General features: G+C 66.8%; 95 protein-coding genes, 5 pseudogenes and 1 riboswitch (2 of these 101 cut by a window edge). Of the genes and pseudogenes, 55 read left to right on the top strand and 45 right to left on the bottom strand.

Annotated features, from left to right (window positions below):
* Positions 1-284: pseudogene (locus tag KAQ61_RS14855) on the bottom strand (pirin family protein); it reaches 603 nt to the left of the window's first position.
* A gap of 75 nt (positions 285-359) precedes the next feature.
* Between KAQ61_RS14855 and KAQ61_RS14850 the strand changes: the two are divergent.
* Positions 360-1,248 (top strand): annotated as a pseudogene (locus KAQ61_RS14850) (LysR substrate-binding domain-containing protein).
* A 53-nt stretch (positions 1,249-1,301) separates the two neighbouring features.
* Here KAQ61_RS14850 and KAQ61_RS14845 read toward each other — a convergent pair.
* Complete coding sequence (locus KAQ61_RS14845; RefSeq protein ID WP_210929678.1) at positions 1,302-3,350, bottom strand: molybdopterin-containing oxidoreductase family protein; 2,049 nt, start codon at positions 3,348-3,350, stop codon at positions 1,302-1,304.
* Positions 3,351-3,465: 115 nt separating this feature from the next.
* Between KAQ61_RS14845 and KAQ61_RS14840 the strand changes: the two genes are divergently transcribed.
* The 5 genes and pseudogenes from KAQ61_RS14840 to KAQ61_RS14815 all read left to right on the top strand — a co-directional run bounded on the left by KAQ61_RS14840 (position 3,466) and on the right by KAQ61_RS14815 (position 8,932).
* The gene (locus tag KAQ61_RS14840; RefSeq protein ID WP_210931938.1) at positions 3,466-4,551 is read left to right on the top strand and encodes an ABC transporter ATP-binding protein; all 1,086 of its coding nucleotides are present in this window, start codon (positions 3,466-3,468) and stop codon (positions 4,549-4,551) included.
* A gap of 48 nt (positions 4,552-4,599) precedes the next feature.
* Complete coding sequence (locus tag KAQ61_RS14835) at positions 4,600-5,580, top strand: ABC transporter substrate-binding protein (protein ID WP_210929677.1); 981 nt, start codon at positions 4,600-4,602, stop codon at positions 5,578-5,580.
* A 40-nt stretch (positions 5,581-5,620) separates the two neighbouring features.
* The gene (locus tag KAQ61_RS14830) at positions 5,621-7,288 is read left to right on the top strand and encodes an ABC transporter permease (RefSeq protein WP_244982908.1); all 1,668 of its coding nucleotides are present in this window, start codon (positions 5,621-5,623) and stop codon (positions 7,286-7,288) included.
* Positions 7,289-7,510: 222 nt separating this feature from the next.
* Positions 7,511-8,524: pseudogene (locus KAQ61_RS18885) on the top strand (porin).
* Between the two features lie 153 nt (positions 8,525-8,677).
* Positions 8,678-8,932: an acyl-CoA-binding protein gene (locus KAQ61_RS14815; RefSeq protein ID WP_210929674.1), complete on the top strand. Its 255-nt coding sequence runs from the start codon at positions 8,678-8,680 to the stop codon at positions 8,930-8,932.
* Between the two features lie 159 nt (positions 8,933-9,091).
* On the opposite strand, the gene KAQ61_RS14810 is transcribed toward KAQ61_RS14815, so the two are convergent.
* Entirely contained in the window at positions 9,092-9,382 is a 291-nt protein-coding gene (locus KAQ61_RS14810; RefSeq protein WP_210929673.1) for a polyhydroxyalkanoic acid system family protein, read from the bottom strand.
* Between the two features lie 120 nt (positions 9,383-9,502).
* On the opposite strand from KAQ61_RS14810, the gene KAQ61_RS14805 reads away from it, so the two are divergent.
* The 3 genes from KAQ61_RS14805 (at position 9,503) to KAQ61_RS14795 (ending at position 11,856) form a co-directional block, all read left to right on the top strand.
* Positions 9,503-10,117 carry a hypothetical protein gene (locus KAQ61_RS14805; RefSeq protein WP_210929672.1) on the top strand — a complete coding sequence of 205 codons (615 nt, stop codon included), beginning with the start codon at positions 9,503-9,505 and terminating at the stop codon, positions 10,115-10,117.
* Between the two features lie 120 nt (positions 10,118-10,237).
* Positions 10,238-11,503: a class I SAM-dependent methyltransferase gene (locus KAQ61_RS14800; protein WP_210929671.1), complete on the top strand. Its 1,266-nt coding sequence runs from the start codon at positions 10,238-10,240 to the stop codon at positions 11,501-11,503.
* Between the two features lie 5 nt (positions 11,504-11,508).
* Positions 11,509-11,856 carry a DUF1840 domain-containing protein gene (locus KAQ61_RS14795; RefSeq protein WP_042419439.1) on the top strand — a complete coding sequence of 116 codons (348 nt, stop codon included), beginning with the start codon at positions 11,509-11,511 and terminating at the stop codon, positions 11,854-11,856.
* Positions 11,857-11,985: 129 nt separating this feature from the next.
* Here the strand turns inward: KAQ61_RS14795 and KAQ61_RS14790 are convergent, their stop codons facing one another.
* From KAQ61_RS14790 to KAQ61_RS14755, 8 genes are all read right to left on the bottom strand, one after another.
* Complete coding sequence (locus KAQ61_RS14790) at positions 11,986-12,975, bottom strand: tripartite tricarboxylate transporter substrate-binding protein (protein WP_042419442.1); 990 nt, start codon at positions 12,973-12,975, stop codon at positions 11,986-11,988.
* A gap of 344 nt (positions 12,976-13,319) precedes the next feature.
* On the bottom strand, positions 13,320-14,567 hold the full coding sequence (locus KAQ61_RS14785; RefSeq protein ID WP_183302253.1) for a phenylacetate--CoA ligase family protein: 1,248 nt from the start codon (positions 14,565-14,567) through the stop codon (positions 13,320-13,322).
* A gap of 94 nt (positions 14,568-14,661) precedes the next feature.
* Positions 14,662-15,471 (bottom strand): ABC transporter ATP-binding protein, encoded by an 810-nt coding sequence (locus KAQ61_RS14780; protein ID WP_042419448.1) that lies wholly within the window; start codon positions 15,469-15,471, stop codon positions 14,662-14,664.
* A gap of 136 nt (positions 15,472-15,607) precedes the next feature.
* Positions 15,608-16,930 carry an ABC transporter substrate-binding protein gene (locus tag KAQ61_RS14775; protein WP_042419450.1) on the bottom strand — a complete coding sequence of 441 codons (1,323 nt, stop codon included), beginning with the start codon at positions 16,928-16,930 and terminating at the stop codon, positions 15,608-15,610.
* Positions 16,931-17,007: 77 nt separating this feature from the next.
* Positions 17,008-18,084, bottom strand: a complete 1,077-nt coding sequence (locus tag KAQ61_RS14770; RefSeq protein ID WP_154164710.1) for a branched-chain amino acid ABC transporter permease — start codon at positions 18,082-18,084, stop codon at positions 17,008-17,010.
* A gap of 33 nt (positions 18,085-18,117) precedes the next feature.
* Positions 18,118-19,047, bottom strand: a complete 930-nt coding sequence (locus tag KAQ61_RS14765; protein ID WP_043381900.1) for a branched-chain amino acid ABC transporter permease — start codon at positions 19,045-19,047, stop codon at positions 18,118-18,120.
* A gap of 26 nt (positions 19,048-19,073) precedes the next feature.
* A complete protein-coding gene (locus KAQ61_RS14760) occupies positions 19,074-19,859 on the bottom strand; it encodes an ABC transporter ATP-binding protein (RefSeq protein WP_183302251.1) in 786 nt (261 codons plus the stop codon).
* Positions 19,860-19,882: 23 nt separating this feature from the next.
* Positions 19,883-21,817, bottom strand: a complete 1,935-nt coding sequence (locus KAQ61_RS14755) for an AMP-dependent synthetase/ligase (protein ID WP_043381895.1) — start codon at positions 21,815-21,817, stop codon at positions 19,883-19,885.
* A gap of 285 nt (positions 21,818-22,102) precedes the next feature.
* Between KAQ61_RS14755 and KAQ61_RS14750 the strand changes: the two genes are divergently transcribed.
* Positions 22,103-22,843: a Crp/Fnr family transcriptional regulator gene (locus KAQ61_RS14750; protein WP_174435626.1), complete on the top strand. Its 741-nt coding sequence runs from the start codon at positions 22,103-22,105 to the stop codon at positions 22,841-22,843.
* Positions 22,844-22,921: 78 nt separating this feature from the next.
* Positions 22,922-24,109, top strand: a complete 1,188-nt coding sequence (locus KAQ61_RS14745) for a hypothetical protein (RefSeq protein ID WP_210929670.1) — start codon at positions 22,922-22,924, stop codon at positions 24,107-24,109.
* Positions 24,110-24,208: 99 nt separating this feature from the next.
* On the opposite strand, the gene KAQ61_RS14740 is transcribed toward KAQ61_RS14745, so the two are convergent.
* The 3 genes from KAQ61_RS14740 to KAQ61_RS14730 form a co-directional block, all read right to left on the bottom strand.
* On the bottom strand, positions 24,209-25,357 hold the full coding sequence (locus KAQ61_RS14740) for an alpha-hydroxy acid oxidase (RefSeq protein WP_210929669.1): 1,149 nt from the start codon (positions 25,355-25,357) through the stop codon (positions 24,209-24,211).
* Positions 25,358-25,362: 5 nt separating this feature from the next.
* Positions 25,363-26,043, bottom strand: coding sequence for a Fe2+-dependent dioxygenase (locus tag KAQ61_RS14735; protein WP_210929668.1), 681 nt, complete (start codon positions 26,041-26,043; stop codon positions 25,363-25,365).
* Between the two features lie 153 nt (positions 26,044-26,196).
* Entirely contained in the window at positions 26,197-28,479 is a 2,283-nt protein-coding gene (locus tag KAQ61_RS14730; RefSeq protein ID WP_210929667.1) for a TonB-dependent receptor, read from the bottom strand.
* A 234-nt stretch (positions 28,480-28,713) separates the two neighbouring features.
* Between KAQ61_RS14730 and htpG the strand changes: the two genes are divergently transcribed.
* Positions 28,714-30,660 carry a molecular chaperone HtpG gene (gene htpG / locus KAQ61_RS14725; RefSeq protein ID WP_210929666.1) on the top strand — a complete coding sequence of 649 codons (1,947 nt, stop codon included), beginning with the start codon at positions 28,714-28,716 and terminating at the stop codon, positions 30,658-30,660.
* 236 nt (positions 30,661-30,896) lie between these two features.
* Positions 30,897-31,331: a hypothetical protein gene (locus tag KAQ61_RS14720; RefSeq protein WP_210929665.1), complete on the top strand. Its 435-nt coding sequence runs from the start codon at positions 30,897-30,899 to the stop codon at positions 31,329-31,331.
* A 15-nt stretch (positions 31,332-31,346) separates the two neighbouring features.
* Here the strand turns inward: KAQ61_RS14720 and KAQ61_RS14715 are convergent, their stop codons facing one another.
* From KAQ61_RS14715 to KAQ61_RS14695, 5 genes are all read right to left on the bottom strand, one after another.
* Positions 31,347-32,294: a diguanylate cyclase domain-containing protein gene (locus tag KAQ61_RS14715; protein WP_042418402.1), complete on the bottom strand. Its 948-nt coding sequence runs from the start codon at positions 32,292-32,294 to the stop codon at positions 31,347-31,349.
* 8 nt (positions 32,295-32,302) lie between these two features.
* Entirely contained in the window at positions 32,303-35,101 is a 2,799-nt protein-coding gene (locus KAQ61_RS14710) for a response regulator (RefSeq protein WP_210929664.1), read from the bottom strand.
* Positions 35,102-35,305: 204 nt separating this feature from the next.
* Complete coding sequence (locus KAQ61_RS14705) at positions 35,306-36,031, bottom strand: response regulator transcription factor (RefSeq protein WP_043381862.1); 726 nt, start codon at positions 36,029-36,031, stop codon at positions 35,306-35,308.
* 173 nt (positions 36,032-36,204) lie between these two features.
* Positions 36,205-37,668: a serine/threonine protein kinase gene (locus KAQ61_RS14700; RefSeq protein WP_210929663.1), complete on the bottom strand. Its 1,464-nt coding sequence runs from the start codon at positions 37,666-37,668 to the stop codon at positions 36,205-36,207.
* 76 nt (positions 37,669-37,744) lie between these two features.
* The gene (locus KAQ61_RS14695; protein ID WP_154164102.1) at positions 37,745-38,500 is read right to left on the bottom strand and encodes a metallophosphoesterase family protein; all 756 of its coding nucleotides are present in this window, start codon (positions 38,498-38,500) and stop codon (positions 37,745-37,747) included.
* On the opposite strand from KAQ61_RS14695, the gene KAQ61_RS18985 reads away from it, so the two are divergent.
* Together KAQ61_RS18985 and KAQ61_RS14690 are read left to right on the top strand one after the other, a co-directional pair.
* A complete protein-coding gene (locus KAQ61_RS18985) occupies positions 38,499-38,624 on the top strand; it encodes a hypothetical protein (protein ID WP_255446796.1) in 126 nt (41 codons plus the stop codon). The genes KAQ61_RS14695 and KAQ61_RS18985 overlap by 2 nt on opposite strands.
* Positions 38,625-38,702: 78 nt before the next feature.
* Positions 38,703-39,374, top strand: a complete 672-nt coding sequence (locus KAQ61_RS14690; RefSeq protein ID WP_210929662.1) for a 2'-5' RNA ligase family protein — start codon at positions 38,703-38,705, stop codon at positions 39,372-39,374.
* Between the two features lie 68 nt (positions 39,375-39,442).
* Here the strand turns inward: KAQ61_RS14690 and KAQ61_RS14685 are convergent, their stop codons facing one another.
* The 3 genes from KAQ61_RS14685 to KAQ61_RS14675 form a co-directional block, all read right to left on the bottom strand.
* On the bottom strand, positions 39,443-39,859 hold the full coding sequence (locus KAQ61_RS14685; protein WP_045265983.1) for an organic hydroperoxide resistance protein: 417 nt from the start codon (positions 39,857-39,859) through the stop codon (positions 39,443-39,445).
* 33 nt (positions 39,860-39,892) lie between these two features.
* Positions 39,893-40,372, bottom strand: coding sequence for a MarR family winged helix-turn-helix transcriptional regulator (locus KAQ61_RS14680; RefSeq protein WP_210929661.1), 480 nt, complete (start codon positions 40,370-40,372; stop codon positions 39,893-39,895).
* A gap of 168 nt (positions 40,373-40,540) precedes the next feature.
* Entirely contained in the window at positions 40,541-41,389 is an 849-nt protein-coding gene (locus tag KAQ61_RS14675) for a 3-hydroxybutyryl-CoA dehydrogenase (RefSeq protein ID WP_210929660.1), read from the bottom strand.
* 104 nt (positions 41,390-41,493) lie between these two features.
* Here KAQ61_RS14675 and KAQ61_RS14670 point away from each other — a divergent pair, with 104 nt between their 5' ends.
* The 5 genes from KAQ61_RS14670 to KAQ61_RS14650 all read left to right on the top strand — a co-directional run bounded on the left by KAQ61_RS14670 (position 41,494) and on the right by KAQ61_RS14650 (position 48,734).
* Positions 41,494-43,143 carry a GMC family oxidoreductase gene (locus tag KAQ61_RS14670; protein ID WP_210929659.1) on the top strand — a complete coding sequence of 550 codons (1,650 nt, stop codon included), beginning with the start codon at positions 41,494-41,496 and terminating at the stop codon, positions 43,141-43,143.
* Positions 43,144-43,296: 153 nt separating this feature from the next.
* Complete coding sequence (locus KAQ61_RS14665; RefSeq protein WP_210929658.1) at positions 43,297-45,093, top strand: PHA/PHB synthase family protein; 1,797 nt, start codon at positions 43,297-43,299, stop codon at positions 45,091-45,093.
* Between the two features lie 94 nt (positions 45,094-45,187).
* The gene (fabI, locus tag KAQ61_RS14660) at positions 45,188-45,970 is read left to right on the top strand and encodes an enoyl-ACP reductase FabI (protein WP_042418433.1); all 783 of its coding nucleotides are present in this window, start codon (positions 45,188-45,190) and stop codon (positions 45,968-45,970) included.
* Positions 45,971-46,040: 70 nt separating this feature from the next.
* Entirely contained in the window at positions 46,041-47,474 is a 1,434-nt protein-coding gene (locus KAQ61_RS14655) for a bifunctional enoyl-CoA hydratase/phosphate acetyltransferase (protein WP_210929657.1), read from the top strand.
* Positions 47,475-47,495: 21 nt separating this feature from the next.
* A complete protein-coding gene (locus KAQ61_RS14650; protein WP_210929656.1) occupies positions 47,496-48,734 on the top strand; it encodes an acetate/propionate family kinase in 1,239 nt (412 codons plus the stop codon).
* A 31-nt stretch (positions 48,735-48,765) separates the two neighbouring features.
* Here the strand turns inward: KAQ61_RS14650 and KAQ61_RS14645 are convergent, their stop codons facing one another.
* Genes KAQ61_RS14645 through KAQ61_RS14635 form a run of 3 tightly spaced genes read right to left on the bottom strand, consistent with a single transcriptional unit; the run spans position 48,766 to position 53,564 of the window.
* The gene (locus KAQ61_RS14645; protein ID WP_043381844.1) at positions 48,766-49,968 is read right to left on the bottom strand and encodes a GGDEF domain-containing protein; all 1,203 of its coding nucleotides are present in this window, start codon (positions 49,966-49,968) and stop codon (positions 48,766-48,768) included.
* A 20-nt stretch (positions 49,969-49,988) separates the two neighbouring features.
* Positions 49,989-51,485, bottom strand: coding sequence for an AMP nucleosidase (locus tag KAQ61_RS14640; protein WP_045265991.1), 1,497 nt, complete (start codon positions 51,483-51,485; stop codon positions 49,989-49,991).
* Positions 51,486-51,488: 3 nt separating this feature from the next.
* Positions 51,489-53,564, bottom strand: coding sequence for a putative bifunctional diguanylate cyclase/phosphodiesterase (locus KAQ61_RS14635; RefSeq protein WP_210929655.1), 2,076 nt, complete (start codon positions 53,562-53,564; stop codon positions 51,489-51,491).
* A gap of 305 nt (positions 53,565-53,869) precedes the next feature.
* Between KAQ61_RS14635 and dtd the strand changes: the two genes are divergently transcribed.
* From dtd to KAQ61_RS14610, 5 genes are all read left to right on the top strand, one after another.
* Positions 53,870-54,325: a D-aminoacyl-tRNA deacylase gene (gene dtd, locus KAQ61_RS14630; RefSeq protein ID WP_210929654.1), complete on the top strand. Its 456-nt coding sequence runs from the start codon at positions 53,870-53,872 to the stop codon at positions 54,323-54,325.
* 45 nt (positions 54,326-54,370) lie between these two features.
* Positions 54,371-54,480, top strand: a riboswitch (S-adenosyl-L-homocysteine riboswitch).
* 84 nt (positions 54,481-54,564) lie between these two features.
* Positions 54,565-55,980, top strand: coding sequence for an adenosylhomocysteinase (gene ahcY, locus KAQ61_RS14625; RefSeq protein ID WP_183302228.1), 1,416 nt, complete (start codon positions 54,565-54,567; stop codon positions 55,978-55,980).
* A gap of 124 nt (positions 55,981-56,104) precedes the next feature.
* Positions 56,105-57,277 (top strand): TlyA family RNA methyltransferase, encoded by a 1,173-nt coding sequence (locus KAQ61_RS14620; RefSeq protein WP_210929653.1) that lies wholly within the window; start codon positions 56,105-56,107, stop codon positions 57,275-57,277.
* Positions 57,278-57,364: 87 nt separating this feature from the next.
* On the top strand, positions 57,365-58,216 hold the full coding sequence (gene metF, locus KAQ61_RS14615) for a methylenetetrahydrofolate reductase [NAD(P)H] (protein ID WP_210929652.1): 852 nt from the start codon (positions 57,365-57,367) through the stop codon (positions 58,214-58,216).
* Positions 58,217-58,285: 69 nt separating this feature from the next.
* Positions 58,286-58,930, top strand: a complete 645-nt coding sequence (locus KAQ61_RS14610; protein WP_244982907.1) for a septal ring lytic transglycosylase RlpA family protein — start codon at positions 58,286-58,288, stop codon at positions 58,928-58,930.
* Positions 58,931-59,213: 283 nt separating this feature from the next.
* Here the strand turns inward: KAQ61_RS14610 and KAQ61_RS14605 are convergent, their stop codons facing one another.
* The gene (locus KAQ61_RS14605) at positions 59,214-60,116 is read right to left on the bottom strand and encodes a 23S rRNA (adenine(2030)-N(6))-methyltransferase RlmJ (RefSeq protein WP_210929651.1); all 903 of its coding nucleotides are present in this window, start codon (positions 60,114-60,116) and stop codon (positions 59,214-59,216) included.
* Between the two features lie 320 nt (positions 60,117-60,436).
* Here KAQ61_RS14605 and rplM point away from each other — a divergent pair, with 320 nt between their 5' ends.
* The 4 genes from rplM (at position 60,437) to mdtD (ending at position 63,411) form a co-directional block, all read left to right on the top strand.
* Positions 60,437-60,865, top strand: coding sequence for a 50S ribosomal protein L13 (gene rplM, locus KAQ61_RS14600; RefSeq protein WP_003059004.1), 429 nt, complete (start codon positions 60,437-60,439; stop codon positions 60,863-60,865).
* Between the two features lie 10 nt (positions 60,866-60,875).
* Entirely contained in the window at positions 60,876-61,268 is a 393-nt protein-coding gene (gene rpsI, locus KAQ61_RS14595; RefSeq protein WP_042418469.1) for a 30S ribosomal protein S9, read from the top strand.
* A 230-nt stretch (positions 61,269-61,498) separates the two neighbouring features.
* Positions 61,499-61,864 (top strand): iron-sulfur cluster insertion protein ErpA, encoded by a 366-nt coding sequence (gene erpA, locus KAQ61_RS14590; protein ID WP_042418472.1) that lies wholly within the window; start codon positions 61,499-61,501, stop codon positions 61,862-61,864.
* A 128-nt stretch (positions 61,865-61,992) separates the two neighbouring features.
* Positions 61,993-63,411 (top strand): multidrug transporter subunit MdtD, encoded by a 1,419-nt coding sequence (gene mdtD, locus KAQ61_RS14585; RefSeq protein WP_210929650.1) that lies wholly within the window; start codon positions 61,993-61,995, stop codon positions 63,409-63,411.
* 21 nt (positions 63,412-63,432) lie between these two features.
* Here mdtD and KAQ61_RS14580 read toward each other — a convergent pair whose 3' ends face one another.
* Together KAQ61_RS14580 and KAQ61_RS14575 are read right to left on the bottom strand one after the other, a co-directional pair.
* Entirely contained in the window at positions 63,433-64,563 is a 1,131-nt protein-coding gene (locus tag KAQ61_RS14580) for an anhydro-N-acetylmuramic acid kinase (protein WP_210929649.1), read from the bottom strand.
* 73 nt (positions 64,564-64,636) lie between these two features.
* Positions 64,637-65,995, bottom strand: coding sequence for a M23 family metallopeptidase (locus KAQ61_RS14575; protein WP_420839335.1), 1,359 nt, complete (start codon positions 65,993-65,995; stop codon positions 64,637-64,639).
* A gap of 185 nt (positions 65,996-66,180) precedes the next feature.
* Here KAQ61_RS14575 and tyrS point away from each other — a divergent pair, with 185 nt between their 5' ends.
* Entirely contained in the window at positions 66,181-67,413 is a 1,233-nt protein-coding gene (gene tyrS / locus KAQ61_RS14570; protein ID WP_210929647.1) for a tyrosine--tRNA ligase, read from the top strand.
* A 142-nt stretch (positions 67,414-67,555) separates the two neighbouring features.
* Here the strand turns inward: tyrS and KAQ61_RS14565 are convergent, their stop codons facing one another.
* A complete protein-coding gene (locus KAQ61_RS14565) occupies positions 67,556-68,008 on the bottom strand; it encodes a bacteriohemerythrin (protein ID WP_210929646.1) in 453 nt (150 codons plus the stop codon).
* 275 nt (positions 68,009-68,283) lie between these two features.
* Here KAQ61_RS14565 and glmU point away from each other — a divergent pair, with 275 nt between their 5' ends.
* Positions 68,284-69,723, top strand: coding sequence for a bifunctional UDP-N-acetylglucosamine diphosphorylase/glucosamine-1-phosphate N-acetyltransferase GlmU (glmU, locus tag KAQ61_RS14560; RefSeq protein ID WP_210929645.1), 1,440 nt, complete (start codon positions 68,284-68,286; stop codon positions 69,721-69,723).
* A 6-nt stretch (positions 69,724-69,729) separates the two neighbouring features.
* Positions 69,730-70,509: a sensor histidine kinase gene (locus tag KAQ61_RS14555; RefSeq protein ID WP_210929644.1), complete on the top strand. Its 780-nt coding sequence runs from the start codon at positions 69,730-69,732 to the stop codon at positions 70,507-70,509.
* Positions 70,510-70,556: 47 nt separating this feature from the next.
* On the opposite strand, the gene KAQ61_RS14550 is transcribed toward KAQ61_RS14555, so the two are convergent.
* Positions 70,557-71,072, bottom strand: a complete 516-nt coding sequence (locus KAQ61_RS14550; protein ID WP_210929643.1) for an Lrp/AsnC family transcriptional regulator — start codon at positions 71,070-71,072, stop codon at positions 70,557-70,559.
* Between the two features lie 133 nt (positions 71,073-71,205).
* Between KAQ61_RS14550 and glmS the strand changes: the two genes are divergently transcribed.
* From glmS to KAQ61_RS14520, 6 genes and pseudogenes are all read left to right on the top strand, one after another.
* Entirely contained in the window at positions 71,206-73,104 is a 1,899-nt protein-coding gene (gene glmS, locus KAQ61_RS14545) for a glutamine--fructose-6-phosphate transaminase (isomerizing) (RefSeq protein WP_210929642.1), read from the top strand.
* Positions 73,105-73,587: 483 nt separating this feature from the next.
* Positions 73,588-74,748 (top strand): IS30 family transposase, encoded by a 1,161-nt coding sequence (locus KAQ61_RS14540; RefSeq protein WP_210929318.1) that lies wholly within the window; start codon positions 73,588-73,590, stop codon positions 74,746-74,748.
* A gap of 332 nt (positions 74,749-75,080) precedes the next feature.
* Positions 75,081-76,265: a DUF3325 family protein gene (locus KAQ61_RS14535; RefSeq protein WP_210929641.1), complete on the top strand. Its 1,185-nt coding sequence runs from the start codon at positions 75,081-75,083 to the stop codon at positions 76,263-76,265.
* 130 nt (positions 76,266-76,395) lie between these two features.
* Positions 76,396-76,575: a hypothetical protein gene (locus tag KAQ61_RS14530; protein WP_210932008.1), complete on the top strand. Its 180-nt coding sequence runs from the start codon at positions 76,396-76,398 to the stop codon at positions 76,573-76,575.
* Positions 76,554-78,047: pseudogene (locus tag KAQ61_RS14525) on the top strand (ABC transporter permease); the annotation flags it as partial. The gene KAQ61_RS14530 and the pseudogene KAQ61_RS14525, both read left to right, overlap by 22 nt.
* 2 nt (positions 78,048-78,049) lie before the next feature.
* Complete coding sequence (locus KAQ61_RS14520; RefSeq protein ID WP_210929640.1) at positions 78,050-79,447, top strand: efflux transporter outer membrane subunit; 1,398 nt, start codon at positions 78,050-78,052, stop codon at positions 79,445-79,447.
* A 76-nt stretch (positions 79,448-79,523) separates the two neighbouring features.
* Here KAQ61_RS14520 and KAQ61_RS14515 read toward each other — a convergent pair whose 3' ends face one another.
* From KAQ61_RS14515 to nirK, 5 genes are all read right to left on the bottom strand, one after another.
* On the bottom strand, positions 79,524-79,853 hold the full coding sequence (locus tag KAQ61_RS14515; protein WP_042414899.1) for a cupin domain-containing protein: 330 nt from the start codon (positions 79,851-79,853) through the stop codon (positions 79,524-79,526).
* A gap of 231 nt (positions 79,854-80,084) precedes the next feature.
* Positions 80,085-80,498, bottom strand: coding sequence for a hemerythrin domain-containing protein (locus tag KAQ61_RS14510; protein WP_042414897.1), 414 nt, complete (start codon positions 80,496-80,498; stop codon positions 80,085-80,087).
* 65 nt (positions 80,499-80,563) lie between these two features.
* Positions 80,564-82,843: a nitric-oxide reductase large subunit gene (locus tag KAQ61_RS14505; RefSeq protein ID WP_210929639.1), complete on the bottom strand. Its 2,280-nt coding sequence runs from the start codon at positions 82,841-82,843 to the stop codon at positions 80,564-80,566.
* Between the two features lie 22 nt (positions 82,844-82,865).
* Positions 82,866-83,543, bottom strand: a complete 678-nt coding sequence (gene ytfE / locus KAQ61_RS14500) for an iron-sulfur cluster repair protein YtfE (protein WP_042414892.1) — start codon at positions 83,541-83,543, stop codon at positions 82,866-82,868.
* 82 nt (positions 83,544-83,625) lie between these two features.
* On the bottom strand, positions 83,626-85,065 hold the full coding sequence (gene nirK / locus KAQ61_RS14495; protein WP_210929638.1) for a copper-containing nitrite reductase: 1,440 nt from the start codon (positions 85,063-85,065) through the stop codon (positions 83,626-83,628).
* 162 nt (positions 85,066-85,227) lie between these two features.
* On the opposite strand from nirK, the gene norR reads away from it, so the two are divergent.
* Positions 85,228-86,769 carry a nitric oxide reductase transcriptional regulator NorR gene (gene norR / locus KAQ61_RS14490; protein ID WP_043381774.1) on the top strand — a complete coding sequence of 514 codons (1,542 nt, stop codon included), beginning with the start codon at positions 85,228-85,230 and terminating at the stop codon, positions 86,767-86,769.
* A 165-nt stretch (positions 86,770-86,934) separates the two neighbouring features.
* Here the strand turns inward: norR and KAQ61_RS14485 are convergent, their stop codons facing one another.
* The gene (locus KAQ61_RS14485) at positions 86,935-87,756 is read right to left on the bottom strand and encodes an IclR family transcriptional regulator (RefSeq protein ID WP_210929637.1); all 822 of its coding nucleotides are present in this window, start codon (positions 87,754-87,756) and stop codon (positions 86,935-86,937) included.
* Between the two features lie 120 nt (positions 87,757-87,876).
* Between KAQ61_RS14485 and KAQ61_RS14480 the strand changes: the two genes are divergently transcribed.
* From KAQ61_RS14480 to KAQ61_RS14430, 11 genes and pseudogenes are all read left to right on the top strand, one after another.
* Positions 87,877-88,881, top strand: a complete 1,005-nt coding sequence (locus KAQ61_RS14480; RefSeq protein ID WP_210929636.1) for a tripartite tricarboxylate transporter substrate binding protein — start codon at positions 87,877-87,879, stop codon at positions 88,879-88,881.
* Between the two features lie 35 nt (positions 88,882-88,916).
* Complete coding sequence (locus tag KAQ61_RS14475) at positions 88,917-89,822, top strand: amidohydrolase family protein (RefSeq protein ID WP_210929635.1); 906 nt, start codon at positions 88,917-88,919, stop codon at positions 89,820-89,822.
* A gap of 19 nt (positions 89,823-89,841) precedes the next feature.
* A complete protein-coding gene (locus KAQ61_RS14470) occupies positions 89,842-90,861 on the top strand; it encodes a Bug family tripartite tricarboxylate transporter substrate binding protein (RefSeq protein ID WP_210929634.1) in 1,020 nt (339 codons plus the stop codon).
* 126 nt (positions 90,862-90,987) lie between these two features.
* Positions 90,988-91,674, top strand: coding sequence for an RraA family protein (locus tag KAQ61_RS14465; RefSeq protein WP_210929633.1), 687 nt, complete (start codon positions 90,988-90,990; stop codon positions 91,672-91,674).
* Positions 91,671-92,603 (top strand): NAD(P)-dependent oxidoreductase, encoded by a 933-nt coding sequence (locus KAQ61_RS14460; RefSeq protein WP_210929632.1) that lies wholly within the window; start codon positions 91,671-91,673, stop codon positions 92,601-92,603. The genes KAQ61_RS14465 and KAQ61_RS14460 overlap by 4 nt, the downstream gene beginning before the upstream one ends.
* An 81-nt stretch (positions 92,604-92,684) precedes the next feature.
* A complete protein-coding gene (locus KAQ61_RS14455) occupies positions 92,685-93,656 on the top strand; it encodes a Bug family tripartite tricarboxylate transporter substrate binding protein (protein ID WP_210929631.1) in 972 nt (323 codons plus the stop codon).
* 221 nt (positions 93,657-93,877) lie between these two features.
* Positions 93,878-94,849, top strand: coding sequence for a Bug family tripartite tricarboxylate transporter substrate binding protein (locus KAQ61_RS14450; RefSeq protein ID WP_210929630.1), 972 nt, complete (start codon positions 93,878-93,880; stop codon positions 94,847-94,849).
* Positions 94,846-95,721: an amidohydrolase family protein gene (locus KAQ61_RS14445; protein ID WP_210929629.1), complete on the top strand. Its 876-nt coding sequence runs from the start codon at positions 94,846-94,848 to the stop codon at positions 95,719-95,721. Before KAQ61_RS14450 ends, KAQ61_RS14445 begins: the two co-directional genes overlap by 4 nt.
* A gap of 83 nt (positions 95,722-95,804) precedes the next feature.
* The gene (locus KAQ61_RS14440; protein WP_210929628.1) at positions 95,805-96,728 is read left to right on the top strand and encodes an SMP-30/gluconolactonase/LRE family protein; all 924 of its coding nucleotides are present in this window, start codon (positions 95,805-95,807) and stop codon (positions 96,726-96,728) included.
* 199 nt (positions 96,729-96,927) lie between these two features.
* Positions 96,928-97,401, top strand: a pseudogene (locus KAQ61_RS14435) (DUF2848 family protein); the annotation flags it as partial.
* Between the two features lie 10 nt (positions 97,402-97,411).
* On the top strand, positions 97,412-98,716 hold the full coding sequence (locus KAQ61_RS14430; protein ID WP_210929626.1) for an amidase: 1,305 nt from the start codon (positions 97,412-97,414) through the stop codon (positions 98,714-98,716).
* An 82-nt stretch (positions 98,717-98,798) separates the two neighbouring features.
* On the opposite strand, the gene KAQ61_RS14425 is transcribed toward KAQ61_RS14430, so the two are convergent.
* On the bottom strand, positions 98,799-99,701 hold the full coding sequence (locus tag KAQ61_RS14425; protein WP_210929625.1) for a LysR family transcriptional regulator: 903 nt from the start codon (positions 99,699-99,701) through the stop codon (positions 98,799-98,801).
* Positions 99,702-99,776: 75 nt separating this feature from the next.
* Between KAQ61_RS14425 and KAQ61_RS14420 the strand changes: the two genes are divergently transcribed.
* Together KAQ61_RS14420 and dkgB are read left to right on the top strand one after the other, a co-directional pair.
* Positions 99,777-100,949, top strand: a complete 1,173-nt coding sequence (locus tag KAQ61_RS14420) for an MFS transporter (RefSeq protein WP_210929624.1) — start codon at positions 99,777-99,779, stop codon at positions 100,947-100,949.
* A gap of 18 nt (positions 100,950-100,967) precedes the next feature.
* Positions 100,968-101,774, top strand: a complete 807-nt coding sequence (gene dkgB, locus KAQ61_RS14415; RefSeq protein ID WP_210929623.1) for a 2,5-didehydrogluconate reductase DkgB — start codon at positions 100,968-100,970, stop codon at positions 101,772-101,774.
* 31 nt (positions 101,775-101,805) lie between these two features.
* Here the strand turns inward: dkgB and KAQ61_RS14410 are convergent, their stop codons facing one another.
* Positions 101,806-103,056: an aminotransferase-like domain-containing protein gene (locus tag KAQ61_RS14410; protein ID WP_244982906.1), complete on the bottom strand. Its 1,251-nt coding sequence runs from the start codon at positions 103,054-103,056 to the stop codon at positions 101,806-101,808.
* A 61-nt stretch (positions 103,057-103,117) separates the two neighbouring features.
* Entirely contained in the window at positions 103,118-104,521 is a 1,404-nt protein-coding gene (hglS, locus tag KAQ61_RS14405) for a 2-oxoadipate dioxygenase/decarboxylase HglS (RefSeq protein WP_210929622.1), read from the bottom strand.
* A 211-nt stretch (positions 104,522-104,732) separates the two neighbouring features.
* Here hglS and KAQ61_RS14400 point away from each other — a divergent pair, with 211 nt between their 5' ends.
* Entirely contained in the window at positions 104,733-105,674 is a 942-nt protein-coding gene (locus KAQ61_RS14400; RefSeq protein WP_210929621.1) for a LysR family transcriptional regulator, read from the top strand.
* Between the two features lie 124 nt (positions 105,675-105,798).
* Here the strand turns inward: KAQ61_RS14400 and KAQ61_RS14395 are convergent, their stop codons facing one another.
* The 5 genes from KAQ61_RS14395 to KAQ61_RS14375 form a co-directional block, all read right to left on the bottom strand.
* Positions 105,799-106,701, bottom strand: a complete 903-nt coding sequence (locus tag KAQ61_RS14395; protein ID WP_042414850.1) for a transporter substrate-binding domain-containing protein — start codon at positions 106,699-106,701, stop codon at positions 105,799-105,801.
* Positions 106,702-107,227: 526 nt separating this feature from the next.
* The gene (locus tag KAQ61_RS14390) at positions 107,228-107,932 is read right to left on the bottom strand and encodes a riboflavin synthase subunit alpha (protein WP_210929620.1); all 705 of its coding nucleotides are present in this window, start codon (positions 107,930-107,932) and stop codon (positions 107,228-107,230) included.
* 74 nt (positions 107,933-108,006) lie between these two features.
* The gene (locus KAQ61_RS14385) at positions 108,007-108,405 is read right to left on the bottom strand and encodes a diacylglycerol kinase (RefSeq protein ID WP_210931932.1); all 399 of its coding nucleotides are present in this window, start codon (positions 108,403-108,405) and stop codon (positions 108,007-108,009) included.
* A 91-nt stretch (positions 108,406-108,496) separates the two neighbouring features.
* Entirely contained in the window at positions 108,497-109,375 is an 879-nt protein-coding gene (locus tag KAQ61_RS14380) for a hypothetical protein (RefSeq protein WP_210929619.1), read from the bottom strand.
* A 149-nt stretch (positions 109,376-109,524) separates the two neighbouring features.
* Positions 109,525-109,704 (bottom strand): hypothetical protein, encoded by a 180-nt coding sequence (locus tag KAQ61_RS14375; protein WP_210932006.1) that lies wholly within the window; start codon positions 109,702-109,704, stop codon positions 109,525-109,527.
* A 246-nt stretch (positions 109,705-109,950) separates the two neighbouring features.
* On the opposite strand from KAQ61_RS14375, the gene KAQ61_RS14370 reads away from it, so the two are divergent.
* The gene (locus tag KAQ61_RS14370; protein WP_154164985.1) at positions 109,951-110,604 is read left to right on the top strand and encodes a DUF2760 domain-containing protein; all 654 of its coding nucleotides are present in this window, start codon (positions 109,951-109,953) and stop codon (positions 110,602-110,604) included.
* Between the two features lie 3 nt (positions 110,605-110,607).
* Entirely contained in the window at positions 110,608-112,596 is a 1,989-nt protein-coding gene (locus KAQ61_RS14365; RefSeq protein ID WP_210929618.1) for an Hsp70 family protein, read from the top strand.
* Between the two features lie 358 nt (positions 112,597-112,954).
* Here the strand turns inward: KAQ61_RS14365 and KAQ61_RS14360 are convergent, their stop codons facing one another.
* Positions 112,955-113,244 carry the 3' portion of a hypothetical protein gene (locus KAQ61_RS14360; RefSeq protein ID WP_210929617.1) on the bottom strand. The gene runs 1,042 nt beyond the window's last position, so only the last 290 of its 1,332 coding nucleotides appear in the window; the start codon falls outside the window, past its right edge — the gene reads right to left on this strand; the stop codon is at positions 112,955-112,957.

The raw sequence follows: 113,244 nt of genomic DNA, 5'->3' as shown, positions 1-113,244 counted from the left end.
ATCGCCGGGGCCGATGGTGCCGCCCGCGCCGGTGGAGTCGCGGTGGGCGACCTCGCCCTCGTAGACGATGGTCACTGTCTCGAAGCCGCGGTGCGGGTGCGTGCCCACGCCACGCCGGCCCTGCGTGGGCTGGAAGTGCTGGGGACCGGCATGGTCCAGCAGCAGGAAGGGGTTCAGCGCCTGGCCGTGGTCGGCGTAGCTGAACAGCGAACGCACGGGAAAGCCGTTGCCCACCCAGTGGGGGCGGGGTGGGCTTCGTAGACACCCAGAATCTTTTTCAACATGGGAGGAATTTTGAATTTGGAACGATTGTTTGGCTGGACTGCAAAAATCGCATGCAGCGTTCCATTTTTAAAACGATGAAGCTCCCGGACCTGAATCCCCTGTACTACTTCGCGCTGGTGGAGGAGCACGGCGGTTTCGCCCCGGCGGGGCGGGCCCTGGGTATTCCCAAGTCCAAGCACAGCCAGCACATCGCCCTGCTGGAAGAGCGCCTGGGCGCGTAGCTTTGCCGTGACCGAGCTGGGCAAGCGTTGCTACGAGCACTGCCGCGCCATGCTGACCGAGGCGGCGGCGGCCGAGGAATCCGTGGCCCTGACGCACAGCGAGCCCTGCGGCGTGGTGCGCCTGAGCTGCCCGGTGGCGCTGCTGGCGGCGCGCGTGGGGCCGATGCTGGCGGCGTTCATGGCCCAGCACCCGCGGGTGAGCCTGCAGGTGGACGAGACCAACCGCCGTGTGGACGTGGTGGCCGAGGGGCTGGATCTGGCGATCCGCGTGCGCCCGCCGCCGCTGCAGGACAGCGAGCTGGTGCTGCGCCAGCTGGCCGAGCGCCACCAGTGCCTGGTGGCCAGCCCTGCGCTGCTGGAGCGCATTGGTCCGGCCCTGGGGCCCATGGACCTGACGCGCTGGCCCAGCCTGGACATGGGCCAGCCCCAGGACAGCCACCGCTGGGTGCTGCTGGGGCCGAACCAGGAGCGCGCCGAGGTGCGCCACCAGCCGCGCCTGGTGACTCCATCCATGCTGGCGCTGCGCGATGCGGCCCTGGCCGGCGTGGGCGTGGTGCAGTTGCCCAGCATGTTCATTCGCGCCGAATTGGCGCGCGGCAGCCTGGTGCAGGTGCTGCCGGGCTGGGCCCCACGGGTCGAGGTGATCCACGCCGTCTACGCCTCACGCCGGGGGCAGTTGCCCGCGGTGCGGGCGCTGCTGGATTTTCTGGTCCAGCAGTTCCAGGCCCTGGCCGAGGACTGAGGCAGGGCGTGCGCCGCCGTGGTGCGCAGCCGCCGGCGTGCCCGGGGCGCGAACTAGGCCAGCCGCTCCACCTGCACCGCGCAGTCGTAGAAGCAGGGCGCGCGGCCGATGTCGGTCAGCTGCTGGTGGGTCAGCTCGTTCACGTTGGTGCCGTTGGCGCCCTGCTTGCGCCACCAGATGCCCAGGCCCACCACCACCCCGGGCCGTGCCCGGCCGTTGACGGCGGCGTGGCAGACGTGGCTGCCCCGCGCGTTGAAGACGCGCAGCCGGTCGCCATCGGCAATGCCGCGCGCGGCGGCGTCCTCGGGGTGCAGCTCCAGCAGCGGGCGCTCTTCCATGCGCGCCAGGCTGGCGACATTCGCGAAGGTGCTGTTCAGGAAGTTGCGCGCCGGCGGCGAGATCATGGCCAGCGGGTGGGCGGCCGTGGGTGGCTCGTAATTGGGCACGTGGTCGGGCAGGGTGTTGATGCCCAGCGCGGCCAGCCGCGGGTTGTCGAACTCGCACTTGCCCGACGGCGTGGCAAAGCCGCCCTGGGCAAACGGCGCCTCGGCCACCGGGATGTGGGCAAAGCCCTGGGTCAGCAGGCTTTCGAAATCCATAGCTGTCCCCGAAAGCGCCGTGCGGCACAGCGCCTCATCCGGCTCGGAAAAGTGCGGGGCGGCAAAGGCCGGGTCCAGCTGCGCCATCTGCGCGGCCAGGTCGCGGAAGATCTGGGCGTTGCTGCGCGACTGGCCTTCGGGGGCGATGGCCGGGCGGTTCAGCAGCACATCGGTGTGGCCGTAGCTGCCATGGATGTCCCAGTGCTCCAGCTGCGTGGTGGCGGGCAGCACGTAGTCGGCGTGGTCGGCGGTGTCGGTCAGGAAATGCTCCAGCACCACGGTGAACAGGTCCTCGCGCGCAAAGCCGGCGGCCACCTTGGCCGATTCCGGGGCCACGGCCACGGGGTTGCTGTTGTAGACCACCACGGCCTCGACCTGCGGGCCGAACTGCGCATCGCCGGGGTGCAACAGCACGTCGCCGATGGTGCTCATGTTCAGTGTGCGCGGGCGGCGGTTGCCCAGCAGTTGGGGCAGTTGCAGGGCCGCCTTGTTGAAGGGTGACACGCCCGAGCTGGACAGCAGCAGGCCGCCCGCACGGTGGCGCCAGGCGCCGACCAGGGCCGGCAGGCAGGCGATGGCGCGCACGGCATTGCCACCGCCGCGCACGCGCTGCATGCCGTAGTTCAGGCGGATGGCGGCCGGCCGGGTGGTGCCGTAGTCGCGCGCCAGTTGGCGGATCTGCTCCACAGGCAGGCCGCAGACCTGGGCGGCGCGCTCGGGCGGCCACTCCAGTGCCCGGGCGCGCAGGGCCTCCCAGCCCAGGGTGTGCTGGGCGATGTAGTCGTGGTCCAGCCAGTCGTTCTGGATGAGCTCGTGCATCAGCGCCAGGGCCAGGGCGGCGTCGGTGCCGGGCAGCAGCTGCAGGTGCTCGTGGCACTTCTCGGCGGTCTCGCTCTTGCGCGGGTCGATGCACACCAGCTTGGCGCCATTGCGCTTGGCCTCCTGGGCCAGGCGCCAGAAGTGCAGGTTGCTGGCAATGCTGTTGCTGCCCCAGATCAGGATCAGCTGGCTCTCGGCAAAGAACTCCATGCGCATGCCCAGCTTGCCGCCGTAGGTGGCGGCCAGGGCCTCGCTGCCGGCGCTGGCGCAGATGGTGCGGTCCAGCAGGCTGGCACCCAGCTGGTGGAAGAAGCGCCGGTCCATGCTCTCGCCCTGCACCTGGCCCATGGTGCCGGCATAGCTGTAGGGCAGGATGGCCTCGGGCTGGCGCTGCGCAATCGTGTGCAGGCGCTGGGCGATGTCGCGCAGGGCCTCGTCCCAGCTGACCGGGGTGAACTGGCCGCTGCCCTTGGGGCCGCTGCGTTTGAGGGGCTGCAGCACGCGGTCGGCGTGGTAGGTGCGCTGGGTGTACTTGCTGACCTTGGCGCATAGCACGCCGCCGGTCATGGGGTGGTCGGGGTTGCCTTGCACCTTGGTGGCCACGCCGTCGATGACCGTGGTGGTGAGCGAGCAGGTGTCGGGGCAGTCGTGGGGGCAGGCGCCGAGGATGTGGGTCACAGACATGGCAAACGGGGCAGTTCCAGGGTGGGGTGCTGATTTAAGCATGGCGCGCCACCCTGGCGCATGCGGCTGACACGGATTTGTCACGCCCGCGGCCTAGCATGCCGCCATCGTGCAAATGACCCATAACACCAAGATGCCAGGGGCCGCCGTGCGGGTGCAGGGGCTGCGCCGCGTCTACGGCGACCGCACCGTGCTGGACGGCCTGGACCTGGACATCGCCCCCGGCGAAATCATCGCCCTGCTGGGCCCCTCGGGCTGCGGCAAGACCACCTTGCTGAAAATCCTGGCCGGGCTGGAGCAGCCCAGCGCCGGCGAAGTCTGGATGGGCGACACCTGCGTGGCCACGGCCGGGCACAGCGTGCCGCCCGAGCAGCGCGGCCTGGGCATGGTGTTCCAGGATTACGCCCTGTGGCCGCACCTCAGCGTGCAGGGCAATGTCGGTTTTACGCTGCGCATGCGCGGCGTGCCGCGCCAGGAGGCCGCGCGCCGCGTGGACGAGGCGCTGGCCCTGGTCGGCCTGCAGGGCCTGGGCGCACGGGCGCCGTCCAGCCTGTCCGGCGGCCAGCAGCAGCGCGTGGCATTGGCGCGGGCCGTCGTGGCGCGACCGCAGCTGGTGCTGTTTGACGAACCCCTGTCCAACCTGGACCGCGACCTGCGCGAGAGCCTGTGCGCCGAGATGGGCAGCCTGCTGCGCGAGCTGGGCTGCACCGCCGTCTACGTCACGCACGACCACGAGGAAGCCTGCGCCCTGGCGGACCGCGTGGCCGTGGTCATGGACGGGCGTTTTCACCAGCTGGATGCGCCGCAGGCCCTGTGGTCCGCACCGCGCACGCGCCAGGTGGCGCAGTTCCTGAAGCTGGGCACCCTGCTGGATGCGCAGTGGCAGGGCAGCCACTGGCAGGTGGCGGGCGCGCAGTGGCGCTGCCTGGTGCCGCCGGTGGTGCCAAGCACCGCGGCACAGGGGCAGTTGCTGCTGCCCCATGGGGCGCTGGCGCTGGGCGCGGCGCAGCAGGACGACCACCTGCCCGTGCAGGGCCGCGTGCTGTCGCAGCACTACCGCTGCGGCCAGTTCGACACCTGGATCGATGCCGACTGGGGCCAGCCGGTGCGCGTGCACAGCAGCGAACGCCTGCCTGCCGGCGCCCGCGTGCCGCTGCGCCTGGACATGCAGCGCCTGCACTGGTTTGCCGCGGTGGACTGAGGCCGCGCCCGCCTTCTGTTTTCTCACTGTTTGGATGGAACGATGAACATGCATTCACGCCCCTGGTTTCGTGTGCTGCGCCCCGGTGTGGTCGGCGCCCTGGTGTTGGTGGCCCTGCAGCCGGTGGCCCAGGCGCTGACGGTCTATACCGCCGGCCCGGCCGGCCTGATCAAGGAACTGGCCCAGGGCTTCGAGCAGCAGGGTGGCGAGAAGGTCGAGGTCTTCCAGGCCGACTCGGGCAAGGTCATGGCGCGCGTGGAATCCGAGGCCGGCAACCCCCGCGTCGATGTGCTGATCTCGGCCTCGTGGGACAGCGCGCTGGACCTGCACCAGCGCGGCTGGCTGCTGAACTACCGCAGCCCGAATGCCAAGACCGTGCCCGCCGCCTACCAGGGGCCGTCGTACGTGGCCCAGGGCCTGTCGGCGCTGGCGCTGGCCTGGAACCCGTCCAGCGGCACACCGCGCCCCAGCGACTGGAAGGACCTGGCGGAGCCGGCCTTCCAGGGCAAGGTCAACATGCCCGACCCGAGCAAGTCGGGCACGGCGCTGGAGCTGATCTCCGGCCTGCAGTCGCAGCACGGTGCCCAGGCCTGGAAGCTGTTCGGCGAGCTGCGCGCCAACGGCATGCACATTGCCGGCGCCAACGCCCAGGCCTTGAACCCGGTGCTGCAGGGGGCCAAGGCGGTCGTGTTCGGCGCGGTCGACTATGTGACCTACGCGGCCCAGGCCAAGGGCGAGAAGGTCGAGATCATCTTCCCGCGCAGCGGCACGGTGGTGGCGGCGCGGCCCATGATGATCTTCAAGCGCAGCGCCAAAGTCGAGCAGGCCAAGCGTTTCGTGGACTATGTGCTGTCGGACGAGGGGCAGCGCATCGTCGCCAAGTCCTACCTGCTGCCCGCGCGCAGCGATGTGCCGGCCCTGCGCCCGGTGCTGGGCAGCTTCCAGGCCTGGCCCCCGGAGTCCGACGCCCAGCGCGCCGGGCGTGCGGCGTTGCTGCAGCGCTTTGACGAACTGTTCGTGCGCAAGTGATGCACGGCGCCCCACCGGGCGCCGGCAAGGAATGGAACCGATGATGCCGTTGCAACGAGGGGGCACGCTGCTGCCCGGTGCCGCCATGCTGGGCATGGGCGTGCTGGTGGTGGTGCCGGTGGCCTTTGTGCTGCTGCAGGCCGTGTTCCCCGGTGCGGCGCAGGCCGACTGGGCGCAGCCGCTGGCGCACTGGCGGCAGGTCTGGCAGGACACGGCCATGGCCCAGTTGCTGGGCAACACCGTGTCCCTGGGCGTGTGGGTGGTGCTGGGCTGCCTGCTGCTGGGTCTGCCCCTGGGGCTGCTGCGCGGACTGGGGCGGCTGCCGGGCAGCGCCCTGTGGGACCTGTGCTTTCTGGTGCCCTTCATGGTGCCGCCCTACATTGCGGCCATGGGCTGGATCCTGTTGCTGCAGCCCGCCGGTTACCTGCAGCAGGCCACGGGCCAGCACGCGGCGGGGCTGCTGTTTTCGGTGCCGGGCGTGGTGCTGGTCATGGTGCTGAACCTGTTCCCGGTGGTGTACTTCGCCGTGTCGCGGGCGGCGGCTGCGGCGGGCGCCCGTCTGGCGGTGGTGGCCCGGGTCTGCGGGGCCAGCCCCTGGCAGGCGCTGTGGCGCGTCACCCTGCCCCTGACGCTGCCGGCCCTGGCGGCCAGCGGGTTGCTGGTGTTTGCCATGACGATCGAGGAATACGGCACGCCGGCGGTGCTGGCCTCTCACGTGGGCTTTGCGGTGCTGGTGACGGCCATCGAGCAGCGCCTGTCCGACTGGCCCATTGACCTGCCGGGCGCGGCCCTGCTGTCGCTGGTGCTGATGCTGCTGGCGGTGCTGGCCTATGTGGGCCAGCGGCGGCTGATGGCCGGCCGTGGCTATGAGGCCACCGACGGCAAGCCACAGGCCCTGCACCGCGCGGCCCTGGGCGTCTGGCGCCTGCCGGTGCTGCTGCTGTTTGCGGCCGTGGCCGTGTGTGCCACGCTACTGCCCTTGCTGGCGATCGGGGGCACGGCGTTCACGGGCACGCTGTCGGGCGGGTTGGCCTGGGACAACTGGACGCTGCGCCACTTCCGGTCGATTCTGGGGGCTGGCTCCGAAGCGCTGCAGGCCCTGGGCACCAGCTTTGCGCTGGCGCTGGCGGCCGCGCTGCTGGTGGGCGTGTTCGGGGCCCTGGTGGCCTACTGCAGCGTGCGCCTGCGCACCCGCACGGCCCTGGCGCTGGACGTGCTGTCGGTGCTTCCGAACGCCATGCCGGGCATCGTGGTGGCCGTGGGGTTGATCCTGGCCTGGAACCAGCCGTGGCTGCCGGTCACGCCCTACAACACCTGGCTGATCCTGCTGCTGGCCTATGCCTGCCTGCTCTTGCCCTATCCCATCCGCTATGCCAACGCCGCCTTGCAGCAGGTGAGCGTGCAACTGGAATCGGCTGCGCGCGTGCACGGGGCCAGCCTGTGGCAGATGCTGGCGCGGGTGGTGGCGCCGCTGCTGGCGCCCAGCGTGGCGGCGGCCATGCTGCTGGTGTTTGCCATCGCCTCGCGCGAACTGGTGGCCTCGCTGCTGCTGGCGCCGACCGGGGTGCAGACGGTGTCGGTCTATGTCTGGCGCCAGTTCGAGCAGGGCTCGGTCGGCGAGGGCATGGCCATGAGCCTGATCGCCATCGGCCTGACGGCCCTGCTGGTGCTGCTGGCCGCACGCCTGGCACCGCGCCCCGGCCACTGATCCGCCGCGCGCCCCTTGGCGGCCCCTGGTTCCGCTGGGGCACCCCGGCCCTGGGCGTGTGCCGGGCGCCCGGCGCCACGGTTGGTGGCCTTGCAGCGGGTGCCTGTGGTGCGCAACCAAATCGTCATCTGCCCGACGTGGCCTTGTCATCTCCGAATTTTCCAATCGCAGCCAGCGCCGGGCGATGCACTCGGCGTGATTCACAACCCAAGGGAACGGAACATGAACAAGCAAATGCACGTGGCGCTGGCCATGGTTTTGGCCGCTGCCGCCGGCAGCGCGGCCGCACAGTCGAACGTGACGGTGTACGGCGTGATCGATACCAGCGTGGGCCGCGGCTACAAGAGCGATGCCAGTGCCGAAATGATGAGCGGCTATACCGACACCTCGAAGCTGGGCTTCCGCGGCTCGGAAGACCTGGGCAACGGCCTGAAGGCGAACTTCCAGCTGGAGGGCGAGATCGGCAGCGACACCGGGGCCTGGGCCGAGGGTTTCAAGCGCCAGTCGTGGGTGGGGCTGTCGGGCAGCTTTGGCGAAGTGATGCTGGGCCGCACCACCACCCCCCAGAACCGCCTGATGGGCACGTTTGACCTGAATGGCACGGCCGATGGCTCCAGCGCCATGAAGGTGCTTGGCATCGCCGCCAATGGCTCGTTCATGAGCTCGCGCCAGTCCAACCAGGTCTAGTACGCCACGCCCAAGCTGGGCGGCTTCCAGGCGCGCGTGGCCTACGGTTTCTCCGAAACCGTCAGCGGCACGGCCGGCGACAAGAAGGACTTCCTGCAGCTGGCCGCCAGCTACCAGACCGGGGGCCTGACCCTTGGCGCCGCCTTCCAGCCCAAGAGCATGTCGACCCAGGCCGCCGTGGGCGCCACCGACAACCGCAACGGCTATGCGCTGGGCGCCAAGTACAACTTCGGCGTGGCCGAAGCCAGCGTGATCTACACCCGCAACGAGAAGACCACCGAAGGCGACGGCATCGGCATCGGTATCGCAGCGCCCATCGGTGCCTGGAAGGTCGGTGCGCAGTTCGCTCGCCTGACGAATGTGAAGAATGCCGATGGCACCAAGTCGGCCAAGGAAGGCGCCAACGCCTTCGAACTGTTCGCCAACTACAGCCTGTCCAAGCGCACGGCGCTGTATGCCGCCTACGGCAGCGTGAACAGCAAGGCCGAGACCGCGTTCAGCCTGGCCCGCGACAACACCATGGCCGTGGGCGTGATCCACAAGTTCTAACAACAAGGCGGCGGCGCCTGCGGGTGCCGCGAACTCCGAGGTGGTTGGCGTGCAGGCGTGCCTGCACGCCTTTTTTTGCTTTCGCACGATCGTGCTTTTTGACGCGATTTTGGCTACACTGCGCCCCATCACTACACCACAGGAGACCCGTCCATGTCCGATCTGCAAGCCGCGTTCGACGCCGCCGTGAAGAATTCCACATCGCTCAGCGAGCGCCCCGACAACGCCACGTTGCTGAAGATCTATGCCCTGTACAAGCAGGCCACCGAAGGCGACAACGAGGCCAAGAAACCCAGCTTCACCGACATGGTGGGTCGCGCCAAGTGGGATGCCTGGGAAAAGCTCAAGGACATGTCCCTGGACGACGCCAAGCAGCAGTACATCGACCTGATCGAGTCGTTGCGCTGAGCGCCATTCGGTTCGTTCCTAAAAAAAGCAAAGGCAGCCCAGGCTGCCTTTTTGCTGTCGGATGCTGTGAAAAAAGGAGCATTCAGCGCGCTTGATGCAAGGTTTTCATAGGCTTTTGGCAATGAATTCCAGGTGCGACAAGCGCAGCCAGCTATCTTTTCAGGATGCCAGCATGGCGTCGAACTGCGCGTGCAGCTTGGCCTCGATCTTCTCCTGGAACATCGTGGCCAGAAAGCCCAGCTCGGCCTCCAGGCGCAGCTGCTCGGCGCTGACCTGCAGCTGGCCCTGCATGCCGCTGCCGTCAAAGTGCAGCACGTCCTGCGTGCTGCCGGCCTCATAGCGGCATTGCACGCCGAACTTGGCGGTGGCCTGTGCGGCCCAGTGCCGGGCGTGCTGGCGGGCGGCCTCCAGGCCGAGGGTGTGGGAGCGTTCAATCAGGATCTGGGACACGGGACGGAGCAATCAGGCAAGGGCCAAAACGGCGGATCATAAAAGTCCAGCGGTACCCAGGGCGCGCCTGGGCTGAATACACTGGGGGCTGGATTGTTGCAGGCAGGCGGACTTCGCACTATGGATTTTTTGACGTGGATTATCGTGGGCTCGATCGGCATCTATGTGCTGCAAGGCATGGAGCACCGCCGCCGTGTGCGCCTGCTGGGGGCGCACCTGGCGCCGACCCAGGTGGAAAAGCTCATGGGGGGCTTGATCGAGGGCTATATGCGCGCCCTGGACGAAAAGGAGCCCGAGCGGCGCCAGCAGGTCTGGGCCATCCTGGACAACAGCGAAAAGACACTGGCCGACCAGCTGCAGCGGCTGGCCGACAGCTTTGCCCAGGAAAACGCCCAGGACACCCGGGTCAGCACCTTGCCACTGGCGCTGCCGTACTTCGACCGCCTGATGCCTGCCCACACCTTCGACATGCGCGAGGCCCTGCAGCTGCATGCGCGGGCCGTGCGCGACGCCTGCGCACCGGACGGGGTGGACCCGGACACACGCAAGCGCATGGCCTTCACCATGACGGCTGAGCTGCTGCTGCTGCAGCACACCTGCCACTGGTTCTGCAAGACGCGCACCATCGCCTCCATGCGCCTGATGGCGCGCCAGAAGACCACGTACGAGCAGGTGCTGCAGTCCGTGTCGCGCAACACGCTGGCCGCGTACAAGAAGCTGGTCGGCACGGTCTGAGCGCCACTGCCCCATCTGCCGTGGAAAAGCGACAGCACCGGTAACACGGGAAAAAGTCTGTCAACGCCACGGCGTGGCGCGCATTGACGCGCGGCGATCCGGGCTCCAACAATCGGACGCATGAAACACATGCTGGCTGCCTTGGAAGCCCGGCTGGCGGCGCTGCCAGTCCCGATGGCGGTGGAGCTGCCATCGGGGCAGCGCATCGGCCCTGCGTCCTGGCAGGTGCTGGTGGTGCTGCGCGCCCCCGAGGCTTACCTGGCGCTGGCCCAGGGGCAGATCGGCTCGCTGGGGGCTGCCATCGTCGAAGGCTGGGTCGAGGTGCATGGCAGCATGCGCGATGTGATGGCCGCAGCCCTGGGGCTGCTGCAGACCGATCCCGTGCGGGGCACGGCCAGCTGGTGGTCCCAGGTCATGGCGCGCGCGCGGTCCATGGCCTTGCACACGCTGGAGCGCGACGCGCAGCAGGTGCAGTTCCACTACGACCTGTCCGACGATTTCTATGCCCTCTGGCTGGATCCGCGCCGGGTCTACTCCTGCGCCTATTACCGCGAGCCGCAGATGAGCCTGGCCCAGGCCCAGGAGGCCAAGCTGGAGCACATCTGCCGCAAGCTGGACCTGCACCCGGGCGAGCGCTTGCTGGACGTGGGCTGTGGCTGGGGCGGGCTGATCATCTGGGCGGCCCAGCACCACGGCGTGCAGGCCAAGGGCATCACGCTGTCGCGCAACCAGTTCAACCATGTGCGTCACCTGATCGAGACCCTGGGCCTGCAGGGGCGCGTGCAGGTGGAGCTGTGCGACTACCGCCAACTGAGCGATGCGTCCTACGACAAGCTGGCCTCGGTCGGCATGTTCGAGCATGTGGGGCAGGCCAACCTGCCGGAGTACTTCCAGACCGTCTACCGGCTGCTGCGCCCCGGGGCGCTGGCCCTGATCCACGGCATCACCGCGGGCGGCACGCGCAACCGGCAACTGGGCGCCGGCATGGGGGACTTCATCGACCGCTACATCTTCCCCGGTGGCGAGCTGGTGCATGTCAGCACGCTGCTGCAGACCATGGCTGAAGCGGGGCTGGAAATGGTCGACACCGAGAACCTGCGCCCGCACTATGCGCGCACACTATGGACGTGGTCTGACGCATTGGAAGCGCAACTGGACGCTGCGCAGCGCATTTTGGCGGTACAAACTGATACTGAGCGCTCAGGTCGCGCGTTGCGTGCCTATCGCTTGTATCTGGCAGGTTGTGCGATGGGGTTCGAGCAAGGCTGGATGGGTCTGCACCAAATGCTGGCGATACGCCCGTCCGGTGAGATCCAGACCGGCTGCTTGCGAGGCGCGCAATCTGACTATGCGTTCCAACGTGACTACATGTACCCAAAAGGATAAGCAAGATGGCCTACACCTTTCAATCACGCGCTACGGCCGACTTGATCATGCTGAAAGCCACCGCCGAGCAGTTGCTGAAGCTGCTGGACAAGCAGGTGGGGGAGCCTGGCATTGTGACGGTCGAGCAGATCCCGCATGCCTTGGATGTACTGGAGCGCGCCGTGGCCGAGGACGATGCCAAGCGCAAGGCAATCGAAATCGAAATGCAGTCCTCGGCGCACGAGGATGTGGCCAAGGCGGCCCTCGCATCGGCGCAGCTGGGCTCCGTCAGCCTGCGCCAGCGGGTGGTGCCCTTTGCCGACATGTTGCGCCGCAGTGCGGCCGAGGGCAAGCCAGTGACCTGGCACCTCTGACGCCAGACCGGGCCCGCTGCGCGAAGGTGCGCCGCGGGTCGCTGGCATAAAAAAATCGCCTGGGTGCGTGTGCGCCCGGGCGATTTTTTTGGTGGGCATGGCGCTGTGCCATGCCCTGGGCCCAAGGCCTTAGTCGGCGAACTGGCCGGCGGCCTTGATGACCTTGCCCCAGGTTTCGATTTCCTTGGCCACGAACTTCTTGTGTTCGGCGGGTTCGACACGGTTGTCGGCCACCACCACGGCGCCCAGGCCTTCCTGCTTGCGGACGAACTCGGGGTCCTTCACGGCCTGCTTCAGGGCGTTGTTCAGCTTGGTCAGGACTGCGGCTGGGGTGCCCTTGGGGGCGTACAGGCCGTGCCAGACGGTCACATTGAAGCCCTTCAGGCCCGAAGAGTCCAGGGTGGGGATGTCTTTCAGGGCGGGGGCCTTCAGCGGCTGCAGCGTGGTCACGCCGTAGGCCTTGACCTTCTTGCCTTCGATCTGCGACGAGGTGTTGGTGGTCTGGTCGCACATCAGGTCGATGGTGCCGCCCATCAGGTCGGTGATCGCAGGGGCCGCGCCCTTGTAGGGCACGGTGGTCATCTGCGTGGCCATCGCGCTCTGGAACATCAGGCCGCACAGGTGGCCGGCGGAACCCAGGCCCGAGTGACCGATGTTGACCTTTTCCTTGTTCTTGTTGATGTACTCGCGCAGTTCGGCGAAGTTTTTGGCTTCCAGGGTGGGGCGGCCAATCACGGTCATGGGCACGTCGTTGACGATGCCCAGGAATTCGAAGTCGTTCAGCACGTCGAACGGCAGCTTGCGGTACAGCGAAGGCATGGTCGACATGCCAATGTGGTTCAGCAGCAGGGTGTAGCCATCGGGATTGGCGCGGGCCACCTTGGCGGCGCCGATGGAGCTGCCGGCACCGGCCACGTTTTCGATCACCACGGTGGCGCCACCCAGGGGCTTGCGCAGGGCTTCTGCCAGGTCGCGGGCCACGCGATCGGTGGGGCCGCCGGCGGTGAAGGGAACGACGACGGTGATGTTCTTGCTGCCAGGGAAATCTTGGGCTGCCACACCGAACGAAGTGGCGGCGGCTGCCAAGGCGATGGCGGCAATGCGGAATGTCTGGGCCATTGTGTGTATCTCCTAACGCTTGTAAGGGGGGAATGCTATGAATATGTGGTGGGATGCCATCTCCGCACATTCCCTAGGTTGTCCGGAAAAAATTCTAAGAACGGAAAATGCTTGCGCGAAATCAATCAACGGCGTGCGGCAGTAGTGTTGCCAAGGTGACTTTAAATTCGTGAAATTTCGAGTAAATGCGCGCATTTTTTGACTTGTTCACCAAACAAAACAGGCCCGGAGGGCCTGTGAAGTGGGTGTGTGAAGCTTCCATGGGCGGCCGGTGCGGCCCGCCCACCCAAGGGTCATCTGTGCTTTTTTTGCATCATGCGTACTAATTTTTGCAATGCGGGAATTCAGGCGTAGCTGCGGGCATCCTCGATCACCTTGCCGTCGTTGGGCAGGCTGCCCGGTGCCACCAGCTGCACGTCGGCGCGCAGCTTGGTGACTTCGCGCACGGCCTCGGCCATCAGCTGCGCCAGGCCGGGCGCGGTCTCGGTGCTCTCGACCAGCATCGTCATCTGGTCGTTGGCCATCTCGCCGCTGACCACCAGACGCGCCTTGCCGGCCTGGGGGAAGCGCTTGACCACTTCCGAGACCTGGCCGGGGTGCACGAACATGCCGCGCACCTTGGTGGTCTGGTCGGCACGGCCCATCCAGCCCTTGATGCGCAGGTTGGTGCGCCCCGTGGGGCAGGTGCCGGGCAGCACGGCCGAGAGGTCGCCGGTGCCGAAGCGGATCAGTGGGTAATCGGGGTTCAGGGTGGTGATCACCAGCTCGCCCACCTCGCCCTCGGGCACGGGGTCTCCGGTGCCGGGGCGCACGATCTCCACGATCACCCCCTCGTCCAGGACCAGGCCTTCGCGGGCCGAGGTTTCATAGGCGATCAGGCCCAGGTCGGCGGTCGCGTAGCACTGGTAGGCCGTCACGCCCCGTGCCTGCAGCCAGTCCCGCAGCGAGGGCGGGAAGGCTTCGCCACTGACCAGGGCCTTGCGCATCTGGGGCAGGGCCACGCCCAGGTGTTCGGCCTTTTCCAGGATGAGCTTGAGGAAGCTGGGGGTGCCGATGTAGCCGGCCGCCTGCAGCTCGGCCATTGCCTGCACCTGCTGCTCGGTCTGGCCGGTGCCGCCGGGGAACACGCTGCAGCCCAAGGCGTGGGCCCCGGTTTCCATCATCGAGCCGGCGGGCACGAAGTGGTAGCTGAAGCAGTTGTGGATCAGCTCGCCGGGGCGAAAGCCCGCCGCGTAGATGGCGCGGGCCATGCGCCAGTAGTCCGGGCGCGTGCCTTCGGGCTCATAGATGGTGCCGGGGCTGGCGAACACACGGGGCATGCGTGCGCCGAAGGCCTGGGTGGCAAAGCCGCCGAAAGGGCTGCTGGCGCGGTGGGCCTGCTGGGTGGCCAGCAGTTCGTACTTGCGGGTCACCGGCAGCTGGGCCAGGGCAGCGCGCGAGTGGATGTCGCCCGCCTGCACCCCCGCCAGGATGCGGGCAAAGGCGGGCGCGTGCTGCTGCGCATGGGCCACCTGGGCCGGCAGGGCCGCCATCAGCGCGGCTTCGCGCGCGGCCGGGGCGCGGGTCTCCAGATCGTCGTAATGCTGGCTCATGCGAATGCTCCGAAACTTGGGGGGTGAGAATGGAAGGCGAAATGGGTCGTTTGCGCCCTGCTGGCGGGCGCATCCAGCTATGGATTTGGGGTCTTCAGGCCAGCCAGCGCTTGCGGCGCTTGTAGCTTTTGACGTCCTTGAAGCTCTTGCGCTCGCCGCCGCCCACGCCCAGGTAGAACTCCTTGACGTCTTCGTTGGAGGCCAGGTCGGCCGCGGGGCCATCCATCACGATGCGGCCGCTTTCCATGATGTAGCCGTAGTCGGCGTACTTCAGCGCCATGTTGGTGTTCTGCTCGGCCAGCAGGAAGGTCGTGCCTTCCTTGGCGTTCAGGTCCTTGACGATGTTGAACACCTCTTCCACGATCTGCGGCGCCAGGCCCATCGAGGGTTCGTCCAGCAGCACGATGTTGGGGTTGCTCATGATGGCGCGGCCGATGGCGCACATCTGCTGCTCGCCGCCCGAGGTGTAGGCCGCCTGGCTGGTGCGGCGCGTCTTCAGGCGCGGGAAGTAGTTGTAGACCTTCTCCAGGTTGGCCGCGATCTCGCCCTTGTCGCTGCGGGTGTAGCTGCCGGTCATCAGGTTTTCTTCGATGGTCAGGTGGGCGAAGCAGTGCCGCCCTTCCATGACCTGCACCACGCCCCGTTTGACGAGGTCCGCGGGCGACAGGTTCTGGATCTGTTCGCCGCGCAGCTCGATGCTGCCCTTGGTCACCTCGCCCCGCTCGCCCTTGAGCAGGTTGGAGATGGCGCGCAAGGTGGTGGTCTTGCCGGCACCATTGCCGCCGAGCAGGGCCACGATGCCCTTTTCGGGCAGCTGTAGCGAGACACCCTTGAGCACCAGGATGACGTGGTTGTAGATGACCTCAATGCCGTTGACGCTGAGGACGATGTTCTGTGCTTGCATAGTCGTGCCTTTCAACCAATCGACAGGCCTGCGCATGGGTGGCAGGGCTGTCGGCTGGACACTGCGCCGAAGCGGGCAGTGCCGTTGCACAAGTGCTGGAGCCGGGCTGGCACCAGGAGGTCCAGCCCGTGCTGCATTACTTGCAGTCCGCGGCGGCGCGGCGGGTGTGCTTCTTGTCGGCCAGGTACTTGTCGCCCTGTTCCTTGATCAGCGGCTCGATCACCTTGTCATCCGACTGGTACCAGTCGCTGCCCATGTTCCACTTCTTGCCGTCCCAGGTGTGGATGCGGGCCCAGGTGGAACCCATGTGGTCGCCGCAGCTGGTCTTGAGCGGACGCATGATTTCGTCGAAGCCCAGCTCCTTCAGGCGCGCGTCCGTCAGGTTCAGGTTTTCGTAGCCCCAGCGCACCTGCTCGCCGGTCATGGGCTTGCCCTTGCCGAACTTCTCCTGCGCGGTGCGGATGGCTTCCACGGTCAGCATGGAGATGATCATGCCGCGGGTGTAGAGCACGGAGCCGACTTCGTCGCGCGGGCCGGTGCCGGCCTTCTTGTCGTGCACGTGCTTGAGCACGTCCTGCGCCACCTTGGTGTTCTGGCCATAGCCGTTCAGTGCCAGGGTCTGGTAGCCCTTGGCACCTTCGCCCACGTCGCGGACATCGGGTTCGGCACCGGCCCACCACACGCCATACAGCTTGTCACGCGGGAAGCCGGTGGCCTGGGCCTCCTTCAGTGCGGTGGAGTTCATCACGCCCCAGCCCCACAGCAGGGCAAAGTCGGGGCGGCTCTGGCGCAGCTGCAGCCAGGTGGCCTTCTGCTCCACGCCGGGCGCGGTCACGGGCAGCAGCTGCAGCTCGAAGCCGTGCATCTTGGCGCGTTCCTGCAGCACCGGGATGGGTTCCTTGCCGAAGGGGCTGTCGTGGTAGATCAGCGCAATCTTCTTGCCCTTGAGCTTGTCCAGGCCGCCGGCCTTCTTGCCGATGTGCTGGATCAGGATGTCCGCGCCGGTCCAGTAGCTGCCCATGAAGGGAAAGTTCCACTGGAAGGCATTGCCGTCCTTGGCGATCGACAGGCCATAGCCCAGCGTGATCAGCGGGATCTTGTCCACGGGCGCCTTTTCGGTCAGCGCGAAGGTGATGCCGGTGGCCTGGGGGTCGATCGCGGCCACGAAAGGCTTGCTCTTCAGGCGTTCGTAGCACTCCACGCCACGGTCGGTGGCGTATCCGGTTTCGCACTCTTCATAGGCAATCTTGACGCCGTTGATGCCACCGTCGCGCTCGTTGATCAGCTTCAGGTAGTCCTGCTTGCCGTTGGCCCATGGAATGCCGTTGGGGGCATAGGCGCCGGTGCGGTAGGACAGCAGGGGAATGAATTGCTCGTTGGCTTGTGCCGCTGCGCTGCCAGCAAAGCCGGCACCGGCGGCAACCAGGGTGGCCGCCAGGGCCAGACGGGTGAACTTCATGGTTTGTCTCCTTGTTGGGATGGATCTCTAACGTCACCGAAAACGCGCAACACGCGCACACACACCTTGAAACTCGATCAATGCGGGAAAGGCCAGACGCGCATCTTCTGCTTGCCGATGGACCACAGCTTGGCCAGTCCATGGGGCTCGACGATCAGGAACCAGACGATCAGGCCGCCGAAGATGATGAATTCCGCGTGCGACACGCCGGCCGTGGAAATCTCGAAGCCGAACAGGTTGGCCAGGGCAGGCAGCAGCAGGCTCAGGAAGATGGGCAGCACCACGATGAAGGCCGCGCCGAAGAAGCTGCCCATGATGGAGCCTAGGCCGCCGATGATCACCATGAACAGCAGCTTGAAGGAGATGTCCACCGAGAAGGCGGCCGGCTCCCAGGCGCTCAGGTGCACAAAGGCCCACAGCGCACCGGCCACGCCGACGATGAAGGAGCTGACGGCAAACGCACTGAGCTTGGCGTACATAGGGCGGATGCCGATCACGCTGGCGGCCACGTCCATGTCGCGGATGGCCATCCACTCGCGGCCGATGGCGCCGCGCACTAGGTTCTTGGCCAGCAGGGCCAGCACTACCAGCACACTCAGGCAGAACAGGTACTTGGACTGGGCCGAGTCGATGGCCATGCCGAAGACCTGCAGGTCCGAGACCGACACCGAGCCCGAGGGCGAGTTGTTGGTGAACCACTTGATGCGCAGGAACATCCAGTCGCTGAAGAACTGCGCGGCCAGCGTGGCCACCGCCAGGTACAGGCCCTTGACGCGCAGGCTGGGCAGGCCGAACAGGATGCCGAAGAAGGTGGCGCACAGGCCGCCCAGGATGAGGGCCGGAATCAGCGGCATGCCGGGGATGCGCACGATGACGTTGTAGGCGCCGTAGGCCCCCACCGCCATGAAAGCCCCCGAGCCCAGCGAGATCTGGCCGCAGTAGCCCACCAGGATGTTCACACCCAGCGCGGCCAGCGACATGATGACCAGCGGGATCAGGATGGCGCGGTAGAAGTAGTCCGAGGCGAACATCGGCACCACCAGGAAGGCGGCGGCGATCAGCACCAGGATGGCGATCTTGTCCTGGCGGATGGTGAAGATCTGCTGGTCGGCCCGGTAGCTGGTTTTGAACTGACCGTTCTCACGATAGAACATGTGTGTCTCCTAATTGTTCTGGGGGTGGACCGGTCAGACGCGGTCGATGATCTTTTCGCCAAACAGCCCTTGCGGACGGAACAGCAGGAACACCAGGGCCAGCACGTAGGCGAACCAGATCTCGATGCCGCCGCCCACATAGGGACCCAGGTAGACCTCGGACAGCTTCTCGCCCACACCGATGATCAGGCCGCCAATGATGGCGCCGGGCACCGAGGTCAAACCGCCCAAAATGACCACTGGGAGAGCGCGGAGTGCTACGGTTGTGAGAGTGAACTGCACGCCCAGCTTGGAGCCCCAGATCATCCCGGCCACCAGGGCCACGATGCCGGCCACGCACCAGACGATGACCCAGATGCGGTTCAGCGGAATGCCGATGGACTGGGCGGCCTGGTGGTCGTCGGCCACGGCGCGCAGTGCGCGGCCGGTGCCGGTCTTCTGGAAGAAGATGGACAGGGCGGCCACCAGGCAGGCGGCGATCACGGCTGCGATCACGTCTTCCTGGTTGATCATCACGCCGCCGTCAAACACCGAGTCCAGCACGAACACCGGGTCCTTGGGCATGCCGATGTCGATCTTGTAGATCTCGCTGCCGAACAGCGTCTGGCCCACGCCTTCCATGAAGTAGGTGATGCCTAGCGTGGCCATCAGCAGCGTGGCGGCGTCCTGGTTCACCAGGTGGCGCAGCACCAGGCGTTCGATGATCCAGGCGCAGACGAACATGATGGCGGCAGCGATCACAAAGGCCGCGACGTTGGCCACCAGCTTGCTTTCCAGGCCGGTCCACTGCGGAATCCACTCCGCAAAGCGCGCCATCGCCAGGGCCGCGAACAGCACCATGGCGCCTTGGGCGAAGTTGAAGACACCCGAGGCCTTGAAGATCAGCACGAAGCCGAGGGCCACCAGGGCATACAGCATGCCGGCCATCAGGCCGCCAAACAGGGTTTCCAGAAAGAATGCCATTGCGAGTCTCCCGTGTTCCGTGGTGGTCAGTGGCTGGTGCCCAGATAGGCACGGATCACGTCTTCGTTGTTGCGCACTTCGTCGGGGGCGCCGTCGCCGATCTTCTTGCCGTAGTCCAGCACGACCACGCGGTCCGAGATGTCCATCACCACGCCCATGTCGTGCTCGATCAGCACGATGGTGGTGCCGAATTCGTCGTTCACGTCCAGGATGAAGCGGCACATGTCCTGCTTTTCCTCGACGTTCATGCCGGCCATGGGCTCGTCCAGCAGCAGCACCTGGGGTTCCATGGCCAGGGCACGGCCCAGGTCCACGCGCTTTTGCAGGCCGTAGGGCAACTGGCCCACGGGCGTCTTGCGGAAGGCCTGGATTTCCAGGAAGTCGATGATGTGTTCGACGAATTCGCGGTGCGCGATCTCTTCCTTTTCCGCAGGCCCCAGGCGCAGCGCCTGCATCAGGATGTTGCTTTTGATCTTCAGGTTGCGGCCGGTCATGATGTTGTCGATCACGCTCATGCCCTTGAACAGCGCCAGGTTCTGGAAGGTGCGGGCCACGCCCATTTCGGCCACCTGGCGGCTGTTCATGTGCGAGAAGGTCTGGCCACGGAAGGTGATGGAGCCTTCGCTGGGCGTGTAGACGCCGTTGATGCAGTTGAGCATGGAGCTCTTGCCGGCGCCGTTGGGGCCGATGATGGAGCGGATCTCATGCTCGCGCACATTGAACGAGATGTCGGTCAGCGCCTTCACGCCACCGAAGCGCAGGCTGATGTTCTGGATGTCCAGGATGACATCCCCAATCTTCTTGTCTGTCATGGCTGCTGCTTTCTGGGTGCGGCTCAGGCGGCGACGCGGGATGCGGGATAGGTCTGGGCGTTGAGGATCTGCAGCGTGGCGCTCACGCTGCCCGTGCGCCCGTCTTCGAACTTGACCTGGGTTTCAATGAATTGCTGGGTCTTGTCGCTGTAGAGCGCATCGATCAGGACCGCGTACTTGTCGGCAATGAAGTTGCGGCGCACCTTGCGGGTGCGGGTCAGCTCGTCGTCGTCGGGGTCCAGTTCCTTGTGCAGCACCAGGAAACGGGCGATCTGGGTGTCGGACATGCCGGCTTCGGTGGCCAGGTCGGCATTGACCTGGGCCAGGCACTCGCTGATCAGCTCCAGCACCTGGGGCTTGGAGGCCAGGTCCACATAGCCACCGTAGGGGATGCCCTGGCGTTCGGCCCAGTTGCCCACGGCTTCGTAGTCGATGTTGATGAAGGTGCAGACCTGGTCGCGCAGGTTGCCGAAGCACACGGCCTCCTTGATCTGCGGGAAGAACTTGAGCTTGTTCTCGATGTAGTTGGGCGCGAACATGGCGCCGGTGTTCATCTTGCCCACGTCCTTGGCACGGTCGATGATGCGCAGGTGGCCGTCCTCGTCCAGCACGCCGGCATCGCCGGTGTGGAAGTAGCCCTGCTCGTCGATGACTTCGGCCGTGGCATCAGGGCGCTTGTAGTACTCCTTGAGCACCGACACGCCCTTGACCAGCACCTCACCGTTGTCGGCAATCTTCAGCTCGATGCCGGGGGCGGCCTGGCCGACGGTGTTCAGCTTGACGTGGCCGTTCTTCTGGATGCAGACATAGGCGCAGGTCTCGGTCTGGCCATACAGCTGCTTGAGGTTGATGCCGATGGAGCGGAAGAACTTGAACAGATCGGGGCCGATGGCCGCACCGGCGGTGTAGGCCACGCGGATGCGCGACAGGCCCATCACGTTGCGCAGCGGCCCGTAGATCAGCAGGTCGCCCAGCTTGTACTTGAAGCGGTCCAGCGCACTGACGGGCTTGCCGTCCAGGATGTCGGCGCCGACCCGCTTGGCCAGTTGCATGCACTTTTCATACAGCCACTGCTTGGCGGGGGCGGCATCTTCCATGCGGATGGAGACCGAGGTCAGCATGCCTTCGAACACCCGGGGCGGGGCGAAGTAGTAGGTGGGGCCGATTTCGCGCAGGTCGATGTTGACGGTGCTGGCCGATTCCGGGCAGTTGATGGTGAAGCCCGCCACCATCCACTGTGCCAGCGAGAACAGGTGGTCGCCCACCCAGGCGGGGGGCAGGTAGGAAATGATGTTGTCGGCCGGGGTCAGTCCGTCGACCTCGACACCGCCCTGGGCCGAGCCGATAAAGCTGGCGTGCGTCTGGCACACGCCCTTGGGCTTGCCGGTGGTGCCCGAGGTGTAGAGGATGACGGACACGTCCTCGGGCTGCACGGCACGCGCCATGGAGTCCCACACGCCGGGGTGGCTGCGGTCCCACTCGGCGCCCAGTTGCTTGAGCTGTTCGGTGCTGATCAGGCCGGGCTGGTTGTAGTTGCGCAGGCCACGCGGATCGTCATAGATGATGTGCTGGATGCCGGGGTGCGATTCGCGCACTTCCAGCAGCTTGTCGACCTGCTCCTGGTTTTCCGCGAAGGCGAAGGCAATGTCTGCGTCCTGCATCACAAAGCCCATCTCCTGGGCCACGGCGTCCTGGTACAGCGGAATCGGCACGGCGCCCAGGCTTTGCACGGCGACAAAACCGATGTAGACGTGGGGGCGGTTGTCGCTGATGAAGGCCAGGTTCTGTCCCTTGGCCAGTCCGAGGGCCGCCAGGCCGCAGGCCATGTGGCGCGCATCCCGGGCCACATCGGCCCAGGTCCACGTCTGCCAGATGCCGTATTCTTTTTCGCGCAGGGCAGCAGCGTCGGGCCTCTCGGCGGCATGCTTGAGCAGCAGGTGCGGAAACGTGGTCACCATTGCAAATCCTTACAGCTTGTCAATCTCGAACTCGGCGATGGAGTGCGTCGTGAAGGCGACGACCCAGTCAATGGAGGCGATAGTAGGCAGGGGTTTGACGTTTTCTTGTCTTTACAACGACATTCAGGGGAAAGACCTAATCGGGTAATTACGCGGGTTTTGGCGTTTTTTCTGCGTGCGTTCGCTGTTTTTGACCTGCATCACGAACTGCGGACAAGTGCGGTGCCACTGGTCGTGGCAAACCCGAATGGCATTGCGCCGGGGTCTGCGCACATGCTCGGGTGTATGACTTCACGCACGACCTTGTACCAACGCCGTCGCCTGGCCACCCCGGAAGAGATTGCAGGCATTCCCTGGATGCAGTTGCTGCAGCCGCACGAGCGCGAGCGCGCAGTGGTCGGCCTGCAGGTGACCGAGGCCTGCGTGGGCGAGTTCGTGTGCCATGCGGGGCGTCCCGTGAGCTACTGGTTCGGGCTGATCGACGGCCTGCTGAAGATGAGTGCCGACAATGTGGACGGCATGACCATGACCTTCACCGGCGTGCCGCCGGGCGGCTGGTTCGGCGAGGGCACGTGCATCAAGCGCGAGCCCTACCGCTACAACATCCAGGCCCTGCGCAAGAGCGTGATTGCCGGCATTCCCATCGACACCTTCCAGTGGCTGCTGGACAACTCGCTGGGCTTCAACCGCTTCATCATGAACCAGCTCAACGAGCGCCTGGGCCAGTTCATCGCCGCGCGCGAGATCGACCGCATCAGCAACCCCGATGTGCGCGTGGCCCGCAGCCTGGCGGCGCTGTTCAACCCGGTGCTCTATCCCGGGGGCGGTTCGGTGCTGCGCATCACCCAGCAGGAACTGGCCTACCTGGTGGGGCTGTCGCGCCAGCGCGTGAACGAGGCCCTGGCCACACTGGAGGCGCATGGCGCCATCCACGTGGAATACGGCGGCCTGCGCGTCATGGATCTGCAGGCCCTGCGCGACGGGCGCTTCGCCCCCGGCAAGCGGGTGGCGCTGGCGGTCGGGTAAAACGCGTGGGCATCCACGGCCTGCCCAGCAGAAGTGGCCCAGCGGGGGGACAATAGCGGACCAACTCCAAGAGCCAACATGTCTTTCAAAGACCAACCCCATTCCCGGGGCCCCTCCAAGCCAGGTGCCCCCCGTTCCGCCAAGCCCGCAGGTGCGCGCCGCGATGGCGAGGATCGCCCCCGTGGTGGTGCACGCGACGAACGTGCGCCCCGCCGTGAAGGCAGCTTTGGCGGCGGTGACCGCCCCCGCTTCAACGACCGCAACGACCGCGGCCCCCGTCCCGAACGCAGCTTTGGCGACCGCCCCCGCCGCGAAGAAGGTGGCTTTGGCCGCTCGGACCGCCCACGCTTCAACAGCGACGAGCGCGGACCACGCCGTGAAGGCGGCGGTTTTGCCGGTGGCGACCGCCCCCGCTTCAACGACCGCAACGAGCGTGGCCCCCGTCCCGAGCGCAGCTTCGGCGACCGTCCTGCGCGCCGCGAGGAAGGCGGCTTTGGCCGTTCGGACCGCCCGCGTTTCAACAGCGACGAGCGCGGACCACGCCGTGAAGGCGGCGGTTTTGGCGGCGGTGACCGCCCCCGCTTCAACGACCGCAACGAGCGTGGCCCCCGTCCCGAGCGCAGCTTCGGTGACCGTCCTCCGCGCCGCGAAGAGGGTGGCTTTGGCCGCTCGGACCGCCCGCGTTTCAACAGCGACGAGCGCGGCCCGCGCCGTGAAAGTGGCGGTTTTGGCGGCGGCGACCGCCCCCGCTTCAACGACCGCAACGAGCGTGGCCCCCGTCCCGAGCGCAGCTTCGGCGACCGCCCACCACGCCGCGAGGAAGGTGGCTTTGGCCGTTCGGACCGCCCGCGCTTCAACAACGACGAGCGCGGCCCACGCCGTGAAGGTGGCGGTTTTGGCGGTGGCGACCGTCCCCGCTTCAACGACCGCAACGAGCGCGGCCCCCGTCCCGAACGCAGCTTCGGCGATCGTCCCCGCCGTGAGGACGGCGGCGCCGGTCGTTCGGACCGCCCCAGCTTCAACCAAGACCGTGGTCCCCGTCCCGAGCGCAGCTTTGGCGACCGCAAGCCTGGCTTTGGCAAGGGCCCGCGCAAGGATGGCGGCGACCGTGGTGGCCGCGAGCCGCAGGGCGATCGCTCCTTTCAGCCCCGCGAGGGCGAAGAGCGCCGTTCGCTGGGCGGCATCCGCACCTACCGTGCGCCGGCATCCCTGAAGGGCAAGGCCGCCCCGGTCAAGGTGATCCGCCGTGAAGAGGACGACCAGTAAGACCGGCTGAAAACATAGCGCCTGGCGCTGGTGTCTCAAGTCATTCAAGGCCAAAAGGCTTTGAAATCAAGAAAGGGAGCGCGCAAGCAGCTCCCTTTTTTATTGCTTTGGCGCTGCCGGCTGCCAGAGCACTTGGGGCGTGATGGCTTCCAAACTGGCGCAGCCCAGCTGGGCCATGGCCAGTTCCAGCTCGGCCCGCAGCAGGTGCAGCAGGTGGGCCACGCCCAGCATGCCGGCCGTGGCCAGGGCGTGCAGCTGGGGGCGGCCGATCAGCACAGCGTGTGCGCCCAGGGCCAGGGCCTTGACCACGTCCGTGCCGTGGCGCACGCCGCTGTCCAGCAGCAGCGGCACGGTGGGGCCGACGGCCTGGGCGATGGCGGGCAGCACCTCCAGCGGGCTGACCACGCCGTCCAGCACCCGGCCGCCGTGGTTGGAGACGATCAGCGCATCGGCCCCCAGGGCGACGGCCTGCTGCGCCTGCGCCGCGGACAGGATGCCCTTGACCACCAGGGGCAGGCGGGTCTGGTCGCGCAGCCAGCGCAGGTCGTCCCAGGTGGGCGCCTGCTGGGTCAGCGGCGTGCCGAACAGGATGGGGCCTTGCAGTGCGCTGGGGTGCTGGGTGCTGGGCATGCCGCGCAGGTTGGCGGCCTCCACCCCGGGCGGCAGGGGAAAGCCCGAGCGCTTGATGCTGGCGTCCACCGTCCAGACCAGGGCGGTGTAGCCGGCGGCTTCGGCGCGGCGCACCAACTGCAGGCTGTGCTGGCGGTCGGGTTGCAGGTAGAGCTGGAACCAGCGCGGTGCGCCCTGGCCCAGCTCCTGCGTGGCCTGGTCGGCGGTGGCGGCAATGGCTTCCAGCGTGTGGCTGGACAGGGTGCTGACCACCATGCCGGTCTGCAGCGCCATGGCGGCCTGGATGGTGGCCAGCTCGCCCGCCGGGTGCACCAGCTGCTGGTAGGCCACGGGCGCCAGCAGCAGCGGGCAGTGCAGCGGCTGGCCCAGCAGCGTGCGGCGGGTGTGGGCCTGCTGCAGCTGCGCCAGCGGCTGGGGCAGCAGGCGCAGCTGGTCGAAGGCGGCGCGGTTGTGGGCCAGGGTCAGCCCCTGGTCCGTGCCCCCCTGGATGTGCTGCCAGGCCTGGGCCTCCACATGGTGGATGGCATGCCGCTCGTAATCGGCGGCATGGGCGATGTCCGGCGGGATCTGTGCGTGGGCGGGGCGCACGGCGGCGCCCAGGGCGTTGAGGGCAGCCATGGGTGTCAGGCCTCGGACCACATGCGCAACAGGTTGTGGTAGGTGCCGGACAGCGCGGACAGCTTGGCGTGGTCCGGGTGGTCCACGGTCAGCTGCTGGATGGACTGGTCCAGGTCGAACAGCAGGCGGCGCTGTTCGTCGGACTTGACCAGGCTTTGCGTCCAGAAGAACGAGGCATAGCGCGTGCCCCGGGTGACGGGGTTGACGCGGTGCAGGCTGGTGCCGGGGTAGACGATGGCATCGCCCGCCGCCAGCTTGACGCTCTGGTAGCCGTAGGTGTCCTCGACGATCAGCTCGCCGCCCTCGTACTCCTCGGGGTCGCTGAAGAACACGGTGGTGGACACGTCGGTGCGCACCTTGATGGCGGTGCCGGGGATGACGAACAGGGCGTTGTCGATGTGGTTGCCGTAGGTGCCGCCGCCCTCATAGCGGTTGAAGCGCGGGGGCAGCACGCGCAGCGGCAGCGCGGCCGACAGGAACAGGGGGTTGCGGCCCAGGCGGTCCAGGATGAGGTTACCCAGCTGGGCGGCGATGGGGCTGTCGATGGGCAGTTGCAGATTGCTCTTGACCTTGACGGCCAGGCTGCCCGCCGTGGTGCGGCCATCCTGCCAAGTGGCCTGTTCCAGGGCCTGGCGGCAGTCGCGGACTTCGTCCGGGGTCAGCAGGGAAGGGATGCGCAGCATCATGGGGTCAGCAGCCTTTCAGAAAATCCGCCCTCGGCGCGGTGGCGGAGGGGGACAGTATCTATGGCAAAGCCCCGCAGCAGCAGGTGCTGGCGGGGCTGGAAGGCAGGCCGCCTGCGCCGGGTGCAACCCGGGCGCTGGCGGTGTCGTGCCGGCTTAGTAGGTGAACTTCAGGGTGGCGACCGCCGAGCGGCCGGCCCCGATGTTGGCGTAGTGTGGCGAACGCACGCCGGAGTAGTACACCTTGTCGGTCAGGTTGTAGACGTTCAGCTGCAGCGCCAGGTTGGGGTTGAACTGGTAGCTGGCCATGGCGTCGTAGCGGCTGTAGCCGGCCACGCCCTTGGTCACGATGCCCTGGTCCACGCCGGAGCGCACATAGCCCTGGGCGACTTCGCTTTGGGCGTACAGCCCCAGGCCCAGCGTCAGCTTGGCCATGGGCTTGTAGCTGGCCCACAGGCTGAAGCTGTGCTTGGGCGTGTTGGGGAAGGGCAGGCCGTTGCCGACGTTGTTCAGGCCCAGATCCTTTTGCTCGCTGTCCATGTAGGTGTAGCCACCGAAGACGCTGAGCTGGGGCAGGATGCGGCCGCTGAAGCCCAGTTCCAGACCGTTGACCACCTTGTTGCCGCCCATGTAGGTGACGCCGTTTTCGGTGATGCGCACGTTGGTGACTTCATTGCGGAACAGCGCGGCATTCAGGCTCAGCTGCTGCTGCAGCACCTCCCACTTGGTGCCCAGCTCGATGGAGCGTGTCTTCTCGGGCTTCAGGTCGGCCAGGGCGTTGGTGGTGGTGCTCAGGTCTTCGTTGCCGTTGCCCAGGGTGGAACCACCGGGGCGCGACGAGGTGCCGAAGCTGGCGTAGATGCTGCCGTTGGTGGCGGGCTTGTAGACCAGGCCCAGCTGGTAGTTGTACAGCGTGTCCGAGCGCTTGAGGTCGTACGCAGGGTAAAGCAACGTGGCGCCACGCCGGCTTTCAGGGCCGGAGGCGCTCAGGCGGTAGTGGTCCACGCGCAGGCCGGCATTCAGCAGCCACTGGTCGTTGAACTTCAGGGTATCGAAGCCGTACAGGGCCGTGGTGTCGATCTGGCTGAGCGTGGGCTGCGCGGGCAGTGTCCAGGCAAAGTTCCACGGCACGGAGCTGTCGGGGTTGTCCAGCGGCGTGCACCACATGTTGCCTGGGGCGGGGCAGGGGGCGATGGGGTTGCCTTGCTGCACGGCCGAGGACTTCACATCGGACTTTTCCTTGGAGAGCTCCAGGCCGAAGGCATAGCTGTGGGCAATCGTGCCGGTCTGGGCCTTGCCGGTGAATTCCGAGACGTTCTGCAAGGTGCGTACATCGGCCAGGCGGGCATTGCCGCGGCGGTACACATAGCCGTTCAGGACGTTGCCCTTGCTGTCATCGGGCTGGGTCCACACGGTGTCCTGCTTGGACTTGCTGTAGCGCAGCGTGTTGCGGAACTTGTTGTGCTCGGTGAACTTGTGCTCGATCGAGGCGGAGAACAGATCGCTTTCTTCCTTGCTGTAGTCGCGGTCCTTCAGGCCATACCAGTTGGCGCGGTTGCTGCCATAGGTGGGGCGGATGACGCTGCCGCCGGGCAATTGGGTGGCATTCGTGGTGCCGGCACCATTCGTGCTGCTGGAGTACAGGTAGGGGACGCCGCCATCGGGCATGTCATCGGTCTGCAGGTGCTGCCACGACAGGGTCACTTCCGTGGGCGTGCCCATGCCGAAGGTCACGGTCGGTGCAATGCCCCAGCGCTGGTTCTCGGGGCCGTTGCGGCCGGGCACGTCGGCATCGTGCGCCATGGCGTTCAGGCGGAAGCCGATGGTCTCGCCCAGCTTGCGGTTCAGGTCCAGTGTGGCGCGCTTGTAGTTGTCGGTGCCCAGGCCCACATCGCCGCTGATGAAGTTGTCGGCCTTGGCCTTCTTGGTCGTCAGGTTGATGGAGCCGCCCGCGCCGCCACGGCCGGCGTAGGCCGAGTCGGCGCCCTTGATGACTTCCACCGATTCCAGGTTGAACACCTCGCGGGTGCCGGCGGCGATGTCGCGCAGGCCATCGACGAAGGTGCTGGACTGGGCGTCGGCGCCGCGGATGAAGGGCTGGTCGCCCGTGGGGCTGCCGCCTTCGCCATTGCCGAAGGTGATGCCGGGGGTGGCCTTCAGCGCTTCCTGCAAGCTGGTGGCGCCGCTTTGCTTGATCAATTCTTCATTGATCACCTGGACCGTCTTGGGGGTGTCGAGCAGCGGGGCCGTGAACTTGGCCGAAGGGGCGGTGTCGACTTTCAGGGACGGTGTGGCGCTTTCCTGCACCGTGACGGTGGACAGGGTGGCGTCTTGGGCAAAAGCGGACGCACCGACGACACACAAACCCGTGGCCAAGGCCAGCTGGGTGAGTTCGCAGTGCAGTCCGGCCTTGTTGTATGGTTTTGTGGCGTTGGACATGGGAATTTCGCGATGAAAAAAGCCCCTGGGCAGGGGGTGGCGCGAATTCTAAGCGTGATTGATAACAATTCTTTTTTACTTTCTTGTTGATCTGGGTCAGCGTTGCCTGGGGGCAACAGCTGCGGGCGCTATGGGGGACTTGAATTGCCACCAAGTGCCTTCATATGGGGGGCGAGCCGGGTTTCCGGCGTGGTGTGACGGATCGAAACAGAAGACGCAACTCGATAGAAAAACATGAGCAAGCAAACCCATTCCTTCCAGGCCGAAGTCGCGCAACTGCTGCACTTGGTGACGCATTCGCTGTACTCCAACCCGGAGATTTTTATGCGCGAGCTGGTGTCCAACGCTTCGGACGCCTGCGACAAGCTGCGCTTCCAGGCGCTGAACGACGCCAGCCTGTATGGCGACCAGCCGAACCTGGAAGTGCGCATCGCCTTTGACGAGCAGGCCAAGACCATCACCATCACCGACACCGGCATCGGCATGAGCCAGGCTGAGGCCATCGAGCACCTGGGCACGATTGCCAAGAGCGGCACCAAGGCCTTCGTCGAGCAGCTGTCGGGCGACCAGAAGCAGGATTCGCAGCTGATCGGCCAGTTCGGCGTGGGCTTTTACTCGGGCTTCATCGTGGCCGACAAGATCAGCGTGGAATCGCGCCGTGCCGGTCTGCCCGCCAGCGAGGCCGTGCGCTGGACCAGCGGCGGCACGGGCGACTTCGAGGTGGAAACCATCACCCGCGAGGCGCGCGGCACCAGCGTGATCCTGCACCTGCGCGACGACGCCAGCGAATTCCTGAATGGCTGGAAGCTCAAGCAGCTGATCACCAAGTACTCCGACCACATCAGCCTGCCCATCCTGATGGAAAAGGAAGAGTGGAAGGACGGCGAGAACGATCAGCCTGGCGCCATGGTCAAGACCGGCGAGTGGGAAACTGTGAACAAGGCCAGTGCCCTGTGGACCCGTGCCAAGAAGGACGTGACCGAAGAGCAGTACAAAGAGTTCTACAAGGCCATCAGCAACGACTACGCCGATCCGCTGACCTGGAGCCACAACCGCGTCGAGGGCAACACCGAGTACACGCAGCTGCTGTACATCCCCGGTAAGGCCCCGTTCGACCTGTACCACCGTGAGAAGAAGGCGGGCGTGAAGCTGTACGTCAAGCGCGTCTTCATCATGGACGACGCCGAAGCGCTGCTGCCCGGTTACCTGCGCTTTGTGAAGGGGGTGATCGACTCGGCCGACCTGCCGCTGAACGTCAGCCGCGAGCTGCTGCAGGAAAGCCGCGACGTGAAGCTGATCCGCGACGGCTCGGTCAAGCGCGTGCTGGGCATGCTGGAAGACCTGGCCAAGCACGATAAGCATGAAGCATCGACCGATGCCGATGGCGTGACCGACGTGGTCAGCGAAGAGGACAAGGCCAAGGAAGGCAAGTACAGCCAGTTCTACGCCGAGTTTGGCGCGGTGCTCAAGGAAGGTCTGGGCGAGGACTTCGCCAACAAGGAGCGCATTGCCAAGCTGCTGCGCTTTGCCTCGACCACCTCGGACGGGGTGACGGTCTCGCTGGCCGACTACAAGGCGCGCATGAAGGACGGCCAGGAGGCCATCTACTACATCACCGCCGACACCCTGGCAGCCGCCAAGAACAGCCCGCAGCTGGAAGTCTTCAAGAAGAAGGGCATTGAAGTCCTGCTGATGACCGACCGCGTGGACGAGTGGGCGCTGAACTACCTGACGCACTTTGACGGCACCCCGCTGCAGTCCGTGGCCAAGGGCGCCGTGGACTTGGGCAAGCTGCAGGACGAGGCCGAGAAAAAGGCCGCCGAGGAAGCCGCTGAAGCCTTCAAGCCGGTACTGGCCAAGCTCAAAGAAGCGCTGAAAGACAAGGCCGAGGACGTGCGTGTGACCACGCGCCTGGTGGACTCGCCGGCTTGCCTGGTGGTGACCGATGACGGCATGAGCCAGCAGCTGGCGCGCATGCTCAAGCAGGCCGGCCAGGCCGTACCCACCAGCAAGCCCGTGCTGGAAGTGAACCCCGAGCATGCCTTGGTCAAGAAGCTGGACGGCAGCGTGCACTTCCACGATCTGGCGCACATCCTGTTCGACCAGGCCCTGCTGGCCGAAGGCGGCATCCCCGAAGATCCGGCCGCCTACGTCAAGCGCGTGAACGCCCTGCTGGTGTAAGCCGCCAGCCGCGCGTTCCCTCCACGTCCGCTCCAGTAGCCCCGGCTGCTGGAGCTTTTTTTATGCTTGAAAAGCGGGTTGACCCTTATCCATCAAGCGCAGGGTGCTATGTAATCTGCCAATCACCGTGGTGTGACGGGGTGGGTGGCTGGCGCCGGCAACGCCGCCAATCCTGGAACACCGGCCCTGGAACACCGGCGTTTGGCAGGGTTTCGGAGGCCGCGCACAATCGGGGCATGCATACACACACCGTTTCTTTGCGCCGGCTGGGCCTGCTGGGCGTGCTGGCCCTGACCGCCTGTTCCCCTTACGTGGGGGTGGGCGTGCCTGTGGGGCCGTTCAACGTGGGGGTCGGTGTGGGCTCGGGCGGTGTGTCGGCCGGGGTTGGCACGGGCGTCGGGCCCGTCGGAGTGGGCGTCGGTGTGGGCTCCAGCGGCCAGGTGACCGGGCATGCGGGCGTGGGCACGTCGGTGCCGGTCGGCGGCGGTGCGCACGTGGGCGCCGGGGTAGGGACGTCCACCGTGTTGCACGCCCCCGGGGCTGAGAGTGCCCCGACTGCATCGCCCCCCACGCCGGCAGCTGCCGCGCCCGAGGCCACGACGCCGCCGCTGCAGTGGCGGGATGCCCACGGCAACGTGGTGCCCGAATGCCGCGTGCGTGGGCGCTGCTAGGCGCTCGCCCGCCGGCTAGTCCTCGCTGATGATCCGGTTGCGGCCGCCGCGCTTGGCGCGGTACAGGCGGGCATCGGCCAGGGCCAGCAACTGGTGGCTGCCGGGCACTTCCTGCGGCGTGGCCGCGGCCACCCCCATGCTGACCGTGACGAAATCCGTGGCCTGGGCCTGCACATGGGGCATCTGCAGGCCGGCAATCGCGGTCTGGATGTCGTGGGCCAGCTTCAGGGCGCCGGAGACCGGGGTGTTCGGCAGCAGGCAGACGAATTCTTCGCCGCCATAGCGCGCCACCATGTCGCCGGGGCGCTGCAGGCACTGAGCGATGGCCTGGGCCACCAGCTGCAGGCATTCGTCGCCGCGCAGGTGGCCGTAGTGGTCGTTGAAGGCCTTGAAATCATCCACATCGATCATCACCAGCCCCAGGGGCTGGTTCTGGCGCTGCATGCGGCTGAATTCGCGCGATAGCATGGTGTTGAAGTAGCGGCGGTTGGCAATCCCGGTCAGCCCATCGCTGTGGGACAGGCGCTCCAGCAGATGCCGCTGGCGCACCAGCTCCAGGTGGTTGCGCACGCGGGCCAGCAGCACGGCGGTGCGGAAAGGCTTGGCAATGAAGTCCGCGGCCCCCATGTTCAGTCCGACTTCCTCGGCGCTCATGTCCGAGATGGCCGTCAGGAAAATCACCGGGATGTGGGCGGTGCGTGGCTCGCTCTTGAGACGGCGGAACAGTTCGAAGCCATCCATGCCGGGCATCAGCACGTCCAGCAGGATCAGGTCGGGGTTGTACTGCAGGGCCAGTTGCAGGCCCTCAGTGCCCGAGGTGGCGGTCTGCACCTCGCACAAAGTGCTGATCACGCTGGCGATCAGCGTGGCATTCATCTCCACATCGTCAATCACCAGCACCTTCTGTGCGTGGGTGGTCGCCAGCAAGTGAGGGTGAATGGGCTGCAGACTTGCGTGGGACATGGCGGGGCTCAGGCTTGGGAAAAACACGCTGGGCAATAGGTGCGCAACTGTGCCACGCCATCTTCCGCGCAATCTGCAATTTGTTGTGCCAGTGTGGTTGTTTGGGCGGCGTCGGCGGCCTTGAGCGCGGTCGACAGGGCGGACGACAGGAAGCCCAGGCGCATCAGCCCGAAGGTGGCCGCCGTCCCGGACAGCTTGTGCGCTTCGGCACGCATGGTCAGCCAGTCGTGCTGGGCAGCCAGGGCGGGCAGGCTGCGCGCCCGCTGCAGGCTGTCGTTGGCAAATTGGGTCACGAGCTGCTGCAGCTTGTCGGGATTGAACAGCTGTGCCAGGGCGTCGATCGCGGAGGCGTCGAACACCAGGGGTTGGGGCGGGCTGGGGGGCGCGGCATCGCTGCCGTCTTGGCGGCCGGTGGGCGCCCCAGGGCTGGCGGCCAGCCATTGCTGCAATGCGGCGTGCAAGGACGACTCCAGCAGAGGCTTGGACAGGTGGGCATTCATGCCGGCGGCCTTGCTGCGCTCCATGTCCTGCACCCCGGTGTGGGCGGTCATGGCGATCACCGGCACGGATTCGAAGCCGGGCATCTGGCGCAGTGCCTTGGTGGCGCTCAGGCCATCCATGTGCGGCATCTGCACATCCATCAGGATGCAGTGGTAATGGCCCGGGCCCACGGCCTGCAGCCGCAGCAGGGCCTGCACGCCGTCTTCGGCCGCCTCGGTCTGCAGGCCGGCCGCGTGCAGCATGCCCTCGACCACTGCGCGGTTGAGCGGGTGGTCGTCCACCACCAGCACGCGTTGCCCTTGCCAGGTGGTGGGCGTGGGGGCGTGCGTGCGCTGTACGGGCGTGCGGGCGGGCTCCAGCAAGGCGGTGAACCAGAAGGTGCTGCCCTGGCCCAGCTGGCTTTTGACGCCGGTGTCTCCGCCCATCAGCTTGGCCAGCGCGCGCGAGATGGTCAGCCCCAGCCCGGTGCCGCCAAAGCGGCGGGTGATGGAGTTGTCGGCCTGCTGGAAGGCCTGGAACAGCAGGGGCATGCGGTCGGCGGGAATGCCGGGGCCGGTGTCCTGGACGCTGGCGTGCAGGATGATGCGGTGCAAGGTGCTGCTGGGGGCCAGGTGGATGGCGATGCGGATCCAGCCGGAGGCCGTGAACTTGATGGCGTTGTTCACGTAGTTGAGCAGGATTTGCGCAATCCGGTGCGGATCACCGCGCAAGCTGTCCGGCACCTGGGGGGCGATGTGGTAGTCCAGCGCCAGGCCTTTGTGGCTGGCATCTTCGCGGCACATGCTCAGCACATCCAGCACCACGTCGTGCAGACTGAAATCGGTGCTTTCCAGCTGCAGCTGGCCGGCATCGATCTTGGAGAAATCCAGCACTTCATTGACGATGCCGCGCAGGTGCTGGCTGGCGCGCAGCACGCTTTGCAACTGCTCGTGCTGCGTCTCGGGCAGGTTGGCCTTGAGCAGCAGCTGCGTCAGGCCCAGGATGGCATTGAGCGGGGTGCGGATCTCATGGCTGATGCTGGCCTGGAGGTTGGATTTCTCCTGCGCCACCAGTTCGGCCTGGCGCTTGGCTTTTTCCAGCGCCAGGGACTGCATCACCTCCTTGGTCACATCCAGCCAGACGCCGTTGAAGACCACGCAGCCATCGCCTTCCATGTGGGGGTTGGCGCGGGTCTTGATCCAGCGGGTGACGCCGTCGGCCATGCGCATCGAGACATCGAAGTCCACCGGGGTGAGCGTCTGTGCGCTGTCCTGGAAGTGTTGCCGCGCCGTGGCGGTGGCGTGGGCGTCGTAGTGCTTGATGATCTGGGCCACCGTGCCGGTCTGGGTGTCCTTGTCCTCGCTGGCGCCCATGCCCATGAGCTGGGCCCACTGGGGGCTGACGAAGGTCAGCCGCCACGCGCCATCGGGTGTCATGCGCATCTGGAACACCGCGCCCGGCAAGGCGCTGGTCAGTTGCAGCAACTGGTCGGTCAGCAACTGGTTGTTCTGGTGCTGGACCAGGGCCTGCTCCAACTGCTCCGCCTCCTGCAGCGACTGGCCGAAACTTTGCAGGGCCCGTGCCATGGAGCCGATCTCGTCTTGCCGGTGTTGGTCGGCGATGGGCGTGTCGTACTGCTGCCGGCTCATGCGCTGCATGCTGCGTGTCAGCCGCCCGATGGGGCGCGACACATGCAGCCAGGCGATCCAGGCGGTGCCGGCGCACAGCAGCAGCAGGCTCAGCCAGCCAGCCCAGGTGGCCTGGCGGATGGTCTGGGTCGTGTCCATCGCCATCTGTTGCGTGCTCTGGGCCAGCACATGCTGGGCATCCACGCGTAGGGCCTCGACCTCGGTGTGCAGCAGGGCAACTGCCGGGTTCAGGCTCAGGGTCAGGCTTTGCAAGGCCTGGTCGCTGTGCCAGTGCAGGGTTTGCTCAATGATGCGGCGGGCGATTGCAAAGCTGTGGCGCGCCTGCATCAGCACGGTATCCAGGCGGAACTCATAGCCTGGCAAGGCAGGGTACAGGCTGTGCAGGGTGCGCTCGAACGATTGCTGGGTCTGGTCAAGCTGCTCTGCGCTGGCCTGTGCCTGCCCGGTGCCCGGGGCCCTCAAGCTGGCATGCACCAGGCTGGAGGCGTCGGTCAGGTGCTGGCGCACCTGGCTGACCTTGTCCGCCACCAGGACTTGCTGGTCCAGCAGGGCGTGGTACTGGCCCTCGATGCGCTGCATGTGCCATGTGGCATACAGCGTGATGATGCCCGATACCGCCCCCAAGCAAGCGACCAGGGCAACGATTTTGGCAGTCAGGCTGGAAAAGGAAAGCTTCATGGCCAAGGGCGCGGCATGGGCGGATGGAACAGGGTGGCGGGCCGAATGGGGCTCAAGTATGGCAGGCACAGCCTGGCATAGGCCAGGCGATGGCCCCCGTGGCCGACGGACGGAGCAGGCCAGGCCCCCGCGATGGCCGTGGGCTGGCGCTGCGCGGACCGCGTGCCGGATCGGCATGCCCGTCGCCGTGCCTGCCGGGGGGGCCTAGGCCGTGGGTGCTGTGGCCGCTTCCGGGGCCGGCAGGATTTCCATGCGGTAGCCCAGGCCGTAAATCGCGCTGAGCTGGTAGATCTGGCCCTGACCATGGAACTGGCCCAGCTGCAGCTTGGTGCGCAGGCGCGAGGCGTGGGTGTCCAGGGTGCGCGAAGGCGTGGGGGTGATGCTGCCCCAGACCGCTTCGGTCAGGTGGTTGCGCGACAGCAGGCGGCCGCAGTTCTGGAACAGGAACTCGGCCAGCTCGTACTCGCGGTGCTTGAGCTCGATCGGCTGGTCGTGCAGGTACACCGTGCGTGCCACGGGATCGAGCCGGTAGGGCTCGAAGTCCAGGCGCATGGTGGTGACGTCGGGGTAGGCGCGGCGCATCAGGGCGGTGACGCGGGCCATGAGCTCCTGCACGCGCAGGGGCTTGATCATGAAGTCGTCGGCCCCGGCATGGAAGGCGGCGACGATGTCCTGTTCCTCGTGGCGCTGGCTGGCAAACAGGATGGGCAGCTTGCTGCCGCCCGCTTCGCGCAGGGCGCGCACCACGTCAATGCCACTCAGGCCCGGGAGCAGCCAGTCGACGATCAGCAGGTCAAAGCTTTCGCGACGCATGGCGCGCAGCAGGTCTTCGCCCGTCTCAAACAAGATGGTGGCATGACCCATTTGGTGAATCGTGGCCTCCACCAGCCGTAAAAAAACCGTGTCGTCGTCGAGAACAGCAATGCGCATGGTGGCGTTTGTAACAAAAAATTTCACATGATGGTGTGCGGCAATGCAAATGAATGCAAAAACGCCAGGAACGCCCGATGCAGGGACCCTTTCTCAGGCCCCATTTTGGCCCAGGATGGAGCGCTCGCCCGCCGAAGTGCACGCTTCAAGTCTAGCGAAAGAGTGCGTGCCAACTAAGTGGTGGGGGTGCTGGCGTGACCGGTGTGCAACTGTCCCAGGGCTTCGAAGGGCAATTGCTGCTTGACCAGGATGACGGTGCACGGGGCATCGCGGGCCACGCGCATGGGCACCGTGGCAATCAGGCGCTGCATGTGCAGGCCGTGCGTGGCCGCGCCCAGAATGATCAGCCCGACGCTGTTGCCCTCGGCATAGCGCACCAGGGCCTGGGCCACGTCGCTGGCTTCGAGCACGTGGAAGCTGATGCCATGGCCGGCGCTGTCCAGCCCCTGGGCCCACTGCTTGAGCTGGGCCAGGTGCGTGCGGTGCAGCTGGGTTTCGCTGCGCCGGCTGTCGGTGCTGCTGCTGGCCGAGGGCGAGATCACGGTAACCACCGCCAACCGGGCCCCGGGGCGGGTGGACAGCGAGCGTGCCACGGCCTGGCGCAGGCTGTAGAGGGTGGCATCGCTGACGTCCTTGTGCGGCAGCGCCACCATCAGGATCGGCACTTCGGAGATCTGCTGTGTGGGCAGCGGGCTGGGGCGGTACTCCATGCCGGCCGCGCGGATCCAGCGGCGCAGCTGACCCCACAGCGGCAGGCCACGCAACCGCAGGCCACGGCGCGTGATCGGAACCTGCCCGGGATTGGCCAGGTCGAAGGCCAGCTCGGCCGCCGTGGCATAGCGGTTGGCGGCCTCGGGCTCCAGGCAGCGCAGGATGATCTCCTGCAGCCAGTCGGGCACGTCGGCGCGCAGGGCGCGCGGCGGCGTGGGGGCCATCCACATGCGCTGGCGCAGGCCGCCATCGGTGCTGGGGTTGCCGAAGGGCAGCTCGCGCGTGGTCAGCTCGTAAAGCATGACGCCGATGGCGAAGATGTCGCTGCGCAGGTCGCCGCGCACGCCCACGATCTGCTCGGGTGCCATCCAGGCGGGAGAACCCACGGCCTTGCGCAGCTCTTCGGCCAGCAGGTCGGGGTAGTGGGCGTGGCAGGACAGGCCGAAGTCCAGCAGCACGGCGTTGCCGTCGTCCTGGATCAGTACGTTGCCGGGCTTGAGGTCCAGGTGGCAGCAGTTCTGCTGGTGCAGGCTGTGGGCGGCCTGGGCCATGGCGGCGCCCAGTTGGGCGATGGTGGCAATCGGCTGTGCGCCGGGCTGGTCCAGCCAGTGCTGCAGGGTGTGGCCGGGCATGTGCTCCATGACCAGGTAGGGCAGGCGCAGCAGGTCGCCGGCCGCGACAAAGCGGGGCACGTGGGGGCCGTGTAGGGCCGGCAGGATTTGCAGCTCCATCTCGAAGCTGACGATGTTCTCGGCCCCGTCGCCGGCCGTCATGCGCGGGATCTTCATCACCATCGGGAAGCCCGGGCTGCTGCCGGGGCTGCGCGGCTGGGCGTAGGTGACGGTGTAGATGTGGGCCATGCCGCCGGCATGGATGCAGTCATGCACCAGGAAGCCATCGACTTCGGTGCCGGGTGCCTTCTTCATGGCCGTGCCGTTCCCTGGTGCTTCGGGGATCTGTGGGGCGCGCCCAGGCCCGGGCGGCGGGGCGGGGTCTGCGGGCTCATCGGCCTTGCTCCAGGCGCTCGGCAAACTCCGGCGGCATGCCGCTGCGCTGTACGGCCTGCACGGCGGCCGCATGGTCGTAGGGCACGCGGTAGAAGGTCAGGGTGGCGGCGCTGTCGTCGTACAGGGCATACATGGCGCGCAGGTCGCCGTCGCGCGGCTGGCCGCAGGCGCCGACGATGCCCAGCCACTGGCGGTGGCTGGGTACGGGAATGGGCACGCCGGGCTGCGGCACGAAGCGCATGAGCTTGGCCGTGGGCGTGCGGTAGTACAGCGCCTGCTGGTGCACATGGCCGCTGAAGACGTAGCGGATGCCGGGGTCCAGGTCGCTGGCAGCGGCCATGCTGCGCTCGGCCATGACGCTGTTTTCGACGTAAGGCCAGCGCTCGGGCTGGTGGGCGCTGGCATGCACCAGCAGGATGCGGCCGTGCGGGGCCAGCAGCGGCAGGTGCTGCAGGAAGTCCTGGTGGTGGCGGCCGAGCTGGTCGTGCGTCCACTGCGCGCCCTGTTCCCCTTGGTGCTGGATGTGGCGGGGCGGGTGCAGCGCCACGTCATCGTGGTTGCCGCGCACGGCCCAGGCGCCTTGCTCGACGGCCTGCATGACCGTGTCCAGCACCTCGGCGGGCGAGCCGCCGTAGCCGACCAGATCACCCAGGAATGCTAGCTGCGTGGCGGACTGGGCGCGGGCGTGGTCCATGCAGGCCTGCAGGGCCTGGAGGTTGGCGTGTATGTCGGAGAACAGGGCCAGTTTCATGGACGACATGCTGCGCCTCCAAGCTGGCGGCTGGCTTGCAGTGTGCCCTGGGGCTTTCCCGGGGATGGAAAAAGATAGCTGGTTGCGCTTGCTCAATGCGGATTTGCAAAGCAAATGGCTATGAAATCCAGCCATGCAGCGCGCAAGCAGCTCCTTTTTCTGAATCCGAGGAGGCGGGGTTTGCTGGCACACTGCGCAGGCCATGCCGTTTGACCCTCCCGTTTTCACCCAGGCCTGCGAAGACCGCGACTTTGCCGAATGGCACCAGGGCTGCGCCTGGTGCGCCGTCTGGGTGCTGTGGCTGCGCGCCCCGGCGCTGGCGCAGCGCGTGCAGCGGGCGCGCCAGGCCTTGGGCCCCCGGCTGTGGCCGGGTTATGCCCGCCAGCCGCATGTCACGGTGGCCTACCGGGGATTGATGGCGCAGGGGGCGGGCCCAGCGGCCGCCACCTTCGGGGTGGCGCAGTTGCGCGCCGACATCGCCGGCCTGCAGCATGCGCCGGCGTGGCCGCGGGTGCTGCGCGTGCAGGGCAGCGGCAGCTTCAGCACCGTGCCCTACCTGGGGCTGGATCCGGCCGATGCCGTCGCCCTGCAGCCGCTGCACCAGGCCCTGGTGCCCGAGCCGCCAGCCCCGGCGTGGCACTACGTGCCGCACGTGACCCTGGGCCACTATGCCCAGAGCGTGCCGATGGCGCCCATCCTGCACACCCTGCAGGCCGCGCTGGCCGGCCTGGCGCCACTGGCGTGCGCGGCGCCGCAACTGTGGCTGGTGCGCTACCGCACGCACGCCTTCGCCGGCCCCCTGGTTGCCGAAGGCTGCCTGGACCTGACCACGCGCCGCTACACCGCCTTGCCGGGGGCGCTGCTGCGGCCCTGAAGGCGCAGCCCCCGGTGCACGCAAAAAAGCCGGGCTGGGCCCGGCTGTGGGGAGTGGGTGCTGCGGGCTCAGACCAGGGTCAGCGTCACGTCGATGTTGCCGCGCGTGGCGTTGGAGTAGGGGCAGACCTGGTGGGCAGCGTCGACCAGCTTCTGGGCCTGTTCACGGTCCAGGCCGGGCAGGCTGATTTTCAGGCGGGCGGCGATGCCGTAGGCATTGGGGATGGTGCCCAGGTCCACTTCGGCGTCGATGGCCACGTCCTGGGGCACGGCGATGCCTAGCTTGCCGCCCACGGCCTTCAGCGCGCCGATGAAGCAGGCCGAGTAACCGGCCGCGAACAGCTGCTCGGGGTTGGTGCCCGTGCCGCTGGTGCCGGGCGAGGACAGCTTCACATCCAGGCGACCGTCATCGGTGCGCGCGGCGCCATCGCGGCCGCCGGTGGTGTGGGCGCGGGCGGTGTAGAGAACTTTTTCCAAAGAGGCCATGGTGTGCTCCTGACAAAGGGCTGAGGAATCGCTTCAGGACGAAGCGGGGGACAACGAAAGGGGGGCGGCCAGGCGGTCGCGCAGTTGCTGCACCTGGGCTGTCAGCGCCTGCAGCTCGGACAGTGTGCACTGGCTGTGCTGCAGCACGCAGGCGGGAATGCCTGCGGCCTGAGCCTGCAGGGCCCGCCCGGCGGGACTGAGCGTGACGCGCACGCGGCGCTCGTCGGCCGCGTCGCGCTGGCGCTGCAGCCAGCCGGCGGCTTCCATGCGCTTGAGCAGGGGGGTGAGCGTGCCGGAGTCGAGGAACAGGCGCTCGCCCAGTTCCGACACCATCAGGTCATCGCGCTCCCACAGCACCAGCAGCACCAGGTACTGCGGGTAGGTCAGGCCCAGGCCTTCGAGCAGGGGCTTGTACAGCTTGGTCATGGCCAGCGACGCCGAATACAGCGCAAAGCACAGCTGGTGGTCCAGTTGCTGGGCGCGGGCATCAAGGCCGGGTGCGGTGGAAGTCATGGGGGTAAATGTAGTGCTTAATTAAATTGTGTGCAATTTAATTGTGAAATCCATGCCGACAGCAAGGTCAGCACACGGGATAGGCCCCAGCACAACGGCCAGGCAGTGAGCCTGGCCGTTGGAGGGTAGAGCACCCCGCGCAGGGCGCGAGGGTGGGCCAGCAGGGGATCAGTAGGTGTACACGCCCTGGCCGGTCTTGCGGCCCAGGCGGCCGGCGGCCACCATCTCGCGCAGCAGGTAGCAGGGGCGGTACTTGCTGTCACCGAATTCCTTCAGGTAGACCTCCATCACGGCCAGGCACACGTCCAGGCCGATCATGTCGGCCAGGGCCAGTGGTCCGATGGGCTGGTTGCAGCCCAGCTTCATGCCGGCGTCGATGTCCTCGGCCGTGGCCGTGCCTTCGGACAGCACGTAAAACGCCTCGTTGATCATGGGCACCAGGATGCGGTTGACCACAAAGCCGGGCGCGTTCTTCACGGTGATGGGCGACTTGCCCAGCTTTTCCGACAGGGCCTTGACGGTGTCGTGCGTAGCATCGCTGGTTTGCAGGCCACGGATGATCTCCACCAGGGCCATCATGGGCACGGGGTTGAAGAAGTGCATGCCGATGAACTTGTCGGCGCGGCGCGTCGCGGCACCCAGCTGGGTGATGGAGATGGAGGAGGTGTTGGTGGCAATCAGCACCTCGGGGGCCAGCAGGGCGTCGAGCTGCTGGAGGATCTTGACCTTGAGGTCGTAGTTCTCGGTGGCGGCCTCAATCACCAGTTGGGCGCCCTTCAGGTCGTCATAGCTGGTGGAGGTCTTGATCCGCGCCAGGGCCTGTTCCTTGTCGGCGGCGGTGATCTTTTCCTTCTTGATCAGACGGTCCAGGCTGCCGGCCACGGTGGCCAGGCCCTTTTGCACGGCGGCTTCGGAAATATCGACCATCACCACCTGGATGCCGGACACGGCGCATGCCTGCGCGATGCCGTTGCCCATGGTGCCTGCGCCAACGATGCCTACGGTTTGAATGCTCACAGTGTTATCTCCCCAGTTAATGATTGAAATGCGGGAAAGATGGTAGCGAATTTCCCGCGGCACGCCCGTAAAGTGCGCGTCTTCAGACCGGGGGAGCGAGCAGCATGGATGAAACCTTTGATTTCGTGGTCATCGGCGCAGGCTCTGCGGGCAGCGTGCTGGCTGGCCGCTTGAGTGAGGACGGCGCGCACCAGGTGTGCCTGCTCGAAGCCGGTGGCGCCGATGCCAGCCCGCTGGTGCAGTGCCCGGCCGGCATCGCGGGCTTGGCCAGGACCGGCCAGTTCAACTGGTCGATCGACACCGTGCCCCAGCCCGGCTTGAATGGCCGCTGCGGCTTTCAGCCCCGCGGCAAGGTGCTGGGCGGCAGCAGCTCGGTGAATGCCATGATCTACCTGCGCGGACAGCCGCAGGACTATGACGCCTGGGCCGCGCAAGGCAACCCCGGGTGGTCGTGGCAGGAGGTGCTGCCCTGGTTTCTGAAGGCCGAGCACAACGCACGTGGCGCGGACGCGCTGCATGCCCAGGGCGGGCCGTTGCATGTGGCGGATTTGCAGCAGCCCAATCCGCTGAGCCTGGATTTTGTCGAGGCCGGGGTGCAGGCGGGGCTGCCCCGCAACGCGGATTTCAATGGCCCCTCCCAGGAAGGCGTCGGCTGCTACCAGGTCACCCAGAAGCAGGGGGAACGCTGCAGCGCCGCCAAGGCCTATCTGACGCCCCACCTCGGACGCCGCAATCTGCGGGTGCGCACCGGGGCCCAGGTGCTGCGCATCCTGCTGTCGGACACCTCGCAGGGGCTGCGTGCGACCGGGGTGGAATACCTGCGCGATGGCGCACGCCACGTGGTGCAGGCGCGGCGCGAGGTGCTGCTCAGCGCGGGCGCACTGCTGTCGCCCCAGTTGCTGATGCTGTCGGGCCTGGGGCCGGCGGGCCACCTGCAGGAACTGGGCATTCCGCTGCGGTGCGACCTGCCCGGCGTGGGGGCCAACCTGCATGACCACCTGGATGCGATCTTGCTGTGCGATGCGCCGGGACTGACACAGTCGTTCGGCCTGTCGCCCGCCGGGCTGTGGCACGTGGCGCGCGGGGCCTGGCAGTGGCACCGCCAGCGCACCGGCCTGCTGACGACCAACTTTGCCGAGGCCGGCGCCTTTGTGCGCAGCCGTGCGGAGCTGGCGCAGCCCGATCTGCAGCTGCACTTCGTGGTGGGTAAGTTGCTGGACCATGGGCGCCAGACCGTCTGGGGCCATGGTTTTTCCTGCCACCTGTGCCTGCTGCAGCCGCACAGCCGCGGCCAGGTGCGACTGCGCAGTGCCGATCCGCTGACCCTGCCGGCCGTGGACCCGAACTTCCTGGGCGAAGCCCGGGACCTGGCGCCCATGGTGCAGGGGGTGCGCAGCATGCGCCACATCCTGGCCCAGCCGGCGCTGGCGCGCCATGGCGCCAGGGAGCTGCCGGCCTCGGCTGCGGCGCAGACCGAGGCGCAGATCGCCGACTGGCTGCGGCAGACTGCCGACACGATCTACCACCCGGTCGGCACCTGCCGCATGGGCCCTGGCCCCCTGGACGTGGTCGACAGCCAACTGCGGGTGCACGGGGTGCAGGGGCTGCGGGTGGTGGACGCCTCTATCTTTCCGCGCATCACCAGTGGTAACACCAACGCCCCGACCATCATGGTGGCAGAGAAGGCGGCGCACTTGGTGCTGCACGCTGCGCAGCATGCCGCAGCGGCGGTTGGCCTGGTCAGCATGGCGTAAGGCGCGGAGCGCGGGCTGGGCGTCAAGCCGCGGACGCCGGGAAGCGGGTGAAGCTTGATGCGAATCAAGGTGCGGAGGTTTGGATTTGGTGGTTGCGGTGGTTTTCCCGAGAATGGTTACTGGTAGCTACAGTTGTAACCATTAGGCCCCGAGATGAGCGAGACTTCACCGAACATACCGACCCGCCCAACCCATGGCGCTTCCCCAGCCGAAGCCGCGCAGGCCCTGGATGACCAGGTGCGTGCCGCGCTGAGCGCCGGCACCATGGGCCTGTCCCCCGTGGCCCTGGGTTTGGCCGCCGCCGACTGGATGATGCACCTGGCCACGGCGCCGGGCAAACAGATGACGCTGGCCCACAAGGCGGTGCAACTGGCGCAACAGGCTGCGCAAGCCAGCCTGCAGCCCAGCAGCGAAAGCGATGCCCGCTTCAAGGACGTCGCCTGGCAGCAGTGGCCTTACCGGGCCGTCAAGGAACACTTCAAGGCGGCCGACAGCTGGTGGCGCGAGGCCGCGCAGGTTGACGGTATGACGCGCCACCACAGCCATGTGGTCGAGTTCTTCACCCGGCAGTGGATGGATGCCCTGTCGCCGTCCAACTGGGCGGCCACCAACCCCGAGGTGCTGGTCAAGGCCAAGGCCACGCAGGGCGAGAGCCTGCGCCAGGGCGTGAAGCTGTTTGCCGAAGATGTGCAGGCCGCGCGCAAGGCCAAGGCCGACACTGCGGCCGACCAGCTGGAGCCGCTGGAATTCGCCGTCGGCCAGGATGTGGCGTGCACACCGGGCAAGGTGGTGTTCCGCAACCACCTGATCGAGTTGATCCAGTACAGCCCGCAGACCGAGCAGGTGCTGCCCGAGCCGGTGCTGATCGTGCCCTCGTGCATCATGAAGTACTACATCCTGGATCTGTCGCCGCAGAACTCAATGGTGCGCTACCTGGTCAGCCAGGGCCATACGGTGTTCATCGTCTCCTGGCGCAACCCGGATGCCTCCGACCGCGACCTGAAGATGCAGGACTACCTGAGCACCGGCGTGCTGGAGGCCATGGCGGCGGTGAAGTCGCGCACCGGCGCAGCCAGCATCCACACCGTGGGTTATTGCCTGGGCGGTACCTTCCTGGCGATTGCGGCCGCCACCCTGGGGCGCTTGCAGCGCAAGAAGACCCGCACGGCCAAGGAGCAGGCCCTGGTGCCAGCCGATATGCCCCAGCTGAGTTCGGTCATTCTGCTGGCGGCGCAAACCGATTTTGCCGAGCCCGGGGAGCTGGGCGTGTTCATCGACGAGGACCAACTGGCCAACCTGCGCCAGCGCATGAACGAGCGTGGCTACCTGTCCGGCAAGCAGATGGGCGGCTCCTTCCAGTTCCTGGCCTCCAAGGACCTAGTGTGGTCGCGCAACACGCGGCGCTACCTGATGGGCGAGGACGATGCCAGCTTCGACCTGATGAGCTGGAATGCCGACCAGACCCGCCTGCCCGCGCGCATGCACAACGAGTACCTGACGTCGCTGTTCCTGAACAACGCGCTGGCATCGGGGCAGTACCGCTTTGCCGGGTCGACGGTGGCCCTGATGGACATCGCGGCACCGATGATGGTGGTGGGCACCACGCGCGACCATGTGTCGCCCTGGAAGTCGGTCTACAAGATCCACCTGCAGACCGACACGCACGTCACCTTCGTGCTGGCCGCCGGTGGGCACAACGCCGGCATCGTCTCCGAGCCCGGACGGCCACGGCGCAGCTACCAGATCGCCAGCGTGGAAGAAGGCCATGGCTGGACCGATCCCGACGACTGGGCCGCGCGCACGCCGGTGGTCCAGGGCTCCTGGTGGGAGGCCATGGATGCCTGGATCAAGGCCCGCTCGGGCACACCGATGAAGGCCCAGCCGATCCGGGCCGAGCACGTGGTGTGCGAAGCCCCGGGCGAGTACGTCATGGTGCGTTACGCCGACTGACGGCGGAGCGCATCCCCCATACTGGCCTGGCCACCGTGTGCCAGGCCCCCGTTTTTCATAGCTACAGCGCCCAGGCGCAAGAGAGGGAGAGAGGATGCAGAACAACGCAGCCCATGCATTCAGCGTGGCAGGTAAAAAAGGTCTGGTGCTGGGTGTGGCCAACGATCGCTCGATCGCCTGGGGGTGCACGGCGCAGGCCCGCGCCCAGGGCGCCGAGGTAGTGGCCTCGTGCCTGAACGACAAGGCCCGCAAGTGGGTGACGCCGCTGACCGACCCCATCGGTGTCGACCTGGTGAACTGCAACGTGGAAGAGCCCGGCCAGCTCGAAGCCCTGGTGGAGCACGCCGTGCGCAAGCTGGGCAAGCTGGACTTCGTGATCCACTCGATCGCCTGGGCCCCGCTGGACGATCTGCACGGCGATGTGGTGGACAGCTCACGCGAAGGGTTTGCCCGGGCGATCAGCGTCTCCTGCCACTCGTTTGCAGAGCTGGCCAAGCTGTGCGCGCCACACATGCCGGATGGCGGCAGCATGCTGTCGATGAGCTACCTGGGCTCCGGCGAGGCCGTGCCCAACTATGGCCTGATGGGCCCGGTCAAGGCAGCACTGGAGTCCATGGTGCGCTACATGGCCATGGAGCTGGGGCCGAAGAACATCCGTGTGCATGCGGTCTCGCCCGGCCCGATCCTGACGCGCGCCGCCTCGGGAATTGCCGACTTCGATGGCCTGATGGCCTCGGCCCAGGCCAAGGCGCCGCTGCAGCGGCTGGTCACGCTGGAAGAGATTGCCCAGCTCAGCACCTTCCTGTGCTCGGATGCCGCCTCTGGCATGACGGGCCAGACCATCTATGTGGACGGCGGCGTCCACGCCGTGGACTGAAGATCCCCCTGGATTTTTGGCTTTTGCAGAACTGCACCGGCGCCCCGGCGCCGGTCGACCGGAGAAACCCATGAACACCCAAGCCCCTGCGATGGAATGGATGGAAAACGTCACCTACGACGAGCTCGAAGTCGGCCAGAGCGCCCGTTTGCTGCGCACCGTGACGCTGGAGGACATCCAGGCCTTTGCGGCCGTGTCCGGGGACATCAACCCCGCCCACCTGAACGCCGAATATGCCGACGCCACCATGTTCCACGGCGTGATCGCGCATGGCATGCTGGGCGCGGCGCTGATCTCTGCCCTGTTCGGCACCCAGTTTCCCGGCCCTGGCACGATTTACCTGGGCCAGGAGCTGAAGTTCACCAAGCCGGTGCGCATCGGTGACACCCTGACCGTGGTGGCGACGGTGACCGAAAAGGACGACGAGAAAAAGCGCGTCAAGATGGACTGCCTGGTCACCAACCAGAAGGGCGAAGTGGTGCTCAAGGGCGAAGCCAGACTGATGCCGCCGACGCAGAAGGTCAAGGTGCCCACGGTGCACGCACCGCAGATCCAGCTGTTCGACCCGGAGGCCCGCCTCAAGGACTTGCTGGCGCGCGCAGAGCCGCTGCCGGCGGTGCGCTGCGCCGTGGTCCACCCCTGTGACGAAGGATCGCTCAGCGGTGCCATGGACGCGGCACGCCACGGCCTGATCGTGCCGGTGCTGATCGGCCCCGAAGGCCGCATCCGCCGTGCGGCGGAGCAGGCCGGCATCAACCTGGATGGCGTGGAAATCCATGCCGTGGAACACAGCCATGCGGCGGCCGAATTGGCGGCCAGCATGGCGGCCAGCCAGCAGGTGGAAATCCTGATGAAGGGCAGCCTGCACACGGACGAACTGCTCAAGGCCGTGCTGGCGCAGCCGGCCCTGCGCACGGGCCGCCGCCTGTCGCACGTGTTCCGCTTCGATGTGCCTCTGTACAGCAAACCCTTGCTGATCACGGACGCAGCTATCAACATCCGCCCCACGCTGCAGGAAAAGGCCGACATCATCCAGAACGCGATCGATTTCGCGCGCGTGCTGGGCACGGCCGTGCCCAAGGTGGCGATCCTGTCGGCCGTGGAAACCGTGACGCCCAGCATTCCCTCCACGCTGGACGCCGCGGCCCTGTGCAAGATGGCCGACCGTGGACAGATCACGGCGGCGCAGCTCGACGGCCCGCTGGCCTTCGACAACGCCATCTCCATGGACGCCGTGCGCATCAAGGGGATTGCCTCCGAGGTGGCGGGGCAGGCTGACATCCTGGCCGTGCCCGACCTGGAAAGCGGCAACATGGTGGCCAAACAGCTGGAGTACCTGGCCGGTGCCTCGGGCTCCGGGCTGGTGCTCGGCGCCCGCGTGCCGATTGCCCTGACCAGCCGTGCCGACGGCCCGCAGGCCCGCGTGGCCTCGTGCGTGCTGGCGGTGCTGTCCGCCCACGACCGACGCCAGCAGCAGGCAGCCAACGCCTGGAAGCAGGGCTGACCCCAGCCAGGAGACACGCACATGGCCATTCTTGCGGTGAACGCCGGCTCCTCGTCCCTGAAGTTTTCCCTGCACCCGCTGCAGGAAGGGCAGGTGCAGCCCTATGTCCTGTCGGGCTGCATCCAGGGGCTGGAGCCCCAGGGGACGCCCGTCATGGACTGGGTATATCTAGGAAAAAAGCACTCTGAGCCTCTTGCAGTCAGCGCAGGCAGCTCTTCTTTTGAAAGTGCCTTGCAGAGCCTGCGGGCCCTGGTGCACCGCCTGGAGGCGGCACCGGACATCCAGGCCGTCTCGCACCGCGTGGTGCATGGCGGCGGCGTGTTCACGGGGCCGGTGCTGGTGACCGACGAGGTGCTGGCGCAGCTGGCGCGCTTCAACTCGCTGGCGCCTTTGCACCAGCCGCACAACCTGGAGGGCATCCGCCAGTTCCGGGCGGCGTTTCCCCAGCTGCCGCAGGTCGCGTGCTTTGACACGGCCTTCCACGCCAGCATGCCCGAGGTGGACTTTGCCTTCGCCCTGCCGCAAGCGCTGCAGGAGCAGGGTGTGCGCCGCTACGGTTTCCATGGGTTGTCCTACCAGTACATCATGTCGATGCTGCAGACGCACACCATCCGCGGCCGTGGCCGGGTGGTGATGGCCCACCTGGGCAATGGCGCCAGCCTGTGCGCGGCCCTGGCCGGCAGCAGCGTGGCTACCACCATGGGCTTTTCGGCGCTGGATGGCCTGATGATGGGCACGCGCAGCGGATCGCTCGATGCTGGGGTGTTGCTGTACCTGATGGAGCAGGGTTGGCCCCATGCCCAGATCGAAAAGCTGCTCTACAAGCAAAGCGGGCTGCTGGGCGTGTCCGGCATTTCGGCCGACATGCGCAAGCTGCGGGCCGATGGCAGCGCGCCGGCGCAGCGCGCCATCGACCAGTTCACGCACCGGGTGATCCGCGAGACCGGCGCCCTGGTCGCCTGCCTGGGCGGGCTGGATGCCATCGCCTTCAGCGGCGGTATTGGCGAGAACGATGCCGTGCTGCGTGCCCAGGTGTGCGAACGCCTGGGCTGGCTGGGCATCCGCATGGACGAGCAGCGCAACCAGGCCGCCAACGGACAGGGGGCCTATGCCATCCATGCCCCGGACAGTGCCGTGGAAGTGTGGGTGGTGCCCACCGACGAGGGGCGCATTGCGGCCAAGGAGGCGGCTGCCTTGCTGGCCGGGCAGCCTGTGGCAGCACAGCGCCAGGCGCAGCACCCAGCGTTGGCACAGGACTGAGCGTCGCCTTTCGCCGCGCTCCGTCGCGGCTTCAGGCGGGCGTCTGCGCCGGACTGAGGGCTGTGGGCGGTTGCGGCCGCTCCACCACCGTGCCGAACACCAGGCGCCGGCGGCCCTGGCTTTTAGCTTGGTACAAGGCGGTGTCGGCCCGCTGCAGCAGCTGATCCAGGTTTTGATCGCTGTCGGTCTGCAGGGCACAGCCCGCACTGATGTGCAGGGCAAAGCCCAACTCCTGCTGCGCGCGTTGCAGCAGCGCTGCGCTGAAGCGTTGGTAGAAGCTTTGCACGCCATCCGCATCGGCATGCAGCAGCAAGCAGAACTCTTCGCCGCCCCAGCGCGATGCCATCTCGTTGGGGCGCATCTCGGCGTGCAAAACCTTGGCGACCAGCTGCAAGGCGTGGTCGCCGGTGGTGTGACCATACTGGTCGTTCACGTTCTTGAAGTGGTCCAGATCCAGCAACACCACCGCCAGCGGCAGATGCTGGCGCTGTGCCAGGGACTGCATGCGCGGTGCGGTTTGCAGCAGCGCATGGCGGTTGGCCAGGCCAGTCAACTGGTCGGTCAAGGCCATGTCACGCAATTTCTGGTTGGTCTCGTCGCGCCAGGCCACCAGCATGCTGACCAGCGCCAGGCTGCTGCACAGCTGGGCCAGGATGGCGAACAGGTAGTTGGCGGCGGAGTCGTGGGCGAATTCCCGCAGCCAGGGGGTGTAGTACGCCAGGTAGGCGCGTGCCAGCAGCCCCAGGCTCATCGTGGTGGCGCAGGCGGCCATCAGATAGCGCCAGCCGCGGGCCACCGGACGCAGGGGGTGCAGGCACATCCAGCCCAGGCAGGCGACGCTGGTGCCATGGTAGAGGCTGTACCACGCCAGCCGTGTCGGGATGTCGTGCAGCCACCAGGCAAAGCCCAGCGGCCCCAGGATGGCCAGTCCGATGACCAGCCAACGCAGGGGGCGTGGTCCCAGCCAGCACTGCAGGGCCTGGGCCATCTGCCATTGGGCGGCAGCGGCTGCGCAGGTGGCGGACAGGCTGAGTACCGGGTCCCAGAAGGTGCCGCGGATGCGGCTGGCGACCAGGATCAAGGACCAGCCCAGGGCTTGCAGGAGAAAGTAGCGCTGCACGTGCCGTGCTGCCGGGCTGACCGGGGAACCCATGGCCCAGGGCAGGGCCAGGCCGATGGCTGCCAGGTTGATGGCGATCAGGATGGCCATCGAAGCGAAGTCCAACTGGGGCATGGGTGTGGGGCGCGGTGTTTTTACTGGAAGGCAACTTCGGCAAAGCTGCGCAGCTTGCGGCTGTGCAGGCGTTGCGTACCACCGTCGCGCAGCAGTTCCACGGCACGCATGCCGATGCGCAGGTGCTGGTCCACGCGCTCCCGGTAGAAGTGGTTGGCCATGCCCGGCAGCTTGATCTCGCCGTGCAGCGGTTTGTCGCTGACGCACAGCAGTGTGCCGTAGGGCACGCGAAAACGGAAGCCGTTGGCCGCAATTGTGGCCGACTCCATGTCCAGCGCCACGGCGCGGCTCTGGCTGAAGCGGCGCTGCGGCAGGTTGTCGGGCAGCAGCTCCCAGTTGCGGTTGTCGGTGCTGGCCACGGTGCCGGTGCGCATGATGCGCTTGAGGTCGTCGTCCGATACCTGGGCCACGTCGGCCACCGCCTGTTGCAGCGCCTGCTGGATCTCGGCCAGCGCCGGAATCGGTACCCACAGCGGCAGCTCCTCGTCCAGCACGTGGTCCTCGCGCACGTAGGCATGGGCCAGCACATAGTCGCCCAGGCGCTGGCTGTTGCGCAGGCCCGCGCAGTGGCCCAGCATCATCCAGGCGTGCGGGCGCAGCACGGCGATGTGGTCGGTGATGGTCTTGGCGTTGGCCGGCCCGACGCCGATGTTGACCATGGTGATGCCGCTGCGGTCGGCGCGCACCAGGTGGTAGGCCGGCATCTGCGGCAGCCGGGGCGGGGGGGCGCCCAGCCTGTCCACATCCTCGGCGGGCAGGCCGGCGCGGCGGGTGACCACGTTGCCGGGCTCGATGAAGGCGATGTACTCGCTGTCCGGTCGGGCCATCTCGGCGTGGCCCAGGCGGATGAATTCGTCGATGTAGAACTGGTAGTTGGTGAACAGCACGAAGTTCTGGAACCACTCGGGTGCCGTGCCCGTGTAGTGGCGCAGGCGGTGCAGCGAGTAGTCGATGCGCGGTGCGGTGAACAGCGACAGCGGCAGGGCCCCGCCGGGGCGCGGCTGCCAGGTGCCGTTGGCGATGCCGTCGTCCATGGCGGCCAGGTCCGGCAGGTCGAACACTTCGCGCATGTACTGGCGCCGTTGCGCGCTCAGGCTGCCTTCGACGTGGTCGTTGTCCGCGAACGAGAAGTGGATGGGGATCGGCTGGGTGCTGAGGCTGACCTCGAACTGCACGCCGTGGTTGCGCTCCAGCAGGCTCAGCTGCGTCAGCAGGTAGTGGCCGAATAGGTCGGGCCGGGTGATGGTGGTCTCATAGACCCCGGGATGGTCCAGGAAGCCGAAGGCCAGGCCCGATTCCGGCCGACGCACGCTGTGGGCCTGGATGCGCAGCAGCGGGTACCAGGCCCGCACGGGCTGCGGGAAATCCTGGCCTTCCACATAGGCCTGCATGGCCTTGCGCAGGTGGTCGATCTGTTGCTGGTAGAGCCGCTGCAGCTGTGCCAGCGCATCCTGGGCGCGGGCAAAGACGGTGGGCTCGGACGCCAGGGTGAAATATGAAACAGGGGTGTGTGCCATGCCTCATTGTGGCGCACTCATTTGACAGCGGTGCTGCTGCCAGCGCAGCGCCTCCTCGGCCGCCATCGGGCGGGCCAGGTAATAGCCCTGGATCAGGTCGCAGTGCATGGCCTGCAGCATGTCCCACTGCGCCTTGGTTTCCACCCCTTCCGCCACCGTGCGCAGGTTCAGGCTGCGCCCCATCTGGATGATGGCCTGGATCAGGCTGACGTCGTCGGCATCCTGGGGCGTGTCCTTGACGAAGGAGCGGTCGATCTTGATCTTGTCCAGCGGATAGCGCTTGAGGTAAGCCAGCGAGGAGTAGCCGGTGCCAAAGTCGTCGATCGACAGGCGCACGCCCAGCTGCCGCAGCGCCTGCAGCGTGTGCAGCACATGCTCGGACTGCTTCATCAGCGTGGTCTCGGTCAGCTCGATCTCCAGCCATTGCGGGTCGATGCCGGTGTCGGCCAGCACCAGTTGCACCTCCTCGACCAGGGTGCGCTGGTTGAATTCGGTGGCGGACATGTTCACCGCCACCACCACGGGCGGCAGGCCGGCATCGCGCCAGGCGCGCAGCTGCTTGCAGGCGGCGCGCATCACCCAGCGGTCGACCAGGGAGATCAGGCCCCGCGCCTCGGCAAAGCCGATGAACTCGGCCGGCGGCAGCAGGCCGCGCTGCGGGTGCTGCCAGCGCACCAGGGCCTCAAAGCCCTCCAGCCGGTTGGTGGCCAGGTTCCACAGTGGCTGGAAGTGCAGCACCAGCCCCTGGTCATTGGCCACGGCCTCGCGCAGCAGGCGGTCCTGCACCAGCAGGCGGCTGGGGCGCACCTGCAGGTGGGCGCTGTAGTACTGCAGGTGGCCCTGGCCCAGGCTTTTGGCGGCCTCCATGGCGGCGCTGGCGTTGAGCATCAGCTCCTCGGCCGTGCTGCCGTCCTCGGGGTAGATGCTGACGCCGATCGAGGCCGGCAGGTTCACCGCCTCCTTGGGCAGCACATAGGGCTTGTTCAGCGCGAAGCGCAGTTCGCGCAGGATGCAGTCGGGCTGGCAGGCAGTCAGCGGCGAGGCCAGCACCACCACGTACTCGTCGGCGCCCAGCCGGGCGACCAGGTCGTCGGGGTGGACCTTGCTGCGCATGCGGCGTGCGGCATCGATCAGCAGCTTGTCCCCGGCGTCGTGACCCAGCGAGTCGTTGACGTCCTTGAAGCGGTCCAGGTCCACGTACAGCACGGCAATGTGCTGCTGCGTACGCTCGGCCTGCAGCAGCACCTGGCGCAGCTGCTGCATCAGCCCCTGGCGGTTGGGCAGGCGGGTCAGCGGGTCGTGGTTGGCCAGGAAGTAGACCTCGGCCTCGGCGCGCTTGCGCTCGGTGATGTCATTGAGCACCAGCATGCCGTAGGTGTCCCCATCCTCGGGCAGCAGGTGAACGGCGATTTCTACGTCCAGCTCCTGGCCGCCGTGGTGCAGCAGGCGGGTTTCGTGGGCGTGCTCCGTGCCCTGGTCGATCAGGCTTTGGGCTTCGGCGCGCAGCACGTGGGGCAGCAGGTGCAGCACCGGGCGATCCAGCAACTGGTGCAGCGGGTAGCCGGTCAGGGCAATCGCGGCCGGGTTGGCGTCGAACACCCGGCCCTGGCGGAAGAAGATGATGGCCTCCCGCGTGGCGTGGGCGTAGCGCTGCAGCCGTGTGTCACTGTCCTGCACCATCTGCAGGGCGTCGGTGTGCGACAGGTCCTGCAGCGGAATCACCACGATGGCGCGCACCGCGCCGTGTTGCACGTCGGCCACCAGCTGGGTGGGGACGGCCTGCTGGCGGGCAAAGCGCAGCGGGGTCTGCAGGCTGGTGCCGGGCTGCGGGCTGTCGGCCAGGCGTTCCAGCTCGCACTTCCACTCGTTCCAGGTGCAGGGGGACAGATAGCTTTGCGGCGCCTTGTCCAGCAGCTCCTGGCTGGGCATCTCCAGCAGCCGGGCGTAGGTGGCGGTGGCCCAGATGCACCGTCCGCCCGGCCATTGCAGGTAGGCCATGGGCGTGCCGGTGGCCACGGCCACGGCGTGCAGCAGGTCGTGCGGCGGAACGAGGGGGGCACGTGGGGGCACGTTGCTCATGAGACAGATGGGCTTGAGAAGGGCGGTGGTGGCGAGCGGGCGCAAGGCCCGGCTTGCATGGACAATCACCATCCATGCAGGAAGAGCCGTGGGTATACCCAAAGCCCGGTGACTGCGTTTTGCGTTACGGCAAGGCGCGCCGCCGATCGCTGCCGTTGGAGCAGTTTGTGCAGGCTCTCCCAGACCAACGGCGGTGCCATTGAAAACCGCAGCTGTTTGCGTGCCCAGGGATTGGTTTCTGGGCCGTTTTGGCATGGATTGCCATGTAGGACGAGCGCAGGCAGCTATGAAATTGTGAGATTGGTGTGATCACTGTGTTGCAACGCGTGCGCGCCGCGCATGTCGAAATCGACGGTCAGGTGGTGGGGCGGATTGGCGCGGGCCTGCTGGCCCTGGTGTGTGCCGAGCAGGGCGACACCGAGCAGGAGGCCGACAAGCTGCTGGTCAAGGTCCTGAAGCTGCGCATCTTCAGCGACGCCGAGGGCAAGATGAACCGCAGCGTGCAGGACGTGGGCGGCGGGCTGCTCATCGTCAGCCAGTTCACGCTGGCGGCCGATGCCAGCGGCGGCAACCGGCCCAGCTTCACCCAGGCGGCGCGGCCCGAGGCGGGGCGGCGCCTGTACGAGCATGTGGTGGAGCAGGCCCGGCGCCTGCACCCCGTGGTGCAGACCGGTGGGTTTGGCGCTGACATGCAGGTGCACCTTGTCAACGACGGGCCGGTGACGATTCCCCTGCGCATCGCTCCCCCTGCCGCGGCCTGAGCCTGGCACGCCGGCCAGGGCTCGATTACAATCTGGCCCTCTTTTCCTTCCGAGGAGCGTTGCAGCGTGCACCCGATGGGCGGTGCCGTGAGGCTCGGAAGGGCAGCAGACCGTGGTCACGCGGCCTCGCTCCTAGGCAACGACGCTCACCCACGCTTTCTGTGCGGTGAGGCCTCTGTCATCAGCCCCCAATCCCCAGAACGTGGTTTTTTCAAGTTGTTTTCCGCACCGGAGAAACCATGAGCAATACCCAAGACCGCGCAATCGCCGACATTTCCCTGGCCGACTGGGGCCGCAAGGAAATCAGGATTGCCGAAACCGAAATGCCTGGCCTGATGGCCATCCGCGAAGAGTTCGCTGCAGCCCAGCCCCTGAAGGGCGCGCGCATCACCGGCTCGCTGCACATGACCATCCAGACGGCCGTGCTGATCGAGACGTTGAAGGCCCTGGGCGCCGATGTGCGCTGGGCGTCGTGCAACATTTTCTCGACGCAAGACCACGCTGCCGCCGCGATCGCCGCCACCGGCACGCCCGTGTTCGCCATCAAGGGTGAATCGCTGGAAGACTACTGGGATTACACCCACCGCATCTTTGAATTCGGCGCCGCCGGCACCGAAGGCGAAGGCCCCAACATGATCCTGGACGATGGTGGCGATGCAACCATGCTGATGCACCTGGGCCAGAAGGCCGAGAAGGACCTGTCCGTGCTGGCCAACCCCGGCTCGGAAGAAGAGCGCATCGTGTTTGCCGCCATCAAGGCCAAGCTGGCCGTGGACCCCACCTGGTACACCCGCAAGTCGGCCCAGATCATCGGCGTGACCGAAGAAACCACCACCGGCGTGCACCGCCTGAACGAGATGAGCGCCAAGGGCACGCTGCTGTTCCGCGCCATCAACGTCAACGACTCGGTGACCAAGTCCAAGTTCGACAACCTGTACGGCTGCCGCGAATCCCTGGTGGACGGCATCAAGCGCGCCACCGATGTGATGATCGCCGGCAAGGTCGCCTGCGTGGCCGGTTACGGTGACGTGGGCAAGGGCTCGGCCCAGGCCCTGCGTGCCCTGAGCGCCCAAGTGTGGGTGACCGAGATCGACCCGATCAACGCCCTGCAGGCTGCCATGGAAGGCTACAAGGTCGTGACCATGGAGTACGCCGCCGACAAGGCCGACATCTTCGTGACCACCACCGGCAACAAGGACATCATCCGCCACGAGCACATGGTGGCCATGAAGGACCAGGCCATCGTCTGCAACATCGGTCACTTCGACAACGAAATCGACGTGGCTTCGATCGAGCAGTACCAGTGGGAAGAAGTCAAGCCCCAGGTGGACCAGATCACCTTCCCCGACGGCAAGAAGATCACCCTGCTGGCCAAGGGCCGCCTGGTGAACCTGGGCTGCGCCACCGGCCACCCCAGCTTCGTGATGTCGTCCTCGTTCGCCAACCAGACCATCGCCCAGATCGAGCTGTTCACCAAGCCGGCCGAGTACCAAGCCGGCAAGGTCTACGTGCTGCCCAAGGTCCTGGACGAAAAGGTCGCGCGCCTGCACCTGAAGAAGGTCGGCGCCATGCTGACCGAGCTGACCGATGAGCAAGCCGCCTACATCGGTGTGAACAAGCAAGGCCCTTACAAGCCTGACACCTACCGCTACTGATCATGGCGGACCGGAGCCGCGGCAGGGGCCGTGGCTCTGCCCTGGGTAAACATCCATTTTTATAGCTGCATGCGCAGACTGGATGTGCGCTCAGGGTCTGTTTGAGTATTAAAGGAAAGACGCTATGCGCGCAGATGTATTTTTGGTGGACCACGGCTACGCCACCACCCGCTCCCAAGCGCAGCGCCTGATCGCTTCGGGCGTGGAATGGCGCCTGACGCCGCTGGCCCCGTGGAAGAAGGTCGCCAAGAACGGTGACGACATTCCCGCGGGCGTCGAGCTGAAGCTGCTCGACAACGCCGAGGCCAAGTACATCTCGCGCGGCGGCCTGAAGCTCGAAGGCGCGCTCGAGGCCACCGGCCTGAAGGTCGACGGCCTGCGCTGCCTGGACGTGGGCCAGAGCACCGGCGGCTTCACCGACTGCCTGCTGCAGCGCGGTGCGGCCCAGGTGATCGGCGTGGACGTGGGCCACGGCCAGCTGCACGAGCGCCTGCGTGCCGATGTGCGCGTGGTCTGCGTGGAAGGCATGAACGCCCGCGCCATGACCGCCGAGGTGCTGCAAGACGCCTGCGAAGAGGTGATCTCTGAGCGCTGGGAAGAGGAAGAAGACAACGACACCCAGCCCAAGGCGCCCTACGCCTGGATGCGCAATGGCGGCCAGGTCGACGAGGACTACGACGACAGTAACGACGCCAAGGACAGCGACATCGAGGCCTTCAAGGCCGAGCGCGCGGCCAAGGCCAAGGCGCGCGAAGAGGGCACCGTGCCGACCGAGCGCCGCCGCAAGGCGGAATACGCCGAGGTGGACACCACGCCCCTGTTCGACTTTGTCACCGGCGATGTGTCCTTCATTTCGCTGACCCTGGTGCTGCCTGCCGTGGTGCGCCTGCTCAAGCCGCACGGCCAGTTGCTGATGCTGGTCAAGCCCCAGTTCGAACTGCAGCCTGGCCAGATCGGCAAGGGCGGCATCGTGCGCGAGCCGGCCCACTTCCAGGAAGTGGAAGAGCGCGTGCGCACCTGCCTGACCGAGCTGGGTCTGGAGGTCAAGGCCTGGATGGAATCCGCCATCGAAGGTGGCGACGGCAACCGCGAGTTCTTCATCCATGCGGTGCAAGGCCAGACCATCAAGGGGCTGGGTGAGCCCCTGCCCGATCAGCCCGCGGCGCCGGCGGCCAAGCGCGTGTCGCGCACGGTGCTGCGCGAGCTCAAGCGCATCGACGTGATCGACGACGAGGAAGACGGCTACAACGTCCCCGGCCCGGCACGACCCAAGCGCAAGAACACCAAGAAATACTGACGGTGGAACCCGGGGGCCGCATGACTGCAGGCCCCTGGCCGTGACCCCAGACCGCCAACAGCCTGCCGGGAGGGCAGGCGAGGAGAGATGAACGTGGTAAACGCAAACCCCAGCAGCTTCCCCATCAGCTTCGAGTTTTTTCCCACCAAGACGCCCGAAGGCGCGGCCAAGCATGTGCAGGTGCGCCAGGACCTGTACGCGCGCAAGCCCGAGTTTTGCTCGGTAACCTATGGCGCGGGTGGCTCCACGCAGGCCGGCACCTTCAGCATGGTGCGCGACATCCAGGCCGAAGGCATGCAGGCGGCTTCGCACTTTTCCTGCATCGGCGCGACCAGCGACAAGGTGCGCGCGGAGCTGCAGCAGCTCCAGGACATGGGCGTGCGGCGCATCGTGGCGCTGCGCGGCGACCTGCCCAGCGGCTATGGCCTGGGCGGTGAATTCCACTACGCCAGCGACCTGGTGGCCTTCATCCGCCGCGAGTTCGGCGACTGGTTCCACATCGAGGTGGCGGCCTACCCCGAGACCCACCCCCAGGCCCGCTCACCCGAGGCGGACCTGAAAGCTTTTGCTACAAAAATCCAGGCCGGCGCCAGCTCCGGAATCACCCAATATTTCTACAATGCGGACGCTTATTTTCGTTTTGTCGAGGGGATTCAAGCACTTGGCGTGTCGGCTCCGGTGGTTCCGGGTATCATGCCGATCACCAATTCCTCCCAACTCATGCGCTTTTCCGATGCGACAGGCGCTGAGATTCCCCGCTGGATCCGCCTGCGCCTGCAGGCCTACGGGGACGACGTGACCTCCATCCGGGCCTTCGGTCTGGACGTGGTCACTCGCTTGTGCGAGCAGCTGCGCGACCAAGGCGCACCCGGCTTGCACTTTTATACGATGAACCAGAGCGCTGCCACTTTGGAGCTGTGTGACCGTTTGGGCCTGTAAACCGGCTTGCGCGTGACCCTGACCCTGTGGTGCGGCTTTTTGAGCGCTCACCGTGAGAAGGGTTAGACCATGTCCGCACTTGCGTGCCAGCCTGCTGCCACCGCCAATGTGTATCTGAAGTTTTCGCTGCGCCGCAGCGCCTGGCCTGCGGCTTCCGTGCTGCTGGCCTCGCTGCTCAGCGCCTGCGCACCGCTGCCCCCGGCCACCGAGGCGGCCGCGGTCAGTGTCCCTTCCGCCACCAGCACCGCCCCGCGCGCCAGTGGCCGCACCGGCTCCGAAGCGCTGGCCCGTATGGCGCCCCCTGCGCTGCGTCCCGACCGCCTGGGTGATCCCGCCAAGGCCGTGCAGCAAAGCCTGTACGACCTGGAGCTGCCCGAGGTGGATCAGCAGGGCATTGCCTCCTGGTACGGCCCGGGCTTCCATGGTCGCAAGACGGCCAACGGCGAGCGCTTCAACCAGTACGAGCTGACCGCGGCCCACCCCACCTACGAATTCGGCACCCAGCTGTGCGTGCGCAGTAAGAGCACCGGCCAGGCCGTGGTGGTGCGCGTGAACGACCGGGGCCCCTTCGCCAAGAACCGCGTGATTGACCTGAGCAAGGCCGCGGCCGAGGAAATCGGCATGCTGGGCAAGGGCGTGAAGACTGTGGAAATCTACAAGCTGGACGACGGCCAGGACAGCTGCCCCGAGGCGCTGCTGGCGGCCAACAACTGAACGGGATCTCCGGCGCGGCCAGCGTGCCGCCCGGGTATCGGTGAAAAAAGGAGCTGTCAGCGCTTGTCGTTCGTGGACTTCGAGAGCTTTAAGCCCTGGAATCCTTGAAAAGACAGCGCTGACAGCTCCTTTTTTATGTGGCGTTGTGACGTGCCGTGCCGGCGGTCCGCGATGAATCTCCGCGTTTATCGCGCTTGCCGTGCGACGTGCCCGGTCAGGCCGTGGCCCTGCTGCGGCACGGCCTGGGGCACCTCACCGTGGTCTTGCCGCGCCTGGGGTGTGTTTATTCGCCGTATTCCAGGGTGTGCGTGGCGTTCTTGTCCTGGGCCAGCAGTTGCTGCATCTGCGGCAGGGCTTCCTTGAGCGCCGCGCGCAGCGTGAACGGCGGGTTGATCAGGAACATGCCGCTGGCGGGCAGGCCGGGGCGCTTGGCCTCGGTGGTGTTGCCCCAGTCGTTCACCTCGCTGCGCAGCTTGCTGCCCTTGACCGTGAGCGTGGCGTGCAGCCAGCCCTTGCCGGCCTTGGTGGCGATGGTCTTCAGGCGCTTGGGCAGGTCGTGTGCATCCTGGCGCGGGATGATAGGGTACCAGACCGCGTAGGTGCCGGTGGCAAAGCGCACCAGCGCGTCTTCGATCATGCTGATCACGCGGCCGTAGTCGGTCTTCATCTCGTAGCTGGGGTCGCACAGCAGAAAACCGCGGCGCGAGGGCGGGGGCAGGAAGCGCTTGACGCCGTTGAAGCCGTCTTCCATCAGCACTTCCACTTGCTTGCCGGCATCCAGCTGTGCCATGTTGCCGTCCAGCGCGCGCCAGTCGGTCGGGTGCAGCTCGAACAGGCGCAGCTTGTCCTGCGGGCGCAGCAGGCTGTGGGTGATGAAGGGCGAACCGGGGTAGGTCTTCACGCCCTTGCCCTGGTTCACGCTGCGCACGGTCTGCACATAGGCGCGCAGGGCCGGTGTCAGCTGTGCTTCGGGGATGTCGATCAGGCGGGCGATACCGTCCTGGGCCTCGCCGCTGGTGCTGGCGAAGTCGCCGTCCAGGCGGTACAGGCCAGCGCCGGCGTGCGTGTCGATCACGCTGATGGCCGTGTCCTTCTGGGCCATGTGCTGCAGGGCGGCGATCAGGACGGTGTGCTTGAGGACGTCGGCGTGGTTGCCGGCGTGAAAGCCGTGGCGGTAGCTGAACATAGGTCGTAATTCTTTGCTTGGCAGTGCGGCAGCCGGGCTGCAGCGGGGCAGGCGGCCCGGGGCCGCAGGGATGGGGTCCAGTGTCCGGGGATTCGTGCGCGTGTGCCTAAATCCACATGCCGACAAAGGTGCATGGCCGTATTGGACGCTATTTTGTATAATGGCGGGCTTCGCAGCGATTTTATGGGTCCCGCGGCGAAGTGTTTGGGAGCAATCCCAGGCAGTCCCCGCCTAAGAGGCTTCCTGTTCCAGCGATGGAGTCAAGAAGAAGCACCGACCGCGGAAAAGGATCCGCCAAACCCTCTAGAAAGAGCAATCTCATGTCTACATTCAGCGCAAAGCCCGCTGAGGTGCAACACGAGTGGTTTGTGATTGACGCCACCGATAAGGTGCTCGGACGTGTCGCCAGCGAAGTGGCACTCCGTCTGCGCGGCAAGCACAAGGCCATCTACACACCTCACGTTGACACCGGCGACTACATCGTCATCATCAACGCCTCCAAGCTCAAGGTCACTGGCACCAAGAACCTGGACAAGGTGTACTACCGTCACTCCGGTTTCCCCGGCGGCATCACTGCCACCAACTTCCGCGACCTGCAGGCTAAGTTCCCTGGCCGCGCTCTGGAAAAGGCCGTCAAGGGCATGCTGCCCAAGGGTCCCCTGGGCTACGCCATGATCAAGAAGCTGAAGGTGTACGGCGGTGCTGAGCACCCCCATACCGCACAGCAGCCTAAGGCTCTGGAAATCTAAGGAGACTTGAATGATTGGTGATTGGAACAACGGTACCGGCCGTCGCAAGTCTAGCGTCGCCCGTGTATTCCTGAAGAAGGGCTCCGGCAAGATCACTGTGAATGGCAAAGACATTCAGCAGTACTTCGGCCGCGAAACCTCCATCATGATCGCTAAGCAGCCTCTGGTGCTGACTGGTAACGTCGAAGCTTTCGACATCCAGATCAACGTCCATGGCGGCGGCGAATCTGGTCAGGCTGGCGCTGCCCGCCACGGCATCACACGTGCCTTGATCGACTATGACGCGGCCCTGAAGCCTGCACTGAGCCAAGCCGGCTTCGTGACTCGCGACGCCCGTGAAGTCGAGCGTAAGAAGGTCGGTCTGCGTGGTGCACGTCGCGCCAAGCAGTTCTCGAAGCGTTAATTCGTTTCAGACCTCGGCAGGCTGTTCTTCGGAGCGGCCTTGCCACAAAAAAGCCGCTGGGCCTTCGGGTCAGGCGGCTTTTTTGTGGGATGACGTCCCGTGGCCCGCTGGCTCCAGCGACCTCGGGCAATGCCCCCACTGCCACTGCCGTCAAACGCGCCGGGGACCGAATTCCCGAGCGGATTGCAGTACCATTCGAGCCGATTTCAGAGACCACTCGGAGTATCCCCATGAGCGCCGTTGCCGAACAACAAGTCACAGACATGCCTGATCCCATCGTTTTCACCGACAGCGCGGCTGCCAAGGTGGCGGATCTGATCGCGGAAGAAGGCAATCCCGATCTGAAGCTGCGTGTCTTCGTGCAGGGCGGCGGCTGCTCGGGCTTCCAGTACGGCTTCACGTTCGACGAGATCACCAACGACGACGACACCACCATGACCAAGAATGGCGTGTCGCTGCTGATCGACGCCATGAGCTACCAGTACCTGATCGGTGCCGAGATCGACTACAAGGAAGACCTGCAGGGCGCGCAGTTCGTGATCAAGAACCCCAACGCCAGCACCACCTGCGGCTGCGGTTCCAGCTTCTCGGTCTGATCCCGAGGTGGCGGATCTGCAGGATTCGCCCTCTCCCTCCAAGAAGCCGCTGCCTCCAGCGGCTTTTTTGTATTCAAATTGGGGTTTTGCCCTGATCCAGCCTGCGAAGTCAGCTCATCTTTTTATCCATGAACGCAGTCCCCCCCACTTCTTCCATGGCCAGTGAACGCCTGTTGTGGCTGGTCGCAGTCGGCTTTTTCATGCAGACGCTGGATGCCACCATCCTGAACACGGCCCTGCCCAGCATGGCCGCATCGCTGGGGGAAAGTCCGCTGCAGATGCAGTCGGTGATCGTGGCGTATGCCCTGACCACGGCCATGCTGATCCCGGCCACGGGCTGGGTGGCGGACCGGTTCGGCACGCGCCGCATCTACACCGCCGCCATGGCCTTGTTCGTGCTGGGCTCGGTGCTGTGCGCGCTGGCGCCGTCGCTGCAGTTCCTGGTGGGCGCGCGCGTGGTGCAGGGGGTGGGCGGCGCCATGATGCTGCCGGTCGGGCGGCTGGCGGTGCTGCGGGCCTATCCGCGCGATGCCTTCATCCGTGCCATGAGCTTCATCGCCATCCCGGGGCAGGTGGGGCCGCTGCTGGGCCCCGCCCTGGGGGGCTGGCTGGTGGAATATGCCTCCTGGCACTGGATTTTCTGGATCAATGTGCCCGTCGGGGTGGTCGGCATCTGGGCGGCCTGGCGCTGGATGCCCAAGTCGGATGCGCAGCCGCCACGGCCGTTTGATGGGGTGGGCTTCAGCCTGCTGGCCACAGGCATGGTCGGGGTGTCGCTGGCCCTGGATGGCTTGTCGGGCATCGGCATGGGGCGGGCCCTGGTGACGGTGTTGCTGGTCTTCGGCATGGCCAGCCTGGCGGCCTACTGGTTGCATGCGCTGCGCACGCCCACGCCACTGTTTGCACCGGCGCTGTTTCAGGTGCGCTCGTTGCGCGTCGGCCTGATGGGCAATCTGTTCGCACGCCTGGGCAGTGGCGCGGCGCCATTCCTGGTGCCGCTGATGCTGCAGGTGGGGCTGGGTCTGTCGCCGTTCCATGCCGGCAGCATGATGCTTGCCATGGTCATCGGCAGCATGCTGGTCAAGCGCATGGCCGTGCGCACGGTGCTGCGCTATGGCTACAAGCGTGTGCTGCAGGTGAACTCGGTGCTGCTGGGGCTGATGATTGCCTGCCTGGGATGGATACACCCGGGGCAGCCGATGTGGTTGATCCTGCTGCAGCTGTTCATCTTCGGTGGCATCAACTCCATGCAGTTCTCGGCCATGAACTCGGTCACGCTCAAGGACATGACCGGCGAGTCCGCCAGCAGCGGCAACAGCCTGCTGTCCATGGTGCAGATGCTGGCCATGAGCATGGGCGTGGCCGTGGCGGGGGCGGTGCTGGCCAGCTATGCCGACCTGTGGCAGGCCCGCGAGGGCTACAAGCTGCTGGCCTTGCAGGCCACCTTCGTCACGGTCGGGGTCATGACGCTGGCGGCCACAATAGTCTTCAGTCAGCTGGATGCGGACGAGCGCATCGCGCCCACGCCCGACCGCCCCGAGGGCTGAGGCGCTAACGCGCGGTGCGGCTCAGCCGGGATAGATCGCGCCCAGGATCCGGGGCCCCTTGGCGCCGGTGACCGTCGGCAGGTTGCCCGGCAAACCGTGCAGGCACTGGCGTGCCAGCCAGGCGAAGGCTGCGGCCTCCACCTGCAGCGGCGGCAGTCCCTGTGCGGCGGTGCTGGTGACGGTGTACGCCGGCAGTAGGGCCTGCAGCTGGCGCATCAGCTCGGTATTCAATGCGCCGCCCCCGCAGACCAGCAAGCGACCACTGTCACCCGCATGCCGTTGTACCGCGTCGGCACAGCTGTGGGCGGTCAGTGCGGTCAAGGTGGTCTGGACATCCTGGGCCGGGATCGTGGCTGCCACGCGCTGGAGTTGCGCCTGCAGCCAGTGCGGGTTGAACAGGTCGCGTCCGGTGCTCTTGGGGGGCGGTTGCTGCAGAAAGGGTTCGGCCAGCAGTTGCTGCAGCAAGGCCGGGTGCACTTGGCCGCCGGCAGCCCAGCGGCCCTGGTCGTCGTAGGCTGCGCCCGTGTGCTGCAGGCACCACCAGTCCATCAGCGCGTTGCCGGGGCCGCAGTCAAAACCAAGGATGACCGCATCGGCCTGGGTGCTGGGCGGCAGGATGCTGAGGTTGGCAATCCCGCCGATGTTGAGCACCACCGTGGTGGTCTGCGCATCGGCGAAGACGCCCTGGTGAAAGGCGGGGACCAGGGGCGCACCCTGGCCGGCGGCCGCCACATCGCGGCTGCGCAGGTCGGCGACCACGGTGATCCCCGTGGCTTCGGCCAGCAGCGCCGGGTTTTGCAGCTGCAGGGTGTAGCCCGTGCCGTCGTGCAGCTGTGGCTGGTGGCGCACGGTCTGCCCGTGGGCGCCAATCGCCCGTACCGCACTCGGGGGCAGGTCGGCCTGCTGCAACAGCTGCCGCACCACCGCGGCATAGGCGCGACTGATAGCGTTGCCGGCCAGGGCCGCGCGGTGCAATTCGTTGACGCCGTCGGGGCTGTTCAAGGCCAGCAGCTCCTGGCGCAAGGGGGTGGGGAAGGGTTGGCAGGCGTAGGCCAGGACCTGCGAGGGCTGGTCTGCCTGCCAGCGTACCAGCACGCCATCCACGCCGTCGAGGGAGGTGCCTGACATCAGGCCAATAAAGTGTTCAGGCATCGTCACAAGCTGCATCCGGGAAAAGAAAAGGGCCTCACGCTGGAGGCCCTGGGGAGTCACTGCGCGCAGCGGCTTATTGTGCGCTGGCTTGACGGATCTGCTCGGCAGAAGCCAGTTGCATGTGCATGAATTCGGCGTGCTGCTTGAACTGCTGGCGCACCTTGGCGGAAATCTCGTTCGCTTCGCTCTTGGCGATCACGGTCTGGGGGTCCTGGTGGACGCCGTTGACACGGAACTCGAAGTGCAGGTGCGGACCGGTGGCCCAGCCTGTCGCGCCCACGGCGCCAATCGACTGGCCTTGTTCCACGGGCTGCCCCTTCTTGACGTCAATACGGCTCAGGTGGGCGTAGACGGTGACATGGCTGCTGTTGCTGTGCTTGATGAACACCACATTGCCAAAACCGTTTTGCCAGCCCGCAAACTCAACCACGCCGTCGCCCACGGTACGCACCTTGGTGCCGGTGGCGGCGGCAAAGTCCGTGCCCAGGTGCTTGCGCCAGGTGTTGTGGATGGGGTGCATGCGCATGGCAAAGCCGCTGCTGACGCGCGAGAACTCCACGGGGGAGCTCAGGTAGGCGCGGCGCAAGCTGGAGCCGTCCATGGCGTAGTAGGAGCCACGCTTGCCGGGCTCCTGGAACCACATGGCCTGGTACAGCTTGTCGCGGTTGTGGAATTCTGCGGCCAGCACGCGGCCCGAGCGCAGGAATTCGCCGTCGGCTTCCAGGGTTTCGTAGATGACGGAGAAGCGGTCACCTTTGTGCAGGCGGTGGAAATTGACCTCTTCAAAGATGTCGGCGATCTGCACGGCCACGGCATCGGGCAGGCCGGCGGCATCGGTCGCGGCGAACAGGCTGCTGTGGATGGTGCCGCCCGCCAAGCGGGTGCTGGTGGTCAGCGGTGCGCTGGACACGGTGGCGCTGAACTTGCCGTTGGCATCGCGCTCCAGCACCAGGCGCTCGAAGTTCTGGCTGGTTTCGTCCTGGATCCAGCGCACGGTCAGCTTGCGCAACTGGTGGTCGTTGCTGGCTTCGGCGGAGACCAGGCGGCCATTGCGGCTGAACAGGTGCTGGCGGGCCAGCTCGTTGCTGCGCAGGAAGGCGGAGGCGCCCGGATCGGCGATGCCCAGGCGCTGCAGCAAGGACTCGGCGGTGTCGCTGGCGCGGGTGTAGTCGGTGCGATAGAGCGAGAAATCGTTGACGTCCGTCAGGTCCGCCAACGTACTGCCTTCCACCAACGAGGGGACGGTCTGCGTGAGTGTGCGAACCGGCAGTTCAGCGGGGTCTGGACCCAGCGAGGCCACAGCAAACGCGCCGCCGCCTGCGCTGAGCATGAGGGCGGCGATGGCTGCGGTGAGTCGCTTGGGGTGTCGCTGAATGGACCGGGCCAGCTGTGCAAGCAAAGCACTGCCGGCAGAAACTAGGCTGTTATTCAAAACATGGTTCCCGGAAGTGGCGCGTACCCTGAGAAGACAAACGACCATGTGAGTGACGGGATACGCTTTCTGTCAGCATAGTTGCCATTGCGCTGTATGCCAATGGCCGGCCGACTAGAATTCGTCACTGCAATCGAGCCCGAAGTATAGCGGGGGCAATACCCCCCGTGCTGGAAAAAACCCTTATGAATCAAAATGCTGTTACAACATACCCGGTCACCGAGGCTGTAAGACAAGCGCTTGAAGTCACGTTGCGTGGTGTGGATGAGCTGCTGCCCCAGGAGGAATGGGCGCAGAAACTGGCGCGTTCGGAGGCCACGGGCGTGCCTTTGCGCATCAAGTTGGGGCTGGATCCTACGGCGCCGGACATTCATCTGGGGCATACGGTGGTGCTGAACAAGATGCGCCAGCTGCAAGATCTGGGCCACCAGGTGATCTTTCTGATCGGTGACTTCACCACGCTGATCGGCGACCCCTCGGGCCGCAACTCCACCCGCCCGCCGCTGACGGCCGAGCAGATCAAGGTGAACGCCGAGACCTATTACACCCAGGCCGCCAAGGTGCTGGACCCGGCCAAGACCGAGGTGCGCTACAACAGCGAATGGTGCGACCAGCTGGGCGCGCGCGGCATGATCCAGCTGTCGGCCAAGTACACCGTGGCCCGCATGATGGAGCGCAACGACTTCCACACGCGCTTCACCGAAGGCAGCTCCATCAGCCTGCACGAGTTCCTGTACCCGCTGCTGCAAGGCTATGACTCGGTGGCGCTGCAGGCCGACCTGGAGCTGGGCGGTACGGACCAGAAGTTCAACCTGATGATGGGGCGCCATCTGCAGGCCGAATATGGGCAGGCGCAGCAGTGCGTGCTCACCATGCCGCTGCTGGTGGGCCTGGACGGCGTGCACAAGATGTCCAAGTCCAAGAACAACTACATCGGCATCACCGAGGACGCCAACACCATGTTCGCCAAGGTGCTGTCGATCTCGGACGACCTGATGTGGGACTGGTACACCCTGCTGTCCTTCCAGAGCCTGGAACACATCGCCCAGCTGAAGGCCGAGATTGCCGCCGGCGGCAACCCCAAGCACGCCAAGGTGGCGCTGGCCAAGGAAATCACCACGCGCTTCCACAGCGCGGCGGCGGCCGATGCGGCCGAGCAGGATTTCATCAACCGCTCCAAGGGCGGCATCCCCGACGACATCCCCGAGCTGAGCCTGTCCGGCGCGCCCCTGGGCATCGGCGCTTTGCTGAAGCAGGCTAATCTGGCGCCCTCGACCAGCGAAGCCAACCGCCTGATCGATGGCGGCGGCGTGCGCGTGGATGGCAACGTGGTCAGCGACCGCGGCCTGAAGCTGGACGCCGGCATCTTCGTGGTGCAGGTGGGCAAGCGCAAGTTCGCGCGAGTGACGCTGGCGTGATGTGCGGGGCGCCCTGGGCGCCCCGGGTGTGCGGCAGAAGGCGGTATCTGGAAGCAGGTGCCGCCTTGTTTTTTTCAAAACCAGGAGCGTTTGGCGCTGGCTGAAAAAGGTGTTCAAGGTCTTTAGCCTTGGAAAGTGCCGTTCAGCAAGCGCTGGGTGCTTCGCTGGTGATAGCGCCCGGTGCACCCGCCTGGGCGATAGCCGCCTGCAAAAAGGGCACGTAGGCGCGGTCCTCCTGCAGGATGTGGTGCAGCAGCCAGTGCTTGAGAAAGGCCATGGCCTCCAGGTCCACCTCTTCCCCGGCCTCGAAACGCAGCAGCCAGTGCATGGCCTGGGTGGTGAACTGGCCATGCTCGGCCGTGTGCGCCGTCGCCTGCGGGTAGCTGTAGCGCTGGAACATGACCTCTTCCTCGATGAAGTGGTTGTGCGTGTAGTCGACCAGTCCTTCCAAGACTTCACCAATCACCGCGCGGTCCGGGATGGGGTTGTCGAGTTCGTCGTGCAGGGTATTGATCAGCGCCACCAGGTGCTGGTGCTGGTCGTCAACATGGGGGATGCCCAGCATCAAGTCGCTGGACCACGGCATGAAGGTCATGGGCTCTCCGAATCGGTGAAACATGGGGTGGGGTGGCCCTGCGGCGCACAACGCCTGCCCAGGATGCATAAAGTGCCGGCGCCTTCCAATGGGGGCAGGGCGCTGGCGCAGCGTCTGTCTGACGGACATCAAACGCCGGGCGGCGCGATGTGGGCTGCGTCCCACGGGACGGATGCGGTGGCCATGCCGATCACGCCCGGCGCGGCGGCCGGGCGCGTGATAATCGAAGACCATCGCCAGCGCTGGCTGGCTTCACTGTGAGTTGATTGCGTCCCATGTCCCTGAATGCACTCCCCCTGGATATCGTCGTCATGGCTGCCGGCAAAGGCACCCGCATGAAAAGCCGCACCCCCAAGGTGCTGCAAAAGCTGGCGGGGCGGGCCTTGTTGCAGCACGTGCTGGACACGGCGCAGCAGTTGCAGGCGCGCTCGGCCGTGGTGGTGACGGGCCATGGTGCTGCAGAAGTGGAAGCATTCATCGCTGGCACAGCGCGTGCTGACAGCCATTTGGACCTGAAGTTCGTGCGCCAGGAACCCCAGCTGGGCACGGGCCACGCCGTGCAGCAGGCCGTGCCGGTGCTGGCGCGCGACGGCATGGTCGTCATCCTGTCGGGCGACGTGCCGCTGACCCAGGCCGACACACTGGCCGCGCTGGTCGACGCCGCTGCGGGCCAACGCATGGCGCTGCTGACCGTGTCGCTGGACAATCCCACGGGCTATGGCCGCATCGTGCGCAATGACGCCGGCACGGTGCAGCGCATCGTGGAGCAAAAGGACGCCAGCGAGGCCGAGCGCGCCATCACCGAGGTCTACAGCGGCATCATGGCCGTGCCGGCCCAGCGCCTGGCGCAGTGGCTGGGCCAGCTGAACAACCACAACGCCCAGGCCGAGTACTACCTGACCGACATCGTCGCCATGGCCGTGGCCGACGGGGTGGAGGTGGTGGCGCACCGCATCACCGACGCGGTGCAGGTGGCCGGCGTGAACAGCCCCTTGCAGCTGGCCGAGCTGGAACGTGCCCACCAGCTGCGTGCAGCCCATGCCCTGATGGAGCAGGGCGTGCGCCTGGCCGACCCGGCGCGCTTGGACCTGCGTGACGACGTGCGCGGCACGCCGGCGCAGTTGCGCTGCGGCCAGGATGTGGAGATCGACGTGGGCTGCATCTTCACCGGCCGGGTGGAGGTGGGCGAGGGCGTGCGCATCGGCGCCTACTGCCACATCAGCAATGCCCAGATCGCCGCCGGCGCGGTGATCCATCCCTTCACCCACATCGACGGCGAGAAGCTGGGCGCCCGCGTGGGCGAGGGGGCGCTGGTCGGCCCGTTTGCCCGCCTGCGCCCCGGCGCCGAGCTGGGCCGCGAGGTGCACATCGGCAACTTTGTCGAGGTCAAGAACTCGACCCTGGCCGACGGCGCCAAGGCCAACCACCTGGCCTACCTGGGCGATGCCACGGTGGGTGAGCGCGTGAACTACGGCGCAGGCAGCATCACTGCCAACTACGACGGCGTCAACAAGCACCGCACCGTGATCGAGGCCGATGTGCACGTGGGCAGCAATTGCGTGCTGGTGGCGCCGGTGACCCTGGGGGCGGGCGGCACCGTGGGCGGTGGCTCGACCATCACCAAGAACACCCCGCCCGGCACCCTGAACGTGGCGCGCGGCAAGCAGGTGTCGATCGCCAACTGGCAGCGCCCCACCAAGCAACCCAAGGCCTGAGGCGCCATGCACCCCGTGTTGCCGTCGACCCTGGAGGAGGCCCAGGCCGTGATTGCGCGCCAGCAGCAAGAGTTGGCGCAGTTGCAGGGCGCGCACGAGGCCTGGATGCGCGCCGTGGCGCACGATTTGCGCGCGCCGCTGCGGCATGTGCTGTCGTTCGCGCCGCTGCTGCGCGAATCGGTGGAGGAGCTGGCCGCGGCCGCGCCCCAGGCCGCCGACGCCGTGGCCGATGCGCGCGAGTTCACCACCACCATGGAGCAGTCGGCGCGCAAGATGTCGGCCATGCTGGACGGCATGGCCCAGGTCTCGCACGCAGCGCGGGCACCCTTGGCCCTGGGCCTGATCGACTGGGGCGTGGTGGCCCGGCATGCGGCGCAGCGCTGGCAGGCCACGCACCCGCAGGTGCAGTGGTCGCTGCCCGAGGCCCCGGTGCCCGTGATGGCCGACGCCGCCGCGCTGCAGGCCCTGACCGAGGCGGTGCTGCACAACGCGGTCAAGTTCTCGGCCCGCCAGGCGCAGCCCGTGGTCCGTCTCAGCGCCCAGCCCCTGGACGATGGCTGGTGGCGCCTGCAGGTGCAGGACCAGGGCGTGGGCTTTGACCGCCAGCGCGCCCAGCACCTGGGGGAGCTGTTCCAGCGCATGCACCGGGACGCGGAATTTCCCGGGGTCGGCTGTGGCCTGGCCCTGGTGCAGACCGTGGCGCAGCGCCATGGGGCGCGGGTGGCCATCGAGGCCCAGCCGCAGGCCGGCTGCACCGTGTGCATCGATTGGCCGGGTGCACTCTGAATCTCTGCCAAAAATGGCTGTGACGCGCTTGCAGCCTGCGCAGGTAGCTATGGGTTTTGTGGCGCCAGCGGCGGCAGGTGCGGGCTGAACTTGGCCCGCCGGGTGGCAAAAAAGCTCTTCACATTGCGCACATTGCCCTGGGTGGTGAACAGCCGCTGCGACAGCGCCAGGTAGGCCGGCATGTCGCGGCAGGCGACGACCAGCACGAAATCGGGCCCGGGCGAGACGCGCCAGCACTGCTGCACCCCATCCTCGGCCACGGCCAGGGCCTCGAAGGCCTGCAGCGCTTCGGCGTGCTGGCGCTCCAGCGTCACCTCGATCAGGGCCTGCAGCCCGTGGCCGACCAGCGGGGCCAGCACCTCGGGACGCACGATGGCGACCTGGCGCTCGATCAGCCCCAGCGCATGCAGGCGGCGCACCCGGCGCAGGCAGGTCGGGGGCGAGATGTGCAGCAGCTCGGCCAGGCGCAGATTGCTTTGCCCCGCGTCGCGCTGCAGCAGGTCCAGCAACTGCAGATCGGTCAGGTCCAGGCTGCCATCAGGTGTTTGAATTTCATATTTCATTGGAAATTGGAATTAAATTTCTTGAATGATTTTTGATGAAATTTAATTTCTGAAACTGTGAAAAATAGATCATAAGTTTTATGGCGATGCTTTTAGCATCGGTCCACCTTCCAACCCTTTCGGAGTTCCGCCTATGTGTGGCATCGTCGGCGCCGTTTCTACGCGCAACATCGTTCCTCTGCTGGTGCAAGGCTTGCAGCGCCTGGAGTACCGCGGCTATGACTCGTGCGGCGTGGCCGTGCACCGCATGGTGGCCGGCAGCCCCATCAGCCAGGGCCTGCAGCGCGCCCGCAGCACGGCGCGCGTGGCCGAGCTGCTGGAGCAGGTCACCACCGACGACCTGCAGGGTCTGACTGGCATCGCCCACACCCGCTGGGCCACGCACGGCGAACCGGCCGTGCGCAACGCCCACCCGCATTTCAGCTATGGCCCGGGCGAGACCGTGGACGGCGGCAAGCCCGCCCGGGTGGCACTGGTGCACAACGGTATCATCGAGAACTACGAGGCGCTGCGTACCGACCTGCAGGCCAAGGGTTACATCTTTGCCAGCCAGACCGACACCGAGGTGGTCTGCCACCTGGTGGACAGCCTGTACGACGGCGACCTGTTCGAGGCCGTGAAGGCGGCGCGCGCCCAGCTGCATGGTGCCTATGCGATTGCCGTGATGCACAAGGACGAGCCGCACCGCGTGGTCGGCGGGCGTGCCGGCTCGCCCCTGGTGCTGGGTGTGGGCCAAGACAACAGCGAATTCTTCCTGGCCAGCGATGCCATGGCCGTGGCCGGTGTGACCGACCAGATCGTCTATCTGGAAGAGGGCGACTTGGTGGACCTGCAGCCCGGCCGCTACTGGATCAGCAACAAGAGCGGCCATGCCGTGCTGCCTGAGCAGCGCCCGGTCAAGACCGTGCACGCGCACAGCGGTGCCGTGGAGCTGGGCCCTTACCGCCACTACATGCAAAAGGAAATCTTCGAGCAGCCGCGCGCGATTGGCGACACGCTGGAAGGCATCGTCAACATCGCCCCCGAGCTGTTTGACGGCGCCGATGGCACGGCGGCCTGGCGGGTGTTCCAGGAGATCGACAACGTCCTGATCCTGGCCTGTGGCACCAGCTATTACAGCGGCTGCACCGCCAAGTACTGGCTGGAAGGCATCGCCGGCATTCCCTGCAACGTGGAAGTGGCCAGCGAATACCGCTACCGCACCAGCGTGCCCAATCCCCGGACCCTGGTGGTCACCATCAGCCAGTCGGGCGAAACGGCGGACACCCTGGCCGCCCTGCGCCATGCGCAGAGCCTGGGCATGGCGCACACGCTGACCATCTGCAACGTGGCCACCAGCGCCATGGTGCGCGAGTGCAAACTGGCCTACATCACCCGGGCCGGCGTGGAAATCGGTGTGGCGTCGACCAAGGCCTTCACCACGCAGCTGGCCGGCCTGTTCCTGCTGACCCTGGCGCTGGCCCAGTCCAAGGGCAAGCTGACCGAGGCCAAGGAGCAGGAGTACCTGACGGCGATGCGCCACCTGCCCGTGGCCCTGCAGTCGGTGCTGGCGCTGGAGCCCCAGGTGGTCAGCTGGGCCGAGAACTTTGCCAAGCACCAGAACGCGCTGTTCCTGGGGCGCGGCATGCACTATCCGATCGCGCTGGAAGGGGCGCTCAAGCTCAAGGAGATCACCTACATCCACGCCGAGGCCTATCCCGCCGGGGAGCTCAAGCACGGTCCGCTGGCGCTGGTCGACAGTTCCATGCCTGTGGTGACCGTGGCGCCCAACGACGAACTGCTGGAAAAGCTCAAGAGCAACATGCAGGAAGTGCGCGCGCGCGGCGGGGTGCTGTATGTGCTGGCCGATGCCAAGACCAACATCGACAACGCCGAAGGCCTGCACGTGATCCGCATGCCCGAGAACTACGGCGCCCTCAGCCCCATCCTGCACGTGGTGCCGCTGCAACTACTGGCCTACCACACAGCCGTGGCGCGTGGCACCGATGTGGACAAGCCCCGCAACCTGGCCAAGAGCGTGACGGTCGAATAAGCGGCGAGCGCCGGAGCGGCGCTTGTTGTTCTGGGTAATTAAAGTCGTAAACCGGCAAATAAAGTCGTAAACACAGGGCAAGCATTCATGCGGGTTTGCGGGGCGGTGATTTGTAACCGTAAAGTCGTAAACCCAAGCGGCTCTTTGTGATTTTTGCCAGTGATATCTAGACTTTTATTGCTGCAGATTGATCTCTTTTGTTACGAAAAAAGCGCTCTGATGGAGCGCTTTTTCTTCTATGGGGCAGGCGCTGCATGTACAGCGAGATATAGAGGGCGTCTGATCACTCAAAGAGTCGCTTGAAGAGTCCATAGGTTCTATCAGGCAGTTATGGGCGTAAAAGCATGCGTGGAGAGCACACGACTAGAGGGCAGCCTAGGCTGAGCAACCGTTTGCTTCAGTTGATGCAGACGACTGCTATGCAGTGTGGATTCAACTGGTCAATGCAACACAATGACCGCCTCTGGCGGAAGGAGTGTTGGCATGAAGCGAAGACCGCGGATTTACTACACCGAAGCTCAGAAGGCCCTGATGTGGGACCGCTGGAAAGCTGGTGATACCTTGCACGAGATCGGCAAGCTGTTTGATCGACCGCACACATCCATCCACACCATCCTGAGTGCAACGGGTGGCATCCGGCCGCCTGCAAGGCGCCGATCTCACTTGACTCTGTCTCTGGCCGAGCGCGAGGAGATATCACGCAGCCTGGCCGCAGGTGAGTCCATCCGCGGTGTAGCCAAACGCTTGAAACGAGCAGCGTCCACCATCAGCCGTGAACTCCTGCGTAACGGCGGCAAGACTTGCTACCGAGCTACAAAAGCAGACGAGGCGGCCTGGGAGCGAGCACGCCGCCCAAAGACGTGCAAGTTGGCCTGCAACCCTGAGCTGGCGCAAATAGTGGCGGGTAAATTGCAGAGTCAGTGGTCGCCCGAGCAAATAGCAGGGTGGCTCAAACGAACTTACCCGGGCGCAAAGGATTTGCAGGTGTCTCACGAAGCCATCTACCGCACGCTCTTTGTTCAAACACGCGGGGCTTTAAAGAAAGAGCTTCTGGAGCACCTGCGGCGTACCCGGGGGATGCGTCGCTCACGCCACTACACGCAGAAAACACCCATCCATGGGCGTATCGTCGATGCAGTGCCCATCAGCGAGCGTCCAGCCTGCATTCAGGATCGGGCAGTTCCAGGCCACTGGGAAGGCGACCTGTTGTTCGGCGATGCCTACAGCCAGATTGCGACGCTGGTCGAGCGACACACGCGCTACGTGATGCTGGTCAAGCTGGTGGACAAAGACTCCTACACCGTCGCTGCGGCGCTGGCCAGGCATGCACAGATCTTGCCACAAGAGCTCTATCGCTCCTTGACCTGGGATCGAGGATCGGAGATGGCGGGGCACAAGCGCTTCACGGTGGCCACCGACATCCAGGTCTACTTCTGCGATCCGCAAAATCCATGGCAGCGCGGAACGAACGAGAACACCAATGGGTTACTCAGGCAGTATCTGCCCAAGGGCCTCGACATCTCGGGCTACTCACAAGATGAGTTGGATGCGATTGCCCGAAAGCTAAATGAGCGGCCCAGGAAAACCTTAGGGTACAGAACCCCGGCTGAGATGTTTAACGAGTGCGTTGCATCGACCGGTTGAATCCACAAGCGGTTGCAGACGTCCGTAGTCGTGCACTGAATGATCGGTGTGGGTCAGATATCGGACATTCGGCTCTTCAGGTACCGCCTTGTGCCATCGGCAGAGGCACAAGGCGCGGCGCGAAGTGACATCCTGTGTTTCTTTTGCTTCAAAAAAGTTCCAAAAATTGGTACAAGCTTTACAATGCATTTTGAAAATGAGAATTATTCTCGGTTGCATTAGCTGCCAGCCCACGGTTTTCCGTTCTAGCCACAGCACTTCTTGTTGCCCGTGGTTGAGCGCGTTGTGCGGTTTCCATCGGGTCTTCCGTGGTTTCCGTATTTGAGTCGCTCATGTCCGCTCGTTCTCTCCAGTCCCGCCGCCACGCTGTACCAGGCCGCCTGCATGCCTGTGCCCTGGCCGCTGCGTTGTTGTTTGTCCTTGCCGAGCCCGCTTGGGCACAAAGCGCACCGCCGGCTGGCGACGCCGCCGTCCTGGGCGAGGTGACGGTGACCGAGCAATCGGCCCCCAGTGTGTACAACGAGGCCCGGGACTCGTACGTGCCCAAGGCAGTGGAGGTCGGCAAGGTGGCACAAACGCTGCGCGAAATTCCCCAGTCCGTCACGGTGGTGACCCGCCAGCGCATGGACGACCAGGCGCTGCGCACGCTGGACGATGTGATGCAGCAGACGACCGGGGTGACGCGCGAGGAGACCTGGCTCGATACCACCTACCTGTCGCGCGGGCTGCAGATCACCAACATCCGCTATGACGGCGGTGCGGCGGGCTCTACCCGTTCGGGCAGCCGCAGCCTGGACATGGCGCAGTTCGACAGTGTGAGTCTGCTGCGCGGCGCGGACGGGCTGTTTGGCGCGGGTGAGGCCGGCGGCGTGATCAACTTCACCTACAAGCGCGCGTTGGCCCAGCGGCAAATGCAGGTGCTGATGTCGGGCGGCACGCTCAACAACTACCGTGCCGAAATCGATGGCACCGGGGCCCTGAATGCCGAGGGCAGTTTGCGTGGGCGTTTTGTGGCGGTCCACCATGACCGCAGCGAAATGGCCGACCGGTATCGCGGCCGCCGCTGTCGTGCGCCGGTTGTACCGTGTCCCTGCGGTGCAATCCAGACGCAGCGTCCCGGTGGCCCGCAAGGCCACCGGATCCATCGCACAGCCGGAGTCGGGCGTATGAGCATGTGGCAAGCCTCGGTGATTGCAGGGCTGCTGGCCTTGGGCGGCATGGCGGCGCTGGCATGTGCCATGGACCGCCACTACCCGCAGTGGTCTGGGCAGGACGAGATTCCGCTGCCGCTGTGTGTACTGCTGCGGGGTGGGGGCCTGCTGCTGCTCGCCAGCGTCTGGGTGCCCTGCGTGCTTGGCTGGGGGGCTTCGGTCGGCACGGTGGCCGCCCTCGGGTTTTGGTCCCTGGGGGCGCTGCTGACTGCGGGTGGGATGTCGTGGTCGCCGGCCTGGACGGTGCGTGCCGGCGCGACCGCTGCCTTGTTGGGTGCGGCGGGCTGCGTCCTGGCGTGGCTGTGAGGGGCGCCGTGGTCGATTTAGCAGGCCTTGATGCAAGGCGGGCGACGGCCTGTGGCGGCCGCGTGGACTGGTCCACGGCGCCCGCCGATCAATTTTTCTTGAAAGTGCCGCTTTGATGCAGCTTGGTGGAATGAAGCGTTGGGCCGTGACGGCCTTGGTGGTTGTGGGGTGCGCTGGGGGCGTCTTGTGGGCGGCCAGCCGGCCCAGCACGACGTACCAGACAGAACCTGCGGTGCGCGGCGATGTGGAGGCCACGGTGACGGCGATTGGTACCTTGCAGCCGCGCCGTTATCTATTGCGCGTGCGCTGATGAATGGGGGGCACGTCATCCTGGCCGATGAACCCACCGGGGCCCTGGACTCCCACAGCGGGGCCGAAGTCATGGCCTTGCTGCACGAACTGGCCGATGCCGGGCACACGATCGTGCTGATCACGCACGACCGGGCGGTGGCGGCCCAGGCACGGCGGGTGATTGAAATCCACGACGGCCGCATCCTCAGCGACAGCCGGGAGCCTGCCCCGGCGCCCCGGGAAGCGGTCTTGGCTCCGCCCCCAGAACTGGCACGGTCGCCTGCGGCCACGGCGGTCTGGTGGGCCGATCTGCGGGAAGCAGCACGCAGCGCCTGGCGTGGCATGGTCATCAACCGGGTGCGCACCAGCCTGACCTTGCTGGGGATCGTGATTGGCGTGGCCTCGGTGAGCGTGATGCTGGCGATTGGCGAAGGTGCACGCCGCCAGGTCATGGAGCGCATGGGCACCATGGGCACGGCCATCCTGTACATGGGCAGCAAGCCCCCAGCCACAGGCGGGCCGGCAGGGCAGTTGACGGAAGAAGACCTGCAGGCCGTGCGCGAGCTGGCAGAGATCCGGCGCGTGCTGCCCGTGATCGGTGACCCGGTGACAGTGCGGTACGGCAGCGTGGACAAGCAGCTCTATGTGTTTGCGGCCAGCGAGGAGATGCCGGCCGTCCATCACTGGTCGGTGGCGCAAGGGCGTTTTTACACCGCCGCGGAAGACCACGACCTGGCCCCCCTGGTCGTGCTGGGGCACAAGGCTTGGCAGCATTTCTTCCCCGATACCCCCCATCCCTTGGGCCAGCAACTCATCATCGGCACCTCGGCTTTCGAGGTGATCGGGGTGATGAGCGAGCGCGGCGCGGAGTCCGGGGCGCAGGACTATGACGACATGGTGTTCATCCCCTACAACGCTGGCCGCGCCCGGGTTTACCAAAGCCAGACCCAGCCGGACTATGTGGTGGTGGAGGCCATGTCTTCCGCGGACGTCCATGCGGCAGTAACTGCCATGCGGCAATTGCTGATCGCCCGCCATGGTGGGCGGGAAGACTTTGGCATCGGCAACGCGGCCGCGCGCATCCAGGCGGAGGCCGCCACCCGCCAGAGCATGGCCATGATGCTGGGCCTGATTGCCGCCGTCTCGCTGGTGGTGGGCGGTATCGGCGTGATGAATGTGATGCTGATGACGGTGAAGGAGCGGACGCGCGAAATCGGCATCCGCATGGCCGTGGGTGCGCGCCAGCGCGACATCCTGCGGCAGTTCCTGACAGAGGCCAGCCTGGTGACCCTGGTCGGCGGCAGCGCCGGTCTGGTCGTGGGGCTGGCGCTGGGGGCGGTGCTGATCGCCGTGGGGGTGCCGGTGGTGTTTTCCGTGCGCGCCATGCTGGGTGCCTTCGCCTGTGCGGTGATCACCGGGCTGGTCTTTGGCTACAAGCCCGCGCAGACGGCTGCCCGCCTGGATCCGGTGCGGGCTTTGGCAGGAGAGTAGGAATGCAGCGATTTACCACCGCCGGCGCATGTGCGGCGGTCTTGGCCTTCACGGGATGCACCGCACCCGTGGCGGACACCGCCCACTGGGCGCCGGCCCTGCCTGCGCAGTGGCAGCAGGCCCCACAGGGGGGCTCGTCCGGGGTCAGCCGAAGCTGGTGGCGCAGTCTGGGCAGCGCCGAACTCGATGCCCTGGTGGCCCAGGCCGAGCGTGACAGCTGGGATGTGGCCGCTGCCACCGCCCGTGTGCACCAGGCGGCTGCCAGTGCCCGCCTGGCGGGGGCTCCGCTGCTGCCGGAGTTGACCGCCGGCGTGGAGGCGCGCCGGGAAGACCGCCTCGGTGGCCAGGCCTCGGTCAGCGGCTCGCGCTATGGGGGCAGCCTGTCGGCCAGCTACGAACTGGACTTCTGGGGGCGCAACCGGTCTGCACGGGTTGCGGCCGAGTCGGCGTGGCAGGCCAGCGCCCATGACCGCGACACCGTGCGCCTGACGGTCACGGCAGGCGTGGCCAGTGCCTGGCTGCAAGCGGTGGCGCTGCGCGAACGCGCGGACATTGCACAGTCCAATCTGCGCGCAGCGGAACGCTTGCTGCAACTGGTGGACGCCAGGGTGCGGGCGGGGGCTGCTTCGCCGCTGGACCTGGCCCAGCAGCGCGGGTTGGTGGCCACACAGCAGCGCAGCCTGGCCCTGCTGCAGCAGCAGAGGGCCCAGGCGCAAACCACGGTGGGCATGCTGCTGGGGCAGGCACAGGAGGTGCCCATCGCGGCACGCAGCGTGATGGCGTTGCGGCCCGCGGCGCTGGATGCTGGGCTGCCCGCAGCATTGCTGGTGCGCCGCCCTGACGTGGCACGGGCGGAAGCGCAGCTGGCCGCGGCGCACGCCGACGTGGCGGCCGCCCGCGCCGCCTTGCTGCCGCGTGTGACGCTGACCGCCAGCCTGGGCAGTGGTGATGACCGGTGGCATCACCTGTTCGACAACCCCCTGTACACGCTGGCCGCCGGTCTGGTGGCCCCGGTCTTTGATGGGGGGCGGCTGGCGGCGGGGCACGAGCGGGCACAGGCCCGGCAGGCCGAACTCCTGGCCACGTACCGGCAGACCATCGTCCAGGCCGCAGGGGAAGTGCAGACCTCGCTGCACACCCTGGCAGGGGTGGACGCGCAGATCCAGGCACAGGGGCAAGAGCTGGAGCAAGCGCAGCGTGCACTGGGGCTGGCCGAGGTGCGCTACCGCGCCGGTGCGGAAAGCCTGCTGGTTTTGCTGGAGACACAACGCGTGCTCTACGCGGCCCAGGACCAGTCGGTGCAACTGCAGCTGGAGCGCTTGCAGGGTCATGTGGCCTTGTACAAGGCCCTGGGCGGTGGGTGGTCCCCCGAAGTTTTGACGGACGCGCCGTCCTCATAGCGGGCGGCAGGCATGGCCCGCCGCATGCCGCCAATGCGGCACGCGGGGTAGCGCCTGCGGCCCGACAGTCCCAGGCTCAGGGTTTCAGACAGATGGTGACCAAGGCACTGGCGTCGGTCACGGCGTGGACCGCGTGCACCGTGTGCCGGGTGAGGAACAGCAGGGCGCCGGCTTCCAGCCGGACGCTGCGCGCCTCCAGCTGAATGTCGAGGCTGCCTTCGAGGCAGTGGATCGTGACCTCCCCGGGCACCTTGTGCTGCGGGAAGGACCGGCCCGCCAGCAGGACCAAGCGCAGGATCTCGAGATCCTCCGACTTGAACAGGGCCGAAGTTTTCGCGTCCGCAAGGCGCGGCCCCAGTGGGCGTACGTCGAGGGCCTGGCCGGGTGATGCATGTGCAAGTGCCATGTGAATCCTTCCGCAGTCCGGGGGGAATGTACAGCGAGTGGTACCGATTTCAACCATTTTTCCTGTGCCTGGCAACACCGGGGGAATGCCGGGTCTGAATGCCCTGAGGCGGGGTTCCAGGGGGGCGAGGCCCGATGCAGCGCCGTCATGCATGGCGTCGGATGTGAGACACCCCGCAAAAAAAGGGCCCTGCAAGCAGGGCCCAAGGTGCCACTCTCAAAAAACAATGACCTAGGCCAGAGCCTCGATGCGTGGGTAAAACTCGCGGTTCTCGCGCTGCATGCGGGCATGCAGGCGGCGCAGCACATCGTTGGCATCGGCGCGGAACCCTTCGGTGTCCGCGCGCAGGCGCTGTGCGGTGTTCCAGCGGCGTACAAAGCCGTCATAGGCCTCGGCCAGCTGCGCCATTTCGTCCTGGTACAGCTGCCCCATGTGCGCCATATCGGCATCGTGGCTGCGCTGCAGGGCTGGGTACAGGGCCTGGTCCTCCACGGCCAGGTGCAGCTTGATCACGGCGCTCATCCCCACAATGCCGGCGGCAATCGCGGGTGCGTTCGGGGCCACGCCCGCATGGGTGAGTTGGCGCAGGGCTGCCAGGCGCGCCAGGATGTCGGCGTGCTGGTGTTTGAGTTTGTCGATCTGCATTCGAGGGCCCTTCTGCCGCGTGCACCCCCAGGAGGGCGCACGCGCGGTCTTTCTTTCCATCGTTGTTATTTCGCCGGAATGACGGTGGCGCTGGGGTGCGAGGCGGCCGAGGTCCCGCGCACGCCGCTGACCACCTGCCAGGCCATGGCCACGGCACCGACGATGAACACCACGTCACCGAAGGTGCGCACCCAGCGCAGCGTTTCCAGCAAGGGCTGCTGCATGAAGGCTTCGCTGCGGGCCCACCACAGGCCTTCGCTCACGCTGGCGTGGAACTGCAGGATGCCGATGGGCAGCAGGCTGGTGGCGATCATCAGCACCAGGCCACCGTTGAGGCACCAGAAGGCGGTTTTCATCAGCCCTTCGCTGAACACCAGTTGCGGGCGCACATAGCGCAGCACCATCAAGGTAAAGCCCAGGGCCAGGAAGCCATACACCCCGAACAGCGCGGCATGGGCGTGCAGCGGCGTGGTGTTCAGGCCCTGCACGTAGTACAGCGAGATGGGCGGGTTGATCATGAAGCCGAACACCCCGGCACCCAGCATGTTCCAGAAGGCCACGGCCACGAAGCACATCAGCGGCCATTTCACCTGCTGCATCCAGGGCGCGCGGCGTTGCAGGCGCCAGTTCTCCCAGGCCTCATGGCCCAGCACGATCAGGGGCACCACTTCCAGCGCGCTGAAGGCGGCCCCCACGGCCATGACCGGGGTGGTGGTGCCGGCAAAGTACAGGTGGTGGAAGGTGCCAGGAATGCCGCCCAGCAGGAACAGCGAGGCCGAGGCCAGGCTGGCGGTGGTGGCCATGCGGCGCGACACCAGGCCCATGCTAGAGAAGACGAAGGCCAGGCCGGTGGTGGCGAAGACCTCGAAGAAGCCCTCGACCCACAGGTGCACCACCCACCAGCGCCAGTACTCCATGATGGTCAGGCTGGTGCGTTCGCCGTATAACAGACCCGCGCCGTAGAACAGACCGATGGCGCCGCACGAGCAGGTCAGCAGGGCCAACAGGTTCTTGTCTTCACCATTGCGGGCCAGCAGTGCCGGCAGCACGCCGCGCAGCATCAGCACCAGCCACAGCAGCATGCCCACCCATTTCAGGATTTGCCAGAAGCGCCCCAGGTCCACGAATTCGTAGCCCTGGTGGCCCAGCCAGAAGTTCCAATCCGGTGGCATGATCTGGGCGATGGCCAGGTAGTTGCCCACGAAGGAGCCGACGCAGACAAAGACCAGCGCCCAGAACAGCACGTCCACGCCCAGCTTCTGGAACTTGGGGTCCTTGCCGCCGTTGATCACCGGCGCCAGGAACAGGCCCAGCGCCAGGAAGCCCGTGGCGATCCAGAACAGGGCGCTCTGGATGTGCCAGGTGCGGGTGAGCGAATAAGGGAACCACTGCGACACGTCGATGCCGTAGAACTCCTGGCCTTCCACCGTGTAGTGCGCGGTGAAGCCCCCCAGCATCACCTGGAAGATGAACAGGCCGGCCACCAGCAGCAGGTATTTGCCCAGGGCCCGCTGCGAGGGCGTGAGGGCAAAGCGGGTCAGCGGGTCCTGGGCCGGTGCGGCCATGTCCTCACCGTCCTGGTGGCGCAGGAAGGACCAGCCCCAGACCAGGAAGCCCACACCGGCCAGCAGGATGACCACGCTGGCAATCGACCAGACCACGTTTTCGCTGCTGGGCACGTTGCCGATCAGTGGCTCGTGCGGCCAGTTGTTGGTGTAGGTGACCTTGCTGTTGGGGCGCTCGGTGGCGGCGGCCCACGCGGTCCAGAAGAAGAACTTGGTCATCTGTGCCCGGCGTTCGGCGCTGGGCAGGGTGTTTTCCTTCATGGCAAAGCTCTCGCGGCTGCCGCGCAGGGCGGGAGCGTCGGAGAACAGCTGGTCGTAATAGGCTGCCGTCTGGGCCATGGCCTGGGCACGGCGCTCACTGACGGTCAGTGTGTCGTCGGCCCCCACGCGGTTGCCACGGTACTCGGCCTGCAGTTCGGCGCGCAGCGCGGCCTGGGCGCCCACGTCCAGATCGCCGTAGGGCTTGTGGTGGCGCTCCTGCGCGGCCATCTCCAGCCAGGCGCTCAGCTCGCGGTGCAGCCAGTCGGCCGTCCAGTCGGGTGCCTGGTAGGCACCGTGGCCCCAGATGGAGCCCAGTTGCATGCCCCCCACCGACTGCCAGGCGGTCTGGCCATCCAGGATGTCGTCTTGGCCAAAGAGCTTGTGCCCCTGGGCGGTGACCACCTGGGCGGGAATGGGCGGCGCGGCGCGGTAGATGTCGGCACCCAGGTAGCCCAGCAGCGAAAACATCACGATGCACAGGCCGATCAGGGTGAACCAGTGCTTTTTGTACGGACCCATGGTGGAGCCTCCCAATCAATGTTCACAGCACCTGCGCGGGCGCGAAGCGCTCGAACAGGATGTTGTTTTCGGTGTGGATGTGTTGAATCAGGTCGTCGCGGAAGCTGCGCAGGCCGGTGTAGAGCGCGCGCCAGGTGGTGCAGGCGTCGCGCGGCGGGGTGATGCCCTGGGTCAGCGCATCCAGGCGGCGCAGCTCGCTGCCGTGGTCGTCGTGTTCGGCGCGCATGGCGGCGATCGGCATGTTGGCCATGCCGCCACGGCCCTGCGTGATCATCGGGAACAGCACCAGCTCTTCCTTGCGCATGTGGCTGTCCAGCTCCTGGGCCATGGCCTCCAGGTGGTCGGCCAGGCCATTCGGACAGTCCTCGCGGTCACCATGCACCTGCTCCACGCGGCGCGCCAGGCGGATCAGCTCGGGCAGCTGTTCGCGGTGCACGGCGTGGTAGCGCACCAGCAGGTGCGCGATCAGCTGCGCATCGCTGGCGCTGCTCCAGTCCTGGGCAGGCTCGGGGGTGGCGCGCTGCTCCAGCGCTTGCAGCGCCTCCACCAATGGCTGGGGATCGATGCCCAGGCTTTGTGTGGCGGTGCGCAGGCTGCGGTTGCCCGCGCAGCAGAAATCCAACTGGTGGGCATCGAACAAGCCGGTGGCGCCAGGAATGCGGCGGGCCAACTGGCCCAGGGATTGTTCCAGGTAAGACATGGAGGGTGTCCTCATCAAGGTGTCGGAGGGGGGAAGGCAGCCCCGTGCCGGGGCTGCCGGTGATGTGGCGCGCTGCGCAGGGTCAGAGCGCGCCGGAGTGGTAGACGCCGGGGGGGCTGTCGCCGGTGACTTCGAGCACGCCGACGGCACCCTTGCCGGTGCGTGACAGGGCGTGGTCCACCAGCAGGTAGCTGCCGGGGTGGTCCATCTTCAGTTCCACGATGGTCGCGCCACCGGGGGCGACCAGGGTGGTCTGCACGCTGTGCTTGATGGTGTTCAGGGCGGCTTCGCTGTAGACCTTGTCAAAGACCTCGCCAATTACGTGGAAGGACGACACCTTGTTGGGGCCGCCGACCCCGAAGTAGATGCGCACGGTCTCGCCCACCTTGGCCTGCATCTTGTGCGTCTTGCTGAGGGCGCCCACAGCACCGTTGAAGACGTAGTAGCTGGGCAGTTCATCGGACATCTTCTGCAGGTCCACCTCCTGGTGCCCCTTGGCGCCAATCGGACGCTGGGTGTACATGTCGCCCTGCATCACATAGAACTCGCGGTCCACCTTGGGCAGGCCTTGTTCGGGCTCGACCAGGATCATTCCGTACATGCCGGCCGCGATGTGCTGCGGCACCAGCGGGGTGGCGCAGTGGTAGACGAACAGGCCGGCGTGCAGGGCCTTGAAGGTGATGGTCTTCTCCTGGCCGGGGGCGACCTGGGTGTCGGCACCTCCACCGTGTCCCCCGGTCACGGCGTGCAGGTCGATGGAATGGATGGCCTTGCTGTCCTTGGAATTGGCCAGCGTCAGCTCGATCGTGTCACCGATGCGGGCGCGCAGCATCGGCCCGGGCACCTGGCGGTTGAAGGTCCAGTAGGTGAAGCTGGTGTCGTCGTCCAGCTTGCCGGGCAGCTCCACTGTTTCCAGGCGCACCTTCTGGACCCGAGGCGCATGCGCCGCCATGGGGGCGGGCAGCTTGCTCGGGTCGGCGGCAATGTCCACGGCCGCGGGGTCTGCGGCCCGGAGCGGGGTGGCTGCGGGGGCATACAGCGCCACGGCCGCGTTGCTGCTGGCGGTGGCGGCCGGCAGCGATTCCCCCGACACCTTGAGGGTGCCGAACATGCCCACCTGCCGGTGGCCCGGGATGGAACAGTAGTACTGGAATTCCCCGGCCTGGGTGACCTGGAAGCGCAGCTTCTGCTTCTGGGTGGCGCTGAACTTGGGCGAAGCCACCCCCAGCTCGTCAATGATGAAGTCGTGCTCCGCGCCTTCGCCACTGAACAGCTCGATCTCCACGGTGTCGCCTACGGCCACATGCAAGGTGGGGTTGGCCACTCCCTTGTCATCCACGTAGACCATCTTGCCGTCCACCACATTGGTGTGCAGCACAAAGCGCTTGACGGCCTGCGGGGCCTTGGCCGCCGAGGCCGCAGGCTGGGCCTGGTTGGGGGCGGCCTGCAGCACGGGGGCGGTACCTGCCAGGGTCAGTGCACACAGGGCCAGAGAAAGTGCGTTCAGAGAGAGCTGTTTCATGGTGAATATCTCCGAGAAGTGAGGGCGGATTTGCCGTCACCCGGATCCATGCATGGAACAGGCCAGAAAAAAATGAAACAAAAACAAATGTTTACATGGATCAAGGTCATAACTACCCTGATGCTTTAGGGTTGAAACAACCCGCGAAAGGTAGTTTTCACCATGAATCCTCTACATGCTTTGTTGCTGACCGATCTCTCCATGGAGTTGCCGATTGCCGTGCGCCTGCAGCGCATGGTCGAGCTGCTGCGCATGCATTTCGGCTGCGGGGCCGTGGCGCTGCTGGGCCTGGACAAGGAAACCAGCAGCCTGCGGCCCGTGGCGGTGGAGGGGCTGTCGCGCGACGCCTTGGGGCGGCGCTTTCCGATTGCCGACCACCCGCGCCTGGCGACCCTGCTCAAGCGTGCGGGCGAGGTGGTGCGCTTTGCGCATGACAGCAGCCTGCCGGACCCCTACGACGGCCTGGTGATCGAGCAGGCGGGCCAGCCCCTGGATGTGCACGACTGTATGGGCGTGACGCTGGAGGTCGAGGGCCAGTGCTGGGGCGTGTTGACGCTGGACGCATTGACCGTGGGCACCTTTGCGGGCAAGGCCGTGCGCGACCTGGAGCAGCTGGTGCCCCTGATCGAGGCCGCCGTGCGCGTGACCCGGCTGGAGACGGCGCTGCGCGGTGCGCGCCAGTCGGCCGGGACGGTGGCGGAAAGCCTGGTGGCACGCCCCGAGGGCGAGATCATCGGCGACAGCCCGCCCCTGCAGCGCTTGCTCAAGGAGCTGCAGGTGGTGGCCGACACGGAGCTGCCCGTGCTGCTGCTCGGTGAGACCGGGGTGGGCAAGGAGCTGTTTGCCCGGCGCCTGCACCAGATGTCACGCCGCAGCGCCAGGCCCCTGGTGCACGTGAATTGCGCGGCCCTGCCCGAGGCCCTGGCCGAGAGCGAGCTATTCGGCCACGCGCGCGGTGCGTTCTCGGGGGCGATCACCGACCGTCCTGGGCGCTTCGAGGCTGCGGAGGGCGGCACCCTGTTCCTGGATGAGGTGGGGGAGCTGCCTCTGTCCATCCAGGCCAAGCTGTTGCGGGCTCTGCAGAACGGCGAAATCCAGCGCCTGGGCGCGGACCGCCCGCGCAAGGTGGATGTGCGCATCATCGCCGCCACCAACCGCAATCTGCAGGAACGGGTGCAGGAGGGCAGTTTCCGCGCCGACCTGTACCACCGGCTGTCGGTCTACCCGGTGCCGATTCCACCACTGCGCGAACGCGGCCACGATGTGCTGCTGCTGGCGGGCTTCTTTGCCGAGCTCAATCGCGCCCGCCTGGGCCTGCGCAGCCTGCGGCTGTCGGCATCGGCCGAAGACGCCATGCGCCGCTACCCCTGGCCCGGCAATGTGCGCGAGCTGGAGCACGTCATCAGCCGTGCTGCACTCAAGGCCCTGAGCCACGGCGCGCAGCGCAGCGAGATCGTCACGCTGGAAGCCGACTGGTTGGGACTGGATGTCCAGCCCCAGCTGCCCTCGCCCCTGCCATCCACCGTGCCCCCGGTGGCACCGGGGCTCTCCCTGCGCATGGTGGTGGATGAGGCGCAGCGTGCCGCCATCCGGCAGGCGCTGCAGGCCTGCCACGGCCAATGGGCACAGGCCGCGCGCGCGCTGGAGCTGGATCCCAGCAACCTGCACAAACTGGCCAAGCGGCTGGGGATGAAGTCGCCATAGGCCGCGCTCGCCAGGCTTTCGGGGGTGCCAACGGGACCGTCCACTGGTGGTGGCAGGCATGGGGTCCGCGTCTTCGCGGCCTACGTTCTGGCAGGTACGCCGTGCGGTGGTGGATGGAGCTTGTGGCAGTGGGCGCGGCTATGCACCAGCAAGGGGGGACAGGAATTAAGGGTGCCAATGGCTGACCCTGGCCGGCGTGGAGGTCGTGCCGGTGTTGCCGGCCAGTTCATAGGACAGTTGATTGGCCGCCGCAATCACCGTTGGCGCGATCTCCTCCAGCCTTTGCTGCGACAGGCGTGAGGCCGGACCTGACACGCACACCGATCCCAGCAGCCGCCAGTGCTTGCCGAAAACCGGGGCGGAAATGGTGGCCACCCCTTGCTCGCGCTCGCCGATGGACCAGTGATAGCCGCGCTGGCGGATGTCTTCGTACAGCTCGCCGGGCTCCCCGGAAAAGGCCAGGATCACGCGTCCGGGTGACCCCCGGTCCAGCGGCAGGCCTTCGCCCATGCGGGCATGGTGGCGCAAGGCCTGGGGACCTTCGACACGCACCAGGCAGGTTCTCACATTCCCTTCCCGGACATAGAACGCGGCACTTTCTCCGCTGGCCAGGGTCAGGGCGCGCAGCGCAGGTTCCAGCACGTTCTGCACGTCGAAGCCGGCCTGGTAGCGTGCGCCCAGCCAGCCTGCCGCAGGGCCCAGGCGCCAGTCCCCATCCTCGCGCTGCACCAGATAGCCCGACAGGGCCAGGGTGCGGGCGATGCGCAGCACCGTGGTCTTGTGCAGCTGGCAGCGACGGCTGAGTTCGGCCAGTGGCAGGTGGGACTCTCCCAGGGCAAAAGCATCCAGCACCTGCATCGCGCGCAGGACTGCCGTCACGCTACCGGTCGAGGGGGGCTGGTTGTCATCGGCATCGCTCGGCAGGGCTCCTGGGGAGGGGAGGGCCTGGACCGAGGGCGGTGTGCGGCGGTGGGAAGGGTTGCTCATGGTGCAATCGGTTTCGCTGTTCGAAACGTCATTGTACGCAGCGAAACTTTTTTCTACAGTCGTGCACCACCTGGCGCAAAGACCGGGCGGACATTCCAAAACACAAGACGGAGACAACGCATGACCATCACGAAACGAGTCCTTTCCACGCCAGCACGCCTGTGCACCTGGGTGTTTGGCGCCGCCCTGCTGGCCACGGCCGCGGTGAGTGCCCAGGCGCAAGCCGCCTACCCGGCCAAGCCCATCCGCTTGATCGTGCCTTTCCCGCCCGGTGGCGGCACGGACATGATCGCGCGTTCCGTGGCGCAAAAAATCACCGAGAAAACCAGCTGGAACATCGTTGTCGATAACCGCCCCGGCGCGGGGGGGAACCTGGGGGTGGATGCCGCAGCCAAGTCCATGCCCGACGGCTACACCCTGGTCATGGGTCAGACCAGCAACCTGGCCATCAACCCGGCCTTGTACAAGAAGCTGCCCTATGACCCGCTGAAGGACCTGGTGCCCGTGGCCCTGGTGTCATCCTCGCCCATCCTCATGGTCAGCGGTGCGGGTACCTCCTTCAAGTCGATGGCCGAAGTGCTCAAGGCCGCAAAGGCCAAGCCGGACGTGATCACCGTGGGCTATTCCGGCAACGGCACGGTGGCCCATCTGGCGGTGACGCAGGTGGAGCAGGCCACCGGCATCAAGCTGCGCCACATTCCCTACAAGGGGATTGCGCAGGCGATCACGGATTTGTCCGGCGGGCAAATCGATCTGTTCGTGGGCTCGATTCCCTCGCTGATCGGTCAGGTGCGCAATGAAAAGCTGCACCCCTTGATGGTCACCTCCAAGCAGCGCTCGGGCCAGTTGCCCTCGACCCCGACCATGTCCGAATCGGGCAGCCAGAACTTTGAGGCCATCACCTGGTTCGGCATCCTGGCGCCGGCGGGCACCCCTGACGCGGTGGTGCAAAAGCTGAACACCGCTATCAACGCCGCCCTGGCTGAGCCGGACGTCGCCGAGAAATTGCGCTTCGAAGGCGGCGATGTCCTGGGCGGTAGCACCAAGGATTTCGGCCAGTTGCTGCAAGCCGAAGTGCCGCGCTGGGCCAAGATCGTGAAGGACTCGGGCGCCAGCCTGAACTGAGCTCGCATTCGTTCTCGATGCGAATGGACATCGACATGCATCGCGACAGCCAGGCCAGGCCCGTACGCTTCTCAGCGGGCACTGCTGCGCCCCGCACGGCACTCCCGGCGGGCGCTTGCGACTGCCATGTGCACGTCTATGACAGCCGCTTCCCGGCGACCCCGGGGGCCAGGCTGCTGCCGCCCGATGCCTCGGTACAGGACTACCGCGCCTTGCAACAGCGCATTGGCACCACGCGCACCGTGCTGGTCACACCGTCCACCTACGGGACCGACAACCGCTGCATGCTGGAAGCACTGGCTTCTCTGGGGTCCGATGCCCGGGGGGTGGTAGTGATCGACGGCAGCGAGAGTGATGCCGAACTGCAGCGCCTGCACGCCGTCGGTGTGCGCGGTGTGCGGTTGAACCTGTCACTCGGCGTGTCAGGTTCGGTGGACTTGTTGCGGCCGCTGGCGCACCGCATCGCCCCGCTGGGCTGGCACCTGCAGTTGCTGATGGCGCCGGACATGCTGGTCACGCAGGCGAAGGTGTTGCGCCAGCTTCCGGTGCCTGTGGTGTTCGACCACTTCGGGCGCATCGCTCCCAGGCTGGCCGGTCGACACCCCGCCCATGCCCTGCTGCTTGATCTGCTGCAGGGCGGGCAAGCGTGGATCAAGTTGTCCGGCGGCTACATCGTGAGTGAACACCACCTTGTGGATGACCCCGCGCTGGATGCGCTGGCCGCAGGCTACCTGCGCGCCGCACCCCAGCGCGTGCTGTGGGGCAGCGACTGGCCGCATGCCACGGCCTCATCCGGGTTGCAGCCCATGCCGGACGACGCCAGGCAGATCGACCGCTTGAATGACTGGGTCCAACAAAACGGTGGCCCCACCACGCTGCAGTGCGTGCTGGTGGACAACCCGGCGGCACTGTACGGCTTCGCGCCCCTTGCGTCCTCATAACAACCATCCGGAGACAAACATGAACGTATCGACTACCACCTCTTTTTCACCGGGTCGCACACGCCGTATCCTGATCACTGCCGCAGGCGCTGCGCTGTTGGGGCTGCTGTCTGTGCCCCCAGCGCAGGCACAAGGTGACTGGCCCGCCGGCAAAGTCATCACCTGGGTGGTGCCGTATCCGCCGGGCGGCAGCACCGACGTGCTGGGGCGCAACGTGGCGCAACGCGTAGGCATGTCCTTCGGCACGAACGTGATCGTGGACAACAAGGCAGGGGCCACAGGCACCATCGGTGCTGCCTACGTCGCCAAGGCCGCGCCGGACGGCTACACCGTGCTTGGCACCTCCATCGGCCCGCAGGCCATCGCGCCGCATTTGTTGGGCAAGCTGCCTTACGACCCGATCGCCGGTTTTGAGCCAGTGGTGACCATCGGCACCATTCCGCACATTTTGGTGGTAGGGGTGAACCAGCCGTTCCAGACAGTGGCCGAGCTGGTGGCCGCGGCCAAGGCCCAGCCGGGCCAGTTGGCCTATGCCTCGGGCGGCAACGGCACCATCTTGCAGATGCAAGGGGAATTGCTGCAGCAGCAGACGGGCGCACGCTTCATCCACGTGCCCTACAAGGGCGATACGCCTGCCCTGCAGGACACGCTGGCGGGGCAGGTGCAGTTCATGTTCGCGCCCGTGGCCGCCGCGCTGCCCCACGTGCAGGCCGGCAAGCTGCGGGTATTGGCCGTCACCTCGGGCCAGCGGCTCAAGGCGCTGCCCGCTGTGCCCACCATGGGCGAGGTCGGGATGAAGGACTTCGTAGTCGAGCAGTGGCAGGCCGTGTTTGCGCCCGCCAAGACGCCCACCGCAGTGGTGCAGCGCCTGAACCACGAAATCAATAACGCCCTGAAGGACCCGGCCGTCGTGTCCCTGGCCGACAAGCTCGGCGTCACGCTGGTCGGCGGCACACCCAAGCAACTGGGTGACCTGCAGAAGGCCGATTCCGCCAAGTGGGCCAAGGTCATCAAAGACGGAAACATCAAAGCCGAATAAGGAGTTTGGTCCACCCGCCACCGCTGCCGTCGTTGCCAGCAGTGCCAAGTGAACCGCGACTGAACCGTTGCCGCTGTGGCGTCAGCCATGCCACTTTTTCTTTTATTTCACCCAATGAGCATCACCATGAGCCAACTTCCCGAAGTCATCCGTGACATCGAACGCGTCAGCGCCGATGTCGTTGCCAAAGCCAGTACCTTCCAGGCTGCCATCCTGGCCGACGTGGCAGGCCGCCGCGGCACCATGCACGCCCGCGTCGCCCCCGTGCACCAGGACATGAAGGTGGCAGGCCCCGCCTTCACCGTCGAGGTGCGCCCCGGCGACAACCTCATGATCCACGCCGCCATCGCGCTGGCGAAGCCCGGCGACGTGCTGGTGATCGACGGCAAGGGCGACCAGACGGCGGCCCTGATGGGCACGCTGATGCTCAGCGCCTGCAAGAAGATCGGCCTGGCCGGCGTGATCGTCGACGGCGCCATCCGCGACAAGCTGGAAATCCTGGACCTGGACTTCCCCGTGTTCAGCGCCGGCTTCAACCCCTCCGGTCCCACTAAGTACGTGCCCGGTCGCATCAACCACCCCATCTCGGCGGGCGGCACCGTGGTGAACCCCGGTGACCTGGTGGTCGGCGACGCCGACGGCGTGGTCGTGATCGAACGCGCCAAGGCGCCCGCCATGATGGCCTTGGCCGACAAGAAGGTGGCCGACGAGGCCGCGCGCATCGAAGCGATTGCGCGCGGCGACACGGCATCGAAGTGGCTGCCCGCCGCACTGCGCGCCGCCGGCGTGCTGAAGGAAGGAGAATCGCTGTGAGCACCAAACCCGCCCTCATCATCACAGGTGCCGACCTGGCGCAACAGGCGCTGGACCTGCTCACCAGCTACGAGATCGTTTACGCCGGCAAGGCCCCCACCGAAGAGGACATGGTGGCCTTGTGCAAGCAGCACGACCCCGTGGCCATCATCGTGCGCTACGGCAAGGTGGGCGCGGCCGTGATGGACGCGGCCCCGTCGCTCAAGGTCATCTCCAAGCACGGTAGCGGCACCGACACCATCGACAAGGTGGCGGCGAAAGCGCGTGGCATTGAGGTGCTGGCCGCTGTGGGCGCCAACGCCGCCGCCGTGGCCGAACAGGCCTTGGCACTGTTGCTCGCTTGCGCCAAGTCGGTGGTGCAGCTCGATGCCCGCATGCACGCCGGCCACTGGGACAAGGCCACGCACAAGAGCCTGGAGTTGGGTGGCCGCACCGTGGGCCTGGTGGGCCTGGGCGCCATCGGCCTGCGCTTTGCCAAGATGGCCGATGCACTGGGCATGCGCGTGATCGGCTTCGACCCGTTCGCCAAGCACCTGCCGGACTATGTGCAAAGCGTTCCGCTCGAAACCATCTGGCGCGAGGCCGATGCCATCTCGCTGCACTGCCCGCTGACCGACGAGAACCGCGGCATGCTGAATGCCGCCACGCTGGCCCAGTGCAAGCGCGGCGTGATCGTGGTGAACACGGCACGCGGCGGCCTGATCGACGAAGCCGCCCTGCTGGACGCCGTGCGCTCCGGCCAGGTCATGGCCGCCGGCCTGGACAGTTTTGCGGTGGAGCCGATGACGGCCGGCCACCCCTTCCAGGGCGAACCGCGCTTTATCCTCAGCCCCCACATCGGCGGCGTGACCAGCGATGCCTACGTCAACATGGGCGTGGGCGCCGCGCGCAACGCGCTGGCGGTGCTGCACCGAGCTGCCACGGTCTGAGAGGGGGCAATGGATCCGCCATGCGGATTCATTGCCCTTTCTGATGTGCATCCATTTCAATTCCAAAGGAGACCATAGGCCATGAATCGTCGCAATTTCAATGTGTTCGCCGCTGCCCTGGCAGCCTCAGGATTCGGCGCGCTTCCCGCTGCAGCATCGAACTGGCCGAGCAAGCCGATCACGCTGGTGGTGCCCTACGCACCGGGTGGCACTGCCGATGCTCTGGCTCGGGTGCTGGCCCAGCATCTGGGGACCAAGCTGCAAGTGTCTGTCGTTGTCCTGAACAAGGCGGGTGCCAGCGGTGTCATCGGTGCGGCATCGGTCGCGCAGGCTGCGGCGGATGGCTACACGGTGCTGTACGACGCAACACCGTTGTCTATCAACCCCCATCTGCAGAAGCTACCGTTCGATGCCGCGAAGGACCTGCAGCCGGTGGCGTTGGTCGGCGTGACGCCCATGCTGGCCGTGGTGCCCAAGAATTCGCCCTACAACACGCTGCAGGAACTCATCGCCGCAGCAGCCAATGCGCCAGGCAAGCTGACCTTCTGCTCCGGTGGCCAGGGCACGGTGCAGTACATGGGCTCCGAGCTGTTCAGCCAGGGCGTAGGTATCAAGATGCTGCACGTGCCGTACCGCGCTGGCGGATTGGCGTTGCAGGCGATTCTGGCAGGGGAAGTGGACATGGGCTTTTTCAACCTGCCCGCGCTGAGCAGCCACATCAAGGGTGGGGCGCTCAAGCCTCTGGCCATCACCTCGGGCAAGCGCAACCCTTTGTTTCCTACGGTTCCCACGATCAGCGAAACCGGTGTGAAGGGCTACGAGGTCTATGAGTGGAACGGCATGTTCGTGCCCAGCGCCACGCCTGCTGACATCGTGACCCGGCTCAACGCCGCCGTTCGGGAAGTGCTGGCGATGCCCGAGGTCAAGGCGCGCTTCGAAGCGCTGGGCTCTGAGATCGTGGGCTCGCAGCCGGATGAGTTCCGTAAGCGCCTTGCAGCAGAGTCTGCACGGTGGGCCGAGACCATCAAGGCCGCTGGCATCAAGAAAGAGTAGGCCTTCCTCAATCTAATCCTCGCCTGGAGCTTTACGGATAAGCAATAAATGCTATTTAATAAATAGCAAAAAGAGCCTGGTTTGCACAGGCCTAGCCTTTCAAGCCGGTGCAGTGGGTGTTTGGCCTTGCCGCCAGCGGCCCCACCGGCGTGGTGCAGAACAAGCCAGGCGCCAACGCCATCTTGGCGCGCAGCCTGGCATTTCCAATGGAGACAAAGCCCATGAATCGCATGAAATTAACCCTGTGCGCCGTCCTGGCGCTGGCTTGTGCCGCTGCCGGTGCACAGGCGCAAACGGCGTATCCGGAAAAGCCCGTCAAGATCGTCGTGCCGTACCCGCCCGGCGGCGCCGTGGACCAGGTGACACGCCGCATCGCGCAGAAGCTCACCGAGCAGACCGGTCAGAGCTTCTATGTGGAGAACAAGGCCGGCGCCACCGGCACCATCGGCGCGGCGCAGGTGGCGCGTTCGCCCGGCGACGGCTACACGCTGATGGCCAACGACACCACGTACTCGATCCTGCCGCATGTCTTTAAGAAATTACCGTGGGACTATGCGCAGGACCTGGTGCCCGTGGCCGGCTTCAACTTCGCGCCCACGGCGGTGGTGGTGGCCGCCAACTCGCCGTTCAAGACACTGGGCGACATGGTGGCGTACTCGCAGGCCCAACCCGGCAAGCTCAACTACGGCACGGGTGGCGCCGGCACCATGCCGCACTTCGCCACCGTGGCGCTGGAAGGTGCCAGCGGATTGAAGGCCACCCACGTACCGTTCAAGGGCGCGGGCGAGGCCACGATGGCGTTGCTGAGCGGCACCATCGACTTCCAGATCGCCTCCACCCCCGGTGTGATGGGGCAGGTGCGCGGCGGCAAGGTGCGCCTGCTGGCCGTGAGCGGCGACCAGCGGCTGAAGGCAATGCCGGGCGTCCCCACCTTCGCCCAGGCGGGCGCACCCGCCTACAAGGTCGTCAATTTCACGGGCCTGTGGGCTGCCAAGGGCACGCCCGAGCCAGTGCTGGAAAAGCTGCGCAAGGAAATCGCAACCGCGATGGCCAGTGCCGATGTGCAGGCCTTCGCCGACGACCTGGGCGCGGTGCCCGGCGTGGTCAGCGGCCCGGCCTTCGCCGACAAGCTCAAGGCCGATGCGCAACTGTGGGAGGCCGTGGCCGCCAAGGTCGGCCTCGACAAGCAATGACCGCTGCCGTACCGCATTCCGTGGGCCTGAACCGGCCCGCGCGCGCGCTGCCGCCGCTGGCCTGCGACAGCCACATGCACATCTTCGACCCGCGCTTCGCCCCGTCGCCGCACTGGGAGCGCACACCGCCCGATGCGCCCGTGGCCGCCTACCGGCAATTGCAGCAGCGCCTGGGCACATCGCGCACGGTGGTGGTCACGCCTTCGACCTATGGCACCGACAACGCCTGCACCCTGGATGCGCTGGACCAGTTCGGCGACGGTGCGCGTGGCGTGGCCGTGGTGGCACACGATGTGGCCGCGGCCGAGCTGGACCGCCTGCACGCGCGCCGGGTGCGTGGCCTGCGCGTGAATTTTGTCTCGCCGCAGTCCTGGGGCGAGACCACCACTGAAATGCTGACCACCCTGGCGCGCAAGGTGGCGCGCCTGCCGGGCTGGCACCTGCAGGTTTTCATGCACCCGCAGCAGATCGTGGCGTGGGCCCGCGTGCTGGCCGCGCTGCCCGTGCCGCTGGTCATCGACCACCTGGGCCGCATCGACCCGGCCCAAGGGCCGGCCGCCGAGGCCTGTGGCGCGCTGCGCCGGCTGCTGGATGGCGGCAACACCTGGGTCAAGCTCTCGGGGGCCTACATGCGCTCCACGGTGCACGGCCCCAGCTATGCCGACACGCTGCCACTGGGCCGCGCCCTGGTGCAGGCGGCGCCCGAGCGGCTGGTGTGGGGCAGCGACTGGCCGCACACCACCGAGGCCCCTGGCACGGTGAACGATGCCGACCTGGTGGACCTGCTGCAGGCCTGGTGTGGCGCCACGGCGGTCATGGACCGCATCCTGGTGGACAACCCCGCCCAGCTCTATGGCTTCGGCCACTGTTGACAATTTCATCGCCGGTCCCGACCCTGGGCACTGCACGCCCAGCCCGGTCGGGCCCTGATTCCATCCCGAAGAAAGCTGCTTTCATGTTTTTGCTGCACCCTCCCGAAGTTCGTGAACTGGACACGTTCAGCACCATGCCCGATGCCTTCCGCCGTGCCCAGCGCAGCGCCTGGGCCGATGCCAACCGGGGCGGCACCATCACCGACTCCTTCCTCGAAGGCCCTGTGCTGGACGAGGCCGGCCATCTGTACGTGACCGACATCCCCTGGGGCCGCATCTTCCGCATCGATGCGCAGGGCGCCTGGAGCCTGGTGGCCGAGTACGACGGCGAACCGAATGGCATGAAGTTTCTGCGCCCCGGCACCCTGCTCATCACCGACTACAAGAACGGCCTGATGCAGCTGGATGTGGCCAGCGGTACCGTCACCCCCTTCCTGGAGCGGCGCAACAGCGAACGTTTCAAGGGCGTGAACGACCTGGTCTTCGATGCCGAAGGCAACCTGTACTTCACCGACCAGGGCCAGAGCGGCCTGCACGACCCCTGCGGGCGCCTGTACCGCCTGCGCCCGAATGGTCAGCTGGACCTGCTGCTGCACAACGTGCCCAGCCCGAATGGAGTGGCCCTGTCGCCCGATGGCCGTGTGCTGTACCTGGCGGTCACCCGCGGCAATTGCGTGTGGCGCGTGCCCCTGCTGCCCGATGGCAGCGTGGCCAAGGTCAGCCAGTTCTTCACCTCGTACGGGCCCAGTGGCCCGGACGGTCTGGCGGTGGACGCCCAGGGCCATGTCCTGGTGGCCAACCCGGGCCTGGGCTACGTCTGGGTGCTGAACCACCGGGCGGAACCGGTGCAGGTGCTGCGCGGCGTGCCGGGCAGTTCGACCACCAACCTGGCGTTTGGCGGCACCCTGCGCACGCAGCTCTTTGTCACCGACTCCACGCACGGCCGCATTCTGACCACCGTGCTGGACACCCCCGGGCTGCCGATCCACCGCGGTCCCGCGGGCTGAGTCCGTCGAACGATGGGGGGCAGAAGTCCACGGCGGGCAGCGTCTGCACACAGGGTCACCAGCATCGGTGCCAGTGCCAGGCCGCCTTTCCGGGTGCTGCATGCAGCCAAATGTTACATAAAATGCATGGAAAGGCGCTTAGTGCTTGAGCAGCATGCTATGCATTAAAAAGCGTTTCGGGGAGTGATCGGTATAAGTCGTGGGGCCGCATTCGTCCGGCGAAGTCGAAGCCCTGGTTTTCCAGGCCGAGGGGCAGTTGTGCCCGAGCATCGCCTCGGACCACACCGACCGCAAGCTGGAAGCCCACAGCGTGGCCTTGTCCAAGCAGGTCTGCGCCAAGCCCGCGGCCACCGATGCCTGGCTGTACGCCGATGTGGCGGACCACATCGATGCGCTGGTCCCGCGCTCGTGGATCGTGGAAGATGGCGAGCGCAAGCCCTACCAGGATGGCAGCATGGCCACGTTGCGCACCCCCGAAGACCTGATCCAGGGCTATCTGGGGGCGACCGGTGCCACGGCGTTTGCCGAAGGTCATGTCATGACCTGCGGTACCGTACCGGCCATCGGGGGTATCCGCCCCTCTCAGAATTTCGAGATGGAATTGCACGACCCCGTGCTGCAGCGCTCGCTGCGCCACCGTTACGAAGTTCAAGTTTTGCCCGAAGTCGCCTGATAAAACCGCCATGACCACGACCTCCCTCGAACGCACCCGCGCCGCTTTGCAGGCGATTGCCGATGCCGGCGCCGAAGGTGCGCGCATCTTCACCCAGGTGTATGCCGACACGGCCCTGCAGGCCGCCGCGGCAGCCGATGCCCGCGCGGCCGCCGGCATCCGCCTGGGTCCTCTGGATGGGCGCATCGTGTCCGTCAAGGACCTGTTTGATGTGGCGGGAGAGACCACGACGGCGGGCTCCAAGGTGCGGCAGACGGCAGCGCCGGCCGAGCGCGATGCCGTGATCGTGCAGCGCCTGCGTGCCGCGGGCGCGGTCATCATCGGCAAGACCAACATGACCGAGTTCGCGTTCTCGGGCATCGGCATCAATCCGCATTACGGCACGCCGGGCAATGCCCGGGATGCAGCGCGCATTCCGGGGGGCTCTTCGTCCGGGGCTGGCGTGGCCGTGGCACGGGGGATGTGCGAGATCGCCATCGGTTCGGACACCGGCGGCTCCATCCGCATTCCCGCGGCCTTGAACGGGGTGACCGGGTTCAAGCCCACGCAGGCCCGGGTGCCACGCGAGGGAGCGTTCCCGCTGTCGTTCTCCCTGGATACGGTGGGCCCGCTGTCGCGCAGCGTGCTGGACTGTGCCCAGACGGACGCCGTGCTGGCTCAGCAGCCCTGGGCGCCCCTGGTGCCACGCACGGTCGCGGGCCTGCGCGTGGCGGTGCCACGTGGCCTGCTGTTCACTCAGACGGAGGACCAGGTGCTGGCCGCGTTCGAGCAGACCCTGGCCGGGCTGCGCGCCGCCCAGGTGCGCACCACGGATGTGAATCTGGACGCTTGGCTGGGCGCACCGTTCCAGTTGCAGGAGCAGGGCACGTTGATCGCCGCCGAGGCTGCACAGATCCACCGCGAGCTGCTGGCCGCGGGCCAGGCCGACCAGCTGGATGCCCTGGTGCTGTCGCGCATTCGCCGCGGGGAGACCATCACGGCCGCCCATTACGTCGGGGTGCAGCAGGCCCGGACACAGCTGCAAACGCAGCTGGATGCCGCGCTGGCCGACTTCGACCTGCTGGCCCTGCCGACCGTGCCGGTGGTGGCACCGACCATCGAGAGCCTGGACGACGCCGACACCTTCCATCGCACCAACATGCTGGTGCTGCGCAATCCCTCGGTGTTCAACTTCTACGATCTGCCCGCAGTCTCGTTGCCCCTGCCGCGCGCCGCCGGGGAACTGCCCGTCGGCCTGATGCTGGTGGGCAAGCGCCACGGCGACCGGGAGCTGCTGTCCGTGGCGGCCGCGGTGCAAGCCCACCTGGCGCGCTGAGCCAGGGCTCCAACCCCCCAACTGCATCGGCAGGCCTGCCATTGACCACCCTGGGTCGTCTCCACGGGCGGCCTGCAGCGCCTCACGGGCTGAACGGCCGCGTGGACAGGGCCTGCACGATGTGGTCCACAAAGCAGGTGATGCGTGGGGCCAGTGCCGTGTTGCGGTAGTAGACGGCATGGATGGCCTGGCGCACATCCAGCGTCGCGGCCGCTAACAGCGGCACCAGCGCCCCGCTGCGGCGGTCTGTGGCCGTCATGAAGTCCGACAGGCAGACGATCCCCAAGCCCTCCAGCGCCATCTGGCGCAGCGTCTCGCCGCTGGACGAGGCGATGCTGGGCTGGATGTGCAGGCTGGCACCACTGGCATCGCGCAGGGGCCAGTCGTTCAGGGTCTCGGGTTGGGTGAAACCCAGCAGCGCATGCTGGGCGAGCTGGCCGGGGTCCCGGGGCGTGCCGTGGCGCCGCAGGTAGTCGGGGCTGGCCAGCACCCGCACACGGCTGCTGCCCACGGGGCGGGCGTGCAGCGTGGAATCTTTCAGCGCACCGATGCGGAAGGCCACATCGGTGCGTTTTTCCAGCAGGTCGATGAAGCCCTCGTTCGAGGTCAGCTCCAGCTCCACCTCCGGGTAGCGCTCGCGAAAGCCCGCGATCAGCGGCACCAGCACATGCAGCATGAACGGGGTGGCGGCATCGACCCGCAGCCGGCCGGCCGGGCGCGTGCGGCGGGCCGCCATCAGCTCTTCGGCCTCGTCCACGGACGCCAGGATGGCGCGGGCACGCAGCAGGAAGGCGGCACCTTCCTCGGTCAATTCCAGGCGCCGCGTGGTGCGGCGCAGCAGCGTGGTCTGCAGCTTGTCTTCCAGCCGGGCCAGGGACCGGCTGGTGGCCGACACCGTCAGCCCCAACAGCTCTGCCGCTGCCGTGATGGAGCCCGCATCGACCACGGCCACCAAGACCTGCAGCTCATCGAGGGTGGTTTTCATTGTTGAATTGAATTCAAAAGAATTTGGCTGATAAGGGGCTTAATCTGCAAATATTAAGCGGGCACACTGCCGGCCATGAAATCTTCTCTTGCTTTGTTTGCGCTGGCCGTGGGGGCATTTGCCATCGGCACGACCGAGTTCAGTCCCATGGGCCTGCTGCCGGTGATTGCCGAGGGCGTGCAGGTCAGCATTCCCACGGCCGGCATGCTGGTGTCGGCCTATGCCATCGGCGTGATGCTGGGCGCGCCGGTGATGACCCTGCTGTTCAGCCGCTGGGGCCGCCGCAAGGCGCTGGTGGCGCTGATGCTGATCTTCACGGTCGGCAACCTGCTGTCCGCCCTGGCGCCGGGCTACACCAGCCTGCTGCTGTCGCGGCTGATCACCAGCCTCAACCACGGGGCGTTCTTCGGCATCGGGGCCGTGGTGGCCGCCAGCGTCGTGCCCAAGGACAAGCAGGCCAGCGCGATCGCGGCCATGTTCATGGGCCTGACCTTGGCCAACATCGGTGGCGTGCCGGTGGCGACCTGGGTCGGGCAGCAACTGGGCTGGCGCCTGGCGTTCGGCGGCACGGCCGTGCTGGGCCTGATCACGATGGCCGCCCTCTGGCTGGCGCTGCCCCCCGGCGAGGCCGGCCCGCGACCCAACGTGCGCCGTGAGCTGGCGGTGCTGGTGCAGCCGTCCGTGCTGCTGGCCATGGGGACCACGGTCCTCGGGTCGGGGGCGATGTTCGCGCTCTACACCTATGTGGCACCGGTGCTGACCGAGCTGACACAGGCCAGCCCCGGCTTTGTGGCCCTGGCACTGGTGCTGATCGGGGTCGGCTTCACCCTGGGCAACAGCCTGGGGGGACGGCTGGCCGACTGGTCGCTCGACGGCGCCACCCTGCTCATCCTGGCGACGCTGGCCCTGACCATGGCCGTGCTGCCGCTGCTGCTGACGACCCAGCTGGGGGCCGCCATCGGTCTGGTGGTGTGGGGGGCGGCGGCCTTCGGCATCGTGCCGCCGGTGCAGATGCGGGTGATGCAGGCGGCGGCCCAAGCGCCCAGCCTGGCCTCGTCCGTGAATGTGGGCGCCTTCAACCTGGGCAACGCCCTGGGGGCGGCGCTGGGCGGGCTGGTGATCAGCCTGGGCTGGGGCTATGCCGCCGTGCCCTGGGTGGGCGCAGCCCTGGCCGCCAGCGGCCTGGGGCTGGCCTGGCTGGGCCGGCGTGACCGCAGGCCGGCGGCAGTCTGCACTTCTTCCTTGTGATTTTTCTGGAGTCTTGATATGACCAACATCCCTTGCTTTGGCGTCGGCACCTTTCGCCTGAACGGCCAGACCGTGATCGATTCGGTGCGCAATGCGCTGGACGTGGGCTACCGCGCCATCGATACCGCGCAGATCTATGGCAATGAGGCCGAAGTCGGCCAGGCGATTGCCGAGAGCGGCGTTCCGCGTTCCCAGCTGTTCGTGACCACCAAGATCTGGACCGAGCACTACAGCCGCGCCCGCCTGGTGCCCAGCCTGCGCGAGAGCCTGGCGAAGCTGCGCACCGACCAGGTGGACCTGACGCTGATCCACTGGCCTGCGCCCGGCAACGGCGTGGCGCTGGCCGAAACCATGGCGGCCCTGGCCGAGGCCAAGGCCCTGGGCCTGACCCGCCAGATCGGCATCTCCAACTTCAACATCGCGCTCACGCAGCAAGCCATCGACATCGTGGGCCCCGGCGAGATCGCCACCAACCAGATCGAGCTGAGCCCCTACCTGCAAAACCACCGGCTGACGGCCTTCCTGCAGGCGCAGGGGATTGCCGTGACCTCGTACATGACCCTGGCCTACGGCAAGGTGCTGCAAGACCCGGTGCTGGCCCGGATCGCGGCCAAGCACCAGGCCACCGTGGCCCAGGTGGCCCTGGCCTGGGCGCTGCAGCTGGGCTATGCGGTGATTCCCTCGTCGACCCGGCGCGAGCACCTGGCCAGCAATCTGCGCGCGCAGGACCTGGCCCTGGATGCCGAGGACATGGCCGCGATCGCCATGCTGGAGCGCAATGGCCGCGAGGTCAACCCCGAAGGGCTGGCGCCCGCCTGGGACTGAGGCGCGGGGCGTTCCCCGCCACCGTGCCGCGTCAGTCGCGGGCCTGGGCCACGGCGTGGGCCAGGCGCTGCACGGCCTGCTCGATCTGCGGCACATCCGGCGCGGCGAACGACAGGCGCATGGTGTGGCGGTCCGGGGTGTGCGGGAAGAACGCCTGCCCCGGCACGTACAGCACCTGGGCGGCCACGGCCGCGTCAAACAGGCGCTGCGGGTCGATGCCGTGGTCGATCTGGGCCCAGACAAACATCCCGCCCGCCGGTGGGCTGCAGCGGATGTGGCCGGGCAGGTGCTGCTGCAGGCCTTGCACCAGGGCCTGCATGCGCTGCTGGTAGGTGTGGCGTGCGCGCTCCACCGTGGCCGGGTAGCGGCCGCTGTGCAGGTAGCAGGCGGCCATGGCCTGGGTCAGCGGCGCGGTACACAGGTCCACGGTCTGCTTGGCGATGGTGCAGCGGCGCAGCACGGCGGCATCGCCCAGCATCCAGCCCACGCGCAGCGCCGGCGCCACGGTCTTGGACAGGCTGGACAGGTAGAGCACCGGGTTGCGCGCGGCACCCCCTGCCTGCTGGGCGGTGGCGTAGACGGTGGCGGGCGGAGGCGCTGCGTCCCCGCCGGCGGCATCGAAGCGCAGTTCGCCGTACGGATCGTCTTCAACCACCCAAAAACCATAGCGCTGTGCCAGCTCCACCAGGGCGTTGCGGCGCGCTGCGCTCAGCAAGGTGCCGCGGGGGTTGGAGAAATTGGGCACCGTGTACAGCAGCTTGGGCCGCTGTGCGGCGGGCAGTTCGGCCAGCAACTGCGCCAGGGCCTCGGTCTGCAGCCCCTCGGCGTCCATGGGCACCGGCACGATGTGCGCCTGCGCCAGGCGCAGGGCCTGCAGGGTGGCGGGGTAGGCGGGCACTTCCACCAGCACGGTGTCGCCGGGGGCCACCAGCACGCGCACCAGCAGGTCGAACGCCTGCTGCGAGCCGGTGGTCACCAGGATGTCGCTGGCGGCGGCCGCCATGCCGCGCGCCTGGCATTGGCCGGCCAGGGCTTCGCGCAGCGCGGGCAGGCCTTCGGTGGCGCCGTATTGCAGCAGTGCCGGGCCCTGACCCAGGGCCTGGGTGGCCGCGGCCGCCAGTCCCTCGGCATCGAACAGGCTGGGCGAGGGATAGCCCCCCGCCAGGGAAATCATGCCGGGGCGGCTGAGGTAGGGGAACAGCTCCCGGATGGGCGAGCCCGCGGGCTCGGCAAACAGCGGGGCGAAGGCGGCCATGCCGTCCGCCGTGGAAGGGGTGTGCATACAGGGCAATCCAGTCAGGTGGCGGCCGGATCGCTCCGGCCGCCGGGGCCAGGCGGGGCGTTCAGGCGGTCACGGCGCCCAGGGCGGCGCGCACGGCGTCGATGGAGCGCTGCTGCGCCTGCGCGTACAGCGCGATCTCGTCGAGCACCGGGGCACCGAGGTCGGCCTCGAAAGCCTGTTGCGCGGCGTGGGCCTGGTAGTGCTTTTGCTCATCCCCGCCCAGGTTGGACTGGAAGATGCCGGCCGCGCTCACGGGCAGGAAGTCTTCGTAGGTGATGGGGTCGGCCTGCACCAGGCCTTGGGCCAGCAGTTGCTCCAGGTCGGCGTCGGCCGCCAGATCGCCCACCTGCGCCTGGCCCTGGGCCGTCAGGCTGTAGCGGTAGAAGGCCAGGCCCTGGCGGCGCAGCTCGGCGTGGCTGTCGGGGAACTGGGCGAAGGCCTGCGCCAGGCGCGTGGGGTAGTCGGCCGCGGCGCTGCCGGCATTGCCCATGCTGCGCACCTCACCCAGCAGGCGGTCGTACAGGGCGCGGCCCTGGTGGGTCAGGGCGACGCCGCGCTGCTCGATCTCGCCGAAGCGCGCGGTGTGCGCGCCGGCACGGTCCGCACCGGCATCGGTGAAGCGCACGGCCTCCTTGAGGGCCTTGAAGCTGGTCTGGCGCAGCAGGATGGGGCAGGCGCGGCGCGGCGGGCCTTCGACCACGTCCTTGGCATCCATGCCGCGCGCGGGCATCGCGGCCTGGGCCGCGTCGATGTCCAGGGTGCGCGGCGTCAGGTGGTTGATGTGCGGGCCCTTGAAGCACACCACATCGGCCACCAGGCGGTGGGACTTTTGCAGCGCGTCGTAGGTGGCGGCATCCACGGTGGCCTCGCTGTGCCAGCGGAAGGTTTCCAGCGCTTCCTGCACGAAGCGGTCGGCGTCGGCACTGTCCAGGCCGCCGGCGGCTTCGGCCTGGGCGATCAGGCCCAGCACGCCGGGGGTGAAGATGTTGCGCTGCGCCAGGATGGTGGCCGCCTGCGCGCGCAGGGCCGGGTCGGCGATCAGCTCCAGGCGCAGCAGCGAGGTGAAGACGCGGAACGGGTTGGCCAGCAGGGCCGCATCCGTGACCGGGCGGAAGGCGGTGGAGTGCACGGGCACGCCGGCCACCGACAAGTCGTAATAGCCCACGGGCTGCATGCCCATGACGGCAAACAGGCGGCGCAGCGTGGCCAGCTCCTGGGCCGTGCCCACGCGGATGGCGCCGTGGCGCTCCACGTCCAGGCGCGGCAGCTCGCCGCTGTGCGCCATCTGCGCCTGCAGGGCCGGGTCGGCCTGCAGCACCTGGGTGTTGATGTCGGCCACCAGTTCCACCAGCGTGCCGTACTGGGGCACCTCGGTGCGGTACATCTCGGACATGGCGCGCGAGAAGCGGGTGCGGATCTCGTCGCTGGAGACCAGGTGGGCAGGGGTGTGGTGCGTGGTGCTCATGAGGGGTGGGGCAGTCGGGTTCCGGGGGAAAGGGGCGGGGCGGCCATGTGGCGGCACTGGCAGCGCCCCTGCGTATGGGGGAATGTAGGGGGGCGGATTGACCTGGGTCAAACGATAATCTGGCCCCCAGGTCATACCCATACAGAATGACCTGCGGCGCGCGGCCCGCTGGCGGGCGCGTGCCGCCCTTGTCCCCCCGGAGTGTTCTTCCATGCAGTTGTCCCGCCGTTTCCTGCCCCCTATGTCCCTGCTGTGCGCCTTCGAGGCGGCGGCGCGGCACCAGAGTTTCACGGCAGCGGCGGCCGAGCTGCACCTGACGCAAAGCGCCGTCAGCCGGCAAATCCGCGCGCTGGAAGAGCGCCTGCAGGCCGAGCTGTTCGTGCGCGAGCGCCAGACCGTGCGCCTGAGCCCCGCCGGCCATGCCTATGCGCAGGAGATCCGCGGCGCGCTGGCGCGCATCGCCAGTGCCACGCTGGGCTTCAAGGCCAACCCCCAGGGCGGCAGCCTGAACCTGGCCATCCTGCCCACCTTCGGCACGCGCTGGCTGGCGCCGCGGCTGCCGCAGTTCCTCAGCGCGCACCCCGGCATCACCATCAACCTGACCACGCGGCTGTCGCAGTTCGACTTCCAGCTCGAGGCCGTGGACGCGGCCATCCATTTCGGCCTGCCGCACTGGCCGGGGGCCGAGATGGCGCTGCTGATGACCGAGACCGTGGTGCCGGCCTGCAGCCCGCAGGTGCAGGCGCAGTACGGCTTCAGCCAGCCGCAGGATCTGCTGCAGGCGCCGCTGCTGCACCTGGCTTCGCGCCCGGATGCGTGGCGGCGCTGGCTGCACGGCCATGCCGTGACCAGTGGCGATCCGCAGGGCATGCTGTTCGACCAGTTCGCCACCGCCGCGCAGGCGGCGATTGCCGGCGTCGGCGTGGCGCTGCTGCCGCGCTTTCTGATCGAGCGCGAGCTGGCCCAGGGCGATCTGGTGCGCGCCCTGCCGCAGCTGCCGGAGATGGAAAGCGCCGAGCGCTACTACCTGGTCTGGCCCACCAGCCGCGGCGACTACCCGCCGCTGCAGGCGCTGCGCACCTGGCTGCAGGCGGCGGCGGGCGATTTCATGCTGGCCTCGGCCGAGGGCTGGTCGGCACCGGCGAAGCTATAAAAAAAGGAGCTGCTGGCGCAGCTCCTGATTCGGTTTCAAGTCGCAATGGGTGTGAAACCCATGTTTGGCGTGCGCCAGTCGCTCCGGTTGGCATAGCTACCGGGCGGCCGGGTGCGCGGCCCGCTCAGCTGGCGTAGGCTTCCAGCGGCTTGTCGTTGGGCTCCTGCATCAGGCGCTTGAGCGTGTCGCCCATGGGCAGGTTCAGCGGCGCGCCCTTGGGGGGGATGGGCTGCATGAACCACTTGTCGTAGATCTTGGCCACTTCGCCGGACTGCATCATCTGGCGCAGCGCCCCGTCCACGGCCTGCTTGAAGCTGGGGTCGTCCTTGCGGAACAGCAGGGCGATGGGTTCCGAGCCCAGCACCTCGCCGACGATCTTGTAGCCCTGGGGCGCCTTGGAGTTGGCGATCACGCCGGCCAGCAGGTTGTCGTCCAGCACAAAGGCTTCGGCGCGGCCCGACTCCAGCATCAGAAAGCTTTCAAAGTGGTCCTTGCCCAGCACGGTGGGCAGTTCCACGTTGTGCTCGCGGCCGTACTTGCGCAGCAGCTGCACGGCGGTGGTGCCGGCCGAGGCGGCCACGGTCTTGCCGTTGAGCTGCTTGAACGAGGTCACGGGCGAATCCGCACGCACGGCCATGCGCACCTCGCTGACGTAGGTGGTCAGGGCGAAGGCCACCTGCTTCTGGCGGCCCAGGTTGTTGGTGGTCGGGCCGCAGCCCAGGTCCACCGTGCCGTTCTGCACCAGGGGCAGGGTGTTCTGCGCCGTCATCGACAGGTATTCGATGGTGGCCTTGGGGGCGATCTGCGCCAGCACCTTCTCGCACAGTTCCACGTGGTAGCCCACGAACTTGCTGTTGGAGCCCAGGGCATAGGCCATCGGGGCCGAGCTTTCGCGCACCCCGATCACGACCTTGCCGGCCTTCTCGATCTTGGACAGCGTGCTGCCCTCCACGGATTGGGCATGGGCGCCCAGGGCGGCGGTCAACAGCGAACAGGCCAGGGTGAGGCGACGTACCAGAAAGCGCATTCTTCTTTTCCTTCCAAAACAGCAGGCGGGGCAAGGGTCGTGTTGATCGCGGCAGATCGTGGTGGCTGCGCGGCGTCAAGCACTTGCATCAACTATCCCGTAAATGTTGGCCCCGTCATAACGATGAAACGGAAGGAGGTCATGTGGGCCCTGCATGACCCTGCCCTGCCATGGTGCGCTGGCGGCCAGCGCCGTGCCCGGCCTGGACTTGCACCCCTGGGCTGCCAGGGGTGTGGCCTGCCCCCCGCTGCACGCAGCAGCCCGGTGGCCGGGGGCGATGGTGGGGCGTGGGGCCTGCAGGCGCTGCCGCCACCGCAGCAGCCTTGGCCGAGCGTGGGCCCGCGCAGCAGGCCGGTGCAGGTGGGCCAGCGGGGCGTTCGCTGGTGGGTGCCATCGAGTTCCGGCGCCACCCTGCCGCCGGTGCGGGTGCATGCGCCCGCGCTGCCGCCGTGAAGCTCTGAAAAAAAGAGCGGCCTGCGCACGCTGTATCTGCGTGGCAGGCCGTTTTGGCATGCAATCGTCCGGCTCAGGACGGCATGCGCGGCACGTCCACGAAGTCGTCCAAACGCAGGCCTTTTTCCTGCAGCAGGGCTTCCAGCACCGGCTTAAGGCGGCCCAGGCTGGCCTCGACGGTCTCGCGCACCGTGTCCACCACCACCTGGGTGCTGCGTTCGATCTCGATGTTGACCAGGTCGCCCACGCGCTTGTGGCCGAAGACCGTCATGCGCAGGGTCTCTGGGATCAGCCAGACCTCGAACCAGCCGGCCTTGCGGTCCACCTCGGCCACCGTCAGGCTGGCGCCATTGATGGCGATGTAGCCCTTGGCGAACACGTAGGGGCGGAAGGCCTCGGGAATACCGAAGCGAATCTTGTGGTTGGTCTCGGTGCTCAGCACCTCCAGCACCGGCGCGGTGAAGTCGACGTGGCCGGACAGCGGGTGGCCGCCGATCTCGGCGCCATCCTTGGCGGCGCGCTCCACGTTCAGCACGTCGCCCACCTGGTACTGGCCCAGGGTGGTGATGGCCAGGCTCTGCAGCATCACGTCGAAGGTGGCGCGGGTGGGCGACAGCAGCTCGGTCACCGTCAGGCACACGCCGTCGTGCGAGACACTGGCGCCAATCGCCAGGTCCTGGCAGAAGCCTGCGGGAAATTCCATGGTGAAGGTGCGCAGACCGTCCTGGTCGTGCAGCGCGGCAATGCTTGCCACGGCTTGGATGATGCCGGTGAACACGGGGTGGGCCCTCGAAGAAACAGTGACTGCGCAGTGTACGGCGCGCCGCCGCAGCACGGCGGCGGTGCGGGCAATCAGCCGCCGAAGCGCTGGTACAGTGCCGCCGCCCAGACGCCGCCACACAGCAGCAGGCTCAGCAGCACGGCAGCGCTGCCCACGTCCTTGGCCATCTTGGACAGGGCGTGCCATTCCGGGCCGATGCGGTCGATGGCCGCCTCGATGCCGGTGTTCAGCAGCTCGGTGATCAGCACCAGCACCACGACCACGGCCAGCAGCGCGGTTTCCACCCAGGTCCGCCCCAGCCAGAGGCTAGCGGGCAGCAGGCACAGCGCCAGCAGCACTTCCTGGCGGAAGGCTGCCGATTCCCTCAAGCCCGTGACCAGGCCGGCCACGGAATAGCCATAGGCGTGCCAGATGCGCGACAGCCCGCGGCGGTGCTTTTGGGCGTCTACGGCTTCGATCTCAGGGGGCATGGTGGGGCGCTCGCGCAGGTCAGGAAAGGCGCAAGCATAGCGCGCGGCGGTGGGTCGGGCGGCCATGCGGCCCGGGCGATGGGCCGTGCGCTCAGGCCCAGGCCGGCGCCTGCTCTTCCCACCAGCCGCTGATCAGGGCCTGCGGCTTGCGCAGGGCGCGCACCCAGGCGCAGTCCGGCCAGGCGTCCATCTGCACGTTCATTCCGGCAAAAACGCCATAGCCCGGGCCAGCGGCGATCTCGCCCTCGGCCTGCAGGGTTTCGCCCGCGCGGATGCTGCAGGCCGCACGGATGTCGCCGCGCGCCTTGATGCCCCAGCCGGCCTGGATGTGGTTGCCGCAGACGATGTCGCCCTGGGCCGCCAGGCCGTCGCCCACCTCCAGCAGCCCCTGCACCGCCACTGCGCCCCCGGCGCGCAGGCCCTTGCCGCAGTGCAGGCCGGCCTGCACCTCCACGTCCTGGCCGATGAAGGCGCTGCCGCGCAGCGCCACCGGGCCGCCGCAACGCAGCTCCCAGCCGGTGCGCAGCTCCTCGGCGCGCAGCTGGCCCTGCACGTCCACGCTCCAGGCCGCCTTGATGCTGCCCCCGGCCTGCAGCAGCGTGTCGGCAAAGAGGGCGCCGCCGCTGTGCAGGTCCTCGCCCACCTCCACCTGGCCGGCGCGCAGGCCCCCGCCCACCTGCAGGCTGCGGCCCACCAGCAGCTGGCCGGGCACGCGCACGTCGCCGTGCACGATCAGCGTGCCGGCGAACACGCAGTGGTCGGCCTCCAGGTGGTCCAGCTCCAGCACCGTGTTGGTGGGGCCGAAGTTTTGCAGCAGCCAGCGCGCATCCTCGACGCGGCCGGCGCGCACCTGGGTGTCCATGGCGCTCTGGTAGTCCTTGCCGCCCAGTTCGTGGCGCACAAACCAGCGGTAGCCGGTGGCGCAGGGGTTTTTGCCGCGCAAGAAGGTTTGGGTCAGTTCCATGTCCATGGTGCAAGCTCGTCGGTTCCGGGGGAGGGGGAGAACGGGCGCGTGGCGGGGCCGGAACGTCGCAGCAGACGTGGTGGGGCCGTGGTGGCGCAGGCGCCCTTGCGGTGTGCAAGAGGTGGCGGCCGTGCGGAGGGAAGAGGGTGTGGGTCTTACACCTTCCGCACGGCGGCGGAAAGCATGGCCGTGACGCCGCTGAGGCTCACGAAGGCGGTCGGCACGCCATGGCGGCGTGTGCGCTGGTGCCGCAGCACGCGGGCACAGGTCTGCGGCACCTGGGCGAAAGCCGCAAGGCGCAAGCCGGCGAGGGTCGGTGCGAGCGTGGAGACCATGGGAAGGATGGATGTGAAGGCACCATTATGGTGCGGCGCGGATGCCGGCACGCGGCAGTGCGACATTGCCCGGAAGCCTTGGTGCCGGTCAAGGCATAGGGCTTTGGGTAACATCGGCCCTCCTGCGGGCGCGCGCCCGTCAGCCGGCGTGTGGCGCGGCCCCGCCCCGCGCGCCCTGTCCCCATTTTTTGCGGACCTGCATCCCTGGTGCCTGTGCACGGATGCCGGCCTGGCCTGAGACCCACCATGAGCTCCAACACCCCTCCCTCGTTCCTGAGCCGCATCGCCATCGCGATCGGCAGCTTCTTCGCCATCCTGGGCAATGGCCGCCTGGCCGCCGATGTGACCCGCCTGCGCGCCGGTGAGGCCCTGGCCGCCGACGTCGCGCCGCGCGAAATCCGTGTCGAGGTGCCCGTCGAGAAGATCGTCGAGGTCCGCGTGGAAGTGCCTGTGGAAACCATCGTCGAAAAGACGGTGGAGCTGCGCGTCGAAGTCCCTGTCGAACAGCGCGTCGAGGTGCCCACCGACACCGCCGCCCTGCAACTGCTGGGCCTGCTGCAGCGCGAGGCGCGCTTTGTGGACTTCATCCAGGAAGACGTGGCTCCCTACACCGACGCCGAGATCGGTGCCGCCGCCCGCGTGGTGCACGCCGGCTGCCGCAAGGTGCTGGGCGAGCACTTCACGATCGCCCCCGTGCGCCCCGAGACCGAGGGCGCGCGCATCACCTTGCCCGCCGGGTTTGACGCCGCCGCCGTGCGCCTGACCGGCCATGTCGTCGGCCAGGCGCCCTTCACCGGCACCCTGGGCCACCGCGGCTGGCAGGTGACGCAGGTGCAACTGCCCCAGCTGACCGACCCCCAGGCCGCCAAGGTGCTGGCCCAGGCCGAGGTGGAGCTGTAAACCATGAACATGCTGGCTTCCATCGCCGCCGCCGGGGCGGCATCACCCACTGCCGCGCCTGCAAATACCGTAGCGCCCGGTGCAGGCACCAAGAGCGCTGCAGGCCAAAATGGCTTGCAAACTGCGGGCGCACGCTACAGCATCGGCATTGACCTGGGCACCACGCACTGCGCGCTGTCCTATGTGGACAAGGCCGCCAGCGACGGGGAGCAGGTGGTGCAGGGCGTGCTGGACATTCCCCAGCTCACCGCGCCCGCCAGCGTGGCGGGCCAGCCGCTGCTGCCCTCCTTCCTGTACCTGCCGCACGAGAGCGAGCTGACCGTGGCCGAGCGCACGCTGCCCGGCCAGGCGCCGCACGCGGCCGACAGCGCCTTCATCACCGGCGAATTCGCCCGCAGCCGCGGCGCGGCCACGCCCATCCGCCTGGTGTCCAGCGCCAAGAGCTGGCTGTGCCACCCCGGTGTGGACCGCCGCGCGGCCATCCTGCCGGCCGATGCCCCGGCCGAAGTCGCGCGCATCTCGCCGCTGACCGCCTCCACCCGCTACCTGGAACACCTGCGCTGGGCCTGGGAGCAGGCCCACCCCGAGGCCCCGTTCGCCCAGCAGGACATCACCGTCACCATCCCCGCCTCGTTCGACCCCGCTGCGCGCGAGCTGACGGCCGAGGCCTGCAAGGCCGCCGGCTTTGCCCATCTGACGCTGCTGGAAGAACCCCAGGCCGCGCTGTACAGCTGGATCCAGGCCAGCGGCGGCCAGTGGCGCAAGCAGGTGCGGCACGGCGACATCATCCTGGTGGTGGACGTGGGCGGTGGCACCACCGACCTGTCCCTGATCGCCGTGCTGGAGCGCGAGGGCAACCTGGCGCTGCAGCGCATTGCCGTGGGCGAGCACATCCTGCTGGGCGGCGACAACATGGACCTGGCCCTGGCCTATGGCGTGGCGCGCAAGCTGGCGCAAGAAGGCAAGCCGCTGGACGCCTGGCAGACCCGCGCCCTGGCGCACGGCTGCCGCGCCGCCAAGGAGCAGTTGCTGGCCGATGCCCACCTGCAGTCTGTCCCCGTGGTCGTGCCCAGCCGGGGCAGCAAGCTGATCGGCGGCAGCATCCGCACCGAAGTCACGCGGGACGAAGTGCTGGCCCTGCTGGTCGAAGGCTTCTTCCCCCGTGTCAAAGTCAGCGACAAGCCCCAGACCCGCGCCCGCGCCGCGCTCACGCAGCTGGGCCTGCCCTATGCGCAGGACGCCGCCGTCACGCGCCACCTGGCCGCCTTCCTGACGCGCCAGGTCCACGCCCTGGCCGAGATCGACGGCCTGAACGGCGACCAGGTGGACGGCTCCACCTTCCTGCACCCCACGGCCATCCTGTTCAACGGCGGTGTGCTCAAGGCCCCGCAGATCGAGCAGCGCATCCTGGACGTCATCAACGGCTGGCTGGACGACGAGGCCTGCGAACCCGCGCGCCTGCTGGATGGCGCCAACCTGGACCTGGCCGTCGCCCGTGGCGCGGCCTACTACGGCCACATCACCACCACCGGCCGCGGCGTGCGCATCCGTGGCGGCACGGCCCAGTCGTACTACGTGGGTGTGGAGTCCAACATGCCCGCCATCCCCGGCATGGAGCCGCCCATCTCTGCCCTGTGCCTGGCCCCGTTCGGCATGGAAGAGGGCACCGAGGCCGCGCTGAGCGACCTGGAGCTGGGCCTGGTCGTGGGCGAACCCGTGCGCCTGCGCTTCTTCGGCTCCAGCGTGCGCCGCAGCGACGCCGTGGGCACCATGCTGGACTTCTGGGGCCCCGATGAGCTGGTCGAACTGCAGGAGATCGAACTGCACCTGCCCGCCGCCGGCCGCGCGGCTGGCGAGGTCGTCCCCGTCACCCTGGCGGCGCGCGTCACCGACATTGGCACCCTGGAGCTGAATGCCGTGCCGGTGGGCGGCACGGAGCGCTGGAAGGTGGAATTCGATGTGCGGGCGGAGACTACGTCTGACGCGGGGTAATCGGCCTCATCGCTCCAGCTTCTGAAAAGCTGTTTGCAAAGCCTGCTGGCCTGGTGGTCAGCAGGCTTTTTGTTTGGTGGGTGTTTTGTGGGCTTTTTTTGCTCTGGCGCTTGTGGGGGGTGCGCGGATAGCTATGGTTTTTTGTTTTTGTTGTGTGTTTGCTGGCAGAGGCCGCTTATCGCGCGGCGGCGACCCGATTTCTTTTGTCTTGCCAAAAGAAACCGGGGAAAGAAAAGGCGCGCCTTGCAGGCGGCTGTCCGGCGGAACTCACTGCGCTCCTGCGTCGCTGCGTTCAAACAGCCGCCGTAAATATGAAGGACATCCACGATGTGGGGCGCGACGCTTGCGCGCGCAGAGACTAATTTGTGCAGCCTTCCACAAATCTGTACATAGAACTCTCATACTGGTTTAGCTGATCAAAAAAATAGTCGCAATCTAAATGGCATAGGTTGTTTTTTTCTGAGAAAAACGGATTAAATTGTTGAGCATCGTTTAAATAGCATGGCGGTAAATGCATTGTTTGATAATCTAGGCTGCTAAATTTTCCAATTGTTTTTCTTAAATTAACATATCCACTATTTGCTACCGCTTTTAGAAGTTCAATTTTTCCTGAATTTATCTTTGTAAGATGGTTATTCGCCTCTGTTA

Origin of the sequence: Comamonas aquatica (genome assembly GCF_018064205.1) — a bacterium.
In the GTDB taxonomy this organism is placed as follows: Bacteria; Pseudomonadota; Gammaproteobacteria; order Burkholderiales; family Burkholderiaceae_C; genus Comamonas; species Comamonas aquatica.
Note: the sequence above shows the minus strand (reverse complement) of the source record. Positions and strands in the feature narration are given on the sequence as shown.

Bases quoted from the DNA above. Each gene is read 5' to 3' on its own strand.
- KAQ61_RS14845 (WP_210929678.1), bottom strand. From the start codon at position 3,350: ATGTCTGTGACCCACATCCTCGGCGCCTGCCCCCACGACTGCCCCGAC.
- KAQ61_RS14840 (WP_210931938.1), top strand. From the start codon at position 3,466: ATGACCCATAACACCAAGATGCCAGGGGCCGCCGTGCGGGTGCAGGGG.
- KAQ61_RS14835 (WP_210929677.1), top strand. From the start codon at position 4,600: ATGCATTCACGCCCCTGGTTTCGTGTGCTGCGCCCCGGTGTGGTCGGC.
- KAQ61_RS14830 (WP_244982908.1), top strand. From the start codon at position 5,621: ATGATGCCGTTGCAACGAGGGGGCACGCTGCTGCCCGGTGCCGCCATG.
- KAQ61_RS14815 (WP_210929674.1), top strand. From the start codon at position 8,678: ATGTCCGATCTGCAAGCCGCGTTCGACGCCGCCGTGAAGAATTCCACA.
- KAQ61_RS14805 (WP_210929672.1), top strand. From the start codon at position 9,503: ATGGATTTTTTGACGTGGATTATCGTGGGCTCGATCGGCATCTATGTG.
- KAQ61_RS14800 (WP_210929671.1), top strand. From the start codon at position 10,238: ATGAAACACATGCTGGCTGCCTTGGAAGCCCGGCTGGCGGCGCTGCCA.
- KAQ61_RS14795 (WP_042419439.1), top strand. From the start codon at position 11,509: ATGGCCTACACCTTTCAATCACGCGCTACGGCCGACTTGATCATGCTG.
- KAQ61_RS14790 (WP_042419442.1), bottom strand. From the start codon at position 12,975: ATGGCCCAGACATTCCGCATTGCCGCCATCGCCTTGGCAGCCGCCGCC.
- KAQ61_RS14785 (WP_183302253.1), bottom strand. From the start codon at position 14,567: ATGAGCCAGCATTACGACGATCTGGAGACCCGCGCCCCGGCCGCGCGC.
- KAQ61_RS14780 (WP_042419448.1), bottom strand. From the start codon at position 15,471: ATGCAAGCACAGAACATCGTCCTCAGCGTCAACGGCATTGAGGTCATC.
- KAQ61_RS14775 (WP_042419450.1), bottom strand. From the start codon at position 16,930: ATGAAGTTCACCCGTCTGGCCCTGGCGGCCACCCTGGTTGCCGCCGGT.
- KAQ61_RS14770 (WP_154164710.1), bottom strand. From the start codon at position 18,084: ATGTTCTATCGTGAGAACGGTCAGTTCAAAACCAGCTACCGGGCCGAC.
- KAQ61_RS14765 (WP_043381900.1), bottom strand. From the start codon at position 19,047: ATGGCATTCTTTCTGGAAACCCTGTTTGGCGGCCTGATGGCCGGCATG.
- KAQ61_RS14760 (WP_183302251.1), bottom strand. From the start codon at position 19,859: ATGACAGACAAGAAGATTGGGGATGTCATCCTGGACATCCAGAACATC.
- KAQ61_RS14755 (WP_043381895.1), bottom strand. From the start codon at position 21,817: ATGGTGACCACGTTTCCGCACCTGCTGCTCAAGCATGCCGCCGAGAGG.
- KAQ61_RS14750 (WP_174435626.1), top strand. From the start codon at position 22,103: ATGACTTCACGCACGACCTTGTACCAACGCCGTCGCCTGGCCACCCCG.
- KAQ61_RS14745 (WP_210929670.1), top strand. From the start codon at position 22,922: ATGTCTTTCAAAGACCAACCCCATTCCCGGGGCCCCTCCAAGCCAGGT.
- KAQ61_RS14740 (WP_210929669.1), bottom strand. From the start codon at position 25,357: ATGGCTGCCCTCAACGCCCTGGGCGCCGCCGTGCGCCCCGCCCACGCA.
- KAQ61_RS14735 (WP_210929668.1), bottom strand. From the start codon at position 26,043: ATGATGCTGCGCATCCCTTCCCTGCTGACCCCGGACGAAGTCCGCGAC.
- KAQ61_RS14730 (WP_210929667.1), bottom strand. From the start codon at position 28,479: ATGTCCAACGCCACAAAACCATACAACAAGGCCGGACTGCACTGCGAA.
- htpG (WP_210929666.1), top strand. From the start codon at position 28,714: ATGAGCAAGCAAACCCATTCCTTCCAGGCCGAAGTCGCGCAACTGCTG.
- KAQ61_RS14720 (WP_210929665.1), top strand. From the start codon at position 30,897: ATGCATACACACACCGTTTCTTTGCGCCGGCTGGGCCTGCTGGGCGTG.
- KAQ61_RS14715 (WP_042418402.1), bottom strand. From the start codon at position 32,294: ATGTCCCACGCAAGTCTGCAGCCCATTCACCCTCACTTGCTGGCGACC.
- KAQ61_RS14710 (WP_210929664.1), bottom strand. From the start codon at position 35,101: ATGAAGCTTTCCTTTTCCAGCCTGACTGCCAAAATCGTTGCCCTGGTC.
- KAQ61_RS14705 (WP_043381862.1), bottom strand. From the start codon at position 36,031: ATGCGCATTGCTGTTCTCGACGACGACACGGTTTTTTTACGGCTGGTG.
- KAQ61_RS14700 (WP_210929663.1), bottom strand. From the start codon at position 37,668: ATGAAGAAGGCACCCGGCACCGAAGTCGATGGCTTCCTGGTGCATGAC.
- KAQ61_RS18985 (WP_255446796.1), top strand. From the start codon at position 38,499: ATGGACGACATGCTGCGCCTCCAAGCTGGCGGCTGGCTTGCAGTGTGC.
- KAQ61_RS14695 (WP_154164102.1), bottom strand. From the start codon at position 38,500: ATGAAACTGGCCCTGTTCTCCGACATACACGCCAACCTCCAGGCCCTG.
- KAQ61_RS14690 (WP_210929662.1), top strand. From the start codon at position 38,703: ATGCCGTTTGACCCTCCCGTTTTCACCCAGGCCTGCGAAGACCGCGAC.
- KAQ61_RS14685 (WP_045265983.1), bottom strand. From the start codon at position 39,859: ATGGCCTCTTTGGAAAAAGTTCTCTACACCGCCCGCGCCCACACCACC.
- KAQ61_RS14680 (WP_210929661.1), bottom strand. From the start codon at position 40,372: ATGACTTCCACCGCACCCGGCCTTGATGCCCGCGCCCAGCAACTGGAC.
- KAQ61_RS14670 (WP_210929659.1), top strand. From the start codon at position 41,494: ATGGATGAAACCTTTGATTTCGTGGTCATCGGCGCAGGCTCTGCGGGC.
- KAQ61_RS14665 (WP_210929658.1), top strand. From the start codon at position 43,297: ATGAGCGAGACTTCACCGAACATACCGACCCGCCCAACCCATGGCGCT.
- fabI (WP_042418433.1), top strand. From the start codon at position 45,188: ATGCAGAACAACGCAGCCCATGCATTCAGCGTGGCAGGTAAAAAAGGT.
- KAQ61_RS14655 (WP_210929657.1), top strand. From the start codon at position 46,041: ATGAACACCCAAGCCCCTGCGATGGAATGGATGGAAAACGTCACCTAC.
- KAQ61_RS14650 (WP_210929656.1), top strand. From the start codon at position 47,496: ATGGCCATTCTTGCGGTGAACGCCGGCTCCTCGTCCCTGAAGTTTTCC.
- KAQ61_RS14645 (WP_043381844.1), bottom strand. From the start codon at position 49,968: ATGCCCCAGTTGGACTTCGCTTCGATGGCCATCCTGATCGCCATCAAC.
- KAQ61_RS14640 (WP_045265991.1), bottom strand. From the start codon at position 51,485: ATGGCACACACCCCTGTTTCATATTTCACCCTGGCGTCCGAGCCCACC.
- KAQ61_RS14635 (WP_210929655.1), bottom strand. From the start codon at position 53,564: ATGAGCAACGTGCCCCCACGTGCCCCCCTCGTTCCGCCGCACGACCTG.
- ahcY (WP_183302228.1), top strand. From the start codon at position 54,565: ATGAGCAATACCCAAGACCGCGCAATCGCCGACATTTCCCTGGCCGAC.
- KAQ61_RS14620 (WP_210929653.1), top strand. From the start codon at position 56,105: ATGCGCGCAGATGTATTTTTGGTGGACCACGGCTACGCCACCACCCGC.
- metF (WP_210929652.1), top strand. From the start codon at position 57,365: ATGAACGTGGTAAACGCAAACCCCAGCAGCTTCCCCATCAGCTTCGAG.
- KAQ61_RS14610 (WP_244982907.1), top strand. From the start codon at position 58,286: ATGTCCGCACTTGCGTGCCAGCCTGCTGCCACCGCCAATGTGTATCTG.
- KAQ61_RS14605 (WP_210929651.1), bottom strand. From the start codon at position 60,116: ATGTTCAGCTACCGCCACGGCTTTCACGCCGGCAACCACGCCGACGTC.
- rplM (WP_003059004.1), top strand. From the start codon at position 60,437: ATGTCTACATTCAGCGCAAAGCCCGCTGAGGTGCAACACGAGTGGTTT.
- rpsI (WP_042418469.1), top strand. From the start codon at position 60,876: ATGATTGGTGATTGGAACAACGGTACCGGCCGTCGCAAGTCTAGCGTC.
- erpA (WP_042418472.1), top strand. From the start codon at position 61,499: ATGAGCGCCGTTGCCGAACAACAAGTCACAGACATGCCTGATCCCATC.
- mdtD (WP_210929650.1), top strand. From the start codon at position 61,993: ATGAACGCAGTCCCCCCCACTTCTTCCATGGCCAGTGAACGCCTGTTG.
- KAQ61_RS14580 (WP_210929649.1), bottom strand. From the start codon at position 64,563: ATGCCTGAACACTTTATTGGCCTGATGTCAGGCACCTCCCTCGACGGC.
- tyrS (WP_210929647.1), top strand. From the start codon at position 66,181: ATGAATCAAAATGCTGTTACAACATACCCGGTCACCGAGGCTGTAAGA.
- KAQ61_RS14565 (WP_210929646.1), bottom strand. From the start codon at position 68,008: ATGACCTTCATGCCGTGGTCCAGCGACTTGATGCTGGGCATCCCCCAT.
- glmU (WP_210929645.1), top strand. From the start codon at position 68,284: ATGTCCCTGAATGCACTCCCCCTGGATATCGTCGTCATGGCTGCCGGC.
- KAQ61_RS14555 (WP_210929644.1), top strand. From the start codon at position 69,730: ATGCACCCCGTGTTGCCGTCGACCCTGGAGGAGGCCCAGGCCGTGATT.
- KAQ61_RS14550 (WP_210929643.1), bottom strand. From the start codon at position 71,072: ATGAAATATGAAATTCAAACACCTGATGGCAGCCTGGACCTGACCGAT.
- glmS (WP_210929642.1), top strand. From the start codon at position 71,206: ATGTGTGGCATCGTCGGCGCCGTTTCTACGCGCAACATCGTTCCTCTG.
- KAQ61_RS14540 (WP_210929318.1), top strand. From the start codon at position 73,588: ATGAAGCGAAGACCGCGGATTTACTACACCGAAGCTCAGAAGGCCCTG.
- KAQ61_RS14535 (WP_210929641.1), top strand. From the start codon at position 75,081: ATGTCCGCTCGTTCTCTCCAGTCCCGCCGCCACGCTGTACCAGGCCGC.
- KAQ61_RS14530 (WP_210932008.1), top strand. From the start codon at position 76,396: ATGAAGCGTTGGGCCGTGACGGCCTTGGTGGTTGTGGGGTGCGCTGGG.
- KAQ61_RS14520 (WP_210929640.1), top strand. From the start codon at position 78,050: ATGCAGCGATTTACCACCGCCGGCGCATGTGCGGCGGTCTTGGCCTTC.
- KAQ61_RS14515 (WP_042414899.1), bottom strand. From the start codon at position 79,853: ATGGCACTTGCACATGCATCACCCGGCCAGGCCCTCGACGTACGCCCA.
- KAQ61_RS14510 (WP_042414897.1), bottom strand. From the start codon at position 80,498: ATGCAGATCGACAAACTCAAACACCAGCACGCCGACATCCTGGCGCGC.
- KAQ61_RS14505 (WP_210929639.1), bottom strand. From the start codon at position 82,843: ATGGGTCCGTACAAAAAGCACTGGTTCACCCTGATCGGCCTGTGCATC.
- ytfE (WP_042414892.1), bottom strand. From the start codon at position 83,543: ATGTCTTACCTGGAACAATCCCTGGGCCAGTTGGCCCGCCGCATTCCT.
- nirK (WP_210929638.1), bottom strand. From the start codon at position 85,065: ATGAAACAGCTCTCTCTGAACGCACTTTCTCTGGCCCTGTGTGCACTG.
- norR (WP_043381774.1), top strand. From the start codon at position 85,228: ATGAATCCTCTACATGCTTTGTTGCTGACCGATCTCTCCATGGAGTTG.
- KAQ61_RS14485 (WP_210929637.1), bottom strand. From the start codon at position 87,756: ATGAGCAACCCTTCCCACCGCCGCACACCGCCCTCGGTCCAGGCCCTC.
- KAQ61_RS14480 (WP_210929636.1), top strand. From the start codon at position 87,877: ATGACCATCACGAAACGAGTCCTTTCCACGCCAGCACGCCTGTGCACC.
- KAQ61_RS14475 (WP_210929635.1), top strand. From the start codon at position 88,917: ATGCATCGCGACAGCCAGGCCAGGCCCGTACGCTTCTCAGCGGGCACT.
- KAQ61_RS14470 (WP_210929634.1), top strand. From the start codon at position 89,842: ATGAACGTATCGACTACCACCTCTTTTTCACCGGGTCGCACACGCCGT.
- KAQ61_RS14465 (WP_210929633.1), top strand. From the start codon at position 90,988: ATGAGCCAACTTCCCGAAGTCATCCGTGACATCGAACGCGTCAGCGCC.
- KAQ61_RS14455 (WP_210929631.1), top strand. From the start codon at position 92,685: ATGAATCGTCGCAATTTCAATGTGTTCGCCGCTGCCCTGGCAGCCTCA.
- KAQ61_RS14450 (WP_210929630.1), top strand. From the start codon at position 93,878: ATGAATCGCATGAAATTAACCCTGTGCGCCGTCCTGGCGCTGGCTTGT.
- KAQ61_RS14445 (WP_210929629.1), top strand. From the start codon at position 94,846: ATGACCGCTGCCGTACCGCATTCCGTGGGCCTGAACCGGCCCGCGCGC.
- KAQ61_RS14440 (WP_210929628.1), top strand. From the start codon at position 95,805: ATGTTTTTGCTGCACCCTCCCGAAGTTCGTGAACTGGACACGTTCAGC.
- KAQ61_RS14430 (WP_210929626.1), top strand. From the start codon at position 97,412: ATGACCACGACCTCCCTCGAACGCACCCGCGCCGCTTTGCAGGCGATT.
- KAQ61_RS14425 (WP_210929625.1), bottom strand. From the start codon at position 99,701: ATGAAAACCACCCTCGATGAGCTGCAGGTCTTGGTGGCCGTGGTCGAT.
- KAQ61_RS14420 (WP_210929624.1), top strand. From the start codon at position 99,777: ATGAAATCTTCTCTTGCTTTGTTTGCGCTGGCCGTGGGGGCATTTGCC.
- dkgB (WP_210929623.1), top strand. From the start codon at position 100,968: ATGACCAACATCCCTTGCTTTGGCGTCGGCACCTTTCGCCTGAACGGC.
- KAQ61_RS14410 (WP_244982906.1), bottom strand. From the start codon at position 103,056: ATGCACACCCCTTCCACGGCGGACGGCATGGCCGCCTTCGCCCCGCTG.
- hglS (WP_210929622.1), bottom strand. From the start codon at position 104,521: ATGAGCACCACGCACCACACCCCTGCCCACCTGGTCTCCAGCGACGAG.
- KAQ61_RS14400 (WP_210929621.1), top strand. From the start codon at position 104,733: ATGCAGTTGTCCCGCCGTTTCCTGCCCCCTATGTCCCTGCTGTGCGCC.
- KAQ61_RS14395 (WP_042414850.1), bottom strand. From the start codon at position 106,701: ATGCGCTTTCTGGTACGTCGCCTCACCCTGGCCTGTTCGCTGTTGACC.
- KAQ61_RS14385 (WP_210931932.1), bottom strand. From the start codon at position 108,405: ATGCCCCCTGAGATCGAAGCCGTAGACGCCCAAAAGCACCGCCGCGGG.
- KAQ61_RS14380 (WP_210929619.1), bottom strand. From the start codon at position 109,375: ATGGACATGGAACTGACCCAAACCTTCTTGCGCGGCAAAAACCCCTGC.
- KAQ61_RS14375 (WP_210932006.1), bottom strand. From the start codon at position 109,704: ATGGTCTCCACGCTCGCACCGACCCTCGCCGGCTTGCGCCTTGCGGCT.
- KAQ61_RS14370 (WP_154164985.1), top strand. From the start codon at position 109,951: ATGAGCTCCAACACCCCTCCCTCGTTCCTGAGCCGCATCGCCATCGCG.
- KAQ61_RS14365 (WP_210929618.1), top strand. From the start codon at position 110,608: ATGAACATGCTGGCTTCCATCGCCGCCGCCGGGGCGGCATCACCCACT.